Annotated in this window: 105 protein-coding genes, 2 tRNA genes, 2 pseudogenes, 1 riboswitch and 2 other annotated features (1 of these 112 cut by a window edge); of the genes and pseudogenes, 11 read left to right on the forward strand and 98 right to left on the reverse strand. The window is 37.0% G+C overall.

The genetic code is table 11. From position 1 onward, the window contains the following. Positions 1-13 precede the first annotated feature (13 nt). The 12 genes from phoU to B494_RS0112260 all read right to left on the reverse strand — a co-directional run bounded on the left by phoU (position 14) and on the right by B494_RS0112260 (position 14,551). A complete protein-coding gene (gene phoU / locus B494_RS0112205) occupies positions 14-673 on the reverse strand; it encodes a phosphate signaling complex protein PhoU (protein WP_017472669.1) in 660 nt (219 codons plus the stop codon). Positions 674-692: 19 nt separating this feature from the next. Then, positions 693-1,499, reverse strand: coding sequence for a phosphate ABC transporter ATP-binding protein PstB (gene pstB / locus B494_RS0112210; protein ID WP_017472670.1), 807 nt, complete (start codon positions 1,497-1,499; stop codon positions 693-695). Positions 1,500-1,516: 17 nt separating this feature from the next. After that, complete coding sequence (gene pstA / locus B494_RS0112215) at positions 1,517-2,401, reverse strand: phosphate ABC transporter permease PstA (protein WP_017472671.1); 885 nt, start codon at positions 2,399-2,401, stop codon at positions 1,517-1,519. Continuing rightward, complete coding sequence (gene pstC, locus B494_RS0112220) at positions 2,402-3,358, reverse strand: phosphate ABC transporter permease subunit PstC (protein ID WP_017472672.1); 957 nt, start codon at positions 3,356-3,358, stop codon at positions 2,402-2,404. It abuts the gene before it with no gap. A gap of 71 nt (positions 3,359-3,429) precedes the next feature. Further along, positions 3,430-4,428, reverse strand: coding sequence for a PstS family phosphate ABC transporter substrate-binding protein (locus B494_RS0112225; RefSeq protein ID WP_017472673.1), 999 nt, complete (start codon positions 4,426-4,428; stop codon positions 3,430-3,432). Between the two features lie 446 nt (positions 4,429-4,874). Next, on the reverse strand, positions 4,875-5,324 hold the full coding sequence (gene dtd, locus B494_RS0112230; RefSeq protein ID WP_017472674.1) for a D-aminoacyl-tRNA deacylase: 450 nt from the start codon (positions 5,322-5,324) through the stop codon (positions 4,875-4,877). A 17-nt stretch (positions 5,325-5,341) separates the two neighbouring features. Further along, positions 5,342-7,540 (reverse strand): RelA/SpoT family protein, encoded by a 2,199-nt coding sequence (locus B494_RS0112235; protein ID WP_017472675.1) that lies wholly within the window; start codon positions 7,538-7,540, stop codon positions 5,342-5,344. Between the two features lie 863 nt (positions 7,541-8,403). Beyond that, complete coding sequence (locus B494_RS0112240; protein ID WP_017472676.1) at positions 8,404-8,916, reverse strand: adenine phosphoribosyltransferase; 513 nt, start codon at positions 8,914-8,916, stop codon at positions 8,404-8,406. Next, positions 8,906-11,227, reverse strand: coding sequence for a single-stranded-DNA-specific exonuclease RecJ (gene recJ / locus B494_RS0112245; RefSeq protein ID WP_017472677.1), 2,322 nt, complete (start codon positions 11,225-11,227; stop codon positions 8,906-8,908). Before recJ ends, B494_RS0112240 begins: the two co-directional genes overlap by 11 nt. Positions 11,228-11,389: 162 nt before the next feature. After that, the gene (locus B494_RS0112250; RefSeq protein WP_017472678.1) at positions 11,390-11,713 is read right to left on the reverse strand and encodes a LapA family protein; all 324 of its coding nucleotides are present in this window, start codon (positions 11,711-11,713) and stop codon (positions 11,390-11,392) included. A 125-nt stretch (positions 11,714-11,838) separates the two neighbouring features. Beyond that, positions 11,839-14,094: a protein translocase subunit SecDF gene (gene secDF, locus B494_RS0112255; protein ID WP_017472680.1), complete on the reverse strand. Its 2,256-nt coding sequence runs from the start codon at positions 14,092-14,094 to the stop codon at positions 11,839-11,841. 160 nt (positions 14,095-14,254) lie between these two features. Next, the gene (locus B494_RS0112260) at positions 14,255-14,551 is read right to left on the reverse strand and encodes a post-transcriptional regulator (RefSeq protein ID WP_017472681.1); all 297 of its coding nucleotides are present in this window, start codon (positions 14,549-14,551) and stop codon (positions 14,255-14,257) included. A 118-nt stretch (positions 14,552-14,669) separates the two neighbouring features. Between B494_RS0112260 and spoVB the strand changes: the two genes are divergently transcribed. Continuing rightward, positions 14,670-16,211, forward strand: coding sequence for a stage V sporulation protein B (gene spoVB, locus B494_RS0112265; RefSeq protein ID WP_017472682.1), 1,542 nt, complete (start codon positions 14,670-14,672; stop codon positions 16,209-16,211). A gap of 7 nt (positions 16,212-16,218) precedes the next feature. On the opposite strand, the gene B494_RS0112270 is transcribed toward spoVB, so the two are convergent. After that, a complete protein-coding gene (locus tag B494_RS0112270; RefSeq protein WP_017472683.1) occupies positions 16,219-16,860 on the reverse strand; it encodes a DUF421 domain-containing protein in 642 nt (213 codons plus the stop codon). A 61-nt stretch (positions 16,861-16,921) separates the two neighbouring features. After that, positions 16,922-18,211, reverse strand: coding sequence for an ArsB/NhaD family transporter (locus tag B494_RS0112275; protein ID WP_017472684.1), 1,290 nt, complete (start codon positions 18,209-18,211; stop codon positions 16,922-16,924). 140 nt (positions 18,212-18,351) lie between these two features. Between B494_RS0112275 and B494_RS0112280 the strand changes: the two genes are divergently transcribed. Further along, positions 18,352-18,735, forward strand: a complete 384-nt coding sequence (locus B494_RS0112280) for a TIGR04086 family membrane protein (RefSeq protein ID WP_017472685.1) — start codon at positions 18,352-18,354, stop codon at positions 18,733-18,735. Between the two features lie 548 nt (positions 18,736-19,283). On the opposite strand, the gene B494_RS0112285 is transcribed toward B494_RS0112280, so the two are convergent. The 20 genes from B494_RS0112285 to nadB all read right to left on the reverse strand — a co-directional run bounded on the left by B494_RS0112285 (position 19,284) and on the right by nadB (position 41,329). Further along, complete coding sequence (locus B494_RS0112285) at positions 19,284-20,963, reverse strand: ABC transporter permease (RefSeq protein WP_017472686.1); 1,680 nt, start codon at positions 20,961-20,963, stop codon at positions 19,284-19,286. After that, positions 20,963-22,057 carry an ABC transporter ATP-binding protein gene (locus B494_RS0112290; RefSeq protein ID WP_017472687.1) on the reverse strand — a complete coding sequence of 365 codons (1,095 nt, stop codon included), beginning with the start codon at positions 22,055-22,057 and terminating at the stop codon, positions 20,963-20,965. Before B494_RS0112290 ends, B494_RS0112285 begins: the two co-directional genes overlap by 1 nt. Before the next feature lie 14 nt (positions 22,058-22,071). After that, positions 22,072-23,103 carry an extracellular solute-binding protein gene (locus tag B494_RS0112295; RefSeq protein WP_017472688.1) on the reverse strand — a complete coding sequence of 344 codons (1,032 nt, stop codon included), beginning with the start codon at positions 23,101-23,103 and terminating at the stop codon, positions 22,072-22,074. Between the two features lie 89 nt (positions 23,104-23,192). Continuing rightward, positions 23,193-23,960, reverse strand: coding sequence for a response regulator transcription factor (locus tag B494_RS0112300; protein ID WP_017472689.1), 768 nt, complete (start codon positions 23,958-23,960; stop codon positions 23,193-23,195). Then, the gene (locus B494_RS0112305; RefSeq protein ID WP_241211422.1) at positions 23,953-25,590 is read right to left on the reverse strand and encodes a sensor histidine kinase; all 1,638 of its coding nucleotides are present in this window, start codon (positions 25,588-25,590) and stop codon (positions 23,953-23,955) included. Before B494_RS0112305 ends, B494_RS0112300 begins: the two co-directional genes overlap by 8 nt. 945 nt (positions 25,591-26,535) lie before the next feature. Beyond that, positions 26,536-28,074: a hypothetical protein gene (locus tag B494_RS0112310; RefSeq protein WP_017472691.1), complete on the reverse strand. Its 1,539-nt coding sequence runs from the start codon at positions 28,072-28,074 to the stop codon at positions 26,536-26,538. A gap of 230 nt (positions 28,075-28,304) precedes the next feature. After that, a complete protein-coding gene (locus tag B494_RS19330) occupies positions 28,305-29,045 on the reverse strand; it encodes an alpha/beta hydrolase (protein ID WP_017472692.1) in 741 nt (246 codons plus the stop codon). A gap of 116 nt (positions 29,046-29,161) precedes the next feature. After that, positions 29,162-29,428: a preprotein translocase subunit YajC gene (yajC, locus tag B494_RS0112320; RefSeq protein WP_017472693.1), complete on the reverse strand. Its 267-nt coding sequence runs from the start codon at positions 29,426-29,428 to the stop codon at positions 29,162-29,164. A 21-nt stretch (positions 29,429-29,449) separates the two neighbouring features. After that, on the reverse strand, positions 29,450-30,589 hold the full coding sequence (tgt, locus tag B494_RS0112325) for a tRNA guanosine(34) transglycosylase Tgt (RefSeq protein ID WP_017472694.1): 1,140 nt from the start codon (positions 30,587-30,589) through the stop codon (positions 29,450-29,452). Between the two features lie 26 nt (positions 30,590-30,615). Beyond that, the gene (gene queA, locus B494_RS0112330) at positions 30,616-31,644 is read right to left on the reverse strand and encodes a tRNA preQ1(34) S-adenosylmethionine ribosyltransferase-isomerase QueA (RefSeq protein WP_017472695.1); all 1,029 of its coding nucleotides are present in this window, start codon (positions 31,642-31,644) and stop codon (positions 30,616-30,618) included. Positions 31,645-31,822: 178 nt separating this feature from the next. After that, a complete protein-coding gene (gene ruvB, locus B494_RS0112335) occupies positions 31,823-32,827 on the reverse strand; it encodes a Holliday junction branch migration DNA helicase RuvB (protein ID WP_017472696.1) in 1,005 nt (334 codons plus the stop codon). A gap of 19 nt (positions 32,828-32,846) precedes the next feature. Continuing rightward, a complete protein-coding gene (ruvA, locus tag B494_RS0112340) occupies positions 32,847-33,452 on the reverse strand; it encodes a Holliday junction branch migration protein RuvA (RefSeq protein ID WP_017472697.1) in 606 nt (201 codons plus the stop codon). Between the two features lie 134 nt (positions 33,453-33,586). After that, a complete protein-coding gene (locus B494_RS0112345; protein ID WP_017472698.1) occupies positions 33,587-34,159 on the reverse strand; it encodes a BofC C-terminal domain-containing protein in 573 nt (190 codons plus the stop codon). A gap of 133 nt (positions 34,160-34,292) precedes the next feature. Beyond that, positions 34,293-34,625 (reverse strand): hypothetical protein, encoded by a 333-nt coding sequence (locus B494_RS0112350; RefSeq protein WP_017472699.1) that lies wholly within the window; start codon positions 34,623-34,625, stop codon positions 34,293-34,295. 36 nt (positions 34,626-34,661) lie between these two features. After that, the gene (locus B494_RS0112355) at positions 34,662-35,393 is read right to left on the reverse strand and encodes a YebC/PmpR family DNA-binding transcriptional regulator (protein WP_017472700.1); all 732 of its coding nucleotides are present in this window, start codon (positions 35,391-35,393) and stop codon (positions 34,662-34,664) included. 130 nt (positions 35,394-35,523) lie between these two features. After that, a complete protein-coding gene (nadE, locus tag B494_RS0112360) occupies positions 35,524-36,267 on the reverse strand; it encodes an NAD(+) synthase (RefSeq protein WP_017472701.1) in 744 nt (247 codons plus the stop codon). A 305-nt stretch (positions 36,268-36,572) separates the two neighbouring features. Further along, complete coding sequence (gene safA, locus B494_RS21590) at positions 36,573-37,577, reverse strand: SafA/ExsA family spore coat assembly protein (RefSeq protein WP_017472702.1); 1,005 nt, start codon at positions 37,575-37,577, stop codon at positions 36,573-36,575. A 128-nt stretch (positions 37,578-37,705) separates the two neighbouring features. Next, positions 37,706-38,812, reverse strand: coding sequence for a quinolinate synthase NadA (nadA, locus tag B494_RS0112370; RefSeq protein ID WP_420884345.1), 1,107 nt, complete (start codon positions 38,810-38,812; stop codon positions 37,706-37,708). Positions 38,813-38,832: 20 nt separating this feature from the next. Beyond that, entirely contained in the window at positions 38,833-39,666 is an 834-nt protein-coding gene (gene nadC / locus B494_RS0112375) for a carboxylating nicotinate-nucleotide diphosphorylase (protein ID WP_017472704.1), read from the reverse strand. A 97-nt stretch (positions 39,667-39,763) separates the two neighbouring features. Then, positions 39,764-41,329, reverse strand: a complete 1,566-nt coding sequence (gene nadB / locus B494_RS19340; protein WP_017472705.1) for an L-aspartate oxidase — start codon at positions 41,327-41,329, stop codon at positions 39,764-39,766. 108 nt (positions 41,330-41,437) lie between these two features. Between nadB and B494_RS0112385 the strand changes: the two genes are divergently transcribed. Both B494_RS0112385 and B494_RS0112390 read left to right on the forward strand, forming a co-directional pair. Beyond that, on the forward strand, positions 41,438-42,550 hold the full coding sequence (locus B494_RS0112385; protein ID WP_017472706.1) for a cysteine desulfurase family protein: 1,113 nt from the start codon (positions 41,438-41,440) through the stop codon (positions 42,548-42,550). A gap of 259 nt (positions 42,551-42,809) precedes the next feature. Next, entirely contained in the window at positions 42,810-43,346 is a 537-nt protein-coding gene (locus B494_RS0112390) for a transcription repressor NadR (protein WP_017472707.1), read from the forward strand. A gap of 348 nt (positions 43,347-43,694) precedes the next feature. On the opposite strand, the gene pheA is transcribed toward B494_RS0112390, so the two are convergent. The 33 genes and pseudogenes from pheA to B494_RS0112555 form a co-directional block, all read right to left on the reverse strand. Then, positions 43,695-44,555, reverse strand: coding sequence for a prephenate dehydratase (pheA, locus tag B494_RS0112395; RefSeq protein ID WP_017472708.1), 861 nt, complete (start codon positions 44,553-44,555; stop codon positions 43,695-43,697). A 23-nt stretch (positions 44,556-44,578) separates the two neighbouring features. Then, on the reverse strand, positions 44,579-45,028 hold the full coding sequence (locus B494_RS0112400) for an ACT domain-containing protein (protein ID WP_017472709.1): 450 nt from the start codon (positions 45,026-45,028) through the stop codon (positions 44,579-44,581). A gap of 166 nt (positions 45,029-45,194) precedes the next feature. Continuing rightward, positions 45,195-46,475 carry a GTPase ObgE gene (obgE, locus tag B494_RS0112405; RefSeq protein ID WP_017472710.1) on the reverse strand — a complete coding sequence of 427 codons (1,281 nt, stop codon included), beginning with the start codon at positions 46,473-46,475 and terminating at the stop codon, positions 45,195-45,197. Between the two features lie 12 nt (positions 46,476-46,487). After that, positions 46,488-47,009: a Spo0B domain-containing protein gene (locus B494_RS0112410; RefSeq protein ID WP_017472711.1), complete on the reverse strand. Its 522-nt coding sequence runs from the start codon at positions 47,007-47,009 to the stop codon at positions 46,488-46,490. A 198-nt stretch (positions 47,010-47,207) separates the two neighbouring features. Then, positions 47,208-47,498, reverse strand: a complete 291-nt coding sequence (gene rpmA, locus B494_RS0112415; RefSeq protein ID WP_017472712.1) for a 50S ribosomal protein L27 — start codon at positions 47,496-47,498, stop codon at positions 47,208-47,210. Positions 47,499-47,513: 15 nt separating this feature from the next. After that, a complete protein-coding gene (locus tag B494_RS0112420) occupies positions 47,514-47,846 on the reverse strand; it encodes a ribosomal-processing cysteine protease Prp (protein WP_017472713.1) in 333 nt (110 codons plus the stop codon). A gap of 12 nt (positions 47,847-47,858) precedes the next feature. Next, positions 47,859-48,167 (reverse strand): 50S ribosomal protein L21, encoded by a 309-nt coding sequence (gene rplU, locus B494_RS0112425; protein WP_017472714.1) that lies wholly within the window; start codon positions 48,165-48,167, stop codon positions 47,859-47,861. A gap of 17 nt (positions 48,168-48,184) precedes the next feature. Next, positions 48,185-48,266 (reverse strand) — a sequence feature (ribosomal protein L21 leader region). Between the two features lie 40 nt (positions 48,267-48,306). Continuing rightward, positions 48,307-49,758, reverse strand: coding sequence for a ribonuclease E/G (locus tag B494_RS0112430; RefSeq protein ID WP_017472715.1), 1,452 nt, complete (start codon positions 49,756-49,758; stop codon positions 48,307-48,309). 17 nt (positions 49,759-49,775) lie between these two features. Continuing rightward, positions 49,776-50,621, reverse strand: a complete 846-nt coding sequence (locus tag B494_RS0112435; protein WP_017472716.1) for a M50 family metallopeptidase — start codon at positions 50,619-50,621, stop codon at positions 49,776-49,778. Next, entirely contained in the window at positions 50,608-51,339 is a 732-nt protein-coding gene (locus B494_RS0112440; protein ID WP_017472717.1) for a M23 family metallopeptidase, read from the reverse strand. Before B494_RS0112440 ends, B494_RS0112435 begins: the two co-directional genes overlap by 14 nt. A gap of 394 nt (positions 51,340-51,733) precedes the next feature. Beyond that, complete coding sequence (minD, locus tag B494_RS0112445) at positions 51,734-52,531, reverse strand: septum site-determining protein MinD (protein WP_017472718.1); 798 nt, start codon at positions 52,529-52,531, stop codon at positions 51,734-51,736. Beyond that, the gene (gene minC, locus B494_RS0112450) at positions 52,524-53,207 is read right to left on the reverse strand and encodes a septum site-determining protein MinC (RefSeq protein WP_017472719.1); all 684 of its coding nucleotides are present in this window, start codon (positions 53,205-53,207) and stop codon (positions 52,524-52,526) included. The genes minD and minC overlap by 8 nt, the downstream gene beginning before the upstream one ends. A gap of 42 nt (positions 53,208-53,249) precedes the next feature. Continuing rightward, positions 53,250-53,792, reverse strand: coding sequence for a rod shape-determining protein MreD (gene mreD, locus B494_RS0112455; RefSeq protein ID WP_017472720.1), 543 nt, complete (start codon positions 53,790-53,792; stop codon positions 53,250-53,252). Next, a complete protein-coding gene (mreC, locus tag B494_RS0112460) occupies positions 53,792-54,667 on the reverse strand; it encodes a rod shape-determining protein MreC (protein WP_017472721.1) in 876 nt (291 codons plus the stop codon). Before mreC ends, mreD begins: the two co-directional genes overlap by 1 nt. 15 nt (positions 54,668-54,682) lie before the next feature. Next, a complete protein-coding gene (locus tag B494_RS0112465; protein ID WP_017472722.1) occupies positions 54,683-55,723 on the reverse strand; it encodes a rod shape-determining protein in 1,041 nt (346 codons plus the stop codon). 293 nt (positions 55,724-56,016) lie between these two features. Continuing rightward, a pseudogene (locus B494_RS20195) lies at positions 56,017-56,157 on the reverse strand (JAB domain-containing protein); the annotation flags it as partial. Then, positions 56,112-57,314: a hypothetical protein gene (locus B494_RS0112475; RefSeq protein WP_206536221.1), complete on the reverse strand. Its 1,203-nt coding sequence runs from the start codon at positions 57,312-57,314 to the stop codon at positions 56,112-56,114. The pseudogene B494_RS20195 and the gene B494_RS0112475, both read right to left, overlap by 46 nt. A 446-nt stretch (positions 57,315-57,760) precedes the next feature. After that, a complete protein-coding gene (radC, locus tag B494_RS0112480) occupies positions 57,761-58,330 on the reverse strand; it encodes a RadC family protein (RefSeq protein ID WP_017472725.1) in 570 nt (189 codons plus the stop codon). A 165-nt stretch (positions 58,331-58,495) separates the two neighbouring features. Continuing rightward, positions 58,496-59,335, reverse strand: coding sequence for an SPOR domain-containing protein (locus B494_RS0112485; RefSeq protein WP_017472726.1), 840 nt, complete (start codon positions 59,333-59,335; stop codon positions 58,496-58,498). Positions 59,336-59,446: 111 nt separating this feature from the next. After that, positions 59,447-60,004: a hypothetical protein gene (locus B494_RS0112490; RefSeq protein WP_017472727.1), complete on the reverse strand. Its 558-nt coding sequence runs from the start codon at positions 60,002-60,004 to the stop codon at positions 59,447-59,449. Further along, the gene (locus B494_RS0112495; protein ID WP_017472728.1) at positions 59,994-60,545 is read right to left on the reverse strand and encodes a hypothetical protein; all 552 of its coding nucleotides are present in this window, start codon (positions 60,543-60,545) and stop codon (positions 59,994-59,996) included. Before B494_RS0112495 ends, B494_RS0112490 begins: the two co-directional genes overlap by 11 nt. A 35-nt stretch (positions 60,546-60,580) precedes the next feature. Further along, complete coding sequence (gene pilM, locus B494_RS0112500; RefSeq protein ID WP_017472729.1) at positions 60,581-61,540, reverse strand: type IV pilus biogenesis protein PilM; 960 nt, start codon at positions 61,538-61,540, stop codon at positions 60,581-60,583. Positions 61,541-61,573: 33 nt separating this feature from the next. After that, the gene (locus B494_RS0112505; protein ID WP_017472730.1) at positions 61,574-62,329 is read right to left on the reverse strand and encodes a prepilin peptidase; all 756 of its coding nucleotides are present in this window, start codon (positions 62,327-62,329) and stop codon (positions 61,574-61,576) included. A 54-nt stretch (positions 62,330-62,383) separates the two neighbouring features. After that, positions 62,384-62,710 carry a competence type IV pilus major pilin ComGC gene (locus tag B494_RS19345; protein ID WP_017472731.1) on the reverse strand — a complete coding sequence of 109 codons (327 nt, stop codon included), beginning with the start codon at positions 62,708-62,710 and terminating at the stop codon, positions 62,384-62,386. A 223-nt stretch (positions 62,711-62,933) separates the two neighbouring features. Beyond that, a riboswitch (cyclic di-GMP riboswitch) is annotated at positions 62,934-63,016 on the reverse strand. Positions 63,017-63,092: 76 nt separating this feature from the next. Then, positions 63,093-64,304, reverse strand: a complete 1,212-nt coding sequence (locus tag B494_RS0112515) for a type II secretion system F family protein (RefSeq protein ID WP_241211421.1) — start codon at positions 64,302-64,304, stop codon at positions 63,093-63,095. A gap of 4 nt (positions 64,305-64,308) precedes the next feature. Then, positions 64,309-65,343, reverse strand: coding sequence for a type IV pilus twitching motility protein PilT (locus tag B494_RS0112520; protein ID WP_017472733.1), 1,035 nt, complete (start codon positions 65,341-65,343; stop codon positions 64,309-64,311). A gap of 14 nt (positions 65,344-65,357) precedes the next feature. Further along, positions 65,358-66,980, reverse strand: coding sequence for a GspE/PulE family protein (locus tag B494_RS0112525; protein ID WP_017472734.1), 1,623 nt, complete (start codon positions 66,978-66,980; stop codon positions 65,358-65,360). A 17-nt stretch (positions 66,981-66,997) separates the two neighbouring features. Further along, positions 66,998-68,743: a pilus assembly PilX N-terminal domain-containing protein gene (locus B494_RS0112530; RefSeq protein WP_017472735.1), complete on the reverse strand. Its 1,746-nt coding sequence runs from the start codon at positions 68,741-68,743 to the stop codon at positions 66,998-67,000. Between the two features lie 9 nt (positions 68,744-68,752). Then, positions 68,753-69,175 carry a PilW family protein gene (locus tag B494_RS0112535; RefSeq protein WP_017472736.1) on the reverse strand — a complete coding sequence of 141 codons (423 nt, stop codon included), beginning with the start codon at positions 69,173-69,175 and terminating at the stop codon, positions 68,753-68,755. Beyond that, positions 69,165-69,626: a type IV pilus modification PilV family protein gene (locus tag B494_RS0112540; RefSeq protein WP_017472737.1), complete on the reverse strand. Its 462-nt coding sequence runs from the start codon at positions 69,624-69,626 to the stop codon at positions 69,165-69,167. Before B494_RS0112540 ends, B494_RS0112535 begins: the two co-directional genes overlap by 11 nt. Before the next feature lie 13 nt (positions 69,627-69,639). Beyond that, the gene (locus tag B494_RS0112545; protein WP_017472738.1) at positions 69,640-71,355 is read right to left on the reverse strand and encodes a sensor domain-containing diguanylate cyclase; all 1,716 of its coding nucleotides are present in this window, start codon (positions 71,353-71,355) and stop codon (positions 69,640-69,642) included. A gap of 95 nt (positions 71,356-71,450) precedes the next feature. Further along, positions 71,451-72,713, reverse strand: a complete 1,263-nt coding sequence (locus tag B494_RS0112550) for a bifunctional folylpolyglutamate synthase/dihydrofolate synthase (protein ID WP_017472739.1) — start codon at positions 72,711-72,713, stop codon at positions 71,451-71,453. 437 nt (positions 72,714-73,150) lie between these two features. Beyond that, on the reverse strand, positions 73,151-75,796 hold the full coding sequence (locus B494_RS0112555) for a valine--tRNA ligase (protein ID WP_017472740.1): 2,646 nt from the start codon (positions 75,794-75,796) through the stop codon (positions 73,151-73,153). A 108-nt stretch (positions 75,797-75,904) separates the two neighbouring features. Further along, positions 75,905-76,136 (reverse strand) — a binding site (T-box leader). Positions 76,137-76,376: 240 nt separating this feature from the next. On the opposite strand from B494_RS0112555, the gene B494_RS20585 reads away from it, so the two are divergent. Further along, on the forward strand, positions 76,377-76,565 hold the full coding sequence (locus B494_RS20585) for a hypothetical protein (RefSeq protein ID WP_083855775.1): 189 nt from the start codon (positions 76,377-76,379) through the stop codon (positions 76,563-76,565). Between the two features lie 193 nt (positions 76,566-76,758). On the opposite strand, the gene spoVID is transcribed toward B494_RS20585, so the two are convergent. Then, positions 76,759-77,766: a stage VI sporulation protein D gene (spoVID, locus tag B494_RS0112560; RefSeq protein WP_017472741.1), complete on the reverse strand. Its 1,008-nt coding sequence runs from the start codon at positions 77,764-77,766 to the stop codon at positions 76,759-76,761. A 776-nt stretch (positions 77,767-78,542) separates the two neighbouring features. On the opposite strand from spoVID, the gene B494_RS0112565 reads away from it, so the two are divergent. Next, positions 78,543-79,025, forward strand: coding sequence for a LiaI-LiaF-like domain-containing protein (locus B494_RS0112565; protein ID WP_017472742.1), 483 nt, complete (start codon positions 78,543-78,545; stop codon positions 79,023-79,025). Positions 79,026-79,124: 99 nt separating this feature from the next. On the opposite strand, the gene yihA is transcribed toward B494_RS0112565, so the two are convergent. The 7 genes from yihA to B494_RS21015 all read right to left on the reverse strand — a co-directional run bounded on the left by yihA (position 79,125) and on the right by B494_RS21015 (position 87,107). Then, on the reverse strand, positions 79,125-79,733 hold the full coding sequence (gene yihA, locus B494_RS0112570; protein WP_017472743.1) for a ribosome biogenesis GTP-binding protein YihA/YsxC: 609 nt from the start codon (positions 79,731-79,733) through the stop codon (positions 79,125-79,127). Between the two features lies 1 nt (position 79,734). Continuing rightward, complete coding sequence (gene lon / locus B494_RS0112575; RefSeq protein WP_017472744.1) at positions 79,735-82,056, reverse strand: endopeptidase La; 2,322 nt, start codon at positions 82,054-82,056, stop codon at positions 79,735-79,737. Positions 82,057-82,216: 160 nt separating this feature from the next. Further along, positions 82,217-83,485: an ATP-dependent protease ATP-binding subunit ClpX gene (clpX, locus tag B494_RS0112580; RefSeq protein WP_017472745.1), complete on the reverse strand. Its 1,269-nt coding sequence runs from the start codon at positions 83,483-83,485 to the stop codon at positions 82,217-82,219. Positions 83,486-83,837: 352 nt separating this feature from the next. Next, positions 83,838-85,124 (reverse strand): trigger factor, encoded by a 1,287-nt coding sequence (gene tig / locus B494_RS0112585; RefSeq protein ID WP_017472746.1) that lies wholly within the window; start codon positions 85,122-85,124, stop codon positions 83,838-83,840. Between the two features lie 158 nt (positions 85,125-85,282). Beyond that, positions 85,283-86,269, reverse strand: a complete 987-nt coding sequence (locus B494_RS0112590; RefSeq protein ID WP_017472747.1) for a DUF3196 family protein — start codon at positions 86,267-86,269, stop codon at positions 85,283-85,285. A gap of 39 nt (positions 86,270-86,308) precedes the next feature. Continuing rightward, a complete protein-coding gene (locus B494_RS0112595; RefSeq protein ID WP_017472748.1) occupies positions 86,309-86,569 on the reverse strand; it encodes a holin in 261 nt (86 codons plus the stop codon). A 388-nt stretch (positions 86,570-86,957) separates the two neighbouring features. Next, entirely contained in the window at positions 86,958-87,107 is a 150-nt protein-coding gene (locus B494_RS21015; protein WP_017472749.1) for a hypothetical protein, read from the reverse strand. 190 nt (positions 87,108-87,297) lie between these two features. On the opposite strand from B494_RS21015, the gene B494_RS0112605 reads away from it, so the two are divergent. Beyond that, positions 87,298-87,477, forward strand: a complete 180-nt coding sequence (locus B494_RS0112605) for an H-type small acid-soluble spore protein (protein ID WP_026065242.1) — start codon at positions 87,298-87,300, stop codon at positions 87,475-87,477. Positions 87,478-87,634: 157 nt separating this feature from the next. Here the strand turns inward: B494_RS0112605 and gntK are convergent, their stop codons facing one another. Together gntK and B494_RS20590 are read right to left on the reverse strand one after the other, a co-directional pair. Continuing rightward, positions 87,635-89,170 (reverse strand): gluconokinase, encoded by a 1,536-nt coding sequence (gene gntK / locus B494_RS0112610; protein WP_017472751.1) that lies wholly within the window; start codon positions 89,168-89,170, stop codon positions 87,635-87,637. A gap of 181 nt (positions 89,171-89,351) precedes the next feature. Beyond that, positions 89,352-89,531 (reverse strand): annotated as a pseudogene (locus tag B494_RS20590) (GntT/GntP/DsdX family permease); the annotation flags it as partial. A 251-nt stretch (positions 89,532-89,782) separates the two neighbouring features. Between B494_RS20590 and B494_RS0112615 the strand changes: the two are divergent. Next, positions 89,783-90,493, forward strand: a complete 711-nt coding sequence (locus B494_RS0112615) for a glycoside hydrolase family 11 protein (RefSeq protein ID WP_017472752.1) — start codon at positions 89,783-89,785, stop codon at positions 90,491-90,493. A gap of 1,279 nt (positions 90,494-91,772) precedes the next feature. Here the strand turns inward: B494_RS0112615 and B494_RS19350 are convergent. Continuing rightward, positions 91,773-94,541, reverse strand: a complete 2,769-nt coding sequence (locus tag B494_RS19350) for a glycoside hydrolase family 3 N-terminal domain-containing protein (protein ID WP_338131635.1) — start codon at positions 94,539-94,541, stop codon at positions 91,773-91,775. Between the two features lie 404 nt (positions 94,542-94,945). Here B494_RS19350 and B494_RS0112630 point away from each other — a divergent pair, with 404 nt between their 5' ends. Further along, a complete protein-coding gene (locus tag B494_RS0112630; RefSeq protein WP_017472755.1) occupies positions 94,946-95,383 on the forward strand; it encodes a hypothetical protein in 438 nt (145 codons plus the stop codon). Between the two features lie 564 nt (positions 95,384-95,947). Here the strand turns inward: B494_RS0112630 and B494_RS0112645 are convergent. The 3 genes from B494_RS0112645 to B494_RS0112660 form a co-directional block, all read right to left on the reverse strand. Continuing rightward, on the reverse strand, positions 95,948-96,481 hold the full coding sequence (locus B494_RS0112645; RefSeq protein ID WP_017472758.1) for a hypothetical protein: 534 nt from the start codon (positions 96,479-96,481) through the stop codon (positions 95,948-95,950). 601 nt (positions 96,482-97,082) lie between these two features. After that, the gene (locus B494_RS0112655; protein WP_017472760.1) at positions 97,083-97,679 is read right to left on the reverse strand and encodes a PDDEXK family nuclease; all 597 of its coding nucleotides are present in this window, start codon (positions 97,677-97,679) and stop codon (positions 97,083-97,085) included. A 5-nt stretch (positions 97,680-97,684) separates the two neighbouring features. Further along, entirely contained in the window at positions 97,685-98,062 is a 378-nt protein-coding gene (locus B494_RS0112660) for a hypothetical protein (protein WP_017472761.1), read from the reverse strand. A gap of 644 nt (positions 98,063-98,706) precedes the next feature. Between B494_RS0112660 and B494_RS0112665 the strand changes: the two genes are divergently transcribed. Next, positions 98,707-100,062 (forward strand): IS1182 family transposase, encoded by a 1,356-nt coding sequence (locus B494_RS0112665; RefSeq protein ID WP_017470474.1) that lies wholly within the window; start codon positions 98,707-98,709, stop codon positions 100,060-100,062. Between the two features lie 170 nt (positions 100,063-100,232). On the opposite strand, the gene B494_RS19945 is transcribed toward B494_RS0112665, so the two are convergent. From B494_RS19945 to B494_RS0112720, 12 genes are all read right to left on the reverse strand, one after another. Beyond that, positions 100,233-100,868 carry a site-specific integrase gene (locus B494_RS19945; protein ID WP_017472762.1) on the reverse strand — a complete coding sequence of 212 codons (636 nt, stop codon included), beginning with the start codon at positions 100,866-100,868 and terminating at the stop codon, positions 100,233-100,235. A 191-nt stretch (positions 100,869-101,059) separates the two neighbouring features. Continuing rightward, positions 101,060-101,194: a hypothetical protein gene (locus tag B494_RS21595; protein WP_017472763.1), complete on the reverse strand. Its 135-nt coding sequence runs from the start codon at positions 101,192-101,194 to the stop codon at positions 101,060-101,062. Between the two features lie 140 nt (positions 101,195-101,334). Further along, a tRNA-Arg gene (locus B494_RS0112675) sits at positions 101,335-101,411 on the reverse strand. Between the two features lie 7 nt (positions 101,412-101,418). Next, positions 101,419-101,492 (reverse strand) — tRNA-Gly (locus B494_RS0112680). A gap of 400 nt (positions 101,493-101,892) precedes the next feature. Next, on the reverse strand, positions 101,893-102,411 hold the full coding sequence (locus B494_RS0112685) for a metallophosphoesterase family protein (protein WP_017472764.1): 519 nt from the start codon (positions 102,409-102,411) through the stop codon (positions 101,893-101,895). 15 nt (positions 102,412-102,426) lie between these two features. Further along, positions 102,427-103,020, reverse strand: a complete 594-nt coding sequence (locus B494_RS0112690; protein WP_017472765.1) for an XTP/dITP diphosphatase — start codon at positions 103,018-103,020, stop codon at positions 102,427-102,429. 3 nt (positions 103,021-103,023) lie between these two features. Continuing rightward, positions 103,024-103,773, reverse strand: coding sequence for a ribonuclease PH (gene rph, locus B494_RS0112695; RefSeq protein WP_017472766.1), 750 nt, complete (start codon positions 103,771-103,773; stop codon positions 103,024-103,026). Between the two features lie 238 nt (positions 103,774-104,011). Continuing rightward, a complete protein-coding gene (locus tag B494_RS0112700; protein ID WP_017472767.1) occupies positions 104,012-105,082 on the reverse strand; it encodes a GerMN domain-containing protein in 1,071 nt (356 codons plus the stop codon). A gap of 400 nt (positions 105,083-105,482) precedes the next feature. Beyond that, positions 105,483-106,319, reverse strand: coding sequence for a glutamate racemase (gene racE, locus B494_RS0112705; RefSeq protein ID WP_017472768.1), 837 nt, complete (start codon positions 106,317-106,319; stop codon positions 105,483-105,485). 16 nt (positions 106,320-106,335) lie between these two features. Continuing rightward, positions 106,336-106,800 (reverse strand): MarR family winged helix-turn-helix transcriptional regulator, encoded by a 465-nt coding sequence (locus B494_RS0112710; protein ID WP_017472769.1) that lies wholly within the window; start codon positions 106,798-106,800, stop codon positions 106,336-106,338. A 425-nt stretch (positions 106,801-107,225) separates the two neighbouring features. Beyond that, positions 107,226-107,996 carry an SDR family NAD(P)-dependent oxidoreductase gene (locus tag B494_RS0112715; protein WP_017472770.1) on the reverse strand — a complete coding sequence of 257 codons (771 nt, stop codon included), beginning with the start codon at positions 107,994-107,996 and terminating at the stop codon, positions 107,226-107,228. A gap of 21 nt (positions 107,997-108,017) precedes the next feature. Next, entirely contained in the window at positions 108,018-108,557 is a 540-nt protein-coding gene (locus B494_RS0112720; protein WP_017472771.1) for a DUF4334 domain-containing protein, read from the reverse strand. A gap of 515 nt (positions 108,558-109,072) precedes the next feature. On the opposite strand from B494_RS0112720, the gene B494_RS0112725 reads away from it, so the two are divergent. After that, positions 109,073-109,990 (forward strand): aldo/keto reductase, encoded by a 918-nt coding sequence (locus B494_RS0112725; protein WP_017472772.1) that lies wholly within the window; start codon positions 109,073-109,075, stop codon positions 109,988-109,990. 367 nt (positions 109,991-110,357) lie between these two features. On the opposite strand, the gene cas6 is transcribed toward B494_RS0112725, so the two are convergent. The 5 genes in view from cas6 to B494_RS0112750 are tightly spaced (at most 1 nt apart) and all read right to left on the reverse strand, a layout consistent with a single transcriptional unit that may run on beyond the window. Further along, positions 110,358-111,233 (reverse strand): CRISPR system precrRNA processing endoribonuclease RAMP protein Cas6, encoded by an 876-nt coding sequence (gene cas6 / locus B494_RS0112730; protein WP_017472773.1) that lies wholly within the window; start codon positions 111,231-111,233, stop codon positions 110,358-110,360. Further along, positions 111,226-112,053: a hypothetical protein gene (locus B494_RS0112735; protein WP_017472774.1), complete on the reverse strand. Its 828-nt coding sequence runs from the start codon at positions 112,051-112,053 to the stop codon at positions 111,226-111,228. Before B494_RS0112735 ends, cas6 begins: the two co-directional genes overlap by 8 nt. Beyond that, positions 112,031-113,041 (reverse strand): hypothetical protein, encoded by a 1,011-nt coding sequence (locus B494_RS0112740; protein WP_017472775.1) that lies wholly within the window; start codon positions 113,039-113,041, stop codon positions 112,031-112,033. Before B494_RS0112740 ends, B494_RS0112735 begins: the two co-directional genes overlap by 23 nt. Position 113,042: 1 nt before the next feature. Further along, complete coding sequence (locus B494_RS0112745; RefSeq protein ID WP_017472776.1) at positions 113,043-113,765, reverse strand: RAMP superfamily CRISPR-associated protein; 723 nt, start codon at positions 113,763-113,765, stop codon at positions 113,043-113,045. Beyond that, positions 113,762-115,343, reverse strand: partial view of a Cas10/Cmr2 second palm domain-containing protein gene (locus B494_RS0112750; protein ID WP_017472777.1) — the 3' portion only. It continues 488 nt past the right edge of the window; the window shows 1,582 of its 2,070 coding nt (coding positions 489-2,070); its start codon lies off the right edge, out of view; its stop codon occupies positions 113,762-113,764. Before B494_RS0112750 ends, B494_RS0112745 begins: the two co-directional genes overlap by 4 nt.

Here is a 115,343-nt window from a genome sequence, read left to right on the forward strand (position 1 = left end):
TCAGTCTCTTTGTCTACTCATTCAAATCAAATGTTTCACCTTTAACTAGATACATTACATTCTCAGCTATATTCGTTAAATGATCACCAAAACGTTCAATATAACGAGCACTAAAGGCCATTTGCATAATTAATTGGATCTTTTGCGGGTTACTTGCTGACATATGCAGCATTTCTTCGAGCACTTGACTAAACATGTTATCGATTAAATCATCTAATTCAGATAATTGCTTTGCCAATTTTATATCTTCTTTATAATAAGCATCGATAGCAAGATCAATCATTTTAAACGCAACATCTCGCATATCCGCTAATGATGAGTGAATGGTTAACTGATGATCCTCACCTAACCGAATGGCTGATCGGGCAATGTTTTTAGCATTATCAGCCATCCGTTCTAAATCTGTCGATATTCGAATTGCAACAATCAGCTTCCTTAAGTCTGTCGCAACCGGTTGTTGACGGGCAATTAATAGAATTGCCGCTTCATTTATTGAAAGATCCATTTCATCTAATTGTTCATCCGCTTTAATCACCCGTTTAGCTAAATTAACATCAGCTCGATAGAGCGCTTCAACCGATTGTTCTAATTGGCGTCGAGAAGACCTTGCCAATTGAATCACTTTATCTTTAACTGCTAAAAGCTCTTGATCAAATTGCTCACGTCCAACCATAAACATACCTCCTTAGTATTTAACCAAAACGACCCGTTATATAATCTTCTGTCCTCTTATCTTCTGGTGTTGAAAAAATCGTATCAGTATCTTTAAATTCAATTAATTCACCATTTAACATAAACGCTGTTCGATCAGAAATCCGTGCAGCTTGTTGCATGTTATGCGTTACAATGACGATCGAGTAATCCTTTTTCAATTCTTGTATGAGTTCTTCTACTTTTAATGTTGATTTCGGATCTAAAGCTGAGGTAGGCTCATCCATTAAAATAACATCAGGTTCAATTGCTAGTGCCCGAGCAATACACAATCTTTGTTGCTGACCACCAGATAGGCCATAAGCATTTTCTTTTAAGCGATCTTTTACTTCATCCCATATCGCTGCACCTTTTAAACTTTTTTCAACAATTTGATCGAGTATCTTTTTACTCTTAATTCCATGTATTTTAGGTCCGTAAGCTACATTATCATATATTGACTTAGGAAATGGATTAGGCTTTTGAAAAACCATCCCAACTTTTGTTCTTAATTCTTCAACTTTAAACGTTTTATCTAAAATATTCCGTTCACGGTAGTGAATAATACCGGATGTCTGAACACCTTGAACGAGTTCGACCATTCGATTTAATGTTTTTAAAAATGTTGACTTACCACATCCAGAAGGACCTATTATGGCGGTCACTTCTTTTTCATAGATCGGTAGATTAATATTTTTTAAAGCATGGGTTTGCCCATACCATAAGTTTAAATCTTCTGTATGATAAACAATATTTTGATTTGACACTTCAACAGTTTGTTTAAGGGCTATACCTGTAACAAAATCCATTTGTTTCCCTCCTATTGTTAATATCTTTTTTGAAATTTATTTCGTATAATAATCGCAGCTGAATTTAATAGGAATAGCATAATTAATAATACAATAATAGTTGCTGAGGCTAAGTTTGCGTACTCATCAACTAATGAAGCATCTAATGTCCAATAATAAATTTGCATAGGGAGAACTGTGAAACGATCAAATAGCCCACCTGGAAAAGGAATCAGTAGTGCTGGAATACCTAACACGACAAGTGGAGCTGTCTCACCAATTGCACGCGATAACGCAAGAATCGTCCCGGTTAAAATGCCCGGCAAAGCAGCTGGTAAAATGATATTTTTCACTGTTTGCCACTTTGTTGCCCCTAGTCCAAAAGATGCTTCACTTAGATGTTGTGGCACTGCACGAATTGCTTCTTGACTGGAAACAATAACAATTGGTAAAACAAGTAAAGACATGGTTAATCCACCAGCTAACACCACACTTCCTAAGCCAAGTGTACGAACAAAAATAGTCATCCCTAAAATACCATAAACGATTGAAGGGACACCCGCCAAGTTAGCAATATTCGTCTGGATAATTGATTGTACTTTCCCTTGCTTCGCATAAAGCTCATTATAAATGGCTGTACAAACGCCTAATAACATTGTAATCGGTATAACCACTGCCATTAGCCAAAGTGTACCTAAAATGGCCCCCATTACCCCTGCACGATTAGGATCAGTTGACAAGCGTCCACTTAAAAAATTCATATTAATGTAACCTATACCTTCTGTAACCACTTGAATGAGTAATATTGCTAGCACAATGATCCCTAATGTCGTTGCTAGAAAGAATACACCTTTAAATAGATTATTATATAAAATACGGCGATTCATTTTTCTTAGGACTTGATCAGATTCCATATATTTCATTTAGTATTCCTCCCTAAAGCGACGAGAAACATAGCGTGCTAAAATGTTCATCACTAAAGTAAATAAAAAGAGTGTCATCGCAACTGCATATAAACTATAATAAATCGTTGAACCCGCAGGTGCATCTCCAGCTGCAACCTCCACCACATAGGCTGTCATCGTCTGCATTGATTCTGTAACATCTAAAGTGAAGTTCTTTGAGCTACCACTAGCAATAGTGACAATCATCGTCTCCCCTATTGCTCTTGATATTCCCAATACAAAAGAAGCAATAATGCCGGAAAGCGCGGCTGGAATAATGACTTTAAAGGTCACCTCAAGCTTTGTCGCGCCTAGAGCGAGTGCACCTTCACGCATGGCATTAGGAACAGCACTCATCGCATCTTCAGATAATGAGGCAATCATTGGAATAATCATGATCCCCATCACAAGCCCTGGACTTAAAATATTCGTTGCCCCTAATTCAGGAATAAACTGACGTAAGAGTGGCGTAACAAAAGTAAAAGCAAAAAAACCATAGACAATCGTAGGAATACCAGCTAATAATTCTAGCATCGGTTTCAGCACACGGCGGGTACGATCCGATGCGTATTCACTTAAAAAAACAGCCGTCATTATTCCGATCGGTCCGGCTACAAGCATGGCTATGATTGATGAAATAATCGTCCCATTAATCAAGGGTAAAACACCAAACTCAGGATTTTGACTTAACGGCCTCAATACTGTACCTGTAAAAAATTCAATGACAGAGACACGTTCAAAAAATTCAATCGTTTCAGTGACAAGGACAAGCACAATCCCTACCGTTGTTAACAAGGATAAGAATGCTACAACAAATAGAACCTTGGGTATTGTTTTTTCACCAAGCATGAGTAACTTCCTTGAATCTTTATTCTCTTCAATTAATGTTTTTACACGCACAGTATCTTGTGTATTTGTACGACTATTGATTGACACAATTAACCCACCTTTAAGCTGACGGTAAAGAAGAGAGCTTGGTTGCCCTCTTCTCACCTTCATCAATCTATTTATTTTAAATCTTTCAAAAATTCAACATCAGCTTGTACTTCCTCTTCAGGTAATGGTGCAAAGCCTGTTTCACCTGCAAAGGTATTTACATTTTCCATTAAGTAAATCGCATAATCAAGAACCTGGTTGTTAGCTGTTGCATTATCTAAATTCAAATAAGTAAATACTGGTCGAGTAAATGGCGCATAATCGCCACTTTCATCAATCGTCTCAAGCGTTGGCTCTACGGGACCATCCCCAAAGTCAACACTTACTACACCTAATTGATCTTGATTATTTACATAGTAACCAAAACCGAAGAATCCAATCGCATTTTCATCCTCACTGACCAATGTTACTAACGTTGAATACTCTTGTTGTAAATCAACACCATCTACCAAATCCGCTTCATCTAATATATTTTCATAAAAGAATTCATAAGTTCCATGATTTTCGTTAGGACCATACGTATTAATATCTTCTGCTGGCCAATCAGGATTTATATCAGACCATTGTGTAATACCACCATCTGCACGAAAAATGTTAATCACGTCTTCTTCAGTTAATTCTGTTGCCCAGTCATTATCAGGGTGAACCACAAAGCTTAAACCATCTAAAGCTACTTTTAACTCTTTTACTTCAAACCCTACTTCTTCCGCAGCTTGTAGTTCTTCTTCCTTAATCTCACGTGATGCATCGTTAAAATCAGTACCGTCCGGAACTAGGAATCTAGCAAAACCTGCGCTTGTTCCTGCACGAGCAACTTCAACAGATACATCAGGCTGAGCGACAGTCATATACTCTTCCGCTACACGCGCCATTAATGGATAAACAGTTCCTGATCCATCAATAACAACACTACCTGACAATGCTTCATCATTTGTCTGAGTATCTTCAGTTTCATCATTTGAATCTGCTGGATCAGCATCAGTATTGGCATCGTCTCCCCCACATGCCGCTAAAAAACCAATCATTAAGATCATAAATAAACCTAGTCCTACTAACTTCATTTTTTTCATCAAATAAATCCTCCTCAGTTTCTATATATGATTTACGGGCTTTTTAACTTGGCCACAAACCCATCTTAACGCCTAAGTTTGAACTTATCGTTAATTGAGTGTTAAGAACTTGTAAATTTTAAAAATGGGGGTTACATCATCGCTCATATAGCGATACTAGAATACATGTTTAAGAGCGTGGCGATAGAATTAAAACATCTTAAAATAAAGGGATTATGAATGAAGGTTGAATGAATCAGGACATTATCATCCCACCTATATAGATTTAACTCTATTCTCTATTTTGAGGTGTTGCTTTACAGACGGTTATCTGTGATAAAAGCATTAAGATCACATGCAAATGGATCATTCGGATTCACAGAAGATATTCCTGTTATCCTCCAGCCTCTTATCAGATTACATGATATAAAAAGCAAAAAAAACACGCCCTTAGCGGCATGTTTTTATTATTGGCGATCTCGACTATCAATCATAATCGTTACCGGTCCATTATTTATTAAATCGATATCCATCATCGCACCAAATTTCCCTGTTTCAACCGTAACACCTAATTGTTGTGTTTGTTGATTAAAATAATTATATAATGGCTCAGCTTGATCAGGTTTTGCTGCCTCGATAAAGCTTGGCCGGCGACCTTTCCGTGTATCACTATATAAAGTGAATTGTGAGATTGACAATAATTGACCTTTAACATCTAATAAGGATAAGTTCATTTTTTCTTGATCATCTTCAAAAATACGCAGATGGCTTATTTTTTTGACTAAATAATCTGCATCTTCTTTCGTATCATCATGCGTAATGCCTAATAATACAACTAAGCCTTGGCCAATTTGACCAATGACTTGCTCAGCCACTCTCACTTTTGCCTCAGTTACCCTTTGTATAACGGCTCTCATAAAAAAACTCCTTCATCTTATTGAACAACGCGCTCCACAGTATAAACATCCTTTATTTGTTTTAGACGATCGACAATCTTTCTCAAGTGACTAATATTATGGATTAAAATAGTCAAATGAATAACAACGATTTTGTTCCGATCAGATTTACCACTCACAGCTGTTATATTTGTTCCCATCTCGTTAACGGATTGCAAAACATCATTCAAGAGCCCTCTTCGATCATACCCTGATATTTCTATATCAACATGGTATTGTTTTGAATCAGCACCAGCATTTTCCCACTCTACATTTAAAGCACGATCCTCTGCACCTTCAATATTCATATTCGGACAATCTTTACGATGAACAGAGACACCACGACCTTTAGTAATGAAGCCTACAATCTCATCACCAGGCACTGGGTTGCAACATTTAGCTAATCGAACGAGTAAGTTGTCAACACCTTCAACTTTTACACCTGAATCTTTCCGTTTGGATGGCTTAGCTTTGGATTTTTGTTGTACTTGTTCAATACTATCTTCTAGATCTTGCTTTTGTTCACTTCTTCGCAATTTATCTGTTAAACGCGTCGCAATTTGTGATGCAGTAATGCCCTGATAACCGACAGCAGCATACATATCATCAACACTAATGAAATTAAACCGATCAGCGACACGTTGTGTATTTTCTTGGGTTAATACATCCTTAGGGTCAAAACCTGTCGCTCTCACTTCTTTATCAACAAGTTCTTTACCTTTTATTACATTTTCTTCTCGCTGTTGCTTTTTGAAAAATTGCTTGATTTTATTTTTCGCTTGAGAAGTTTGAGCCATTTTGATCCAGTCACGTGAAGGACCATATGAATGCTTTGATGTCATAACTTCAACAATATCACCATTATTTAACGGATAATCCAACGGCTCCATCTTGCCGTTAACTTTAGCACCAATAGTATGATTGCCTACCTCAGTATGGATCTTATAGGAAAAATCAATCGGTACAGATCCTTTAGGCAATTCAATAACATCACCTTTAGGTGTAAAGACATAGACCATATCAGCAAATAATTCAACTTTTAATGATTCCATAAATTCTTCTGCATCATTTGTTTCACTTTGGGATTCAAGAATCTCTCTGAACCATGCCAATTTTTCTTCAGAATTTTCTTTACCTGGTTCTAACTTTTTACCTTCTTTATATGCCCAGTGTGCAGCGATACCATATTCAGCGATCTCATGCATTTCTTTCGTTCGAATTTGCACTTCTAATGGAGCGCCCTTAGGGCCAATTACCGTCGTGTGTAATGATTGATATAAATTTGGTTTTGGCATTGCAATATAATCTTTAAAACGACCAGGCATCGGTTTCCAACATGTGTGAATAATTCCCAAAACAGCATAGCAATCTTTAATACTGTTAACAATTATTCTGACAGCCAAAAGGTCATAAATTTCATTAAATTGTTTGTTTTGTATGACCATTTTGCGATAAATGCTGTATAAATGTTTTGGACGTCCAGAGAATTCTGCTTTAATATTGACATCTTCTAATTGTTGCTGAACTTCTTTCATGACTTCTTCAATGTAATATTCACGTTCTTCTCTTTTTTGTTTCATTAAATTCACAATACGATAATACTGTTGTGGATTTAAATAGCGTAAAGCAGCATCTTCTAACTCCCATTTGACAGCTGAAATACCAAGTCGATGCGCGAGTGGTGCAAAAATTTCCAACGTTTCATTGGCGATTCGTCTTTGCTTTTCTGGCGGCAAATGCTTTAAGGTTCGCATATTATGCATGCGATCAGCTAATTTAATCAGAATCACACGGATATCCTTGGACATAGCAACAAACATTTTCCGATGGTTTTCCGCTTGTTGTGCCTCTTTCGATTTATACTCGATTTTCCCTAATTTTGTTACACCGTCAACAAGCATGGCGACTTCATCATTAAACGTTTCTGAAAGGTCAGTCAAAGAGATATTCGTATCCTCTACAACATCGTGAAGAAATCCTCCAGCAATGGTTTCTGCATCCATCCCCAAGTGTACAAGTATACCTGCAACTTGTACCGGGTGAATAATGTATGGTTCTCCAGATCGTCTAAATTGATTTTCGTGCGCTTTATTCGCATATTCATAGGCACGGCGAATAAAATTAATATCTTCTTCTACTAAATATGAAGATGCTTGATCAATCACATCCTGTGCCGTTAAAATATTTTCTTTCGCCATTTGTAATCACCTTAATCCTTTGTTAGAAAAACTTGCGAGTTAGTACGCCTTGTACTTGAGCATCAAAATGCCTAATATGCAGCCTAACTCCTTTATAAAACGAAACTTCAGTCTAGGATGTTCTTTCCCGCGCTGATTGGTAGTAGAATAAATCCGGACATGAGCGACCGTTAACGCCAATCTAAATAGACTATCATTGCTCACATTTTTGAGTCAGGCGTTTTACGGACGGTTATCTGTGATAAAGCAAACCTTCAATCAGTGGGCGTGTTCTTCCCCACTGATTGTTAGCTGAGTGAATCAGGACATTAGCGTCCGTTAACAACCGCCTAAATAAATTAAATTTTACGCTCTATATCGAATCGGTTGTTTTACGGACGGTTATCTGTGATAAGTTTCGCTCTTTTACCATCCTATTAGAAAAACTTGGCTCAATGCCAAGTTATGATTAAGTAACCTTTACTTAATACATATCACTATCGATACTTGAAAGCATCAAATCGATGAATAATATGATAATACTGTAACATATTTTAAATAATTATATGTTATCACTACTTTGTTCACTATCATAACACGTATGCTTTATATTTTATAATACTTATCAAAACTATTTCAACAAATTACGTCAAATATAATGAATTTGCTTATTTCCAAATAAAATGAACGTGTTTTCGTTCCTCCTATTGATTGGCAGATGACCTAAATAAATGAGCTCTACTCTCTATTTTGAGGCGGGCGTTGGATGGTTATCTCCACTATGATGAATCATAATAACGATTAACTGACACTTCAATTCATATCATATTGTGCCATAATCAAAAGCGTACCAACACAGAGGTACGCTTTTGATTATGGCTATATTAATATTGCATTAATGTCAAGACATCATAGCCGTTTAACTTATCACGACCATTTAAGTAAGTCAATTCAATTAAAAATGCACACCCTACCACAATTCCGCCAAGTTCTTCAACTAACTTAATAGTTGCTTCAATTGTTCCACCTGTAGCTAACAAATCGTCCGTTATAAGGACACGTTGCCCTGGTTTAATTGCATCACGATGAATCGTTAAAACATCCTTACCATATTCTAAACCATAGTCTACTTTTACCACTTCTCGTGGCAGCTTTCCTTCTTTACGGACAGGTGCAAATCCAATTTCTAATGCATAAGACACGGGACAACCAACAATAAATCCTCGCGCTTCAGGACCTACTACAAGATCTGCTTTCATCTTTTTCGAATATTGAACAATCTCATCTACAGCTGCTTTGTACGCAGGGCCATTATCCATAAGTGTAGTGATGTCTTTAAATTGGACACCTTCTTTAGGCCAATCCTGTACTACTGTAATATACTGTTTATAATCCATAAACATTTTCCTCCTCTGTAGAACGTGTGCGTTCTACTTGACTCTCTAGCCATGATTTTAATTGTTGATAATTAGAATAATACAGAGCTTCTTGAACTTCTCGTTTTTTTAAAGCTTTTTGGTATACAACAGATTCATCTATTTGTCGTTTCTTAGCCTGTTGATTTGGCCGTACTATCCCATTAGTTATTTTAACAAATTCCAATTCAGAAAACACTTCTAAGATGAACTCTATTTTATTTAATTTCCATCCTTTATACTGAGCAATTTTCTTTTTTTCGAGTACGTTATTATTCAGTTCTCTTTTTAAAAGCAAACCATAAAACCATTTAAAGTCAGCTCGGCTTGGTAATGACTCCAAGAAATGATCTTCTTCAATACTATAACAAGCATAAATATTATCAGGTTTAATGACAGATAGAATATGCTGCAACTCACTCAAATCAATAGGTAAATCAACTAAGACGAGATTGCTGATCCGGCTTGCGTTTGCTTGAGATAAAGCATCATATTGTATTAATGGTAGTGGACTATTATTTTTTATATTTTGAAACGTTACACATAAACTATCGTTTGTCGTTAAATGCTCTACTCGTTTATCCCATAATTTTGAACCTCGAAAATCAAAAACTTGATCTTCTTGAATTCTAATATCTTCAATAAGCATTTGTGGCGATCGCATGCCATTCCATTCATTCATTTGCAACTGCCCGACAATCTCGGCCTCCGTATGCGTAGTAACTGCATATAGTAATTCACCTAATCCAAAGCCAACCATTGCTAACTCGTGCTCGTTGTCCTTAAGTGCCAGTTTAAGATGGTTCTTCTTGGCACCAATCTGCTTGATATCTTTTGGTTTTCCCTTCACATGAAAAAGCGGCCTCGGATTTGCCATACCAAATGGCGCAAGCTTTTCTATTTCTTCAATAACAGCTAATGAAACATTTGCTAGATCAATAGAGGCATCAATCGACACCTGTTCCTTGTAGTCTTCAGGCTTCAAATTTTCTTTCGCCAAAGCATTTAGTGCATCCCTCAGATGATCAATTTGGTCGATAGCTAACGTCATACCAGCTGCCTGTGCATGACCACCGAATTGAAGTAATAAATCACGTACTTGCATGCCATAATGAAAAAGGTCAAAAGCCTCAATACTTCTACCTGAACCTTTAGCATGATCCAAATCAGATTTAAGCGTTAAGCAAATGACAGGACGCTGATATATCCTTAACAGTTTCGAGGCTACAATGCCTAATACACCTTCATTCCAGCCTTTTTTTGCAACGACAATCACATGCTGATTGCTCTCAATATCTTGCTCCACCTGTTCAATGGCTTCTTCAGTAATTTGAGAAACGATCTGTTGACGTTCTTGATTCATTAAGTCAATCTCAGAGGCAATTTGTTGTGCTTGTAATGGATCCTCAGTTAATAAAAGCTCAACAGCTGGGTATGCGGTTTGTAATCGTCCGACAGCATTTAAGCGTGGACCAATGCCAAAACCTATGTCCTGTTCATTAACCTCGCCTTTAATTCCTGCCACTTCTTTCAATGCGTGAATGCCTGGGCGCTTACTACGCGTTATCGCAGTTAACCCAAACTTGGCTAAAATACGATTCTCCCCTTTTAGTGGAACTAAATCAGCTATTGTACCAATGACCACTAAATCAAGAAATTGTTCGGGAAAGTAACCTAATAAAGCTTGTGCTAATTTAAAGGCAACACCGACTCCAGCCAGTTCTTTGAAAGGATAACGATCTGAACATTTAGGATGAACAATAGCAAAAGCTTCAGGCAATTGATCTTGTAATTCATGATGGTCAGTTATAATTAAATCTATACCCAACTCTTTCGCTACATCAGCAGCCTCAAATGCAGCAATACCTGTATCTACCGTAATAATGAGGTCAAAACCTTGTTTTTTGGCTTCATGGAAAGCAGCTGGATTAGGACCGTATCCTTCTGTAAAACGATTTGGAATGTAATAATCACACATCGCGCCTAATTCATGTAAAGTCTCAACCAACAACGTCGTCGCTGTGACACCATCCGCATCATAGTCACCAAAAACAAGGATACTCTCGCCGCGATCAATAGCGACCCCAATTCTTTTTTTAGTTGCTTCTACACCGCTTAAAAGCTCAGGTGATAATAAGTCTTCTAATTTTGGATTTAAAAACTGTTCAATGACCTTTTCGTCTTTCATCCCTCGTGTTGCAAGCAATTGCTCAACAATAGTTGAAGATGAATTTGATGCTAGTAACTGATCTTGTTTATATGTAAAGTTCCATTTTTTTTGACTATGTAACATAAGTTCACCCCTGACCAATCTATTATACTAGAGTCTGTCAGGGGGTTCAAATAAACTTTTACTTTTATGCAGGATCGTGCTAATGAAAAGTGAACGTCTGTAGTGGTAGAGAACACAAATAATGGATTTAGCTTTTTTATAGCTGTGTTTATATATGGATATTTATGAAATGGGATCACTTTTAGTAACTTCAGGGTTAACTTCTATACTTTCTTGCTCCTCATCGATAGAAAGTTTGTTCTTTAAATTTGTATTTTCTGCTTCAAGTTGTCGAACTGTCTTTCTTACGCCTATCAAATGATAAATACTAAATCCGCCTGTAATTAGACCGCCTAACAGCGTTGAAACAAGGATAATTAAAATAAGTGGAGATTCAGCTGTGGTAAATAGATAATTCACTTCGACAGGCTCAACATTAATAACCGCAAAAATAGCTACAATAAGCGCAAAGACTAATGCTGAAATAATATACGTTTGCCCTTTCATTTTATCACCTCTTTAATGATCATACTTATTTAAGTTTTACCACAACATTCAGTTTGTTAAACAAAAAAATGAAGCCAGTAAAGCGTTTTTTATTAGCTTTACTGGCTTCGAACTTATTTATAACTTTAAACTTGCGGACCATTGTTACGTTTCTTCTCAACATAAACAATTGGTTTATCTTTAATATTGCGACCACGCCATACGAGCCATACTTGTGCAGCAATGAAAAGTGAGGAGTACATACCAGCAAACAAACCAATGACAAGAGCAAATGAAAAGTTTGTAATTGCACTTGCACCGAATAGGAATAAAAACAATGCGGCAACGATGACGGTCAGTACCGTATTAATACTCCTAGCCAACGTCTGCATCAGGCTATCATTAACGATTTTCGCTAATTGATCAAAAGAACGCACACGTTGCTTTGCTTTTAAATTTTCTCGAATTCGATCAAAAGTAACGATGGTATCATTTATCGAATAACCGACTATTGTTAGGATCGCAGCAATGATCGTATTATTAAACTCAATTTGTGTCATACTAAATATCGCTAAAATGATAAAGGCATCATGTAATAATGCAGCAATGGCTGTTAATGCAAAATAAAATTCAAAGCGAATCGTGACATAAATAATAATGAAAATTGATGCAAATAGTACAGACAGAATCGCATTTCGTGCTAATTCTTGACCAACTATTGGTGAAACCGTGCTGACATTAATATCAGTTCCATAGGCTTCATCGAAATATGAGCGTACATCGGCAACCGTTTCTTGACTTAATTGCTGGTCAAACCGTGCCACAGCTATTTCATTATCATTACCAGAGAAAGACAGACTTTGAACATCTAAGTCAAGTGCATTAAAGTGATCAATAATTTCTTCTTCAGCTACCATTTCGACCGTATTCACTTCAACACGTGAACCACTAGTGAAATCAATACTTAAGTTAAGTCCCATCGTACTGAGGAAGACAACACCCATTATTATTAACAGCAAAGAAGCGGCAAAAAACTTCTTGCGATGTTTAACAAAATCAAACTGTTTTCCTAATACGGTTGGTTCAATCGGTGTGGCATCAGAAATATCTTGAATCGCTGATGGCTTAACACCAAACCAACGATAACGTTTATTTAAGATACGACTATTGATCCATAACCCTAACAGCCATCGAGAGATAAATACAGATGTAATAAAACTCAAAACAATACTGACTATAAGTAGGGTTGCAAAACCTTTTACTGAACTTGTCCCAAAAATAAATAAAATCGCTGCCGCAATAAGGGTTGTAATATTCGCATCAAAAATCGTAGATAACGAATTTTTATTAGCAGCTTTAAAGGCTGCAATCATCGTTTTGCCTTGCATCAACTCTTCTTTCATACGTTCATAGGTAATAATGTTGGCATCAACCGCCATCCCTACACCTAATATCAGTGCCGCAATACCTGGCAAGGTAAGTACACCATTCATCCATCCGAACACAAGTAGAACGAGGTAAATATACAAGCTCAATGTGATCACAGAAATCATACCTGGAAATCGATAATATGCAATCATGAAAAGGAAGATAAATAGAATCCCTAGTGCACCGGCAAATATCGTCTCATTCATGGCATCTATACCAAACTGGGCACTAACAGATGTTGAATATTCTTCATTTAAATCAACAGGCAGTGAACCTGCATTTAAAATATCCGCTAATTGTTGTGCAGATTGCACCGTAAAATTCCCATCAATCCATACATTCGTTGTATTTAACACTTGATTAATCATCGGTGCTGAAATGAATTTCGGATCATCTTTGATAACTTCTTCTGCAAACGCGTCCTCTTCTTGATAATCTAGCCATATAACCAACTGATTACTTAGTTGATCATCTTCTCGAATTGTTCGGGTTACCTCTCCAAATCGGCTCGCATCTCTTAGCTGTAATGTTACAATCGGCTGATTCGTTTGTGGATGAAAATCTTGCCGAGCGCCACCTTCCACTAAGTCTGAGCCATCTAAATATTCTTGATCTTCAACATCTCGAAAGGACAACCGTGCCGATGTTGACAACAATTCTCGTGCCTCGTCTTCATTTTCAATCCCAGCAAGTTGAACGCGAATCCGATTCGGTTCTTCAATAGTGAAATTTGGCTCACTTACCCCCAACACATCAACACGTTGACGCAACGATTGAACCGTAGCATCAAGGACACCGGACGTAATCTCTTGTTCTTCATCTAATGGTTCTACTTGATATAAAATTTCAACACCACCTTGTAAATCAAGACCAAGGTTTAATTCTTTCGCCGTATCGGTTGCTGTCGTTGAAATGACAGCAATTAAGGTTAATAAAACAATTAAAAAGCCAATCAAGCGATTTTTTCTAATCATATGTATTGCTTCCTCCTCAGCTTAACATTCAAATGAAAAATTAAGCTTTTGATTATTCCTATTAAACAAGCTAAGCACATTTTGTATAAATGAACACATAAAATAAATTTAAAGATAATTAAATCACCATTATGTATTATGCGGGGTTTAACAATCATTGTCAATTATCTTCTTGCTGATCGGTAGTAACTGCTGCAATTGATGCTAAAAGATCATCATTTTGATAGTTTTGCACAGTCAGATAACTCATAAACACATGGGCATTAAGGTGGAAAATATCTTCAACGACTTGATACAATCTTTTTTCTTGATCTTTACGCCAAACCTTCGTTAATAAGCACTGCCAAACGTTATCTGAAGTCGCATCACGATAACCAAATAATTGCAATTCGCTAACTTTACTATCGATCACATCTTGCAATAGTGGTTTCCATGCTTCAACATGCTTCTTTTCCATTGCGTTTCCTCCTCAAAAGCAGATGAATTTCACCATCTAGTCATGCTTGTACATCTGCCATGCATATAATTCATTGTATATGAATTTTAAAAATTTGAGAAGGTAGGATTTATAAATTATGCCAAAGCAATCATTTTTAAAAGGGACGATTATTCTAACTACAGCAGGGTTAATTACGCGCTTACTTGGGTTTATAAATCGAATCATGATGGCAAGACTAATGGGAGAAGAAGGCATTGGTCTATATAATATGGCATTACCTACCCTATTCTTAATGTACACCTTATCACAGGTGGGGTTACCGATCGCCATTTCAAAACGTGTCGCCGAAGCAAATGCCTATCAAGATCGCAAAAAAATTAAAACAATCCTTGTTGTTTCACTCACAATTACCGGAAGTTTAAGTATTCTTTTTATTTGCCTGATGATCTTTCTTTCTCCATATATAGCCAATCATCTCTTGACAGATAATCGCACGCTCTATCCTTTATTAGCCATTACACCAATGGTACCTATTAGTGCGATTAGTGCAGTCTTACGTGGCTATTTTCAAGGCTTGCAAAATATGAAGCCACAGAGTTATGCACAAATTATTGAACAAGTTATTCGAATTGGTTGCATTACTTTTTTTGTGAATTTACTCATCCCTTATGGTGTTGAATACGCTGCTGCTGGGGCGATGTTTTCAGTTATTGTTGGAGAGTTTGTCTCATTAGTTTTTATGTTCAGCTATTTTAAGACAAGTAAAAAAATAAAAGTAAGAAGACAGTTTTTTTCAACTTTAAAAGCAAGTAAGACAACGATTCAATCATTACTTTCCATTGCGATCCCAAGTACAGGAAGCCGTTTGATTAGCTCCCTATCCAATTTTCTTGAACCCATTCTTGTGGCGCAAAGCTTGGCTATTGCTGGTTTTTCAACCGTGATGGCGACCAAACAATACGGGATACTGACCGGCTATGCGATTCCATTATTATTTTTCCCAACCTTTATTACCCACGCTTTGGCGATTGCGTTAATCCCAAATATTAGTGAAGCTGAAGCGAAGCAACAGCATCGCACTGTTCATTATCGGATTAACCAGGCGATCCGCATTTCTTTTGCTTCTGGTGCCATTGCATCGGTTGTTTTGTTTTTATTTGCTGAACCCATTTTAATGTATATGTACAACGATACCCAGGCAAGTTATTTAATCCAATTTATGTCTCCGTTCTTCTTGTTTGTCTATTTACAGTTTCCCTTGAATGCCACTTTACAAGCCCTTGACTTTGCAAAAGTGGCGATGTGGAATACATTGCTTGCAACTATTTTAAAATATGCCATTCTAGTTGTGTTAACGATTCAACCGACATTAGGTATTTTCGGGACGGTGATTGCTTTATCTGCATCAGCGATTTTTACGACATTATTGCATTACACCAGCTTAAAAAAACTAATTAACTTTCAGCTTGCTTTTCGTGACCTTTTCAAGATGCTATTACTTGTATTGTTAACCTATATCACAGGCAAGGTATTAATGGCTTGGTTTCCTTTCTACCAAGACAATCTATGGTTACTCGTCATACTTATTACTGTGATGATCGGCCTTTACTTAATCTATATCTTTGCTTTAAAAATTATAACACTCAAAGAAGTAAGGCCACTCATTCGAAAACGCTGATCAATGATCAGCGTTCATCTTTTAGATCAATAAACCAATTCTTCGCTTGGTCAATCGTACAATAAGATATTTGATCTAACTCTGAATAACCTTTTTTCAATAATTCTGCCTCTAACCATTGCACGCTTTTATTTAATGTTTTCAACGCATCGTATTGAATTTCTCCATCCATAATTAACAGATGAACAAAACCACTAGATTGGGGTTGTTCTTTTTCAAATACCGTAAGTTTGCCGTTAGGTTCTAAAATAGCATACTCTACATCTTGGACACCTTTTACACTTTTTTCATGCAATTGTTGCATAAGATCATCGAAATTATAACGTTGTCTACGCATTTCGTTCTCATCAACTTGACCGTTCGCGATGATTAATGAGGGTTTACCTTCAAACCAATCTCTAAAACGCTTGCTTTTCAAAGAAATATAGGCAGTTAGTCGTTGAATAATCACTAGTAAAAACATCGGGACAATCGCATGTGAGATTGGATTATTAGGGTCTTCTATACTAAATACCGCAATTTCTGCCATCATAATAAAAATAACAATGTCCAGTAAACTTAGCTCCCCAATCTCACGTTTACCCATCAGACGGAAAAACAATACAATAAACCCGTAAGTCAACAACGTTCGGGTAATAATAATTACCATTTATAATCACCCATTTTTTCAGCATTACTGTTAAAGTACCCAAGCACCTTAAAGTTATGTGTTAAAGCAACGGAAACAAATAACGCAATACCAAGTAAATCGTTGACAGTACAAGTGATAGAAAAACAAGTGGTAAACCAAATTTCAAAAATTGAACAAAAGAAATACGTTCACCTTCTCCTTCTGCAATACCTGCTACGACAACATTAGCTGAAGCACCAATCAAGGTGCCATTACCTCCCAAACAAGCGCCTAGTGCCAGTCCCCACCATAATGGATCTAGATAGTCGATACCAAATGATTGAAATTCCTGAATAACTGGAATCATCGCTGCGACAAACGGAACGTTATTAATAAATTGTGAGATCAAACCTGAAACCCACAATAAACCTATTGACGTTGAGATCATATCACCACGGGTCAAGTAAATTAGATGTTGAGCAATAAAGTCTAAGACACCGACTTCTTCCAACCCACCAACCAAGACAAATAAACCTAAGAAAAAAAATAATGTTTCCCATTCAACTTTTTCAAACACTTTATTAATAGAATACTGTTGTTCTGTTAATAGGAGTAACAAAATGGCTGCTGAAACAGCAACAGTTGTTAAATCAAGGTTTAAGGCAGAGTGAAAAATAAAGCCAAGCATCGTAAGGATCAGAACAGCAACAGATTGTAGAAGTAGCGTTTTATTTTGCAGATAATATGCTGGGTTTTGTTTTAATAATTGTTTAACTAATTTAGGATCAACAACCAAATGTTTCTTGAATATAGCTACCATAAAAACATTTACAATAGCTAACAATAAAACAACAATCGGCCCTAAATGGACAATAAATGATAAGAAGGAAAAATGTTCAACAGCTTGCCCAATCATAATGTTAGGTGGATCACCAATAAGCGTTGCTGTTCCACCGATATTCGAACTAAAAATAATCATCATTAAATAGGGAAAGGTCGGTAAATGTAATCGCTTTGTGATCGCAAGCATAATAGGGACAAATAATAGCACGGTCGTCACATTATCTAATAATGCAGAACCGATTGCTGTTAGTACTGAAGAGCCTACTAATAAAGAAACGGGTTTCCCTTTAACAGCTTGAGCAAAGGAGACCGCAATATAGTGAAATAAACCTGTTCGTTCGGTGATCGAGACAATGACCATCATTGAAAAAAGTAAAGCAATCGTATCCCAATTTATATACCAACGAAACGCGTCTTCCCAACTGTAGATGTGAGTAATCATTAATAATGTGCCACCAGTCATCGCTACTAATGCTTGATTAACTTTTCCAAGTATAATAAAAAAATAACAAATAATAAATATACTTACCGCTAAAGTAACTGCCAATACAAGTCCCTCCAAGCCAATCAATTGATAGGCATTACTTGTACACTATATGTCATAAATGTTTGAAATATCGATGTCTAATTAAGAATTTATCATCATATTGTAATGACAAGAGGACAAGTTAAGAGGGAGGAAAGCAAGTGAAACAGCATACGACAGCTTTAATCTATGGCTGGATGATGATGATTACTTTGTTGATATTATCAAGTTTTATTCTCGCTTTAGGTTTACAGTTCACATCACTGACTAACCCATTGTTAAGCCGATTAACAACAATTATCGCATTTCTAATGATTTTTTTTAGTGCATTTGTGAGTGGTGTGAAAGCTAAACAAAATGGTTGGCTGGTAGGTTTAATACTGGGCCTTGGTTTCAGCTTAATGATTTATCTTTATCAATATTTGGGGTATAGCGAACATTTTTCCATGTATCAGCTCCTTTATCACCTTGGTTTTTTAATCACGAGTACACTTGGAGCAATTTTAGGGGTGAATTTATTGGGAAGTCGATCAAGTGACGGATAGTTGCGGTTTAGTTAGCCCTGATGAACGTACTTATATGTACTCAATTTTAATAAGGCAATTGATTTTCATACTGCATTATCAATATTTTACTTGAATAAAGAAATCGATCTGCTATAAAGTGGTCCCCGCATCATGCACACAAGAATGAAAAAAGAGTTCAATTAACTAAGAGGTGGTTTCTATTGAACAGGGGCCATCTTTTTAAATGCCATTGATAACAGTAATTATTGTAGTAGACGCTATAGTGATTAACTTAATTTAAAGAGGAAATTAAATTTAAAGTTAAGAACAGCTATGCTTGCTGAAAAGCTTTAGTGTAACTTTCAGGAAGTGGTTGTTCATAACGCTCTCACTTCACAACAAATCTCCCTTCTATACATGGTGGGTAGAGAGCTACTATTGAGGGCGTTAGAACAACCAGGTAAGCAAGGAGGATCCGGACTTACAACACCATTTTGAGTGTTGTTAAGCCTCCCTTCAAGGATATTAACTAAATAAAAGCCCCTCATCTACTTTTAGACAAAGGGCTTATGCTCGATAAAGATATATTACAAACTAATTTCATCCTTACCCGAAACCTTCATGAACAATAGTAAGGATAGGACGGTAAAAATCATTAAAATCGTTGATAAGGCCGCGGCAATGCCGTAATTACCACGAATGACTTCAGTGTAAATCGCAACCGTAACGGTTCTGGTATTCACTGTATACAACAGGATTGAGGTCGATAATTCGGAAATCATTGTAATCCAGCTTAGGATCGCACCCGCAATAATACCAGGCATCATCATCGGTACAGTGATTCTAAAGAACGTATTTAGCTTACTACTACCTAAGCTCTGAGCTGCCTCTTCAATCGATGGAGAAATTTGATGAAGTGAAGCGACTGAAGAGCGAATGGTATAAGGTAGCCGCCTGACAGCGAATGAAATAACTAAGATCATCGTCGTGCCGGTGATTGATAAAATGCCTGATCCACCAATACCAGTATTGTATGACGTTAAATAAGCAATCCCTAGTACTGTACCTGGAACAATATAGGGAATCATACTTAAGCTATCAATTGTTGATGTTACGGCATTTCGTCTCCGAACAGCTAAATACGAAATAAAGACAGCGAACAGGATAACCAAAATGATCGCAAAGAAAGGAATTCTTACCGTGTTAAAGATTGAATTTCCCATCCGTGAAAATGCCTCTAGATAACTATCTAAAGAATACCCCGATTGAAAGACCATGCCACTTGTATTTTGGAATGAAGTATAAACAAGATACAGTTGTGGAAGTACCGCTGTAAATACGATGCCGTAACTCGCAACATATACAAGCACCTTTTTAATACCGGTTACTTTCTTTGTTCGGACAGGGTGCAAAGCATTCATTGAAAAAGCAAAACGCAATGAAACGACCTGTTGAAGCATAAAAATCGATAGTGCTATGACAATGGCAATGACCGCTAATGCAGAAGCAAAGGCAGCATCTCCACCGACTTCACTAATGAATTCAGTATAAATTAACACTGGGAAGGTTCGATAGCCTTCGCCAATTAACATTGGTGTACCAAAGTCTGAGAATGCACGCATAAAGACAAGCAATGCTCCAGCTAGGACGGTAGGCATTAGTAATGGTAAGACAACTTTGAAGAAACGACTTATACCTGTTACCCCCATGCCTTCTGCAGCTTCTAAAATCGATTGATCAATGCTCTTGAACGCACCATTAATATAGAGAAAAATCAATGGAAATAGTTGAAGGGTAAACACGAGTACAATGCCTGAAAAGCCATAAATGTCTGGCATTTGAAAACCAAAAATCCTGCTCAAGAAGCTTGTAATGACACCACTGCGTCCAAGTAATAAAATCCAAGAGTACGCGCCAATAAACGGTGCTGACATTGAAGCAATGATAATTAAAATCCTTAAAAACTTTTTCCCTTTAAAGTCAAACATAGCGAATAGGTAGGCGAGTAGAATACCAATAATCAAAGCGAAAAAAGTTGCTGTAATCGAGACTTTAAAGCTATTAAAGAGCGTGTCAGAATAGTAACTCATTGAAAAGAATTTAGAAAAGTTCTCAATCGAAAAACCGAGTTCACTAGTATAAAATGATTGCTTCAATATATTACCAACTGGATAGACTAGAAAAAGCAAATAGGTTATCAAAATAACTAAGCCAGCTATCCCCCAAATATCTAACCGAAATCGGTTTACTTTCTTTGTGTTTTTCATTACTTCACCTCCGAAAGGTTAGTTAACCCGTCGGCACAATACACGTTAATCTTATTCGTATTAATCGTTAAATGAACACGATCACCAACGTTTAAGTCCTCATCAAAGCTTGATTCCTCGGTTACTTGGATATGATGTTTATCCGTTAGCGAAACAACATATTCTGTATTCAAACCTAGATAAACACTGTCCTCAATTCTGACTTTAAATGTATCTACCGAAGTAGTATCTTCGATTCGAATAAAGTCTTCTGGCCGAATACTAATACGTACTTGCTGGTCGTCTAAATGATTTAATTTTGGATAAGGAATGGTAAAGTCATTTTGTAAATGGAGCTCAGCAATACCTTCCTCGTTATGCTTCAATTCAGCATTAAGCATATTTGTTCGACCAATAAAGGAGGCAACAAACTCATTAGAAGGTCGATGATATAAAGATTTAGGCGAGCCAACTTGTTGCACAATACCATCTTTCATTACCGCAATTTGATCGGAAATTGCCATCGCCTCTTCTTGATCGTGAGTCACATAGACGGTTGTAATGCCAACTTCTCTTTGAATTTCACGAATGGCTTTTCTCATATCAATCCTTAGTTTGGCATCCAAATTACTTAAAGGCTCATCCATCAGTAATACATCTGGATTAATCGCTAATGCTCGTGCTAAGGCAACACGTTGCTGTTGACCGCCACTTAGTTGTTCTGGTTTACGATCCATAAACTTTTCCATTTGGATTAGTTTTAAATATTTTTCAGCACGCTCTCTAATAATTTTCTTATCAAGTTTGCGCTGTTTTAACCCAAACTCTACGTTTTCTCGAACGGTAAGGTGAGGAAAAATCGCATAGTTTTGAAATACCATCCCTATATTTCGTCTGCTAGGCTCTTGATCATTAATGCGCTTTTCATTGAAAGAAAAATCGCCTCCTTCGATCGAGTTAAACCCAGCAATCATTCTCAATAGTGTTGTTTTACCACAACCGGAGGGGCCGAGTAGTGTGAATAAAGCCCCCTCTTTAATGGTAATATTTAGATCCGGTATAACAACGGTATTGTCAAAAACTTTCTTTGCGTGCTCTATTTTTATTAATGTCATAAGAATCTCCCCCCTTATTCATTCGATTGAATCTGTACAAAGATTTCATTGTAACGATCCACGATTTCTTGTCGATTTTCTGATACAAAATCCATGTCTTCTTCCAACGCATTAATTTCAGAGAACGACTTCATAACATCATTTGTCTCTACATCTTCCCGAACTGGGCGATTCGTTGTTGTTGTCGAGAGTACATTTTGGATTTCTTGTGAAATAATAAAGTCAATAAACTTCTCAGCATATTCTTGATTATTCGCCCCTTTAATAATAGCTGCATTTGCGGCTAAGAAAACAACGCCCTCTTCAGGATAAATGATTTCGACATTAGCACCATCTTCAATCAGCTTGGCAACAGGGTCTTCATAAGATAAACCTACAGCCATTTCACCATCAGCTACCGTACGATAGACATTGCTTGAACTTGAACTGATTTTACCATCAACATTGGTATATAAATCTTCGACGTAGCTCCAAGCTTCTTCAGACTCATAGCCACCTTTAGCCAACAGCATATTTGTTAATTGTGCGAAGGCACTAGATGAATTCGATGGATCACCTGAAGAGATTTTCCCTTGCAATTCTGGATTTAGTAAGTCCTCATAACTATTAATTTCAATATCGCCTAAAATGTCACGGTTTGCGACCAATACACTACCATCTAGTGTATAAGGCGTATAGAAACCTGTTGAATTCTGATAAGCATCTATGACACTTCCATCTTCTGATGATACATATTCCTCGAATAAATCAGTGTGCATCGAAAACTGCGTATAGCCACCACCGAAAATAATATCTGCAACTGGTGAATCTTTCTCGCTTTCTAATTTAGCGAATAGTTCACCAGTACCTGCTTGAATGAGATCCACTTGAATATCATATTTTTCTTCAAAGGCTGGTATCGTTGCATTAATTAATCCCTCAGAGTTAGGTGAATAAATAACTAATCGATCACTGTTACCTTCTTCATTATTTGAACAACCGATTAATAAAGTAATCAAACCAATAAATGCTAAAACAACTAACAACTGTTTTCTAAGCGCTTTCATTGTTATCTCCCCTTTTTCGTTTAATACCTTGATTATACGGTAATGATCGCGTTTTCATATCCAAAAATCGAATAGTATAGGGGAATATCCTACAGGTTATCAACGAACTCTTTTGTACTCATACCTACATACTTCTTAAACACCTTATTGTAGTATTTGTATTCACTGAACCCGCAATCTTCAGCAATTTGATAAACTTTTTTTTCACCTTTTAAAATAAATTCGATTGATTTCCTAATACGGTAGCGATTTAAATAATCATTAAAAGTCGTGTTCACTTCTTTTTTGAAGCGATCGTGAAGCAAGGTAGGACTGTAACCAATCGCTTTTGATACATCATCGAATACAAACTTTTCAGCATAATTCTCCATGACAAACTGAATCATTTCATTGACAACTTCATCATTGACTTGATGAATCTTTACTTCGCTTGCATGCAGTTCTTTTAAAGCTTCTTGGGAATAAGAGAGCTGTTTAATTGTTTTTAATTGTTTCGCTTGTGTAATTGCTCGTTCTAAAGCTTGATAGATCTCCTGTTCATTTATCGGCTTTACGATGAATTCAGTCACGCCAAATTTTATCGCTTTCTGAGCATTGGAAAATTCATTATAGCTAGACAGAATAATGGTGCAGTACCTATAATCTAGTGTTTCCTCTAACATTTCAAATGCACTTTTTATCGGCATATTGATATCTGTCAAAACAATATCCGGTTCTAGCTCCTTAATAAGCTTCACACCTTCATCGCCATCTCTCGCTTCACCTACAACAATACAGTTGTGTTTTTCATAATCTAAGCCATATACCAGACGTTTACGGATAAGTGGTTCATCTTCTACAATGACTAATTTATACATAATGACCTCCAGCGATTCTTAATTCTATAACGGTGTAATTCCATTTCGTTTTTATGACAAAACTAGAATGTAGATACATTAAGCTTAAGCGTTGTTTCGTATTAATCAGTCCGTGGTGCTGATCAGGCTTAGTTGTCGTTTTTAACATCACATTTAAGCGGTTAGCTTGATCTGATGTTAGGGCGCCACCATTATCAATGATACGAATAACGACATCTCCATGAGTGCTTTTATGGATAGAGAGCCGCACCTTCAAATCGCGTCGATACTTAAATCCATATTTCAAGCTGTTCTCAATTAGTGGCAATAGAAACAATTTGGGAACACGTAAATGATTTAATTTGTCATCAATATAAAATTCATAAGTGAAATCCTCATAGCGTATTTGATTAACTTTTAAATAATTTTCAATATAAGTTAAATCTTCCTGCAGGCTCAAATCGACATTTCCTTCACTAATACTATATCTCAAGATATCATTCATTAGCGTCAGCAACTCTTCAGCTAACCCGCTATCTACATAGATGGCAGAGCGAATCGTCTCTAATGTGTTTGCCAAGAAATGCGGATGAAATTGTGCTTCTAATTTACGACGTTCTGATTCTAAATTTAATTCACTCAACTTAATGTTCCGGTCATGCGCATTCTGTAATTCAGCGAGAACATTATTAATATTTTGTGCTAGCGTCTCAAATTCATCATCCGTCTGAATTGATATTCGATGCGTGGGTGTTTGGCTAACTTTAATTAATTCATCATAAAGTAAATATAGGGAGTGACCAATTTTTGTCGAGACATTTTTAGAGAAAATATAGGTTTGAAAATAAATAAACAATGATAAGATAGTAAGCACAATTAAGCTTGCCAAAAAAACACCAACATAATTTTGATTTCTGATATATGCGGTAACATTGATATTATTATATAGCTGTGCTTCTTTATATAGAAAATTTCTATTTGAGTTGTCATTATTAAAATCTAACTTACCTGTCGTTGAATTCACAATACTATCTGAACTTGATGATAAAACATTATCATACTGATCATAAATGACATAATTTGTGATTGCATCTTCCCTTAACAGTTGAAATTCCCTTCCATTAATAACCGACACTGCATATCCAATAATAGACCCATCAATTATTGGATGTATATACAATAAATAAGAGGACTGATTTGAGCGATAAACCCGCATTACTCCTGTTTCAGCTAAAGGTGTTTCATTTTCGATGACTAAGTTTAAGAAATGAAAGAGTGCATAGTCAGTTTCAAAAACAGGGTTAGTATGTAACACTAAAGCTACGTCTTCATCAAAAACCAAAAGGTCACTTTTGATCTGTTGTCTTGCATTATAGCTGTAAAATGAACTAAATACGTTTCTTGAATCTGATTGGCCTTGCAAAAATCGAACGAATACATCCTCAGATATTTGATAAAGTTCTTCTTGTTTTGTCTTTATTATGGCTTCCAAGCTTTCGCCATAATGATCAAGTGTATTGTTCAATCGATAATTTCTCATATTGTAGTTGAAGAAACCGATAGTGATAATGGTAATAAGAATCATGACCGTAATAATTTTAAATGAGAACTTCAGAATGTCTTTTCTAATTTTCGACTCGAATCTTTTCATTTTCACGTTTAAAGTACCTCACTCGGCTTGACATATTTCATTATCTTCACTTTTATAGGTAGCTATGTTTCATGATTATTCTATATTTTAGCTGAAAGCTCAGTAAATTAGCAATGGCAAAAAACCCCTTCTTAAAACCAATTTGTTTTAAGAAAGAGGAGTAACTTACCGATTAGACACAGATAATCAACTGATTTTAGGCTAGGACGCCAAATTAATTGTCGCCTTTTAACCTAGCTATTATGACCACTATAAGATCCTTTAAAACATATCTTAAAAAAATCCAGACTATATAAAAAATCACCAATGAGTTCGCTTATATAACAATTAGTGAACCCATATACTTAGAGTACACGTTAATTATGGCATGGGTATTTGTATTCGTTGGCTGACAAACATACTGACAGTGAGCCAAACCATCAAACAGAAGAGGGTGACGCAGGGAGGGGATAAAAGTGATTACTCATGACCAGTTTATCACAAGTATGAATGCAGTTGATTACTATGAGGTTTGCGGTTGGTGAAGCACAAGGATAATGCTTAGTTAATAATGCATAAGCTACTGAGGTTCTGCTTTATCTTGATACGATCACTTCCATATCTAAGCAGACTCACGATTATGGCTACTAAAAATAAATGAATCGATAGGTCAAAAAACATAAAGACCAGATATTCCAACATGCACAGTTTTTCGTGTTGATTCACGCCACGATAACCTTTCAATTTTACTAGTCTTAAATTTTTGAATTACCATCTAAAAGGTTTATACTGACGAACTTATGTCCTGAGTTCGTCAGTACCCTATAACCAACTTGAATGAATCAATTTCTTTTTTTACTTCATACTAAAATCTACACCTGCGGATTAACTTTTTAGTAGACATTTTACACTTTGCTAACGCAAACAATTTGCTACCACTAGGTGTAGATGAAAAATTACAATTTTTTATAATAATAGTGCTGAAGCTACAATGCCAACTAATCCAATTGCAGATAGAATAAATACAGGCGATTTAGGCATCTCTTCATTATTCTCCATTGCTTTACCAAACATAAAGAAAACAAACGGATGAACTAAGAATGTCATCGAGAAAGTAAAGGTGATTAAACCCGCTGCTTCTGCACCAAACATTCCTTCCTGAATGCCGGCAAATAAACCAAAGTGAGAAATGGCAGAAGCCTTTGCCATCGCAGCAAAATCGATGGACATACTGCTAAAGCTTAGCAAATACAAACCACCGAAAATGGCAATGATTTGCCAACCGAATCCAAATTGTAATAATGATTTCATTTCCGATCGATCATCACTATTTGATTTTTTTATATTTCTAAGTCCAATAATTAATAAAACAAAACCAATTGCAATCATAATCATCGATGGTATTAAAAGCAATGATCCACGTTCCGAGCTAACTGCTAGAATAGAAAAAACAAAAATATGCATTGCAAACGGGATATTAACAAGCATAGGTGCACGATTTGCTGCTCGCTTACCTAAATCACCTGCGGTACAAGCACCTGTTAAACCAGTGTGTGATAGGGCTCCAGCCATACCTGGTGCTAAGTTCCGTACACTTGCTGTCTTACCGAAATAGATTAATAGTGCCATACCGCCGAACATCCAAAAGATTTGTCCGAAAAACCCATAACCTAATACAGCACCTGTTCCCTCCATTTCAAAAACTTCGATAATACGAGAACCACCTACCATGAAATTACCTGCTAAAACGACTGGAATACCTGCAAACAAAAGCGCTTTAATTGTTGGCCCAAAAACATAGCCATAGTACAGTACACCCAGTACTGTCGCAATAACCATCGCAAAGAAGATGGATGGGAGTGTCACTAATGTATGTACCCATTCTGCTAAGTGGAACGACATAATAAGCACACCGATAATGACGATAATCTCAAGTACACCTTTACGAATATATAATGGCTTTTCCAAAATTTTCGCTCGATTATCGATCAAAATAATCGATCCCACAAGACCAAGATAAGCCATAATAGGATAATAGCTTCCAAGTGAGCCCGTATCTAAACCTAGAAGAATACGACTCATCGCTTCAATACCAATTAGTAAAAAGAAGGATCGCACAATTAAAACAAGTTGTGTTCGCGTTGTACCTAGTACTGCTTCTTCTTCATTGTGAATAAGTAAATCTTTGGTTGCACCGGTCTTATTACCAAATATCTTTCGTATTTCTTGACCACCAACAAAAAAAGTAACAATTAATGCAATATTGGTTGTTTTTGAAATCAATTCGATAACGGGGAATTGTTGAAGACCAGGTTCAGCTAAGTCGCTTGCAACAAGGACAAAACCCATGGCTAAACCGAAAATAACAATGATTAAAATTGGGGAATAACGTGTACCAGCGACAACAGTCCGGGCAATTAGAACCATAGGTATTAATAAAAATAATGATAATAAGAAATGGTTTAGTAACTGTAAACTATCGACTTGCTGAATAAGATGTTCCATTCAAGTTCTCCTCTCAAAAATAAATAAAATTAAGTAAGCACACACTTATGTATCATACTTTGTTTTTGTGAAAGAGTAAACATTATCAAGTATAGATTCACAGGATGTTCATAATTAGCTCATTACGAAGAGACCTATTGATTGTCGATACACGAGTAAGGCAGGACATTAGCGTCCGTTAACATCCGACTAAATAAATCAAATTTATGCTCTATTTCAAATCGGGTGTTTTACGGACGGTTATCTGTGATAAAAGCATTAATATGTTCAATAGTGTTTAATTGTTGTTCTTCTCTAGAGATTGTCGCTTTACCATCACCATTTTGTTCACCATAATGACCAAAATAAGCATGATTGCCCCCTTCTATTACTATTTCAATAGAAGATTCGCTAGGTAAATACGCCCTATTCTCAACTAATTTGTCTTGATTTAATACTTTATCTTCTGAGCCCCACAAAGTAAGGGTCGAAATATCTAAATTCGAAAGGTCGGTAGCTGAATAAGCACCTAGTAAAACTAAGCCGTTAATCTGGTCATAATAAGAGGCTGTGAAATTGGCAGCCATTGCACCACCTAGAGAGTGCCCTATGATATACCATACCTCGATTTCATGGTTATTGTTAATAATATCCTCAGCAGCATTAGGATTTAGTACAGCAAGGTTAAATGGCATCGATACCAAAAAGCTTTCATATCCTTGTTCAGCCAACTTCTGCATGAGTAAACCGTATGATTCTGTCTCTACTTTACCACCGGGATAAAAGATTAGCCCTGTTTTAGTAGGGCTATCAACCGGAGTAAATCTATAGCCTTCTGGAATGGTTTCAACATCTACTTCTTCTGTTGGTTGAAAAGCCACATTGGTTACATCCATCGGCTCATAGCTATCATTTAGATACCAAATGACGACGGTGATCAACACTAAAAAGATGACTAAACTGATCAAAACAATTTTTTTCTTTATACCCATATAAACGCCTTCCTTATTCCAAATATGTTAGTAACTCATTTAGTCTCTGGGCCAAGCTCAAACAAAACACCATAGAAAAGGTAGATAGCTTTGACAACTATCTACCTGAACCTTTCTTATTCTTGTGCAATTACTTGTTTTACAGCTGAGCGATCGTATGTAAGCTTTTGACCACCATCCACTTCAATAACAAGAGTGCTTTCATCTAACGAATGAACAGTACCATGCATACCACCAATCGTGACAACTTGATCACCTTTTTTCAAATCAGACTGCATTTGATTAACTTGTTTCTGACGCTTTTGCTGTGGACGAATTAAAAAGAAATAAAAAACAAACGCCATTAAAAGAAACGGTGCCATTAAACTAATCATTTCTCCCATATTTGAGTCATCCTCCTTTCATTAAAAATTCTTTGCATTCGGTTTATTGAAGCCATATTGTTCAAAAAATTCTTCCCGAAAATCACCAAGTCGATCTGCTTTTATTGCTTCGCGAACTTGCTCCATTAATTTTACCAGAAAATATAGATTATGATAAGTGGTAAGTCTTAATCCAAAGGTTTCGTCCGCCTTAATTAAATGGCGAATGTAAGCTCTTGAATAATTTTGACACGTGTGACAATCACAATTTGGATCTAGTGGTGAGAAATCTCGTGCGAATTTTGCATTTCGAACAACGAGTCGACCATTTGATGTCATACACGTACCGTTACGAGCTATTCGTGTCGGTAAAACACAATCAAACATATCAATACCACGAATCGAACCATCAATTAATGAATCCGGTGAACCTACTCCCATTAAGTAACGTGGTTTAGAATCTGGTAATAATGGTGTAGTAAATTCTAACACACGATTCATGACATCTTTTGGTTCACCTACAGACAACCCACCAATAGCGTAACCAGGAAAATCAAGTGACGTCAAATCTTTAGCACTCTGTCGACGGAGGTCTTCATATTCGCCACCTTGAACAATACCAAACAAGCCCTGATCATGTGCACGCTGATGTGCAGTTAAACAACGCTCAGCCCAGCGGCTTGTTCGTTCTACTGAATCTTTCATATATTTATGTTCAGCCGGGTATGGCGGACACTCATCAAATGCCATCATAATATCAGCGCCAAGCGCATTTTGAATATTCATCGCTTTCTCAGGAGATAGAAATAACTTCTCACCACTAATGTGATTTCTAAAGTGTACGCCTTCTTCTTCTATATCTCGTAAGTCACTTAAACTAAAAACCTGAAAACCGCCAGAATCGGTTAAAATAGAGCCATCCCAATTCATAAATTGATGAAGACCACCAGCTTCTTTAACAATATCCTCTCCAGGCCTTAGCCACAAATGATACGTATTTGATAATATCATATGAGCACCAATTTCTTTTAATTCTTCTGGGCTCATCGTTTTTACTGTAGCTAAAGTACCTACTGGCATAAAGACAGGTGTTTCGAATGAACCATGTGGCGTATGCACACGGCCTAATCGGGCACCCGTTTGTTTACATGTTTTAATTAATTCATATCTTACAGCATTCATTATTCTCCTACTTTCTTACTCTTATATTATAAAATTAACATCGCGTCGCCAAAGCTAAAAAAGCGATAGCGATGCTCAATAGCAGCATGATAAGCTTCCATGATGAAATCACGCCCAGCTAAAGCACTTACGAGCATAACAAGGGTTGACTTCGGTAGATGAAAATTGGTAATGAGTCCATCAATTACTTTAAAGCGATAAGGGGGATAAATGAATATAGAGCTCCATCCGCTTGTCGGAATAAGTTGTCCATTATGATTCGAGGCAATCGTTTCTAAAGTACGCGTCGAAGTGGTACCTACAGATATAATACGCCCTCCCTTTTCTTTAACTGCATTGATTTTGTTTGCTTCCTGTTCACTAAGGTGGTAAAATTCTGCATGCATTTGATGATCCTCTACCCGCTCGACACTGACGGGACGAAATGTGCCAAGCCCCACATGTAATGTTACAAAAGCAATTTCAATACCCTTTTGCTTTACTTTGTTTAATAGCTCTTCTGTAAAATGTAATCCTGCTGTTGGTGCCGCTGCTGATCCCTCTTGACGTGCATAGACCGTTTGATAACGATCTTGATCACTTAATTGTTCTTTAATATAAGGGGGGAGAGGCATTTCACCAAGTTCATTTAAGATTTCCAGAAAAATACCTTGATAAGTGAATTCTACAATTCGACCACCTTGGTTTAGCACCTCTTTACAGGTTGCTGTTAATAGACCCTCTCCAAAGCTGATTACAGTACCTTCTTTAACTTTTTTCGCTGGTTTAACAAGTACTTCCCAGCAATCGCCTTCCCTTTGGTGAAGTAATAACAATTCAATTTTAGCACCGGTATCTGTCTTTGTTCCATATAGCCTTGCTGGTAAAACTTTCGTATCGTTTAACACCAAACAATCACCAGGTTTTAAATACTCAATCACATGATGAAAGTGCGTATGTTCAAGCGATTGATTTTCTTTATTGAGCACCAGTAACTTTGATGCTGTTCGATCCTTTAATGGTTTCTGTGCAATTAATTGCTCTGGTAATGAAAAATCAAAATCTTCTATTTCCATAATGATCTCCTATTCGTTTATGTGCAGTAAATCCGTAAAACAACCGATTCGAAATAGAGCGTAAATCTAATTTATTTTGGCGGGTGTTAACGGACGCTAATGTCCTGATTCACTCAGTTAACAACAGTGGAGGGAAGAACACCCCCACTGATTGAAGGTTCGTTTTATAGCATTAACGTCAGTCTGAATTTAATAATGGTCGATTGAAATGCTCATATGCTTTAGGTGTTGCCAATCTTCCACGCGGTGTGCGTTGAATAAATCCCTTTTGCAATAAAAAGGGCTCATAAACATCTTCTATTGTTTGAGACTCTTCTCCTACAGTGGCAGCAAGTGTATCCAAACCAACCGGTCCACCTTGGAATGCATCAATAATAGCCAGCAATAGCTTATGATCAATATGATCTAAACCCGTCGTATCCACTTGTAGCATTTCTAAAGCATGTTGGGTTGTCTCTAAGCTAATAGTCTCTTCACCTTTAACTTGGGAGATATCTCGAACCCGCTTGAGCAGTCGATTAGCAATCCGTGGCGTCCCTCTTGACCGGCGAGCGATCTCTAACGCTGGCTCTTTAGCAATTTTAACATCAAAGACAGTAGATGTACGTTCAACAATTTCCCTTAAATCCTCTACTTCATAGTATTCTAAACGCGTTAACACACCAAAACGATCTCTTAACGGCGCAGACAATAAACCAGCTCTAGTCGTAGCGCCAACTAAAGTAAACGGTGGTAAATCAAGCCTTACAGAGCGAGCAGTAGATCCTGTACCTATGACAATATCCAAACAAAAATCTTCCATTGCTGGATAAAGAATCTCTTCAACAGCGCGGGGCAAGCGATGAATTTCATCAATGAATAAAACATCGCCTGCCTCTAATCCAGATAAAATCGCAGCTAAATCACCTGCCCGTTCTATGGCTGGACCTGAGGTCATACGAAATGCCACTTCCATTTCATTTGAAATGATAGAGGCCATTGTTGTCTTTCCCAGCCCTGGCGGACCATACAATAAAACATGATCTAAAGGTTCATTTCTTAATTTTGCCGCTTTAATAAAAATAGCCAAATTTTCTTTTGCTGTCGTTTGACCAATATACTGGTTCAACGATTGTGGCCGAAGACTTAATTCAATCTCTTCTTCTTTATCAAGTTGTTCTCCAGTAATCATACGCTCTTCCACGTATATCCCCCTCCCCCATTTATTGCATCATTAGCGCTAAAGCTTTACGTATTAGTGCATCCGTATTCGAGAGCTTAGCCTGTTTCAATTGTGGCATCACAGCTTTAATTTCTCGTTCTTTATAACCTAAAGCTTTTAAAGCTTCTACAGCCTCATTGACACTCTCACTATCAAATTTAACGACGGCTTCATTTTCTTGCTGCGTATCTTCAGTTTGTTGGATCACAAAAGGCAATTTACCTTTTAAATCCAAAATCATTTGTCGCGCTGTTTTTTTCCCTACTCCTGGAAATTGGGTTAAAAACTTTTCATCTTCTTCTTCAATTGCCAGAACAAACTGTTCTACTGAGGCATTTCCTACAATAGATAATGCCCCTTTAGGACCAATCCCAGACACATTTAATATTTGTGAAAACAATTGTTTCTCGTCAGTATTTCGAAAGCCGTATAGTATTTGCGCATCTTCTCTAACATGATGATAAGTATGTATCTTAATTTTTTGGCTCATATATTCTTGGAAATGAAATGGATTAGCACAAAAAATTTCGTAGCCCACACCATTGACATCAACAATCGCTGCCAATTCTGTCATTTCCACTAATGTTCCATGTATGTATGCTATCATTATATTATCGCTCCTCAACCTCTCACTATACTTTCATAATTGCTATTTTACCACACAATCGTATGTTCGCCTAGTTTAGCCCATTAATCATTAGATTCTAGAAGAGGGAGGAAATCGACAAGGAGAGTCTGTTATTATCCAGACTCTCCTTGTACTTGTTCGCTAGGAATATGGTTGCGAAAAACTTCGATTGTATCTTGATATATTTGTTTAGAATCAATTTTAATACCTTTTCTCAATTTCTCCTGTTTGTCTTTTGGTAACGCCTCAAGGTCCAAGTCATATACTTGTTGAATCACTTGCTCATATTGAGGTTCACCTTCAAAGATGGTTAACTGTTGCTCAGATAAACCGAAATAGCCTACTTCTTTTAAGTATGGGGAAATGTCATCCAAGTATTCTCTAAATATCATTTGCCCCATTTTTTGGTCAATAAGTTGATAAGGTTCATAAGTATACCAAAAATCTTCCATCGACGTAATCGTTTCCTCAAATACTTCTGAATCCATTCTACCGTCCAAATATTGTCTTTGCAAAACAATTTCTATGGTTGCTAAATCATCAGGGTGCTTTGACTGTTGTTCTGTTCGGGACACTTCAACGAGCTCATCTTCTTCTATCTCTGGTTGATCGTTATTCAGATAGCCATTATAAAAGAATATCATGACGATCAATAACAAGTTAATCCCTATTAAATATTTCAACATTTTCACCTCTTAAAATCATTTATATAACATAGCATAGACAATTATTTTTTTTTTACACATATGAAATCCCCCCTTTGCAACCATAGATTTTTTGAAATTTCAATTTAGAAGCAAAAAAATAACCGACTAGTGGTTAGTCGGTATAAACAACAAAATCATATTCATTTGGATCAACTTTTCTTACTTTTAATATCTCAGCCGGAGAGAGCACAAGCGACTCTCCATTGTAATAGCTAATATGATCTAGTGTATCTTCATGATGCATAGCAATTAAGTAATCACCATTTTCTTGTCTTTTCACCTGATTAAAATGGAATTCTCTAATTGTCTTTTGATCTTGCTTCTGATATACAACAAAATAATCAAATTGATCAGCGGTAAATTGCTTTAAACATGCTTTTGCTTTCTCTCTATCTTGATCAGAAAAACAGGCAAATTCTTGTTCACCATCACTTGTTTCACACATTGTGAATACACACCTCAATATAACCTTTTTAATATTTTATTCCGTTAAATCTGCATTGTGATAAACCTCTTGCACATCTTCTAGTTCTTCAAGATGGTCAATTAATTTCTCCATTTTACTACGCTCACCCTCTGACAAGCTTGAATAGGTTGATGGAATCAACGTGACTTCAGCTGTTTCTAGGTTATAGCCTTCTTCGTATAAAGCAGATTTCACATCACTAAATTGATCGGGTTCGGTAAATATTTCATAAGTATCTTCAGTCGTTTCCATTTCTTCTGCTCCAGCTTCTATCACAGCTAACATAATGGTATCCTCATCAGCCTCTGTTGTCGACCGATCAATCACAAGATAACCGCGTCTATTAAACATAAACGATACACAACCGTTTTCACCTAAATTACCACCATTTTTAGAAAAGGCATGTCGAACATCTGAGGCTGAACGATTCTTATTGTCTGTTAAGATTTCAACCATTATAGCTGCCCCACCTGGACCATATCCCTCATAAACGACTTCTTCATAGCTCGCTCCATCTAATGAACCAGTAGCTTTTTTGATTGCACGATCAATATTGTCATTTGGCATGTTGCTTGCTTTTGCTTTATCAATAGCTAATCGTAGCGTAGGATTCATTTCTGGATCTGGTCCACCTTCTTTAGCTGCAATATAAATATCTTTGGCAGCTTTCATAAAAATTTTTCCCCGCTTTGCATCTTGGGCATTTTTACGTCTTTGAATGTTCTTCCATTTAGAATGTCCAGCCATCTACTATGACTCCTTTCTCAAATAAAACTTATCATTTCCGTTTTATATGATAGCATAGGCAAGGCTGTTAAATAAAGTCATTCTTATCATTGTCACAATCATTTAAATAGATAGACTTTTATCTGCTATGTCAAACATTTTTGGCAGGCACCTTAATCCCTTCACGCTTATGAGCAGATCGTTTGTGCATCGCTTCAATAATTTCTTTATCTTTAATAGGAATTGATTCCCCTTTTAAAAATTGATCAATCAGCTCATAAGTTGTACCCATTTCATTTTCATCAGTTTGTCCTTCCCATAAGCCGGCACTAGGCTTTTTCGTAATAACCTGTTCTGGAACACCTAAATACTTAGCCATTTCCCTTACTTCACCTTTCGTTAAGTGAATAATAGGCGCGAGATCAATCCCTCCATCACCATATTTTGTGAAATAACCCGTGTACCACTCTGCCGCATTATCAGTACCAACAACTAAATAATTATGATTCGTAGCAACCGTATATAAGGTGCTCATTCGTAAACGCGCACGTAAATTTGCATCTGCTAGCTTATCTTGCTCCTTATAATGAATGCCTTGTTGATCAAGTTCATTCGTAATTTTATTAAATAACGTATTATGCGCTTCGGTTAAATCAATGGTAATATGCTCAATATCAGCTTCTTCTGCTACTTCATTTGCATATTTTAAATCATCAGGGTTACTTTTACACGGCATCATAACACCTAGGGAATCCTCAGGCATTGCCTTTTTTATTAGGTTAGCAACAACTGCTGAATCAATGCCACCACTAATCCCGACTAACAACCCTTTAGCGTTTGCCTCCTTCACTTGATCTTGTAACCACTTAACCAACTTGCCAACTTGTTCTTCCACCTTACATATCCCCTTCCGGTTTTTAAAGTTTGTTTTCTCTTTTTATTATTACTTAATATGGGTAAAGATGCAATTATTTAAAGCATAAAAACATAAACATTTATATCAATATAAGATGAATAATTAGATAAAAGACCATGAAAAAACGTTAATGCCTTTCATTTGAGCTCACTTTTAAAAAATAAAATGCCCTCAGCCAAGTGTATCTATTTGCTGAGGGCATTTTATGCTGAACAAAATCGTCACTTCGTGCATCCAACTACTTGTTAAGATTGGCTGAATAACGATTCATATTCTTTTATTATTTATTCTTCATCTTCTTCACGCATTGGCTGAAAGGGTTGTTGATATTGCCCCCATCCCGTCCATTGTGGATCGTAGCTATATGGCATCATAGGTGACATACCATACATCGCATTAGGGTCCATGTATCCATATTGATTGTCCTGTAAAGGCATAGCTTGTTGCATATAAGGATCCATTTGATTCGGCTGCATATACATAGGTTGTTGCGTATGCATAGGTGACTGGAGATTTTGATCTCCACTATCATAATCATCATACATAGCCATACCTTCAGTTACATTAGGGTCCCCACTTCCAAGATCTCCCCACTGTCCTTGCTGTTGATAGTTAGCTGTTGGCATGTAATATGGCTGAGCCATCTGTAGCATTGATGGATCTTGATATTGATAACACGCATCAGGAGCAGGCTGACAATCCTTACTTGGATGTATATGGGAATGTGTCTGCATCGGCATACAAGGCACCCATACATAGCAACACGGCATCATTGGCCATCCCTTCATATCATGTGTATGCATCGGCTTCTTCACCTCTTCTTTTTTCATTTCTTTAGGTTTTTCATCTTTTTTGGGCTGATGATAATGATGGATCGATTGATTTTGCATAATGGTGTCATTATCTTCAATCCCGACATCTATATTATAGTGATTAGAATAAATATTAGGTAGCTTTGGCATTTGAATGGACATTGGCGGTAGCTTCGGTAACGGTGTTTGTTTTTTAGGCATCTTCTTTTCTACTTCTTTTTTAGGCACTTGGTCGTCCTCTTTAATAACTGGCTGCGCCTTTTGTGGAACCGATTTAAAAGGTTCCATAACTTTTTCCTTTGCATCTTGATGTGTGACGTGTTTCGTTACACTAGGAACCTTTATTTTCATACCTGGCATAATCATATCAGGATTAGCTAATTGATTATTAAGTGCTTTAAGTTCTTGGAAATCGACGTTATATTTTTTCGATAAGTTCCATAACGTATCACCTTTTTGTACAGTATGAATCTTCACGCGTTAATCTCCTCTCTGATGTCTTTTTACTGGGCAAACAACAGGCTTATTCCCTAACAACATATGCAACTGTATCTAAAAGTTGAATAAAAAAACAAACCTTTACACACAAAGGTTTGTTTTTTTAGCTACGAAAGGATTAGCATTCTATCTAAAGCCCGTTTCGCCCACATCGTTGTTTCTGGATCGACTGAGATCTGGTGGTATGAACGATTTTCACTGATCGCATGTAATGATGCTAGTAAATGAGGCAAGTCAATGCGATTCATCGTAAGACAAGGACACATATATGGGTTTAATGAGATAATATTCTTGTCTGGATGTTGTTTTTGTAGTCGTTTTACCAAATTCATTTCTGTTCCAATTGCCCAACTAGTACCTGATTTAGCCTTTTCTATCATCTCTATAATGTATTTAGTTGAGCCAACATAATCAGCACGTTGGGCAACTTCAAAGCGGCACTCAGGATGAACAATTATAAAACGATTGGGCTCCTCTGCTCTAATACTTTCCACATTCTCTACTGTGAAATTTTCGTGCACAGAACAAAAACCTTTCCATAGGATCACTTTAATATGCTGATAATCCCCTTGATATTCCAATTGGTTTTTTTGTTGATTCCATACCGCCATATCCGAAAGCGGTACACCCAAATCATAAGCCGTATTACGGCCTAAATGCTGATCTGGCAAAAACAGCAATCGTTGCTTTTGCTGTAGCGCCCAAGAGACTACTTTTTTAGCGTTTGATGACGTAACGGTTGCTCCACCATGTTTACCCACAAACCCTTTAATCGCTGCGGTAGAATTCACATAGGTAAGCGGCATCACAGTGTCACCAAATAATTTCCCCAACGACAACCAGCATGTATTTGTTTGCTCAAGTGTTGCCATGTCAGCCATTGAGCAACCTGCACGCATATCTGGTAAGATCACTTTTTGATGCTCTGTTGTTAACATATCGGCTGTCTCAGCCATGAAATGAACCCCACAGAAAACAATAAATGAGGCGACGGTATTTTGAGCTGATAATTGTGCAAGTTGCAGTGAATCACCACTGATATCTGCGAATTGAATGACTTCATCCTTCTGATAATGGTGTCCAGGGATAAATAAGCGCTCACCTAATTGCTCTTTTATACGGAAAACTTCATTCTCTAACTCTTGTTTTGACAAAGCGTAATAGGACTTCATTAATGCTGTGTTATGCTCTTTTTCCTTTAAATATGTTAGCATATTCATCTTCTCTACCTCCTTTACCCTTCGATGTCCATACTAAAATCGAAGGCTTTCGCTGAATGTGTAATGAATCCTAATGCTAAATAATCTACACCTGTGTCCTGATAATCCTTGATCATATCTAGCGTAATGCTTCCAGAAGCTTCGGTGATCATGTGTTCAGGAATATGCTCAATATATTGGCGCACCTTTTCCGCTTTTTGATTGTCAAACATAATAATATCGACAGCCGATTTCACGGCTGCCTCAACTTGAGCTAAATTCTCAGTCTCTACCTCAATTTTAACCATATGTCCAAGCTTTGATCGAATGTGTTGAACTGCTGCTTCAATTGATCCATAATACGCAATGTGATTGTCTTTAATCATGACGCCATCATACAGACCAAACCGATGATTATACCCACCTCCACAGGTAACTGCATATTTTTCAAAAAGTCTTAAGCCTGGTGTTGTTTTTCTAGTATCAGTGATTCTTGTCTGTTCATCGCTTAATTGATTGACCGCGGTTGCCGTTAAACTCGCTATACCGCTCATGCGTTGGAGTAAATTTAAAGCGACTCGTTCACCACTTAAAAGAGCTGGAAGCGGACCGGTTATCGTCGAGATCGTTTCTCCTATTTGCACTTGTTCACCATCACACTTGTGATTGAGAACGATAACTGTTGGATCAATACATTGATAAACGATTTCTATTACGTTAATACCGGACAATACACCAGATTGTTTGGCAACAACCTTTGATTGCCCTTTATCCGTTTTTGAAAATAAATAGTCACTCGTCAAGTCACGATCTCCAATATCCTCTAGTAAAAATTGTTCAATTGCTTGTTTAGCTTTCAAGTGATTCATAACGCTCCCCCTCGTATAATATGTTTAGGCTTCTATTTCAGCCAATTAAATGATTGCCCTCTTCTCTAAATGACAGCCTTAATAATCAAAGCCTTTATTATTTATTTCTTGACGTCATAGCGCAAGTCTTATTATGTGGATGTTTATCACGATATTTAGAACGTAACGTATGGACAAAATCCCAGTCCTTCGAATGGTTTGGATAATCAACTCGCCAATGCGCACCTCGGCTTTCAGTCCTTCTTAATGCGGAAGTAACAATTAGCCATGCGGACAACAATTGATTAGCGCGTTCCCTTTGTTTTGGCTGAATCTGATCCAGGGGGCAATGGATAGGATAGCTTTCAAGCCAATCTTTAAGTGTAAGTAAACCGAATGGGTCACGAACAATTCCAGCGTAGGTCGTCATCTGCTTTTGCAAAGTATTTAAAGATGGTAAATCGATTGATTGATACGTCACACTATTTGTAGTGCTAATAACTGGATCGATTCGTTTAGTTAAAGTACTCTCTGAAATAACTGATGCTAATCGATTGGGGAACACTAAGGCTTCAAGTAATGAATTACTTGCCAAGCGATTTGCCCCATGAATCCCGTTACAAGCTACTTCTCCAATGGCGTACAGTCGATCAATAGATGTTCTACCAACCAAATCAGTTTTTATTCCACCTATCATAAAATGAGCACCAGGTGCTATAGGTAAGGCACCTTCTTGCATATCTATTTTTGCTTTCTGACATAATTTATTGATTGTAGGGAATTTCACATCAAACCTTTCAATCATTGAAATATCTAAATAAACTTGCTTATTTGCAAGGTAATGATCATAAACCGTTCGTGCCACGATGTCTCTAGGTGCCAAGTCTTTTAATGGGTGGATCCCTTCCATAAGAAGAGTGCCTTCCTCATCTAACAAACGAGCACCCTCTCCTCGAACTGCTTCAGATATTAAGCCATAATTGCGGCCATCCTTAACAAGCATCGTCGGGTGAAATTGAATAAATTCCAAATCCATGAGTTCTACCCCGGCACGATAAGCAATAGCTAATCCATCCCCAGTAATCGTCGGGTTATTTGAGGTTAATTGATACAATGACCCACATCCACCAGTAGCGAGAACAATATGATCAGCAAAAAAATATTCATCTTCATCATTTGCAGTTTGACATCGCACACCGATACATCGACTTTGCTCGATAACTAAGTCGATTAGCTTATGTTCCTGTTTTAATTGAACGCTTCCTTCCAATCGATTATAAAAAAAACTAAACAGGCGATGACCGGTTTGATCACCACCGACATGAAGAATTCTCCTTTTATGATGAGCACCTTCTTGACCAAAAATAAGTGCACCATTTGTTGAATCAAATTGAAAGCCTTTTTTTATTAGATCACAAACCGCGCTAACCCCTTCTTTTGTGAGAACCTTAACAGCGTCTTCGTTCGCAAAATAATAACCAGCTTGTAATGTGTCCGCCATATGATCTTGCCAGCAATCTGTTGGGGACAATGCTGCTGCAATGCCACCTTGTGCCAAAATAGAATTGTTTTCCGATATATCTGCTTTCATCAAGACAGTGACTTGATGTGTCGTTGCTAATTGGTCAGCTAGAACCATGGCTGACAATCCCCCACCAATAATAATGACTGTTTGATAATCCATGTGGTCTCCTTTTTTAATGTCTTTACAGTTATCTTTACATATTTATTTACATATGACAATACTTATTTTAAGATAATAATAAACGAACCTTCTTTGAAAGGAGCATTTATGATCTATTTAGATTATGCTGCTTCGACACCTGTCGACGAGCATATATTAAAAATTTACCAACAAACCGCAAGAGATTTTTTTGCAAACCCGCTAAGTTTACATGACTTAGGAACAGAAGCGATGGAATTATCTCGTTATAGCTATGAGGTGATTGCCAGCTGCCTCGGATGTGATCAAAAGGAACTACATATGACACATAGTGGAACAGAAGCAAATCATTTAGCGCTTGAAACCCTTTTACAAACAAAGCCTCATAACAAAAAACATATCGTTGCTACACCATTCGAACATTTTTCGATTGCTGATTTTTTAAAAAAGAAACAGCTAACAGAAGGGTATGAAATTAGTTTACTTACCCCAAATGACCAAGGGGAAATATTATTAGACGACGTCATCGCCAAAGTAGAGGAAAATACATGCCTTGTCGCTATTCAGCATATCAACCATGAAATTGGGACTATTCAAGATATTGAAACGATTGGCAGATGGATACAGCAAAAAGGGATCCTTTTTCACTGTGATGGTGTTCAAGCATTTTCAAAAGTGCACGTTGACGTAAAAGCTCTACATGTTGACAGCTACTCCATTTCTGGTCATAAAATCTATGGTCCAAAAGGGATAGGTGCCACATATATAAGAAGCATTCCCAGTAGAAACACTAGTGAAAGATTATACAGGGGAACGGAAGACATTGCTAAATTAGTTGCATTTGCAGCAGCGGCTGATATTGGCACAACACATATTGATGAAAAAGCTAAGCATATTAAAGAATTAAGAACTTACTTTATAGAAAACAGCGCTAATATCACTGACCACGCTAGCGTATTTACAGCAAGGCAACAGTCACCACATGTGATTGGCATCTTGTTCAATAAAATACCTGGTCATTATGCAATGTTAAAATTCAATCAAGCGGGGATTGCAATGTCCACAGGAAGCGCCTGTACTGTCAACCAACAATCGCCATCTCCCACTATGATTGCTCTAGGGATAGATCCACAACATGCCAAAAACTTTATTCGTTTATCACTAGGAAATGAAACAACAAAATCTGAACTAGAAAAAACAATAAAAGTATGCGAAAATATGTTACAGGAATGGAAAAATTAAATGAACCTTCCATCAGCGAGTGTTTTACGGACGGTTATCTGTGATAAAGCGAACCTTCAATCAGTGGGGGTGTTCTTCCACCGCTGATTGTTAGCTGAGTGAATCAGGACATTAGCGTCCGTTAACTTCCGCCTAACCAAATCAAATTTTCGCTCTATTTCGCATCGGGTGTTTTACGGACGGTTATCTGTGATAAAGTAAAACTTCTGTTGGAAAGGGGTTTTACTTTCAGTTAGAGGAGACAAAAGGAGTGACAATAGTGGAACACACGCATAAACTAGTTGGGGATGAAAGAAGGTCTGCGCTTTTAACATGGTTAAGAGAATCAAATCAACCTTTAACCGGTGGGGATCTAGCAGAGAAGGCCGGGGTTAGCAGACAAGTTATCGTACAAGATATGTCATTGTTAAAAGCAAAGAAGGAACCTATTATCGCCACAAGTCAAGGTTATTTATTAATAGACCAACATAATCAAACGCATAAATGCCAACGGATTGTTGCTTGTAAACATAGTCCAGAGCAAACACAGCAAGAATTGGAATGCATTGTTGACCAGGGCGTAACAGTTGGCAATGTCATCGTAGAGCATCCCGTATATGGCGAATTAAAAGCACTTATTATGGTAAGTGATCGTCATGATGTCAAACAATTTATCAACAAAATTAACTCTACACATGCACCCTACTTATCTGAATTAACAGATGGTGTACATCTCCACACCCTTGAAGCTGAAAACGAGGATAAGTTAGAAGCAGCGTATTTAGCACTCAAAAATAACGGCTTCACTATTGAATAGTCGTAAAAATAAAAGTGATGCAAACGTTTAGTAATACAGCTACTTGAGTAAATCACTCGAAAAAAACAACTCTTTAATCTGAGGAGCTTTCTTACTTCTTCCACTGATTGTTAGCTGGGTGAACCCGGAAATTAGCTCCCGTCTAAATAGGTTTGCTCTGCTTTGAGGCGGGTATTTTACGGTTTGTTACCTGTGTGAATAAGTTCGTCTAGCAATTGACCTCTCGTAGAATGAATCTGTTACACCAAGTATATATTCAGACTCAGATAGCATTATTTGTAAATTAAAAACAAAAAGATCGAACCTACATTTTCCCAATATAGGCTCGATCTTTTACTTTTATTTTGTTTAGTCATTACTTACATAACAGGGGTAAGTACCTAAGACTTCTATATGGCAACCAATAGCCTCTATTTCCGCAATTGTATTCGGAATTAGAATATCATCCATCTGTTGATCGACATCAATTAGAAAATAGTATTGGCCTAGACCTGTTTTCATTGGTCGAGATTCAATTTTAGATAAATTAATCCTGCGCCATGCAAAAGCAGATAATACTTGATGAAGGGCACCCGCATGATCAGTAGGTAAGGCAATCATAAGCGTTGTTTTATATCCTTTTAATTCCAAACCTTTAATACGCAAGGCGGTATCATTTTTATGTAAAACAATAAAGCGGGTTTGATTGTTAATAAAATCATGTATATTGGGTTTGACAATTTCTAATCCATACTCCTTTGCCGCAAGATCATTAGCTATCGCCCCTATTCGTTTATCAGGGTGCTCACTTACAAAGCGAGCCGCCGCTCCAGTTGATGTATATGTTTCTACTTTTGATTCACGCATATTTTGCTTCAAAAATTGGTGACATTGCGCCAATGCATGAGGGTGTGAATAGATGGATTCCGTCTTTTCCCACTTCATCTTATTTTGCGAGTGAACCATAAAATGTTGTTTTACAGGAATAATAATTTCACTTACTATCTTTAACATCTTTTCTTGGATTAAGTAATCAAGTGTTAAGTTAACCGTGCCTTCTAATGTATTTTCTAAGGGCACTACACTATACTTGACATGGCCAAGTTTAACCGCGTCAATACAAGCTGGAATGGTTTGATAGCTCATCGATACATGTTGTGGAAATAATGCATCAACAGCTTGCTGTGAAAATGTTCCTTTTGGACCTAAATAGCCTACTGAAAATGACAACTCTATCCCCGACCTTTCCTCTCCTATGCACCAGAACTTAGGATCTCAACGCGATCGATAAACGGCTGGTTTTTTAATTGCACAATAAGTTCATCTAATGCAAGCATTAATTGTTCAACATCTAATGATAAGGTGACATTAGCCTTTCCATGGACTGGTATAGTTTGGTGAATCGTTAAAATATTCCCCCCAGCTCTAGCAACTGTATCTAACAACGTTGATAACGTTCCGGACCGGTCCTCTAAATGAAAGAATAATGTGATAATTCGAGTTTTTTGAATAGCTTGCAAAGGAAAGACTGCATCACGGTATTTATAATACGCGCTCCGCGACAGTCCAGCTTGCTTTACCGCTTCATAAACCGAATTCGCTTTTCCTCGATCTAACTGTGCCTTAACTTCTAAAGTTTTCCGCATCGCATCAGGGAGAAAATCACCACGAACCAGATAAAATGTTTCCTCTTCTTTTTTCATTGCTACCCTCCCCATCACTAAAAATAAAGCGAACTTCAATCAGTGGGGGTGTTCTTCCCTCCACTGATTGTTAGCTGAGTGAATCAGGACATTAGCGTCCGTTAACATCCGCCTAAATAAAAGAATCGGTTGTTTTACGGACGGTTATCTGTGATAACACAAAATTTTATTCAATAAATTCAAATTCATATTCTAACAATCGGACCGTATCACCATCTTTGGCCCCTCTTTCTCTTAGGGCTTGATCAATACCCATACTTCGCATCTGTCTTGAAAAACGTTGGACTGACTCATCTCTTGTTAAGTCTGTCATTTTAAACAGCTTCTCTATTTTCTTACCAAAAATAACGTAAGCACCATCCGAATCCCGGGTAATTTGAAACGGGACTTCTTCTTTTTGATGTTTATAGACAACATGTTCTGAGGCTTCTTCAACTGGCTTTTGTAACTTTGGTATTTGTGCTAATTGATCAGCTATAGCAAATAGCAAATCACGAAGCCCTTCACGAGTCACTGCAGATATAGGAAAAATGGGATGTTCATCCTGCAATTGTTCCTTAAACAACTCCAACTGCTCAACTGCATCTGGCATGTCCATTTTGTTCGCTACAATAATTTGTGGGCGATCTAATAACGTCTGATCATAAGCGCCTAATTCTTCATTGATAGCTTGAAAATCTTCAAACGGATCTCTTCCTTCAGTGGCTGCCATGTCTAATACATGAACGATCACTCTTGTCCGTTCAACATGACGTAAAAACTGATGTCCTAAACCGATCCCTTCATGAGCACCTTCGATTAAACCCGGTAAATCAGCCATCACAAAACTACGTTGATCATCTGTTTCAACCACACCTAAATTAGGAGCTAATGTCGTAAAATGATAATCAGCTATTTTAGGGCGTGCTGCACTAACGACAGATAACAACGTCGATTTCCCAACGCTTGGGAATCCCACCAACCCTACATCGGCGATTACCTTTAATTCAATTATAATATCACGTTCAATGCCTGGCTCACCGTTCTCCGCAATCTCAGGTGCAGGGTTCCGTGCAGTCGCAAATCGAATGTTTCCACGACCACCTCGTCCACCTTTTGCTATCAATGCCTGTTGGCCGTGTTCTATTAGATCGGCAACAACCTGATTCGTGGCTTCATCTCTAATCGTTGTCCCAGGTGGTACCATTAAGATAAGGGGCTCTGCATTCCTACCATGCTGACCTTTACTCATGCCGTTCTCACCGCGTTTCGCCTTAAAATGACGTTGATAACGAAAATCCATTAATGTATTTAAACCTTCATCTACTTCAAAGATTATATCGGCGCCATTGCCACCATCGCCGCCTGATGGTCCACCAAATGGCACATATTTCTCTCGACGAAATGAAGCAAGTCCGTTCCCTCCATCGCCTGCTTTTACATATACTTTCACTTGATCAACAAACATGATGTCACCTCTTTAATCCGCTTCCCAAACAACCACTAGTCGTTCTTCTTGAGCAGATACTATTTGTATTCTATAATCCGTTGCGGTCAATTCGTCAATAAGCACAGTTAAATCTTTAAGTGCTTGATTTATTTCTAATATTAGACGAAAGGGTTGCTTTTTAAATTGTTGAAACTTTATTGTACCATGGTAAAGCATTGAATTCATTAGATACTTTGAGATTATTTGATGAACAGATTCAACTAAATGTGCCAATTGGTGATCATTTATGATTGGGGGCTCTACAATTTCAATAACAGGCTCCCATCTTATGCCTGTTTCCAAATTATTTAATCGCATCAGCTTTAGTATCGTTGCTGGTAAGTCCATATTCTGAAATTGCTGTTCCCGCATAAGTCTTTCAGCGACTTCTGCTGATTTTTGTTGGACCTTATCTAGCTTACCCATCTGGGCATAACCCATAATGACTTGTAAATCATTCGACCAATCATGTCGATAATGCCTTAGCAAATTTACAATTTCTTTTTCATCCATTTTATCACCGCCGATATCAATGTAAAAAAATTATACCAGATTACCCTCAATTCGTAAAAGTGACTCTAACTCATCGCTGAGAGTCTTTTAATAAAAATACTTTAATATCATAGTGATTTTACCTAATATACATTTCAGTTTAATGAAAAAAACGTGTCTCAAAAGACTTATCTTTTGAGACACGTTCACTTTCATTCATTATGCTTCTTGTGCAACAGGATAAACACTTACACGTTTACGGTTACGTCCGACACGTTCAAAACGCACGATACCATCTGCTTTTGCGTAAAGCGTATCATCACCACCGCGTCCAACATTGTTACCTGGGTATATCTTTGTTCCACGTTGACGGTAAAGAATAGAACCACCAGTAACCATTTGGCCATCAGCACGCTTAGCACCTAAACGTTTTGATTCTGAATCACGGCCGTTCTTAGAACTACCTACACCTTTTTTACTCGCGAAAAATTGTAAATCTAAACGTAGCATGGGTTTTGCACCTCCTTATTTTTCAGAGATGGAAATATATTGACCATAATCACGTGCAATGGTTTGTAAAGAAATTAGCATACCTTCAAGTAATAAAGACGCTTTTTCAAGCTGGCTTTTTGTCAAACTTTCAGGTAGCTCCACTTTTAAGTAACCCCCATTGTCACTTTGATCAATAATTGGCTCAATCTCAGCTAAATTAATGATAGCATTTGTCATTCCAAAAGCCACTGCTGACACAGCAGCACACACTAAATCATGACCATGAGGACCGCTCTCAGCATGTCCACTCAGTTCAAACGCTGTTATATGTTTGAATTGTTTACGATAAATCGTAACCTTTATCATAATCATTCAACCTTAAGCGTTAATTTTTTCAATGGTTACTTTTGTATAAGGTTGACGGTGACCTTGTTTACGGTGATAATTCTTTTTAGGCTTGAATTTGTAAATCGTTACTTTTTTCTGACGACCTTGTTTCTCAACTTTAGCCGATACAGAAGCACCTTCTACAAATGGTGCGCCTACTTTAACATCATCCCCATTAACAAAAAGTACTTTATCAAACGTAACAGATTCTCCAGCTTCAGCTGCTAATTTCTCAACGTAGATGCTTTGACCTTCTTCTACTTTGACTTGCTTACCGCCTGTTTCAATAATTGCGTACATCCTAATTGCACCTCCTTAAAATAACTCAGACTCGCCATCACAGGTGCGGAATATACTCCCGCTTATGCATTCACCTGTTCTGCGCGGTTGTAGCAACGGGTGCTACTTGACTTGCATAACATTAGAATAATATCATGATTTAATTTATCTTGTCAATGTTTTGTTGTTTCTTTTTAGCGATATATTCCTGAATAAGTGCCTCTGAACCTATTCGTTTAATGTGATAATGGTGTACACCTTTTACTATACTAAAATAGACAGTCGTTTGAAGATTTTGCTGAAGCAAATCATGATTGATCCATCTATACCAAAGTTGCTTGAAGCCCTCAGTTACTTCTACCACCGTTGCCTCTTCTTTAATTGAAACAAGCTGCCGTTCAAGCTGAAAAACCATTGTTTCTGGTGAGGCACGACTCGCCTTAGCTATTGTTTGCCCTATTGTAAACTGATGGATCGGCGCTTCTCGCTTTCTTGTTAATTCAAATAATCCCAGCGCTGTAAAGCCGAAAACCTTAATTGGTAGTACGTCCTGTTTTAACTTATCAGTAAATATTTTTTGCAACTTCGCCTGATCCTGTGTTTTTCGCAGGCGAATAAAGTCAATCACAATGATTCCAGATATATTTCGCAGTCGAAGCTGTTCTGCAATCGCAACAGCAGCAATTTTATTGACTGCATATGCTGTTTGATGAGATCCTCTTTTTCCGGTATAACCGGCAGAGTTGACATCGATAACGGTCAGCGCTTCAGTATGGTCAATATGCAATGTTATACCATGTTGACAAACCACTACGGGATCTAACAATTGCTCAAATAAATGGTCCACTGTAATCGGCAATCTATCCGTTAACTGTTTATCCCATACTACTTTTTCGATTAATTTAGGATAACGCTGCTTAAGTTGTCTTACAGTCGTTGCTTGATCACAATATATCATGTTAATATCAGCACCTGAAAACTTCTTAATTAGCTGATCACTTACCGTTTGAGCATGCCAAACTTGATAAGGGGGCTTCTCATCCTTAGCGTCTTGTCTGAGGTGATGCCACAACTGACGAAGCTGCTCAACCTGCTGCGTTAGCTCTTGAACTGAATGGTTAACCGCCTCTGTGCGAATAATTAAACCTTCGTGGTCTGCGCAGATTTCTCCTAGTACTCCTGCCAGTTCTTCACCTTGATTAACTGTTATTTTTTTTGAAACAGCTACTCGCTGACCATAAGGTAAGTAGATAATATTTTCCCCAGGTAAAGTGATATCCGCCGTTAACCGCGCCCCTTTTTGCTGGTAAGCATCTTTGACTACTTGCACAAATAAGGTTTGACCTTCAACGAGCAGAGACTCAATCGGTTTATCTGTTGGATTAATCGATGCTGGCAATTCTTTTTTTTCTAAGTATCCCTTATGTTTTAACCCTATGTCTAGATAAGCAGCTTGAAGGCCTTTATCGACAGTTGTCACTTTTGCTTTTAAAATAGAACCTACAAGTTGTGGTGTGTTGGGTCGGTCAATCGCCAAGTCAATAATTTTATCCTGTGCTATAACTAGACCGAGCTTTTCTGTTGTTTTGGTTAATAACATAATATCTACCATTTGTACGCCTCTTTCCTTCAATTCCGAACGACATCATTTAACCGATCCTGATAGTTACCTTGTTCAAAATAGTGCTTTAAACACGTGCTTTCATTGGTCATTCTACAACGTTCTTTAATTAAAATAGGATGATAGCAATTGGCACGAAAATGTAAAAAAACATCACTTAATGACGTTTGACTTGAAAGTATAAGTGGAACAACTTTCCTCGATTGCTTCATTTTTGACATACGACTTAATAAAAAACGTTGAAATACATAGAATCTTCTTTTCCATTCTAAGCGATTCTCTAAAATAAGAAAAGTAAACAGAACAGATGCGTTTAAAAAAGCATCATAGTAAATGGTTACAATCACTAAAAATATAGAAAGCATAGCAAAAGAGAAAATTAACGTACGCTCATATGCTTTTTTATAGGGATATATTTTATTTAATAAAAGATTAAATAGTTTACCACCATCGAGCGGCCAAATCGGAATGAGGTTAAAAAGTAGAATAAATTGATTATATTTAATAGCAAATAAAAGTAACGATTCAGAAAGTTGTAACGCTGTGTTAAATTGTAACAACATCCAATAAATAAATACATGTTGTAGCGGACCCGCAATTGTAATAAGAAATTGTTCAAAAGCTGGTTTATTTCCGTGTTCCTCTGTCTCCATCACACCACCGAATATCCATAGTGTCACACGACGTATATTCCAATTAAATGACTTAGCAGCAATAATATGGCCCAACTCATGCCAAATAACGATAGTGAAAATAATTAATACTTCAGTTAACATACCCGTCAATAGAGAAACAATAATGGTAAACCAAATTGATGGATGTAAATAAATAAAAGTGTTTTTATTTCGTATCATCAACAGGAATTACCTCGATGGGATCAATAAATTCACTACCTTTTTGCATGGAGAAATACAAGTGATGTTGACCATTTAACAATGTAGATACTGTCCCAATCATTTGACTTGCATGGACAAACTGATAGGGGGTCACATTGATCTCATCTAGAAAACCGTATATTGATTTGGTTCGATCAGGATGTTGAATAATAATTGTTTTTTTCGTTTGCCGATCGTTTCCAGCAAAAATTACTGTCCCTTGCTCTATTGCATAAACATCCGGCTGGTCTATCACTTCTATAACTAAGCCTTGTCCATTTGTTTCAAAAGACTCTGAAACAACACCATTGACAGGCATGGCCAATTGCCCATAGGTTGGGATCGTTGATTGATCAACAAATAATCCAAAAGGCAATCCAAAACGTTCTTGATACCAGACATTAACTGTAGCAAAAGGAAAATCTTCGCTCAATTGCTTCGTTAACCATTGTTTGGTCTGACTTAATGCTGGCAATTGCGTTTGAAAAATAAGTGTTGCTATTAGAAAAAAGGAGCCTGAAATGATTAATTGTTTCATAAATAAAGGCATTCGATCATTAGAATGGTTTGTATGTTGTTGCTTTAATGTATCAAGTGATCGAGGGGGCCGATTAGGATATTTAACTTTAACCGCTTTTGTTTTTCCTTTTTTCCGTTTGGCCAAGGTCTTACGTACTTGTTTTAAATCTCGCTTCACGATAGACTCACTACTTTCTATTAGCATTTGTACAAGTTTATTCAACATACTAAGAATTATGAGTTTATCAGCATTGATTTTATTCGGTTAATCTGATCTTCGGGTTAGTTACAAAAGCTTTCAACACGTCCTATCATGACTTAAAGAGGTGCTCGAAAAGTTGCTTCATTTTTTAACATGTAGTAGCTGGCCTGTGCTAGGTGATTAATCATTAATCACAGCGCCTTTTTTGCTGACAACGAAAAAGAAGCAGACAAACTTGTCCACCTCTTCCTGTATTGATTGATCTATTTCACGCGTCACACACTCTAATTATGTGGCTAAAATCTTTGAAGTCGTTAAAATGATCACACCCTGATCTCATTACCAGTAGTCATCCATCGTTAAAGAATTATTAATTACGCATCCCGAAGAATTTTTTCATTTTAGTGAACATGCCTTGTTCTTCTTCAAATGATTGTAAGGGTACAGACTCACCTAATATACGCCGAGCAATGTTTCGATAAGCTATCGATGCCTTAGTATTCGGTTGAAAGGCAATAGGTTCTCCGTGATTCGAAGCTTTGATCACTTCATCATCATCCGCTACAATACCCAATAAATCAATTGAAAGGATTTGAATAATCTCATCAATTGTTAGCATATCGCCATTTTTCATCATATGATTTCGGATTCGATTAATCACTAATTTAGCTGGTTCCAATTCTTCTTGCTCTAATAAACCAATAATCCGATCTGCATCACGTACACTTGATTTTTCAGGGGTTGTTACGACAATCGCTTGATCAGCACCAGCCACCGCATTTTTATATCCTTGTTCAATACCTGCTGGACAATCAATAATAATAAAGTCAAATTCTTTTTTTAATTCCGCAATCATCTCTATCATTGCTTCTGGTGAGAGATCATTTTTGTCACTCGTCTGGGCAGCAGGTAATAAATACAAATAGTCAAAACGTTTGTCTTTAATCAATGCCTGCTTTAACTTACATTTCCCCTTCGCCACATCGATAATATCAAAAATAATCCGATTTTCTAACCCCATAACAACATCTAAATTCCGAAGACCAATATCCGTGTCCATCAAGCACACTTTTTTATCCATAAGCGCTAGTGATGTCCCTAGATTTGCAGTGGTCGTTGTTTTACCAACGCCCCCCTTACCTGAAGTAATAACAATAGCCTCAGCCATTTAAAACACTCCTTTCAAATCCACTTAATTCTGGTCGTTTTTTAGCAACTATTTGTAAACGATCAATTATTATTTTTTCAGATTGATCAACATAGCCACATTCCATATAAACACCATCTGATTCATAATCAGGTGATCGGCTATAAAGCGTTGCAATTCTCAATTGTACCGGATGCATATAAGAAGCCATAATTACTGCGTCTTGATTGCCTTTATAACCGGCGTGAGCAATGCCTCGAAGATTACCCATCACAAATATATTTCCAGTTGCCTTTACGGTTCCGCCGGGATTGACATCGCCAATTAAAAGAAGATCCCCTGTTATCTCAACGACTTGGCCTGATCGGACCGTTTTTGTAATAATACGCATATCACTTTCTTCTTTCCATCGCATTGCCTGTTCTTTTGTTATCACGTTCGACTCAATATCTTGGACGACCAACTTGTTTTTCTGACGAATAAGGGTGCGCAATTGTTCCTCTTGGTCGTTATGTAAGTAACGATTACCTAGTTGAACTTTAACCGTAATCATTGATTGTTCAACATCGATATCATCTTGAGAGAGCGTTTTATCTAATTCATGTAACAGTTGTTCAAAAGAACACGTATCATCCAAGTTAAGGGTTAGTCCGTCTCTTGTACCTTTAATCGTTACATATTGATTCTTTGCCACCAAGCAAACACCTCCATTCGGTCTGCATAGTCATGTTGACATCATTTAATTTGTAGAACGTTTTTCATCAAATCGTTCTTTAGACCATTTAACTAACTTCCTTTTAAACAGAGCATAAAAAATAAGAAAGATCATTAGATTAACAACCATTGTTGGGATCATCCGGTTGATAAGGTAATCCGCCATGATCATTTGGGTTACATCAGTAGCATAATAGATAAGGTAAAGTAGAAAATCTACCAACCCGACAGCAACAAAGGCCAGTAATGATGCAACATAAAAGTTAGCATGCAACAACTTACGCATTCCGTGAACAAAGTAAATAGAAATCGCATAGCTGAACATATACACACCTAAAATATTTGTATACACAACATCAATTAAAAAACCAAATAAGATGGCGAAAAATAACGCATAGTAGGTATCCTCTAAATCGTAAAACATCTTGAATAAGACAAGGAACAAAAAAACAGAGTGGCTGACAATGAGCCATCCTAATTCATCGACTCGAGCAGGAATTAATTCAATCATTGCTCCTTGCATAACAAGCAATAACAACAAAATAAGAGGAAGATAAACTCTAGACATTATTCCTCCTCCGTTTCATCATCATCGTTGTTTGATGGCAAACCACGATCAACAACAATAACATGGTTTAAATCACTAAGATTTGCTGAAGGACTGACATAAGCAATTTGAGTCAAGCCATATTGATCAGTTGTAACTTCTTCAATCGTCCCTATCTCTAAACCTTTTGGGAAAATCCCACCTAACCCTGAAGAAAAGACGTGTTCACCTTCTGGTATTTCATCATAGTATTCAGTGAATTCCAATACTAATTGATCTCGTTCTTCATTATAGTCCAAAATAAAGCCACGTGCATCTTCGTCTTCATCAGTCAAATTCACATTAACCGCAATTCGATTCGATCGGTCAAATCCATTTAATAAAAGGATACTAGAGGAAAACTGAGAAGCTGACTGCACCTTACCAATCATCCCTTGAGCTGTAATCACAGCCATATCTGGTTGAACCCCATCTTGTTTTCCTTTATCAATCGTAACTTGTTTGAACCATTGCTCAGGACTCCTTGCTGTAACAGTAGCTTGGATAGCGGTATAATCAGTGATACTTTCTGTTTTATCCAAAAGAGCCATAAGCTCATCATTTTCATTTCGTAGTTCTTGTACTTCATATAGCATTTGCTGATATTGGGCTAAATTTTCCTTTAAAACTTGGTTTTCATCATAAAGATTATTCAGATTGCTAATGTTTTGAACGAGACGGCTTGTATAATTAACTGGCGCTAACACAATTTGTTGGCCCCACCCAACCGCATCAAGAAAAAATTCTTCGACAGAAGATAGCTGATCACGGTCTCTTAGCGAAAAACCAATTAGACCTACTAAAATGATTAGACCTAACAAAATCGAAAACAGACGTTTTCTTCGAAAAAAAGACATAGCTAATCCTCCAATTTAATCCATAGTTGAACGCGATGCAATATTAGGGTGTGATTTGAAATGTTCAATATATTCTAGGGCCTTCCCTGTACCAATAGCTACACTATCCAATGGTTGCTCTGCTACAAATACGGGCATCTTTGTTTCCTCAGAAATGACTTGATCCAAACCACGTAGTAATGCACCGCCTCCAGATATGACAATGCCTCGATCCATCACATCCGCAGACAATTCGGGTGGCGTCTTTTCTAATGTGTTCTTCACTGAATCGATAATAGCTGTCACTGTATCACGTAAAGAATGAGCTATTTCCTCCGCAGTTATTGTAATTGTCTTAGGTAAACCTGTTAATAAATCACGCCCACGAATATCCATCTCATCAACCTCAGTATGATAGCCTGCAGAACCAATATCCATCTTTATTGACTCAGCAGAACGTTCACCAATCATTAGGCTATATTTTTTGCGAATATATTGTATAATCGCCTCATCCATGTCATCACCAGCTGTACGAATCGATTGGCTTGTCACAATACCACCTAAAGAAATGACGGCTACCTCTGTTGTTCCTCCACCAATATCTACAATCATACTACCGGTAGGTTCCCAAACCGGCAGTCCAGCTCCAATAGCTGCCGCAAAAGGTTCTGCTACGGGATAAGCTTCTTTCGCCCCCGCTTGTTTAGTCGCATCGATCACCGCGCGTTCCTCCACCATTGTAATGCCAGATGGAACGCAAACCATCACGTTTGGTTTTCGTGCAAGTACAGAGCGATTTTTTTGTGCTAAACGAATATAATATTTCATCATGGCAGCAGTGGTATCATAATCTGCAATAACACCGTCTCTCATAGGTCTAATAACAGAAATATTTCCTGGTGTACGACCAATCATATTACGCGCGTCACCACCAACGGCCTCAATGTCACCTGTTGAATTATTTTTAGCCACAACAGATGGTTCTCTAACAACAATCCCTTTTCCTTTAATGTAAACTAGCGTGTTCGCTGTCCCTAAATCAATACCTAAATCTTGTGAAAAACTAAATTTTGACACATTAATCGTCCTCTCTATCTTTGAAAAAGTAAAATGTTTATATTTGCATGGAATTTTTACACAACGTTACTGTTGTTTCGTTAAAAGTCATACCTTACAGCTTTTAGAAATACCATTGCCCTTAATTATTCACAACATACTGATGATCAATAATCTCGGATTGTAAAAAAACTATTACTACACATTTTATCACAATAAGAAGCGCCTAACGCAAGAATTTTCTTGCCGTAGGGCGCTTACTTAGATAACTCGCCTATTTAATTATACGAGAAAATGTTAAAAATAGATAGTATTTATACATATCCTTTTTCTTTTAATGAAACGAATTTATGATCACCAATGACTAAATGATCTAAAAGTTCTATGCCAATCATCTTACCGCATTCTGCTAATCTTTTTGTAACAAGGATATCTTCTTGAGATGGTGAAGGGTCGTAGGGTCGACGTTATTTCGAAGATATCTAGACGTCTCCCTCAGAACCGTACGTACACCTTTAGATGTATACGGCTCGCCAGCTGATTTATAAACATGAGCCATTTGCTTCATTGTTATATTATTTTCTTTTAATAAAGATGCAGCCTTTTTAATTGAGTAATCTTTCTTAACAGCGATTGTTCGTAGTAAACTTTGATAAGCAAAATAATGAAATCGCTTGAGCTGTTTACTGTTGTCAACAATAGCGTATAAGAGTCTAACAACAAGAAGCTCGCCTTGATAGACGTTAACAATCTCGCGGATCGATCGATGAATTAAATATCCTCTTGCACTCGCTCTCCCTTGATGAAAATGACCATATTGAAACATCTGCGTTAATTTGATCAGCATATGTTGAGGTACATCAATACAGATTTTATTATTTTTTTGATCTTTTTTGATCTGAAGCCCATGAAGATAGATTGGAAGCGAAAAATGTTGGAAGTCAATAGCGTCCATGTGATAACTGGTGGTGTCTCGCAAGTATTGAAGAAGGTCAATCGCTTTAACTTTAGTCGTTGCTAGGCCTAGATACGTAAATTGATCAATATAAAGTCTAAAAGGTTTAATTAGGGGAAACCCATTTAATATAGGGAGGATATAATTCGAAAGAAATATCGCTTGAAGCAAATACAAGTATCGATCGGGTTCTTCCTGTTTTAGTTGATATAAAACACGAGTCATCACATGTCTAAAGCGAATATCATCAATCAAATATTTGATGTTATCTGTAAACATTTCTAATGCCTCAAGCTTTGGTTTAAAAATGATTACCCATCTGACATGTTTCCAATCCCTTCTTACTTGGGTAAATGGATTGGAAGACCCATGCATTGTTATGAATAGCTGTTCAATAAGATAAACAACGGCTTCTTTAACCACGTCTCGCTTTTGTTTATTAAGACGATTAACGTTGACTTTCCTTAAAAACAACTGTTTTAAATGGTCAACATACTTTTTTAAATCACGCGGCTTGTCAATATCATGCACACGCTCATTTAACACTTGGAGCCAAAGTGCATCTTGATAGAAAAGTTTATAACAATGCTTAACATATTTTTTAGCTCTTATCCGCTCACGCATAACAACGATTTGTTTAAAAGGGGGACTTGTCACATTCATGACACCTCCAATCAAATCTGTTTGATCAGCCTATCCCCCTTCCCCCTGCTAAACAGATTACCTGCAAACGTTGGGTACTATGAGGATTCCGTTACCTTATAGTGCAGCACTACTTAGGTAATCCCTACCTTACAGTTAATAAAAGATACATAATGGTTAGGTACTCCTTTCGACTATCTCTCCATCTTAAAGAATGGCGAATAATCCTTATCATAAACACCATCTGACGCGTGGTGTTTATATCATTCGCGTAAACACATGTTACGATACCATCACATCCATTAATTAGTCTAGAGTTCAAGCAGTTTAGCCTTTACCTTACATTATTTGACCAATCAAATTGACACCATGCTATTGTCCTTCATTGTGTTTCCACTAGAAGTAAGGTGCTGGTCATAGAATATGATAAGGAATTCTAGGTCATCTTGTGACCACTTTTATTAACTACAGTATAGGCGCACGCCAGATGGATGGTTGTGAACGCATATAACAGAAGCTGCTGATCTTTTTACAGCTTCGCGATACACTTCTCGTGGATGTACGATACTAGCATTGAGACTGCCAATAAAGACGGTTTGTCGATGAATAATTTGATTCTTCGTGTTAAGAAAAAGAACAACGAAATGCTCTTGCTTTAACAAGCGCATGTCTTCCATAACAAAGTCCGCACCATCTTCGGGGCACCGAACAACAAAACGTTCTGTTGCTTTTAACCGGGCCATTCTATTGCCAAATTCAATCGCTGCTAGCATTCCTACTGCTTTAACCTGCCCAATCCCTTTAATGGCCGTTAACTCTTCCAAGGTTGCTTCCCTTAGTAGCTCAATCCCTTCAAAATGGTGATAAACACGCTTTGCTAGATCTTGAACTGTTTCTGCTTTGCTTCCACTTCCTAAAAGAATAGCAATTAATTCTTGATTGGAGAGGTGTGATGCCCCCCATTCAATCAAACGTTCCCTTGGCCGGTCTTGTTTAGGGATATCCTTCATCGTTAAATGAAGTTCAGGCATAATAAACCTCCTTTCTTAATAGGTTAACTCTAATGTATACATAATTTAAAAAACTCACAACTATACGCTTTTATATATACGGTAAATAAATATTGATGCATATTGAAAAATCAGCTTGATAATTGAAAAAAAGAGATCAGAAATAACACAATTTATCAATCTCTGTCAGTTAGCAAATTGATCATATGTAAACCAAAGTTCCATTAAAAGTGTAGCGGTTTGACTCGTGTTGATTTCTTGTAATAGCTCTTCCACTTGTTGATGGAATTGTAAAACATGTTCTGATTCAGAATAATGATCAACGGTTAACCATTGCTGCCAATCTTGTTCCACTTGTTCTGTAATACCTGATAATGATTGTTGCCATAGTTCTGAAAAAGACGTTAGCCAATGATATTCTTCATCTGTTACAGCAATATCATACGCGTCAGTTTGCCACTCTCGAATATAGGTGTCTATATCTAGCTGTTCCGCTGCTTGCTTTGCTTCAGATTCTGATTGATATACACCTACAAACACACGATAATCATTATCTGTTTGCCAAACAACAGCTGAATAGTCACGGTTGCTTAAATCTTTTTGAAATTGTTCAGCTTGCTCTTGCATCTCAAAGGCTCCCACTTGAATGACATAGGCTGATAAGCCGTCAAGTACTTTGAGATCTGAAGTTGAAGCTGTTTGATTATCTTGATCCTCAAACGATTGTGTTAGCTCTTGGTTAGTTGTAGCTTCTTCTTTTTCACCTGTGAATATATAAATAAATGTCATGCCAAATCCCATTCCAATCGCAATTGCAGCAAATGCCGTCACGATAAATTTAACCCAAAACGCGTTTTTAATCATTGTTTTTTTTGATGAATGTAATCCATAAGTATAAGGCTCTACTTCAGGAGGGTCATTATCCAGATCAGAAAGACTTGCTGCCGTTTCCTTAGTAAGATTATCATCAATTGATACTTTACTTTGATCAGATAGTTTTATAGATATTTGTTTTTTCTTTTCCAAGTGTATTCACTCCATTCCTTACTCTATCATTACTCTAGCATGGAGCGAATAAAAAAAAACACGACCCTTGTCAGCAAGAGCCGTTAATTTCCCATCAAAATATGTGATATTTTAATTTATTAATACATTTTCATTATAAAAAGCCCTAATTATTACATTACTCGAGACGTGATCATCAAAAGGTTGTTGATAATCCAATTGTATTAGCTCAATAAATCGATCCATATCATTTAGCTCGCTAATGAAGGTATTAAATACTTCTAAAGATGCTGTATCAAATGATAACTGATAGTCAATTATATTTATTTGATTTGGATAACCGTCTTGCTCTAAAATGATAGCTTCTGTGCTTTTAGCGATACTACTAATGGTCACATCTAGTCGTTCTTCAAGCTCAAAAACAGCATCAATTAGCTGATCAACATTTTGCTCTGTCGGGAGCTGTTGACGTAGCTTCGCTGCTTCATCTAACCAATCTTCTTCACCTTTATCAACACGCAATGATTGATCAAGTAACGTTTGCTGTCTAGCTAGCATCGCTTCAGAATCTGTTAAGGCTTGGCGGGCTTCACTTAAAAACAAACGGTCACCATAATACCAGATGGCTGTTAAAACCACTATAATTAATAACAGATATAGCAAATAGTTTTTCTCCCATTTAATGATCATCTTTAGCCACCTCACTTAACTGAATCTGATCAATACCTATAGTTAAATTCACTTGATAGTCTGCTTCGACTTCATTGATCAGATCAATTGCTTCTAATTCAACAGTAGTTACATATGTCAAGGCCAGTAAATCACGGGTTAAACTAGAAACAGCGTTAGCATCTGCTAATTGTAATTCCAATAGCAAGTCACCTTGAATCGTGTAGTTAAAATCAACAATAGTGGTTGCTGGATCAACAGGGAGTTGCTGTAAGATGTTATCATTTAAAAAGACAGTTGGATGTTTAATGTCAATAAGGCGATTTAGATCGTTCGCTAACTGATCAACTTGATTCGCTAGTAAATGAACATGTTGCAACTCATCAATGATGGTTGATTGTTCTTGAATAAGACTTTGATTCGTTTGATTCTGCTTGTTTAATTGGATAGAAGTCAGTATGAAATAGCCACTTATACTCATTATACCAAGTAATAATACCCCCATTAATAAATAGGGTATAAGATTCTTTTTCTTCTTTTCAAAAAAGTTGATTTCAATCATGTTTATAACCCCTTATCGAAAGGCTGCTATGATTATTAGTCAAAGCTGGCACCCTTTAACCCTAATCCATACAGCGCTGCATAATCTAATGGCAGATGATTTGTTAAATGAAAATTTTTAATTGGCAATGCTAATCGATCACGTAATTGTTGCTTTAATTGCTCCATATCAGGAAAATCACCAACCACTAACAAATCAGTTACTTGCTCAAGGCCATTCATTACTGAATATTGATAAAAATCGATAAACCGTTCAATTGTTAAGAGTTGTTCTTCAATAAATGTCTCTGTAGCAGTAGTGGATTGACGCCAAACTAATTGGTGTTTCACTTGGTCTTTTTCCCATGCCTGAAAAGCATTTGCAAAATGAATATGACGGCTAAAGCGTGGTAAGTGATCATGAAAAACGGTTAACACTAAATCAACCTTATTCCATTGAATCATCAGTAAATGCTCGCCTTTTCTAAACAAGTCTTGCTTTACATACGATCGATAGACACTTAAGTAGGACACATCTGCCACTACGGGTTGCAAACGCAATTGATCAAATAAATGATAATAGGGAAGTAGCCTTTCAGACGGATAAGCAAATAATAAGATATCGTTCTCTTTATCGCCTTCCTGTAAGCATTGATAGTCGATCACTGGTTTTTTAAACGGTAATCGAATACTACCTTCAAGTTGTAATTTTATATATGATGTTGCCTCTTCTTTATTTAGCTGACTCGGTATTTTTTCAAATCGCATAACAACAAAGCTGTCCGGAACAATAAATGATAATTTGCGACGTCTCCATTTTTTTTGTTCAATTAACATCTTTAACGTAAGCATTAACTGTTCCTCATTAACAATACGGCCATCTTCAATCATGCTGACATCAAAAATCACCTCGCCGTAATCAGCCACTTGTTCCGGCTTGTTGTAAGGACAGACAAAGTAGCGAATACTTCGATCCGTAATCGTTACAAAAACATGTAAGTTACTAAATAATTGCATATATTTCATCCTTTAGTTTAGTTAGAATTCCAATTAAAAGAATAGCGATACATACCAATCGATTATAGATTCTCCATATATTAAAACCGTCAATACAGCTAAACTAATATAAGGACCAAAAGGCACTTTAGATTTCCGATCCACTCTTCTCATCAATAATAAAACCGTATTCACCAATGCTCCATAAAATGTTGCTAGTAAAAAAACCAATAATATAGATGGGTAGCCAAATATTATACCAAGCAAGGCAAAGTACTTCATATCACCAGCACCCATTCCGCCTTTACTCACAATGATGATTAAAAAAATTAAACCAAAACCAATAATAGCACCTAAGATTGGTGACCACCATGGTTCCAATGGAACAAGGACACGCGCCCCAATAACAAACGGTAAGAAAAAGATTAGTATTTTATTTGGAATAAGAAAATAGCGAGAATCGGTAACGATGATAATAACGGCTAAAGAGATAACTAAGAAAGCAACAATTAATTCAAAAGATAAACCAAAACGCCAATAACTCAAAGTAAAGCTTGTACCCGTTAACAATTCAATTATGGGGTAAAGCTTGCTAATTGCGTTATGACAGCCACGACATTTCCCCTTTTGGATCAGATATGACAAAACTGGAAGCAATTCAAACCATCGCAGCACTTTCTTACAGTTAGGGCAATATGAACGATCCGATTGCAGAAAATTTTTTTGAGGAACACGCAAACCAACCACATTGTAAAAAGAACCTAGCACCAATCCAAATATAAAGGTAACGATGTAATAAAAAAGGGCCATTGTCTTCTCCTAATAGAATGAAAGACCCCTCAGGGAGGAGTCTACATGTTATATTTATTTGAGTTCTAACTTACCATCTGCATCTCTGTCAACTGTTCCAGAAGGTGCATCACCTTGTCTCAAGTCTAAATACCCTTCACTTATAAGTGTATCGACATCAACAGGTAAGCCATTTTCATTTTGAACTTCATAAAGTCTAGCTGCATCTAAAATCAATGCCACTTCCTGTTCATCTGCGTCACCTTGAGCATTTTTAATAATATTGCCTATCGCTGGAATAGCAATTGCAACAATGATACCTAAAATAACAATAACTGCAAGCAGCTCAACAAGCGTAAAACCTTTTTCACCTTTAAGTATTTTCTTCATTCTACTTAACATCTTACTTCCTCCTTAAAACAAGTGATATAAGTTCTGAATTAACTTAAAAGTTATTTATGGCGGTATTTAAATTTCACAGCATATGATGTAAATGAAGTGCAATTGCTTTAGCAATGATTTTCAATAACGTCTAACCAAGAAAATCATATCCAAATACTGTATATTCTGTCCTTACTTGATAATAAGAACGCATTTAAAAAAGACTCACAACATAAATAACCTTTATGATGCCAGCCGGTTGCACTACTAACTCCAATTTACCAAAGTGCCCAAATAAGGTAAATTTTCCTCGTTTCTGATTTAATTTATAATACTATTATACTAATATAAATGTATTTGTCCACCTATATAGGTTAAAAAGTACATGACAAATTTACTTTTTTTATATATTTTCAAATAAATCGAACATCGGTATAACAACAGACAGGACAATAGACCCAACAACAAATGCTAAAAAGATAATTAATACCGGTTCAATCAGGGATTTCAACTTATCCGATGCTTCTTCTAATTCTTGTTCATAGAAGTCCGCCACTTTCTTTAACATTGCATCAATAGAACCCGTCGCTTCTCCAACTGCAATCATCTGAGTGACAAGTTTCGGGAATACCCAATGCTCTTTCATCGGCTTTGCTAAAGATTCTCCTTCTTCTAAAGCTATTCTACTTTCTTTTAACACGTCTTTAACGATCCGGTTACTAATCACATGTTCTGTTATTTGAAGAGCCTCTAAGATAGGGATTGAGCTATTTAATAATGAACTAAGTGTTTGACTCATTCTTGCTAATGTCGCTTTTTGAACAAAAATGCCGAATATAGGCAATTTAAAGTGTAAATGGTCAAATAAATAAGCGAATCGTTCACGTTTTACTAATGCTTTAACGATGACCACCGTTAAACTGACAATAACGACAAACAGCCACCAGAACCGTTGCATAAAATGACTAATATTAACGATAAACTGCGTATACGGTGGGATTTCTTGGCCAAATGATAAAAACATATCAGTAAATATCGGAACAATAAAAGCAAGCAAGAACATCGTAATCAACAAAGCAAGTGATCCAATCACTATTGGGTAAGTCATGGCTGTAATTATTTTTTGCTTCAGCTGATATTGCTTTTCATAATAAGTTGCCATTCGTTCAAATATTTCATCTAAACGACCACTTACTTCGCCTGCATTTACCATACTTACTAATAATTCAGGAAATAACTTTGGATAGCGTTCTAATGCACGAGATAAAGATTCTCCTTCTTGAATATGCGCCCTCACCTCTATTAATGCGGTCCTTAATGTTTTACTATTTGACTGTTCAGCTAATATTTCTGTCGTATCAACTAAGCTAATGCCTGCATTAACTAACGTTGAAAATTGGCGAAGAAAAATAACAAAATCTTTATTTTTTATTGGACGTCCTATATTAATATCACTATACAAGATGGGATTAAGTTTTTTGATTTTAAAAACGAGCAGACCCACTTGTTGTAATTCTATTAATGCATCCTTTTCAGTCTCCATTTCCACTTTACCCTTTGTTAATTTACCTTCACGTGTACGCGCTTGATAAGCATAGATTGGCAATGCACTCACCTCCTTATAATGATTTTTTTAAAAAGGGATCGGCATCCTTTTGAAAGATGAGTCCTTCCTTAACCTTTCGTCGAATATCCATTTCAATCGTATGCATACCTTTATCTTTGGATGTTTGTAATGTATTCTGAATTTGATGCATTTTTTCATTGCGAATTAAATTTTTAATTGCAGCATTATTTATCAATATTTCTGTTGCAGCAACTCTTCCGCTATGTTGGGCCGTTGGGAATAATCGTTGTGAAAGAATGGCTTCTAAAACATTCGCCAATAAGATACGAATCTGATCTTTTTGGTTGGTGGGAAACACATCAATAATTCGATCAATCGTCGAAGCCGCATCTTGCGTATGAAGCGTCCCTAGAACTAAATGACCTGTTTCTGCCGCTGTAATAGCAGTAGAAATCGTATCGAGATCTCTCATTTCTCCAACTAAAATCACATCAGGATCTTGTCTCAAACAGGACCGCAACCCTTTTTGAAAAGAAATAGTATCAAAGCCTATTTCTCTTTGATCGATAATCGATTGATTATGCTTATGTAAGTATTCAATCGGATCTTCTAATGTAATAATATGACGATTCATCGAACGGTTCATATAATCAATCATAGCTGCCAGTGATGTGCTTTTCCCGCTTCCCGTAGGTCCGGTAACGAGGACCAACCCATGTGGTTTTTTGACAATGTCTTTTAATATTTGAGGCAAGCCCAACTCATCAATCTGTGGAATCCTAGTGGGAATGATCCGAAAAGCCAAGGAAAGGTTACTCCTTTGATAAAAGATATTAACGCGAAATCGAGACACACCAGGTATACCGTGAGACAAATCTAACTCCCGTTCTTTTTCTAAATGTTTCCACATCTCCTCAGTTAATATAGACTGTGCCATATTTTTTGTATCTTCAGGCGTTAATACACTTTCTTCGGATGGTACTAATCGGCCATCGATTCGAAAAATCGGGACAGAACCTACGGTGATATGGATATCTGAAGCATTTTTTTGATAGGCTGTTGTCAATATATCTGATAACTGGTTCATTTTATCTTACACCCCTAGTCTTCAATTGCTACACGCATCACTTCCTCAATCGTTGTATCTCCTTGTTTCACTTTTAATAAACCATCATCCATTAAAAAGCGCATGCCTTGTTGACGAACATATGCTTTTATTTCCGACATACTTGCCCGATTCATCATTATTTTTTTCATTTTATCATCGATAACTAATAATTCATGAATAGCCATACGTCCTCGATAGCCCGTACCTCGACAACTGTCACAACCTTTACCCTCACTTACGTATTCTATAGCTATATCGCGCTTGGAAAATAATTCACTTTCCATTGGTGTAACGGGTCTTGTCTGTTTACAATCTTTGCAAACTTTTTTAACCAGTCGTTGTGCCATTACACCTGTAAGTGACGATACAACCAAATAAGGTTCAATTCCCATATCAAATAAGCGTGGAATCGTATCAATGGCGCTATTCGTGTGCAGTGTACTAAATACAACATGTCCTGTTAACGAAGAACGAATGGCCATTTCAGCTGTCTCTTTATCTCGAATTTCACCAAGCATAATAATATTAGGATCTTGCCGCAAAATTGAACGTAATCCAGCAGCAAAAGTTAAGCCAATCGTTGGATTGACTTGCACCTGATTAATCCCTTCTAATTGATATTCAACTGGATCCTCAACCGTAATAATATTGACGTCCTCTTGGTTCAGCTCATTAATTGAACCATATAAAGTTGTTGTTTTCCCTGATCCTGTTGGGCCAGTTAATAGAATCAATCCTGAGGGTCGATTAATCAACTCTTGATATTTTTCTAACGTTTGTTTAGTTAAATCAAGCTCAGTAAGTGTTTTGAATATATTTGTTAAATCAAGCATACGTATAACTACTTTTTCACCAAAAACAGTGGGCAACGTTGACACCCGTAGATCGATTGGTTTCGCATCGATAACCATTCGAATCCGACCATCTTGTGGACGACGTGTTTCGGTGATATTTAAGTTCGCTAAAATTTTCACACGAGCAATAAGAGCATTTTGCATCCGTTTAGGCAATGTCCTCTCATTACGAAGCATGCCATCCACGCGATAACGAACAGCCACTTTACCTTCACTTGGATCTAGGTGGACATCACTAGCTCTGAGCGCCATGCCCGCTTGTAATACTTGATCAAGAATGCGAACCGCCGGAGCCTCTTCGCCTTCCACTTCTTCCGCATAGTCTTCTTCCATGTCATAATACTTGTTGATCGCTTGAAGAATATCTTCCTTTGTCGCAATCACAGGTTTAATCTCAAAACCCGTCGCTAATTCCAAATCATCAATCGCATAATAATCAAGTGGGTCATTCATTGCCACAGTTAAGATATTTTCATGCTGTTCAATTGGCAATAATATATTCTCACGTGCAATTTCTTTAGGAATTAATTCCATGAGTTGTTCATTAATAGGAAAACGATACAATGAAACACTTGCAATTTTTAAGTGAATCTCTAATACCTCGATTAATTGCTTTTCAGTGATATAGCCTTGTTCCACTAGAGCATCGCCCAATTTCTGACGCTCTTTCTTATTAGCTAGGACGTCAAGAATCTCTTGCTCAGTTATTAAACCCTCTTCTTTTAACACATCGCCTAATTTTCGTTTATTTCGAATAGCCACTTCAATAGCCTCCTATCCTAGTCGTTTTGTTCAATTGGCGGTTCCTTAGTAATCAAGTCTTCATCAACATCTTGATCGTCATTTGGTCGGCCTGGTATAAAGAAATCTAAATCTCCCATTAGTTCAATACTTCCACCACCATTTCCGCTAATCGTGTCAACGACAAAAAAACCTTTTGTTGGCACATTATTAGGTATTAATGTAGCATAGGGAGCGATTAGAACAACACCATCAGATGTAGAATTAAAGATGATTTGATCTCCTCCTGATATAACAGAGCCACTTATAGTGGATCCATAGGCAAACTCTAAGTTAGCCTGTTTCACAAAGAGAGAACCTTCAATATTTCCGTTAATGATCGGCTTTCGGCTATTTTCATAATAAACTGTAAACGTACTTTCTCCTTCACTCGTAATATTGATATGATTAGCCAAACTTATGCGATCTTTTACAAAGATGCTCACATGTCCGTTACCGTTAATGACTAAATCACCATTCAGTGACAAGTCATCAATGACAATCTCTCTATCTTGTCCAGCTGTGTCTAGATACAAAGATTTACCATTACCAACTTGAACTTTATTAAAAGCATAATTGTTATTTAGCTGTAACGTATATGAATCAATATGATATGTTGTAACCAATAAATCGCCATCCTTAATGACATCATACTGATTCCAAGGTTGACTTTCATCACCATAACGAATGTTTTCATGCTGGGAGTAACTTGGGATATCAGGAAAGGCATTCACATAGTCTTCATATCCCTTAAAATCTGAACGAGGGTCATCCCATATTAATGGTTGTTCACTATAAACGACGTCTCCCTTTAAGGAAGCATCAATATTCATAACATTATTGCTGGATGGATTTAAATTAATATCTTGAGTAATACCCGCATGCTGTGTCGTAATGTTATTACCTTGCTTCCCTCTAAAATAAGCAGTACCATTTAGTTGAGCCCCAGCTCGTATACTAAAAGTATTCGTTTCACTTGCCACAGCATAAAGATTACCTCTCATCATCCCACCATTTGTAAAACTAATCGAATTCTGCTTATTTGCATTTAAATAGGCATTTCCATACATCTCACGAATTTGAAAGTTAATATTGTTTTGAGATTGAGCATATAGATTACCATTTATTGTGGAACCTGCACCTAATTGAATGTTTACATCATGATCATCACTACTTAAGTAAATATCACCATTTAAATTCACACTTCCACTTAAATTAATTCTACTTCTAACAAGCGCTAGCATATCTTCTGGTATTTCAGGGAATTGAGGATTAGACCCACTATCTTTTGGACTCCAATTCACTGTAAATACTTGTTCAATCGATCGATTTCTTGATCCAATTTGACCTTTAGAAATGATCTTGTACTGTCTAGGGTTTTGCTGATTTATTTCTATAATCTCTATTTCTGCCAAAGGTTCTTCTCCAAAATGGCCTTCAAAGTTTTTATAAATAACTGCATCTACTTTTTCGAAAATATGCTCATTCATCTTTTGATAGAACTGCTCTTGAGAAGGATACAGATCATAAGCCTGTTCTACGATTTCCTTTATTTCTGCATAAGCTTGGTTGACACCGGCCTCCGCAATATAGTAAGTAGATTGATACGCACGATCAGTTGTCGTTAATTTAACATTAGCAAATGCTACCGTAGCTAATGCAACACCAAGTATTGACAGCACAACTACAGTCATTAATACAAATAACAAGGTTACCCCTGACTCTTCATTCATTAACTTTTTCAAACTGATCACCTACTTTCTATAATAAATCGTTGTGCTTATTTCAGTTTCACGCCCCTGTTTATTTGCAATACTTTTAATCGTTATAGCTGCACCATTTTCTAATAAGGTTAAATCAAATATTTCTATTGCATCGCTTAATGGGTGATCGTTACGATAAACGATATCTCCATGATGACGATAACGATTCGTTCCAATCTGCCATATCCCCTCAGATTGAGAAACAGACTCAGCCGTTACTTTACGTAAATCAGTGGTTAATTGGCTAACTACAAGCCTTACCTCACCTTGTTTATCTATTTGATCGGTTTGATGATAAAATTGCCGTTGTCCGAATAGATGAGCAGAACCAATTAATACAATCACAATCGACAATATTGCCAAAACACCCAATAATTCAACAAGTGTAATGCCTTGTTCATTTTTAATCACCATTATCTCCTACCTCATCAAAAAATAAATTAGTCTCCATTTGCGCTTGCTGCTGATCGTTATCACCATATACCTTTACAACTAATCTATATAAATTTTCTAAAATGACACCTGCGTTATTTCTTGTAGGTTCTAAATATATTTCTATGCTAAGTCCCTGATGCGATTGAGTCATTCTTTCCGTATTTTCAGATGTTTGATAATGATCAGATTCATGACGCAAATCATCAATGAGTTGTTGATAAGTGAGTAGCGTTGATTGAAAGTATATGGATTCCATTTTTTCTTGAGCTACATAGGAGGCATCAAGCATAGTTTCTGACACTTTAGTTGTACGTGCTGAGTTGATAAAAAAGGTAAGAAACGTAACAACAATCATTGAAAGAATAACAATAGATGCTAACACTTCCACTAAAGTCAATCCATCTTGATGTATGAACATGCGTTTTATCATTTTCTCACCCCTTTTAGCGCTGGTATGCCGCCACCTTATTACGTCCTTCTCGCTTTGCTCCGATATACATGGCTCGATCTGCTAGTCGAATTAATTCATCAAGATGGTCAGTTTGCTCTGGGTAACTGGCTACACCTAGACTAGCAGTCAAATTCAATTTAATCGTTTCTTGGTGACTAAGTATATGATGATGACATATGAAAGCAGTCTGCTCTATTAAAGAGCGGATCTCCTCTGCCAACTTAATTCCTTTGGCTTGCTTGTAATTTGGCAGAAAAATAATAAATTCTTCACCACCGTAGCGGGCCACTTCTGCATTTCCTTGCCGTTTCAAGTAATTTTGAATCAAATCTGCCACTTGGACTAACACTTCATTACCACATTCATGCCCATACTGATCATTAATCACTTTAAAATGATCAAGATCAATCATGATTAATGAGCAACCTTCACTTGGTGAGATCGCTCTGTAGTCTGTTAGAATTTTTTCAAAGTACCTAAGGTTTGGCAAACGCGTTAAATGATCCGTTTGGCTTTTCAATTCAATGCTCTCATAGTATTTTGCATTATCAAGGGCAATGCCTAAATAATGATTAAGCACAGTCAAGACGGAAACAAGGATACTTAAGAAAGCATACCTTTTCTTAGCAATAATGACGATAACAGCAACAGTTTGATAATTTTTTTGGATAGGCATCGCCATCATACTTTCTCCTATATTCACTAAATCATTAGTTGCGAGATGTTCCCATCGCTTCACTTTATCATAAATCGTTGTCTTTCCAATATTTATAGCCTGCTCTACAATAAAATGACCGTTGCGGTCAACAATGTTTTCTTCAAGAACCAACCCATTTTTATCATTCAAAAGTCGCACCCTTTTATACTGATCTCCATGAAACAATTCATAAATGACGACCGAATCAGCTGGAAAAATTTCCGGCACTGTACTTAAATATGTTTTCAGAATATCATCACGTGTATAATAACCTGTTAGTTTTTGTGCAAGCTGATTAACCTGAACTAAATACTGGTTAGTTGTTTTACTTTGATAATACAATTTCAAACTAATTGAGATGGTAACAATGGGAATGCTCATCATCAAGATACCTAACGCATTAAAAGACTGATAAAGATAAACTAAAACAATCCCCGAAGGTACTGTATACCCCATAATAAATAAAGAAAAATAAAAACCTTCTCCTAAAAAAGCTACCTTTCTATTGTAGATAAAACGTTTAATTAAGAATAAAATGATTTGATTGGCTAAAAATGCAATGAACATATAGATCAGTAACTGCAAAATATTGTAGTTTAAAAAAACTAAACGTTCAGGCATATAAGGTGACGAAAGGTAATAAGCCGATGCTGAAATAAGTGACACTGCAAGAAACATTATTAAATTTAGTGGAATACGATACGCATCATGTTTACTTATTTTAAGCCGAATTAACACAAAGATCATTGCTAACTGAGTAACAATGATTTCAATAAATAATCCATAAATCAGAAAAGTTGCCAAACTCACACTATTAATTAAAAAAATCGGTGTTTTATTAATCGTAATAGGAAACAGAGCAACCATAACAGCTAACAGTAAAAAAGCAATAAAACTAAAAAGATCAAAAGAGGTGTCAATACTTGAATGTTGATAAAGCCAGCTAACTATTATCGGCCAGATCAATAACCATGCCAGCCATATTCCCACTTGCTTCTTTTTCTCGATCATTGTCTCCACCCCATTTGAAACCAAGCCAATCCTTTTTTATAAGACTTATAGATATAGTCAATTATAGTAGTTTATACCCTTTAGAGCAAGACTAATTACTTAAAATATTGGCGGACTTTTCCAACAAACGCCAAAGATCCTGTTACAAATGTCATAGATTGGTTTTTGTTCTTATAGATCATTTGATCCAGAAGCTTCTGCCAATTAGAAACGACCTTTTTATTTTTATGATGAGAATACTCATATAAATTCTCTGCAGTTTCAGCGCGGTCATGGTCAAATGTTGTAAATATAATTTGATCAAAGTTATTATCTAACCTTTCAATCATAGCTTGAATAGGTTTATCTTTAAAAGCACTGAATACCAATGTTTTTTGCTGATCAGCATATAGCATCTCTATTGTATCTAAAAAAGCTTCAATGCTCGCAAGATTATGTGCACCGTCAATAATAACAGGCGGCTTCATATGAACCCGTTCGAAACGAGCAGGAATGACAGCTGTCGCTAATGCTTTAGTAATGACAGCATGTGAAAGTGGCTCATTATTAAAATCTAACAACATGAGCGCTTTTATCGCAAGCCCAGCATTATGCAGTTGATGGTTACCCTTCATAAATAACCGAAACGGAATTGTCAGACTTTCCTCTTTATAAATATAGTGGTCATTCTGTTTAATGATTTGGAAATTTTTATCAAACTGAAAAACTTCAGCTCCTTTTTCCCGTGCATTATCTTCGATGGTTTGAAATGCTTCCTCTGAAACATCCCCCACGACCACAGGACGTTGATGCTTAATAATGCCTGCTTTATGACTAGCAATTTCAATCATCGTCTCACCTAAAAATTTAGTATGATCATAATCAATTGATGTGATCACCGCAACAAGCGGATCAATACAATTGGTAGCATCTTCTCGCCCCCCCATTCCTGCTTCAATAATTGAAAATTCTGCTTCGTCAGCAAAGAATTGATAAGCAATAGCAACGATAATTTCAAAATTACTAGCTGGATTGTTTAATTGATCAAGCGTTCGAAGTACATGATACAATCGATTAGCATAATGTAGATAGGATTGATCTGAAATGGCAGTGCCATTAAGTTGAATCATCGCTTGTCGATTGGTTAGACTCGGTGATGTGAACGTTCCGATTTGATAACCAGCTAATTTTAACGTAGTCGCTAAATAAACAGTTGTTGATCCTTTACCATTTGTACCAGCTACATGTATGGCTTTTATTTTTTTCTCTGGATGACCTACCTCTTCAAGTAAGAGGCGCATACGATCTAATCCAGGTTTTATTCCAATTTGCTCACGGTGATCTAAAAATCCCTCAAAACTTTGAACCGATCTAAACATAATAAAAATCTTCCTCTCTATTGTTAACACCCTATAACAGAATCTCCAATCAGGGGTGGGCTTTCCCACTGATTGGTAGCTGAGTGAATCAGGACATTAGCGTCCGTTAACTTCCGTCTATATGGATAATCTCTACGCTCGATTTTGTGACGGACGTTTTACGGACGGTTATCTGTGATAAAACGAAACTTCAATCAGGGGGCGAGCTTTCCCACTGATTGGTAGCTGAGTGAATCAGGACATTAGCGTCCGTTAACTTCCGTCTATATGGATAATTTCTACGCTCGATTTTGTGACGGACGTTTTACGGACGGTTATCTGTGATAAATTGTAACGAAAATAGCGCAGTATGAAAAGCGAATGATGAAAATGATTCATATTGCTAACGTCTTAAAAAAGCTGCCCTAAAGTCTTATTCGACTTGGACAGCTTATCGTTTATTGTTTTAATTCTTCTATCCTTGCTGCAACTTTGTCACGTTTATCAAGATAATCGGTTTGCTTTTGTTTTTCTTCAGCAACAACATGTTCAGGGGCTTTGTTGACAAAGCCAGCGTTACTTAATTTCTTCTGAACGCGTTCAACTTCCTTGTTTAGCTTTAATAGTTCCGCTTCTAACCTAGCTATCTCTTTATCCACATCAATTAATCCAGCTAATGGCAAGTATAGCTCAGCTCCCGTAACAACAGCAGACATTGATTTCTCCGGAGCGGTTAAATCTGTCGCGATGGTCAACTCACTGGTGTGACAGAATCGCTCAATATAGTGACGATTAGCAAGCAATTGTTCAGCAACTTTTCTATCACTTGCATTAACGGTGAGTACGATTGGCTTGGACATCGGTGTATCTACTTCTGCACGTATATTACGAACTGCACGAATAATCGCAACTAAACGATTCATTTCTGTCGCTGCTTGCTCATTTGAATAAGCCATATTTATCGCTGGCCAATCCGCTTGTGTGATCGATTCCCCTTGATGAGGTAAGTGTTGCCAAATTTCCTCTGTTACGAAGGGCATAAATGGGTGTAGCATGCGCAGAATACTGTCTAATACATGGACAAGAATCGATTGTGTTGCTTGTTTAGCTTTTTCATCTTCCCCATACAATGGTATCTTCGCCATTTCAATGTACCAATCACAGAAATCATCCCAAATAAAGTTATAGAGATGGCGCCCTGCCTCACCAAAATCATAACGATTTGTGTGGCGATTAACTTGCTCTATTGTTTCATTTAAACGGGTCAATATCCAATGATCAGCTACATTCTTTTCGACTGACAGACTTATATCCTTAAATTCCATTCCTTCAATGTTCATTAAGACAAATCGTGAAGCATTCCATATTTTATTAATAAAGTTCCACGTTGATTCGACTTTTTCCCATTGGAATCGTAAGTCTTGACCAGGTGTTGAACCCGTTGCAAGAAAGTATCGTAATGCATCAGCTCCATACTTATCAATAACGTCCATTGGATCGACACCGTTTCCGAGTGACTTACTCATTTTACGCCCTTCAGCATCTCGCACAAGACCATGAATTAATACATCATCAAATGGACGTTGCTTTGTAAAATGCTTAGATTGGAAGATCATTCTTGCAACCCAGAAGAAGATAATATCATAGCCTGTCACTAAAGCGTTAGTTGGAAAATAGCGCTCAAAATCTTGATCATCTAAATCAGGCCAATTCAATGTTGAAAACGGCCATAAAGCCGATGAAAACCAAGTATCTAAAACATCCGTATCTTGTTGCCAGTTTTCAAGATCTGCAGGTGCTTCTTTCCCTACATAAATCTCACCCGTATCTTTATGGTACCAAGCAGGAATACGATGCCCCCACCATAACTGACGAGAAATACACCAATCGCGAATGTTATCCATCCATCGCAAATAATTACCTTCAAATCGCTCAGGAACAAAATTAACCTTTTCTTTTTTATCTTTTTGTAACTTCACAGCCTCATCAGCAAGAGGTTGCATATTCACAAACCATTGTGTTGACAAGTATGGCTCAACAACAGCCCCGCTTCTTTCCGAATGCCCTACAGAATGCACATGTTCTTCAATCTTGAATAGAATGCCTTCATCTTGAAGATCTTTGACAAGCTGCTTTCGGCAGGCAAAGCGATCCATTCCTTCGTATTTACCAGCCTTTTCATTCATTGTTCCATCTTCATTCATTACAAGTACGCGTTCTAGGTTATGACGATTACCTATTTCAAAATCATTAGGGTCATGAGCAGGCGTAATTTTAACTGCCCCTGAACCAAATGATTGATCAACATAATCATCAGCAACAATTTCAATTTCACGCCCAACAATTGGCAGAATTACTGTTTTGCCAATCATATGCTGATACCGCTCATCTTTCGGATGAACAGCAACAGCTGTATCCCCTAACATCGTTTCAGGGCGTGTCGTTGCAATCTCAATATCACCTGAACCATCTTTAAGAGGATATTTCATGTGATAAAAATGACCCGTCACTTCTTCGTGAATAACTTCAATATCTGATAAGGCCGTTTTCGTAGCTGGATCCCAATTAATAATATATTCCCCACGATAAATCAAGCCTTCTTGATAAAGCTTAACGAATACTTCTTTAACTGCTTCAGATAACCCTTCATCTAGAGTAAAACGCTCTCGTGAATAATCTAGACCTAGTCCTAGCTTTTCCCATTGCGCTCTAATGAAAGTAGCATAATCGTCTTTCCATTCCCACGCTTTTTCGAGAAATTTTTCACGCCCAAGATCATAACGACTGATCCCTTCCTCACGCAACTTAGCTTCTACCTTTGCCTGTGTAGCAATACCTGCATGATCCATCCCCGGTAAGTAGAGGGCATCAAACCCCTGCATTCTTTTCATACGAGTAATAATATCTTGTAGTGTGGTATCCCATGCATGTCCAATGTGTAATTTACCGGTTACGTTTGGTGGTGGAATTACAACTGTAAATGGTTTTTTGTTTGGATCATTTGTTGCTTCGAAAAATTTTCGATCAACCCAATATTGATAACGGCCTTTCTCAACGGCCTGCGCATCATATTTTGGTGGTAAATTATGTGTTTGTTCTGACACTTGTGTAACCTCCTTATTTTTTATCATTTATTTAAAAATGAACTTACTTATCATCTCTTCCTAGGCCAAATACTGTCTTGGATTCACACAAAAAACCCTAATCATCCTAAAAAGGACGAAAGGGTTTAACATTCCGTGGTACCACCTTTGTTTATAGCAAAAACAAGCTATACACTTCATTTCAATAACGGTCTATAACCGGTTTAACCTAATAATCATCTACACGTTCGGTTAAACGACTCCAAGGCTACCTTCTGCAGTTAGGGACTAGAAACCTTTCAGCCGTTGGTTTCCTCTCTATAAGTTTGACCAGCATACTCTTCCTCTTCATCATCTTTATTATATAGTTCTTTTCTATACCAGTTATTTTATCCAAAATAGCACATAAAAGTCAATAAAGATTTTAATAATCATGCCAACAAGTAAAGATTTCAACTTCTTAAAACTTATGCATATACTGTGATAAGAGCTAGTATTAATTATGTGTAAACATATATGCATATTTTATTACATTCAGTACGTTACCCATTATTTTTTGTTTATAGCAGAAGGTTGTACTTTGTAACGAAAGGGTGGAATTATGTCTCGATATTATCGCTATCGCTTGCCACCATGGTGTCGAGAATGGCTTTTAGTGATTGAACGGTGTTTACTTCCAATCTGTATCGTCCAACTGATCAGAACCTTATTTTTTCCAACGACACTTGATGTCTTTTTATTGGGCTTATTTATTGGTGTCTATGTTTCCTTTTACTTAAAATGGATATAAAATGAACCTTCAATCAGTGGAGGCTTCTTCCCCACTGATTGAAGGTTCAGTGAATCAGGACATTGGTCGGTCGTTATCACCCACCTAACAAGATTTGCTCTGCTTTCTATTTTAAGGTGATGCTTCTCATACGGTTATCTGTTACAAAAAAGTGATGAACACTACTATTGGAAGGTGTCATCACTTTTTCATTTTATTTTGGTACATATATAATTTGACCATGATAAACATCTGATGATTCTAGCCGATTAGCTTCTTGCAGTTTCATTGTATTGACTCCATATTGTTCTGCTATACCCTCTAAAGAGTCTTGTTCCTGAACAATATACATTGTCATTTTTGTATACTGTTCTTCCTCTGAATTACTTTGATCAAACAAATCTAACAAGGAGGTTGGCCGCTGTTGTTCATCTGTATGACTTTCTTCTGTAACAACAGGATCTGCTTCTTCTATTAATGATTCACTGCGAATCTCTTCTTCATGTGTTTCTTGCGTTTTAATAGGGGCTAACTCTGGGTCAGCCGTCGGCTCATCTGGGGGCTGAAGCTCATTTATTGGTTCTTCTAAATCCTCCCGGTGTAATGGAACCACTTTATCTTCTTCTTTTTCTTCTATCTCTTCTTCCTCGTTTTTACCTTGCTCAGCCTCCTTTTCCTCTGCTTTAATTTTTAAATCAAATGTGATTCTATCTTCATCTTCTTCTTTTGATTCTTCCAGGTCCCCATCACTATCTCCTGGTTCTTCCATTTCTTTAATTTCTTCCACCCGATCGTGTTCTAGGCCTTGAATAACAAGAGATGCCTCTAATTCCAATTTGCAAGATTCCGGTAAATGATAATCAAAGCTATCAACGCTTACCGATAATTCATCCATCCGTTTTACTCGTTCATGTGGAATGGAGATATCTACAGGAAAATGATGTGAAAACTCACAGATCCCATCCTCATCTCGAACAACCTTTTTAAAATATCGCCCTGTCACTTCTGGTTCATCTATGTCAGATTGTTCCTCAATTTCAACAGGTAAATATTCACCTGTTAAAGCAATAATTCCTCGTACTGAAACATAATCAGGAAAGGTTTGAATAGAAATTTCAGGGTCAAGACCTATACCTAACATTTCAGAAACCCCTTCTGCCTTTTGAAATAATAATGTTTCAGTTAAATCAAACTGAAATGACTTTGACTCTTGCTCAGCCATCAACATTCCTCCTTTCAACTCAACACATCCTCATTAACAGATATATGATAGTATCAAAAGAATATGTCAAGTTGTAAGCAGACTTCAATCAGACCCTAACTTAGAATAATATGTGAATACGAACAAAAGCCCAGAATATTGTCTAGGATCTATCCACTACGTGTTTACATAACAGCCTAGCGTACCATCACTAAGATGAGTCTCTACTTTATACAGATTATAACCATTCCTTAAGTTATTTCTAGGACCAAAAGGAAACAGACGTCTATTACATCTGCTTTCTTTAGATCCCAATGTAAAAATCAATAGCTAACTAGAATTTAGTTCGATTACAAGCAGATAGAATGACCACTTGATCAACACCGTTTAAAGTCGTATACATTCAAATAGCGTATGTTATTGATTTTACTCAATTATGCATTTTTCTTTGGTGGCAATTTGAACATGGCGATAATTGGTTCCTAACATGACAACATCCATCTTGCCACCCCCATATTGAGAATAGGCAAACCTCTACCTTTCTGATAAAATAGACGGTAGTTTATCACAAATAAGCATCCGTAAAACACGCATCTCAAATAGAGAACAGTAGGAAATCTATTGAAATGGGTGATAGTGGACGCTAATGTCTTGATTTACTCATTAAACAACTAGTTACGAAGAGCAAAAACGTTCACTGATTGAAGGTTCGTTTTATAATAGACAAGCACTTTAGTAACTTATTATCGTTTTTAAAGCCAATCAATGACAGGACAGTATTGGCAGAGGAGGTTTTCATGCGTCAACAAAATCAATTAAGTGCATTCATATTGATTGGAGTCGGTCTTTACTTTTTGCTTCAACAATGGGACTTACCGTTTTTAGCTAATTTTTCAACGTGGCCTAGCTTGTTTATGATTTTAGGATTGAGTTTACTTATTCACGGCTATCTAACTCGAGATCATGATAAAATCTTTCCGGGAACGATTCTTTTAGGACTCGGCATTCACTTTCATGCTGTCTCCGTCTACCCTGAATGGGTTGAACACTGGAGTGTTTATGCAGTTATTATCGGGCTAGCTTTTCTGCTTCGCTATCAAAAAACGAAGGCCGGCTTATACCCCGGATTAATTCTACTTTCTCTTGGTCTTTTTATCCTTTTGTCAATGACGAATTCACAATTTTCCCAATCCGTCCATCAACTTATTGGTTGGTTAGAAGATTATTGGCCAGTTGGCTTAATCGTTTTCGGCATCTATTTACTATTTAAAAAAAGATAGCAAAAATGCTATCTTTTTTTAAATCTTTACAGCACAGCAGATTTGAGTGCCTTATTTGCATAGCTGTCCTTTATTCTAGATAAACGTTGTGACATTCATTCAATTACGCTTTCCCCCATTGGCATGCGGTAAAAATGAGGTAATAACACGCCAGGCTTCTTCTTTCCCTTGGGCTGTTTCAGCTGAAAATGGAATAATCTGATCTCCACTTTCTAAAGCTAATGTCTCTTTGACACGCTTAACATGTTTGGCTACTTGTCCCTTTTTAATTTTATCCACTTTTGTAGCAATAACTAGAACCGGGATTTGATGGTGTTTTAAAAAATCATACATCGCCACGTCATCATTTGTCGGTTGATGCCGAATATCGATGACAAGTACAGTCGCTTGCAGATTTTCACGTTCAGTAAAATACGTTTCCATCATTTTACCCCAAGCTTCTCGTTCCGTCTTCGAGACCTTCGCATAACCATAACCCGGAACATCTACAAAGTGAAAGAATTCATTGATTAAGTAAAAATTTAAGGTTTGTGTCTTTCCTGGTTTCGAGGATGTACGCGCTAAAGCCTTCCGATTAATAAGCTTATTAATAAACGACGATTTCCCGACATTGGACCGACCTGCTAATGCAATTTCAGGTAATCCCTCTGGCGGATATTGCTTCGGTGTTACAGCACTAATAGTAATATCTGATTTTGTTACTTTCATGTTATTCCCCCACTAACGCATGTTCAAGTACTTGATCTAAATGGTCAACGGCAATAAAGGTTAGTGATTGTTTAACACTGTCAGGGATATCATCTAAGTCTTTTTCATTTTCCTTCGGTATGATAATGGTTGTTAGTCCAGCACGATGAGCACTTAATGTTTTTTCTTTTAATCCACCGATAGGTAAAACACGACCTCGAAGGGTAATCTCTCCTGTCATGCCTACTTCTTTTCGCACAGGATGATTGGTTAAACTTGATATAAGTGCGGTCGCCATCGTAATGCCTGCTGATGGTCCATCTTTTGGTGTCGCGCCTTCTGGAACATGAATATGAATATCTTGTTTTTGATGAAAATCCGGATCAATCTTCAATTGTTCTGCTCTTGATCGGATGTAACTCAATGCTGCATGTGCAGATTCTTTCATGACATCGCCAAGTTTACCTGTTAAAGCTAATTTGCCCTTACCAGGTACAATACTAACTTCAATCGCTAACGTATCACCACCAGCAGCAGTATACGCTAAACCTGTTGCCGTTCCAATTTGATCTTCTTCTTCCATCATACCATAACGATAGAGAGGTTTGCCTAATAATTTTTCCAATTGGTTTTCGGTAATCACAATCCGCTTCTTTTGTTCCGATACAAACAGCTTTGCTGCCTTTCGACATAATGCGGCTAATTGTCTTTCAAGTTGTCGCACACCCGCTTCACGAGTATAGCGGCGGATTAACTTTATTAAACCTTCATCACGCACTTGTAGGTTACCTTTTTTCAATCCATGTGCGGCCAATTGTTTAGGTAGTAAATAATTACGGGCAATATGTTGTTTTTCTAATTCAGTGTATCCAGGAATAGAGATAATTTCCATACGATCAAGCAGCGGTCGAGGAATCGTTTGTAAATGATTAGCTGTTGCAATAAACATGACTTTACTAAGATCATACGTCTCTTCAATAAAATGATCACTAAATTGACTGTTCTGCTCTGGATCTAACACCTCAAGCATAGCTGCTGATGGATCACCTCTAAAATCATTTGCCATTTTATCAATTTCATCTAATAACATCACCGGATTAATTGTTTCTGCTTTCTTCATACCTTGAATAATACGCCCAGGCATTGCCCCAACATACGTACGACGATGCCCTCTTATTTCGGCTTCATCTCTAACACCACCAAGCGACAAGCGAACAAAACGACGATTTATTGCCCGGGCAATAGACTTTGCTAATGAAGTCTTTCCTACTCCTGGTGGCCCTACTAAACAAAGGATTGGACCGCGTAAAGATTTAGTTAATTGTTGAACAGCTAAATATTCTAAAATACGCTCTTTCACTTTATCCAAACCATAATGATCTTGATTTAAAATCGTTTCAGCGTGATCAACATCGAGATGATCCTCTGTTTCATTTGACCACGGAAGGCTAACAAGCCATTCCAGGTAATTTCTGATGACGGAACTTTCTGCTGATGTTTGTGGCACTTTCTCAAAGCGCTTTAGCTCTTTTTCAGCTAGTTTCAAAATTCGTTCCGGCATGTTACTTTGTTCTATTTTATCTTGTAGGTCTGCAACCTCTCCAGACTTACCGTCTTTATCACCAAGCTCTTTTTGAATTGCCTTCATTTGTTCGCGCAAATAATATTCTTTTTGCGTCTGTTCAATTGATCGCTTCACACGTTGTCCAATTTTTTGCTCCAAACGTAAAACTTCTTGCTCATTAGAAATTAACTCCATTAATTGTTGTGCGCGTTCATCGACGTCAATCATTTCTAATAACACTTGTTTAATTGATAATTTAATGGGCAAATGAGAACTAATCAAATCTGTTAATTGTGACAAGTCTGCAATGTCAATAACACTTTCATAAGTTTCCTTTGATAATTTACTTGATAATTCAACATATTTTTTAAATTGGTCCAAAAGGGTCCGCATCAACGCTGATTGTCTCGGTTCTTCGACCAAGCCTTGCTCAACCAATGGAACAACTTCAACTGAGAAATAAGGGTCAATCTGCTGAAAAGAAACAGCCTCCGCCCGCTTGATCCCTTCAACCAACACTCTAAATGTACCGTTGGGCAACTTTAACATTTGTTTAACGTAAGCAATTGTACCATTAAGATAGAGATCTTCTTTTGCAGGTTCTTTTACCGCACTTTCTTTTTGAGCAACGAGTAAAATCTTTCGATCATGCATCATCGCCATTTCTAGTGCTTCAACCGAATGCTTACGCCCAATATCTAAATGCATGACAACTGATGGATAAACGACCATACCGCGAAGCGGGAGTAATGGTAATACCATCTGGTTTTCTTCACTCATAGAACGTCCCTCCCTGATCTTTATTTTTATCATACCCATGTTTATCTCGAAATCACATATAAGTTTTTTAAAAATTTCTGCCTAAATAATCCTAAGCCTATGTAATGATAAATGGAATAGAAAATCCCTTGCTTTACACAAGGGATTTAATAGTTAACAGTTAAGCGCTCTCCTTTGGTTCTTCATCAATCATCGAACCATCTTCAAGCAACAATTTCGGTCGCCCATTCTCAATTTCCACTGTATCCTTTGTAATGATACATTTCTTAATATCATCACGTGAAGGTAGTTCAAACATGACGTCTAACATAATCGTTTCAAGAATAGAACGCAAACCACGTGCACCCGTATTTCGTTCCATTGCTTTTTTAGCAATTGCTTCAAGGGCTTCTTCTTCAAATTCCAGATCTACATTGTCGATCTGGAAAAGTCGCCTATACTGTTTAACGAGGGCATTTTTTGGCTTTGTTAGTATCTCAATCAATGCCTCTCTATCTAACGGTTCTAGACTCCCAATAATAGGTAGCCTTCCGATGAATTCAGGAATTAAACCAAACTTTAATAAATCTTCAGGTAAAACTTTTTGAAGCAATTGAGCTTTGTCTAGCTCATCAGAATCTGTTTCAGCTCCAAATCCAATTATTTTTTTACCTAGGCGACTTTTAATAATTTGATCAATCCCATCAAATGCGCCACCTACAATAAATAAAATATTGGTTGTATCAATTTGAATAAACTCTTGATGCGGATGCTTCCTTCCACCTTGTGGTGGCACACTTGCTGTCGTTCCTTCTAAGATCTTAAGCAATGCTTGTTGAACACCTTCACCAGAAACATCTCTTGTTATTGATGGATTCTCTGATTTGCGGGCAACTTTATCAATTTCATCAATGTAAATAATACCTTTTTCAGCTTTTTCCACATCGTAATCTGCTGCTTGGATTAGCTTAAGTAAAATATTCTCAACATCTTCACCAACATAGCCTGCCTCTGTCAGAGAAGTAGCATCAGCTATTGCAAAAGGTACATTTAATATTCTTGCCAATGTTTGAGCAAGTAACGTTTTACCACTACCAGTTGGACCAATCATTGCAATATTACTCTTTGCAAGTTCTACATCGTCGGTTCCACGCGTCGCATTAATTCGCTTGTAATGGTTATAAACAGCCACCGAAAGATTCTTCTTTGCTTTGTTCTGTCCAATCACATAATCATCTAAAATCGAACGAATTTCTTGAGGTTTCGGAACATCTTTAAATTCTACTTCTTCATCTGTTCCGAGCTCTTCCTCGACAATTTCAGAGCAAAGCTCAATACATTCATCACATATATATACACCTGGACCAGCTACTAATTTTCTTACCTGATCTTGTGTTTTTCCGCAAAAAGAACATTTAAGCTGGCCTTTTTCTTCATTGAATTTATACATATTACGCTCACCCCTCTATAATTAAAAAACGATACGTGTTGTCTTTAATCGCGTATAATACGCTATATTTGATTGATATGCAAAGGTTAATCAGCTTAGGTGCCTATATCCCTATTACTTCTTCATCATATCAAATTACAGTAGATATTAAAAATAATACCTCTTAAAGTCCCTTTTTTAGTCTTACCCATTTACTTAAACGCTAAACGGTGCATCCTTATGTTATGTATGTTATCTTATGTAAAATTTAAAGTGATGTTAAGTGTATGTGTACGGTCTTATAATATGTAAAAAGGTTTGGATGGTAGAAAACAAGGCGAGAAATTAACCGCCTTGTTCCCATATTTCTGATTTATTTGGTTTGGCTATGTTCAACCAAGAAATCAATAGCTTTCTTAAATTTCAAATCTTCTTTAATGGAATCTGTATTGCCACCAAGCATTTGGGTAAGTTGCTCAATTTCAATTTGATACATTTCTGCCATTGTCTTCAATTCTTCATTAACATCTTCTTCAGTTACTTCAACATTTTCCACATCAGCAATAGCCTCAAGAACAAGGTTTGTTTGAACACGCTTTGATGCATCTTCTTTCATCTGTTCTTTAAGGGCATCTTCATCTTGACCAGAGAACTGAAAGTACATATCTAGGGTCATACCTTGCTGCTGTAGACGCTGTTCAAATTCACGAAGCATACGATCTAATTCCGTTGTTACCATCGCTTCTGGAATATCGATTTCAGCATTTTCAGTTGCCTGATTAATGAGTGTTTCACGCTTTTGATTCTCTGCGTCAGATTGTTTTTGATTTTCTAATCGCTCTCTTGTTTTCTCTTTTAGCTCAGCTAATGTCTCTACATCATCATTTACATCTTTAGCAAATTCATCATCTAATTCAGGTAATTCTTTTGCTTTGATCTCATGAATCTTGACCTTGAATGTCGCCGCTTTGCCAGCTAAATCTTCAGCATGATACTCTTCTGGGAAAGTGACTTCCACTTCTGTTTCTTCTCCAGTAGCTTTGCCAATAAGTTGTTCTTCAAATCCCGGAATAAATGAGCCTGAGCCAATTTCCAACGTATGATTTTCAGCGGCACCGCCCTCAAATGCTTCACCATCAACAAAACCTTCAAAATCAAGAACAACTGTATCACCATCTTCAACTGTTCCTTCTTCTTTAACAACAAGTTCTGCTTGATTTTGACGTTGGTTTTCAATATCTTGGTCAACATCTTCATCTGTAACCGCAACATCTTGCTCCTCAACTTCTAAGCCCTTATACTCGCCTAATTTAACTTCTGGCTTCACAGTAACACTAGCTGTAAAAATTAAGTTTTTACCTTTTTCAATTTGTGTAATATCAATTTCAGGTTGATCTACCGGAGAGATACCCGCTTCATCTACAGCGCCAGCATATGCCTCTGGTAAAATAATATCAACTGCATCTTGATATAAAGATTCAGCTCCAAAACGTTGTTCAAATAACCCACGTGGCACTCTACCTTTACGAAAACCAGGTAGTTGCACATCCTTTACTACTTTCTTAAACGCCTGATCTAAGGCTTCGTTAAATTTTTCAGCATCGACCTCAACGGTTAACGTGCCTTGATTACCTTCTTGCTTTTCCCACTTAGCTGTCATTTATTTTCCCTCCATGCGTACATGTATAAATTTTTATATTTGCCGTTCATTCATGATACATTATTTTTGATACAAGACCGAACGCAAATCAACCCTTTCATTATAACATAAACAAGCGCGCTTTCAAGATTTACTATTTAGAACGCTGATATTTTCATTTATTCTTCCATAATGGAAAAGTAAATTTGCTCGGATTCAATCATTTTATTGACCTTTTCTAACACTTCCATTGAATAAATCGCTTCATCAATCCCTGTTTGGGGATCAAACGAGGCCTTAACAATGGCAATAACGGCTTGATTCATGTTATCGACTTCATCCATTCTTGGAACAAATGGATAATGAACGTAGAAATAACGATCAATGAGTTGATTACTAAACCGATAAAAAGAAGGGTCCTCATGTTCAAGATCAGCAAGCGTTTCTTTTAATTTTAAACGGAATGGATGTTTGTTCATATATGGAAAAACACTCGGATTAATCGTTAAACGTTGTCTAAACTTCACCACTTCGAACTCTTTATTAATCGACTCTGCTTGTAATAAGCTTACAATAACCGTCTTAATGACCGGATGAATATTTTCTTCTACAAGCATACTTACAAATAAATCTATGTATGGTTTAATATCAGCACGCTGAAGGTGATTAATTAGATGCCACTGTGCCATCGTGTCATCATTGTCTATCGCTTCTTCTAACTCATGCTTCGTTACATTTACTTCTTGTTCCACTTGCTCATTTACTAAGGGCTGATTAACTTCGTATAGTTTTTTCAGTTGCCCTTTTAAAGGATCCGGAATACGATTAATTTCCAATGCTTCATCAAGAAGTTCTGCAACTTCTTTGTGTTTATGAAATTGAAATAATAATGTTGCATAAATATTTATGTATGAAAAATAGTTGTCGTCCTTCTTAGCAATAAGGTCCTCACACATTTGCTCGGCTTCCTTCTGTCTTCCAAGTTCAATTAAACATGTAAGTTTACCTAAGAATACTTCTTGATCGGTAACACCATGAGCTATTAATTGATTTAAATAGGTTAGTGCCTCTGCAAACTGTTTATCCTGCATGGCTTGATAAGCATTCTTTTCAAGATCTTGCTTTTGCTTAGGGAACAGGACAACATTATCATGTTGCCGGTTCATTATCTCCCCCTCCTTTCCTCTACAGCTCATTGTCTGTATCTATGCTTTAGTAGTTCCTTCCCTCTTATTCACCATTTCAAACAAGCCCGTTGCTGATAGACCGGCTAATCCCCCAGCCCAGAGACGCAAGACGAGCTCAAGATCAGTAAAAGGATAGGCAATGCTACCGATTAATAAGCCAATAACAAAGCTAATCGATGGAATGATATTCTTTGGTAAATTAAATGTTAATTTAATCATCTCCACTAAAGCTGATACAATAGGTAACAATGCCGTTGCAAATATAAGTACTTGTTCCACACGAATCCCTCCCCTGTATAAAAGATACGTGTGAACTTCACAGAACATACTTGCAAAAGCAGAAAAAGCATCAAGCGTTGAATAAGCGCTTGCTTAATGTCCTACTTAATTATAGACTAAATTTATCCAGAGCTGCAAATGGGTTTTAATTACGATTTTTTGAAATTTCTTTCTTGTTTACTTATTTACTTCATAGCCAAGAAATATACATTATGTAAATCGTTCATTTGCATTAAATCTCAAATGTATGGTTTACTTTAACGAAATATCGATTGGTTTGCAAGCACTTTACAATTATGACGTGAATCGCTAAAATTTTTTTGCATGCAATTTGCAGGTTAGCATTATATTATATATTAGGGAGGAAAACACCTCCCTAATATTCTGCTTAATGGTGACGACCTTTTAAATATCGCGGTCGTCTCTTTTTCTTTCTTTTCGTTGCCTTCATGTCACTTAAATCTTTTAATGCTGAGATTATGTTCTTAAATATTGCTGCCAACAAAGCAACCAAACTAACAACCATCTCAACACTCACCATGGCACCTCCTCTCTATATTCTATTTTATGCATACTATTTTCGGTCATGTATATAAGACTTGAAAATATGCTAAAAATAAACTTATTTAACCATTTTTTAGTGCGAATTTACCATACCGAGATGGAAAGTATAAAGATAACCCAAGTGTGCAAGATAAAGATATGCCAAAACAAAGGTGGTGAACCTTATCGAAGCACAACGCGCACAAGAAATAACCATGATACCTGATATGATTCATGTCACTTGTAACGGTGAGAAAGTCTATATTGAACATGTGGATCAAGATAAAAATCTTGCAACGATCCACCCTTTAGCAAATCCCGAAGAGAAAAAAAGTGTATCTGTAAATCAATTAGAAGAACATTAATTGAAAAAATTTTATTGGAAACGACAACTACAAGAATAGCAAGTAAAAGCACAAAGGTCACACGGTTTGTGTGACCTTCTTTCATATGCAATAAGCAACTACAACATCATTTATCACAAACCCAACTGGACGCAATCTTCTTTTTATTATGAAGTAGTTAGCAAGTATGGTTCTGCTGAAAAGTAGCAATCGCTTGGTATTCATTTTCAAATAGTCGACTTAATCGAATATAGAGTGGAATAAGTTCCGTATAAGTTTTAACATTGTTTTTAATAGGATGATTGACCTGAACAGTTTCCACCATTTCAGAGACTGCACTGAGGTCTTCAATCTCTCCTATTGCATAGAGACCTAAAACAGCAGCTCCTAGGCAAGAACTTTCCACGCTAGCAGGTACATGGACCTCCTGATTAAATATGTCAGCTAACATTTGTCTCCATACCTCTGATTTTGCAAAGCCACCCGTTGCATGAATTCTATTAGGAATACCGATCATTTCCTTTAAGGCAAGCATAACCGTATACATATTTATGTTTATTCCTTCTAAAACCGCACGCATCATATGCTCTTTTTTATGGTGCATCGCCAATCCAAAAAATGATCCACGAGCTTGGGCATTCCATAACGGCGCGCGCTCCCCAGCTAAGTACGGATGAAAAATGAGACCTTCTGCTCCAGCAGGAATATGAGTAATTTTTTCCGTAATAACGTCATAAGGATCTCGCCCTAATGCCTTAGCATTTTCTACTTCTTGATAGCCTATCTCGTCACGAAGCCAACGCATAATCATACCACCATTGTTCACTGGTCCTCCAATGACCCAATGCTTGTCGGTTAGCGCATAACAGAAAATTCTACCTTTTGGATCCGTTACAGGGCGGTTGGTAACCGTGCGTATCGCACCACTTGTGCCGATAGTTAAAGCCACAACACCTGGTCTAATCGCATTCACACCTAAATTAGCAAGCACACCATCGTTTGCTCCGATAATAAAAGGCAAGTCTTGTGGTATGCCCAATTCACTCGCGACTTCCTTCTTCAATCCCTCTAACCGTTCTGTTGTTGGCACAATTCGCGACAATTGGTTTCGATTAATTCCAGCTACTTCTAACGCCTGATCATCCCAATCTAAATCACTCAAATTAAATAATCCGGTTGCAGATGCAATAGAATAATCAATAATATATTGATCAAAAAAATGATAAAAGACATATTCCTTTATAGAAATAAATTTAGCTGTTTGTCGATACACTTCGGGTCTTTCATTTTTCAACCAAATAATCTTTGCTAAAGGTGACATCGGATGGATTGGCGTACCTGTTCTAAGATACAGCTCATGCCCTTGATTATGTTTTAATATCTTTACATAGGGTTCACTGCGTTGATCTGCCCATGTTAAATTTGCAGTTAAAGCCTCACCGCTGTCATTGACGGCAATTAAACTATGCATTGCTGCACTAAAAGAAATGAACATGAGCGCCCCTTTATCAATACCACTAACAGACAGAACATCCTTTATCGTATACTTAACCGCTCGTAGAATCTCATTAACGTCTTGTTCAGCAGCACCAGGAACAGGTGTGTTTAATGGGTACTCCTTTGATTGTTGGGCAACGACCTCACCAGCTCGATTAAATATAACCGCTTTTGTACTGGTCGTTCCTATGTCTACACCGAGCATATATTTCTTCATTATATATTCCTCCACTATCATTTAACTTACGTTTATTATACCTAACAACATTAAATAAGAAAGCTTTAACTTATTCGGTTCTTACCATTCTTTTGAGATCTATTAGCATCCATGCAAATATTTATTATATAAATAAACTAATTACCATAACCGTGACTAAACCTACTAAGCCAATTAACGTTTACATAGTCGTCCAAGTTTTAAACGTATCTTTAACTTCTAATTCGAAATACCGGCTAACAAGCCAAAAACCGGAGTCATTCTCATGCGAAAGTACCGTTGCACCTGCTGCAATAGCAATCACAACTAAAGCAAGAGAGGGGTCATCAGATAGCAAATGAAAGATTAAACCAGCTACACTATCACAGCTTCAAATACATTCACTTAAAATATTAAACATTTTCCTAGCAAATTTCTCTGTTATCAACTAAATACCTGAACTTTTTATGGTATCAACTATACTTTAGGTGGTGAAATAATCTTACCAAATACAGTAAAATTAAATCTGTAAACGTTTACAAATCCTGGTGGAAAGGGAGGGCTGAAGTACAGCGTGGTTTAAAAGCATGACTGTAACAATAAATGCCATTTTTCAAAAGGAGGAATGAAACGATGAAACAAAAAGTATTCAAACTGTTTTTTGCTGCCGTTGTTTGTTTTGTACTAACGATACCAGCAACCATTGTTAATGCAGAAACAAGAACCAGTAATTCAATCGGTAACCACGGTGGTTATGATTATGAATTCTGGAAAGATAGCGGTGGCTGGGGAAGTATGACACTTAACCAAGGTGGTACTTTCAGCGCCCAGTGGAATAATGTCAACAATATATTATTCCGTAAAGGTAGAAAATTCGATCAAACGCAAAGACACCAGCAGATTGGTAACATTTCAATAAACTACGGTGTCAACTACCAACCAAATGGTAACTCTTATTTATGCGTTTATGGCTGGACGGTTAATCCACTTGTTGAATATTACATCGTTGATAGCTGGGGAAGCTGGCGCCCACCAGGAGCTAACGCAAAAGGAACGGTTACTGTTGACGGTGGTGTTTACGATATTTATGAAACAACTCGAGTTAACCAACCTTCCATTATTGGGGATGCGACTTTCCAACAGTACTGGAGTGTGCGTAGAACACGACGAACTAGTGGTACCATATCTGTAAGTGAACACTTTAGAGCTTGGGAAAACTTAGGTATGCCAATGGGTAATATGTATGAAGTTGCACTTACAGTAGAAGGTTATCAAAGTAGCGGTAGCGCAAACGTGTACAGTAACACATTGCGCATTAATGGGACACCAATCCCTAGCTGGTAATTAACAATAAGGTCACGATAGATTTTCAAATGAGTGTGCTTTGACTTACATCAATGTAACTAGCAGAGTTGTAAATCAATTTTTTATAGCCACCTCCCAGTATGCACTTCAATACTGGGAGGTTGTCGAAGTCTTAAAGGCTTTAGATGAATGCACGATCCCTTTGTCACCACTGAACATCAAATTAGTCCCAGATCAATTATGTCAATACACGCCTAGTAACCCATTACCCCTTTAATAATATCTACAAAGATTATCAAAACCTAATTTCCGTTTCATTTACAACGTGCTCAAACTTAAGCCACTCGCCTACCAAGTCCTCAATTTGCAATGATTAAATATACAATGAATGCAACAATATACATAATTAATAACAATACAGATACCTTTGCATATTTAGTTTTAAAAACTTCTTTTACACTATGTTTAAAAATACCCGAAATGAACACCACAAAACTTAACCCAAGACACAACATAGCTACGATAAATAAGAAAGCTTCCATTGAATATCCCTCTCTAACATATTTAGTAAGCTAATCGTAGCAAATGACATGCCCTTTTAACATCGATCGGTCGAACAAAACACGAATCCATATGACAATATTGTCACATGGACTCCAACGGTAAATGCACTATGCTTCCTTTTATCATAATTATAAGTTTACGTTGATAGACAATTAGAGTGATAATGTTCAAGCTAATAGTACCAATGAGAAGAACAGCTACTATAGACACCCGCCAACCACTTCAAGCGCCACTGATTATGGTCATTTAAAAGCTGCAAGAATAGCGATATAACACAAGCACTCATGCTCAACATGGAAATAAGCTTCCAATGGTTATTAATCGGCTTCATATATTGTGTCAGATTGATAATGTAGACAACCCAAGCAACGCGCCCCTATACAAAACTACCTCTTTAACCAATCAATTATGATTTTTCACCTTTTTCAATATGTACTTTTATTTAACGCATACAGGTCGTGATAAATGGAATGGGACTTATAAAATATTTTCAAAAACCGATGGGTCACGTAAAGAATGGTTTATACAATGGAGAAGCGAATAATTTCCAGTGAATTCCATTAACTTGTATGCAGATGTTGTACTACTTTTCATTTTGGCAGGCATTTAATTTCATGAATTGAAGCTTCAATCAGTGGCGTTGGTGTTCTTCGCCACTGATTGATTGTTGAGTGAATCAGTGTCCGCAATCTCCCGCCTAAATAGATTAGCTTTGCTTTCATTTTAAATGGCGCTTTATGACTGGAAACTGTGGTTATTCAACGGCACTACTACTAGCAACTGTATATAAAATATTGTGCGCCGCTTCTCGCAATGCCCATAACGTATCATTGCTGGCGACATTCACTAGAGGGACACCTCTGGGAGCCAATCCAGTTAAATATAGATCATTGCCATTGCGGATACCAAGCTCAAATACCATGTAAGGAAACTCTTCCCATCCAGGACCATTTATATAAAAGTCAGTAATTACCATCCCTTCAAATCCCCATTCCTTGCGAAGTACTTCTTTGAGTAAAGCGTCACTCGCTCCAGCCCAAACAGCACCAATACTGTTAAAGGAAGACATCACACCACTTGCTCCCCCCTTTTTCACCGTTATTTCAAAAGGTTTCAAATAAATTTCCCGCATCGCCTGCTCATTACTCCATGTTAAGACGCCAAGCATACGGTTTTGCTCCTGATCGTTTAGCGCAAAGTGCTTCATATATACATATCCACCTTGGCTTTCATACCCTTTCGTAGTGGCAGCTGCCATCTTACCTGACAAGAGCCCATCTTCTGAATAATACTCAAAATTCCTTCCACCAAATGCAGTACGGTGAATATTCATCGCTGGTGCATACCATCCGGTTACACTAAATGCCTGTGCTTCAGCACCAATCGCTTCACCCATTTTTTCTGCAAGATCCAAATTCCAAGTCGCTGCAAGAACAACTACCGAGGGGAATGCAGTTCCATTTATGGAGTCATTTGAGAGGAAAGTTGAAATTCCTGAAGGCCCATCATAATCCAGTGTTGCCGGTTTGCCCACCGAAGGGATTTTAACAGTGCGATAACCACCAAGCGTCACCAAATTAACCATGTCATTAATAGACAATTGGTCAAGCAGTTCATCCCAGCTTTCATCATCATAATCCACGCCAATATAATCTTTTAACTTCTTATCGTTCTTAGCATCTGTCGTCGGTGGATCTGTATGCTTGTCGGCTGGTACATCATAGCGTGTACTGTTAACAAAGTTGACAAAATCAGCTTCTATAATCTTACCTTTAACTGTTCGTTCACCAACATCCGTTGTGATTGTCAATACCTCATTATGATCGATTTGATTGATGTTCTCAAAGCCGTTCGCTCTGGAAAGATAGGTCGTAATGCCACCCTCTCCAGTCATATGATCATCAAACTGGTTGACTGGCGCCTGCTCGTCTGTAGAACGCCCGTAATCAAACACTGTTTCGGCAAGATTCTTGAAACCAATATCCTCGATTTTCTCATGAGAGTTGTGCATAAGATACAGCTCATATTCGCCTTCCTCCAGAACATACGAACCTGTACTGCTATAAATCTTATCGTAATCGTAAGCGGCCATATCCTCTACTTTGAAGGAAATGGTAACCGTCTCTGAATCACCTGGCTGAAGCATATTCGTCTTTTCAAAAGCAATCAAATTAACAGCAGATTTTTCTAATTTCCCCGTATATGGTGCAGAATAATAAATTTGAACTACTTCCTTCCCTTCCTCCGAACCGGTATTTGTTACTTTCACATCAAAAGTGACATCTGTGTCATCCCAATTCAGGCTTTCCGGCACTACTTCCTGTTCGAATGTCGTGTAGCTTAAACCATAACCAAACGGGAATTGTACTTTTTCTTCATAATCAATAGCACCTTCAGCTGCTGCTGTTTCATAAAAACGATAGCCAACATAAATACCCTCTGAGTAATCAATGTACTTTAAAGGTACACCCTTGGCATCCACAGCTTGCTCATAGGATCCGTCTACATTTTTAATCACGTAGTCGAAATCACCGAAATTTGTGATTGCCGGTGGATCCAGAAGACTTTTTGTATAGATGTCTACTGTTCTCCCAGAAGGATTCACTTCCCCCGAAAGAACTTTCCCGACGGAATTAAATCCATTTTGTCCCGGTCCGCCGACAGTTACAATGCTCTTAATTTGGCTATATCCATCTACCCAATCAAGTTCAAAGGTATTGCTACTGTTAACAACAAGAATAACATTGTCAAAATGTGCTGTAACCGCATCAACCATCCCCTTTTCTCGATTGCTTAACTGAAGATAATGCTTGTCAGGATCACGGTCGTCCTCATAGCCATACTTACTTCCAGACGCGCCAAAAAGTCCACCTTCCGGCTCAAACGTATCAGGACCGTCCATACTTCTTGGAAGGTCTGCCCCTTCACCGCCGGCACGCGCAATAAAGATAATTGCAATATCAGAATAATCTGTCGCCTGATCCATTCTCTCTTCAGTATAAAATTCGGTAGCGATCGGCTCAGGAATCGTCCAGTCCTGCCCGTCTAAATCAATGATCGGTCTATCAATATTTAACGTTACATAATCATTGTATAATTGCTCATTTATCTCAAATCCTGCATTTTCAAGTCCTAATTTCGGGGTAATGGCTGTCTCAATGTCCACTTTACCAGAACCCGTTCCCCCATAAATAGGATTCGTAAAGCTCCAGCCAAAAACGTTTACCTTTGTTTTTTTCTCGGACGACGCTGTGATCGGTAGCATGTTATCATTGTTTTTGAGCAGAACAACCCCTTCATCAACAATCATCTGTGCAACTGTTTCCGAATATTTGCGCGCTTCCGCCTCTTCCCGACTCTCATTGTCGATTGTAGTAAAAGGCGCCGTGATAACATCAGAAAAGTGAGCTAATACAATGTTTCCTACTACACCGAAGATCAGTAACAAAGCTAACAAAGAACTTGTGATCACACGAAGTTTTCTCTGACTCTTACCGGACATCTTTTGTTTCCCCCTCATCATTAGGATTGATATGCTTTTAAGGTTCAACTTTTTTAGATGTTTTATTCGCCCTTTATTTGCATTATGGATAAACTATATTACTTTTGAATCTTAGATACTGATATGTACCCCAACTGAATTTTTTTCCAATAGGAAATTCAAATCCTCCAATAGGGACTGGAAAGACTGGGCTTGCCTCCATTTTGTATGAACCTCTAAAAATTATTCCCTTTCTATTGCTAGTATAAGAATACGATGTTGTATAGTTACTTGGAGATATTATATTGAATGCCCCACCAAAATTAGCTTGTATAGGATCTACTTTTACCAAAAACAATATCATGCTATGATATTGGAAATAATACAGCTGAATTCGCCATTATTTTGTATTTATATTTATCAACAAGATGGGAGTGTAAGACACTATGATCAACAAAAAAGTAATTGGATTAATAGGGATTCCATTTCTTTTGTGCAATTGCATCTACTTTTCTTTAGAGATTTACAAAGAGGTTGTTAGAAGAAATTTATCAATAGCTTTTGGCAAAAACATAGAAAGAGAAGATTACTTACGTCTCAATTTTTTAAACGAATTATCAGATATACTTGGGGCAATTTTAATTGTTTTGTTATTGACTTTGTTTTTTTGGTTTAATTTAAAGAAGGAATTTGTCTATTCTAACTACTTAATTTCGATAAACATAGTTGTTTCTATTTTGTTTTTAATATTAAGTTTTGCTGTCTCAGCCATTTTTAATTTCGCTATAGGGAACCTAACTCAGTTCCATTATACTCAATTAATTCTAACTATTATTATCTTAATAATTCAAAAAATTTGGTCCTTCTCAAAAAAAGACTTCTAGTCAGTTGACTTTGTGTTCTTTATCAATAACTTTTATAAAAGTTATTATTGTTTACTTTTTTCATTTTTGATCCCTTTTTTTATACTTTAAATAATATTGGGAACTAGAAACAAATATTAAAAATATAGCGAACAGCCAAGTTAAAGTTGGATTACTAAGATCAAAAATCCAATTAGCGAGCAAAACTAAAATTATATAAATAGAATAAAATATATTAAATCGCTTCTTCATAAAGCACACTCCTTAATTTGGTAATCTATAAATACATTATTATATTTATTCATTTTCTGCAATATATATTTATAGTTTTTTAAACCAACCCCTCACTAACGTTTCGAAGATTTCGTGATTCTTCATTAATTGCATAACAAAAATATTCATTATCACAATGATTGCACTTGAAATATGTCACCATTACATCAGCTTCATTTCGTCTCGTTCGAAGTATCATCTTAATATCTTTATTGCAGTTATCACATGTGATTATATTTTTGTGCATGATTAACACTCTCCTTTTATGCATAATAAAAAGACACCTCAGTGAGATGTCTTGAAATTTAAAAATTATCGAATTGAGAAAGTATTTGAAATACTCCACATTCTACCTGTCGGAGCAAAATAAACTACAACGCTATAATTATCCGAGGTTGGCCAAAATGAGTCTACAGTTATAGTTTCTAAAAAATCACCTTGGTGATCTGTCTGCAAGTATTGTTGAGCAACTATATTTCCAGAATAAGGATCTCCAATAATAACATCTAACCTGAATTGAGAGTATGGCCCATAAGTAGTAGAACCACTTACTAATACCTCTTCTTCACTTTCATAAACTAACTTATCGGTATATGTTGTAGGTGAAACGATTGAAAATGTATTTGACCAATTCATGAGTCTTCCCGTCGGTGCATAATAAATAGCAATTACATAATCATCAGAACTATCCCATGTAATATCAGTTTCAATAAACGCATTAAAATTACCATCATTATCAGATTGCACAAAAGTTTGGGTAATCATCTCCCCTAAATATGGATCACCTTTTATAACATCTAATCTAAAAGTTGAATAAGGTTCATAAGAAGTGTTGGTACCAGACACAAAGATGGAATCTCCCTTTTGATATACATCGTATTCAGTTTCTAAATGCGTTGCACCATAGACTGAAGGGACTGTTAATACAAAAAACAGAGTAGCAAACAATACTGTTTAAAAAAACTTTTTATTATTATTAGATTCCATTTCTATCATCTCCTTTTACCATAATATTGTTATATTCTATATAATATGGTAAAATCCCTTTACAAAAAATGTTTTTGAGATAAATTACATAACAATTCAGAATAACAATCGCATCCTCTAGTTACTGTATTGTTATTAACATCTGATAAAAGACTAATAAAAAAATTACTATAGCAACAAACCTGGCAATTATATTAGGAACTCTAAGAAATTTTAATATAAATCCTATTAATAAACTAGCGATGAATGGAATAAACAAAACCTTAACTACTCCTAAAAATATATCACTCATAACTAGTTCCAATGGATTAAAATCTATATCCACACAAACACCCCTGACCATTGTATCGGTTATTTGGTTATGTTATGTAGGGGTTTTATGTAAAACATACTAAGATTAGTGGGTAAGATCATCGACGGATGATTTTGCCCACTAATCTTAGTATCTTTTTAATTTTTGCTATTTTGTTTGTATAGATGCCACTCGTTCATCTAGTACTCTTGCCACATCTTCTTTAAAATCATATCCTTCACGAACATATATTATCTTCACACCATGTCTTTTGCATAGGTTGAACTTCCGTTTATCCCTTTCTTGATTTTTCTTAAACGCCTCTTCGCCACCGAAAAATTCAACTGGTTGGTCATGTTGTAAGCCTTGATATTCAAACGCTATTTTGAGGTCTGGGATATAGACATCTAAATGTTGCTTCCGTAACCAATCTGGTCTGCCATGTTGAATTACTTCATACGATTTTAAGTAATTCTTGACCTTATAATATAATTCCGTTTCACCGACCCATCCATGACCTACTTTAGGAATCCCGTTATCTTCACGAATTAAGTTTTCTGCTTCTCTCATTAATTCCCTTGCTGTTTCCTGAAATTCTTTTATTCTGCCAAAACTGAAGACCTTATCTTTTGTAAAATCATGACCAACCATTGTGCCATTATAAAAATAGTCAGGGGAATTTTTGTACTCGGGATATTTTTCAACAATGTATTTAAGTAATGGTTTCCCATTCTCATCTTCCCAATTTTTTATAAGATTGTTCATGGCATCTAGGACTTCATTAATATGTTTTTTCCGTAAGCAGTGAGTTTTTTACGAAACAGTGTTACTAAATCTAAAGCATCACATTCATATCCAAGACGTACTTTTAAATTTAATCGCTTCTCACTTAACAATGTCCATGTTTGCAGCGGTTCAGGTGCCGAACAATGTTTTAATGCTTCTTCATAATCGCCAAACAAAGCGTATGTATCGCTTAGAGATAAATGATAATAATATTCCCCTTTATATTTTCCCGAAAGTGAGCGGAGTTCATTTATCATCTTTTTACGTTGATTGTATGTTAGGTCAATAGGTGAAGGAGTGTCATTATAATATTTCGGCACATTTCCTAAATATTTATGTAGGATATTATTGTATTCAGCCATCTTACACCTCCAATTGCTAATTGATGTCTTATAAATATTTTAACATACTTACCCAAATGAATTTTACACAAAAAGTTTCAATGGGTACCTGTGGTGTAAGCAGATGTGACCTCAGTTTCTTCGTTCCTACAGATGTTTTTTTCCTGGCGGGGTTGGGGATGGTCTGCTGATTAGACCTTAGTATGATAGTCAATACAATAGACCAGTAGATATACTACAACCTTCTAACACATATCATAATGTATCTCAAGAAGATTTTTGTATCGTAACTACCCAGATATTTTATGCAATAATTATTGGGAAATATTATGTACTTATACCCAAGAAATGTTGATTCTACAACAATGTATAAAAGAATGAATTATATAATAATTTCCGTACTAAAGAAACATTGATACCATTGGGTTTCTAAATTAGTTTATCTCGTAAAGTAGTTATTTTACGTAATAAACTATGAATACCGTATTCATATTCTGAATATTCCACTTTGTCAAGAGAATTTATTTTTTTATAAATGAGTGAATTTCATAATTCAGAGTCCTTGAGCCCCAACGAGTTTGAGAGATAAAAAAGGAAGTACCTCCCCAAATCTTGTATAATGGTAGTTGAGAGACAACCAAAAAAAGACTGGAGGAGTACCCCTTATGACCATTATACGACAACAAAACTTATTTGGCATCCAAGAATTATACGAGATGGAACCTACCCAACGTTATGAAGCCATTATTTCAGCAATAGATTTGGATGCTATCTACCATGAAATAAACAAAAAATCCCGACTTGGTGCACCCGTAGCGTTGAATTATGCGGCGATGATTATTTCTATGTTTGTACGAATCGTTGAGCGCATTCCGACGATGAAGGACCTGATCAAACGTCTGAATGATGACGTTCTATTTAAGTTGAATTGTGGGTTTCTTGTGTCTGACAACACTCCCTCTGAAGCTGCCTATTCACGACTTATAACGAAACTGAGTGCCTCTGATGTGTTAGAGAAGTCACAAGAGAAAGTTGTTCTTCAAGCCATTGCTGAAGGCTTTATTATGGATGACACCGTCGCTATTGACGCCACCCATTTTGAAGCACGTGATCAAGCACCACCAAAAGAAGAAAAGCCAAAAGCAGAGCCTAACAAGCGCGGGCGCAAACCAAAAGACGAGCGAGAACAATGGCTGATGGAACAAGCAGAAAAGGAAGCAAAACTTCCCCTTTACGAAAAGAAAATAGAAGCTCAGTTGGATGTTCCTTTACATGAGTTACGTTCGGAAGTTCCTCAAGACCCTAAATGGGGTGTGAAAAAGAACAGCGAAGGAAAAAATGTCTTTTGGTACGGCTACAAAGGTCACTTAGCTGTTGGAACATCCAGTCAGTACATTTTACAGTCTCTTTTTTCTTCTGGCAGTCTCAATGATGGAAAAGCAGCTATTCCTTTATTAAAGGGAGTGGATGAATGCCTATCCTTGCCTTTTTTGACCTACCAGACAATGGATGCAGGATATGACTACGCCCCTATTTATGTTCAAGTTCATCGAATGGGAAACCAATCTGTCATTGCTTATAATAAGAAAAATGAAGCAGAACCCATTGGGTTTGATAAACACTTTGCCCCAACCTGTTTTAGGGAACATTCCTATCGTTATGATAGTTTTTATGCCAAGTATGAAACGTTGAAATACACAAGACCAAAAGAATGTAGCGACTGTCCTTTAGCTAACGAAAGTATTTGCCAAAAGGTTTATAAAGTAAAAATCACGACAGATCTCCGAAAATATACAGCCCCAGCTCGTGGGTCAAAAGCGTGGAAACATATATCAAAGCGCCGCTCAGCAGTAGAACGCGTCAATGGTTATCTAAAGGAATATTTTCAACTGGACAATGTGCGTTATCGAACTGGAAAACGAGCAAAAGTTCATTTTGACATCGTCACGCTTGTTTATAATGCATCAAAATTAGCAAGTGATCGTGTGAATTTAGTGTTAAATCAGCAACAAGTTGCTTAAAAAAACTTTTTAAAACGATATCACTAAAATTCTGTAGGTCTTTAAATTTTTAAAAAGATGAATTATGAAATTGATTCAAATGAATTTTACATTCTTAAATACATTCACCTATCTCACTTTATGAAAGGATATATAAAGACACAACCGAAGCGGCTGAGCCTTCATTCGTATTATAAATAATCTCGCAATTTCGCTGCAACTTCATCAACATCAAGGTCTAAATATTGTGTCGTAACAGCAAAATTAGAGTGTCCTAACGCTTTACTAACCAAAGCAATATCAGCGCTCTTCTCATACAATGTCTTTGCATATGTCCTTCTTATCGCATGAGCATTAATATTCGGGAGTTCATATCGTTTAGCATACTTACTAAGTTGCTTCGAGATAGCATTATTGGTTGATTTGGTATTAATGGTTGTTCCCTTTTTCGTGATAAATAAAAAATCATTGTCTTGTTTATAATGAGACCTTATTTTCTCATTTTGTTCCATTAGCACATTATATAATTCAATGAGTTGTTGATTTATTGGCAACTTAATATTTTTATGAGTTTTCATTACAGAACCATCGAGGTTTAGATAACCATTTGCTAAATCAACGTGGCATTCTCTAATTTGTCCTAATGTATTTATCCGAACTCTAGTTTTTAATATCGTTAGTATGGCAATTGCATCTCGTAAACCGATAAATGTTGATGTATCTAATAATGACAGCAAAATATTTAGATCGTTTTCTTTGGCACCCTTTTTAACTTGCTTATCGACTTTAATTTGAATGGTTTGCCAAAACTTCGATTGGAAAACCACCCATTATTTAAACATTTGCTTAGAACGGCTTTCAGGCACTTTAGACGAGTTGATTTTGTTGAATTGGACACTTCCATTTTATCTAGCCATTCAAAAATTGTATCAACCGAAATTTCCTCAAGATATTTAACGCCAGTAATTTTGATGAAACCATTAAATATATCATCATAATCTTTCAATGTCCTTTCCCTTTATCCGTTTAATTCCATTTGTCGAGAAATAATTGACAGCGCCTTTTCAATTGCCATTCCTTTTGATACTACTTCTGTTGGTTTCAATAAATTGGTTTTTAATGAAACATCAAACAATCCTGACTTTTTAGTCATAAAAAAAACCTCCCGCTTCTAATATGGGAAGTTGATTTACGCTAACGATTTTTCGGGGATATTTTATGTAAGTTCGAATACCTTTAGTTATCCCTAATCTCGTCAAACCTTTGTGGTTATTGAGTTTTTCAAAGAAAAAATGGCGTCCCAGGAGAGATTCGAACTCCCGACCCACGGCTTAGAAGGCCGTTGCTCTATCCAGCTGAGCTACTGGGACATAATAATGGAGCGGGTGAAGGGAATCGAACCCTCGTCATCAGCTTGGAAGGCTGAGGTTTTACCATTAAACTACACCCGCACTATTGAACTATTTAGTATTTTAACAGTAATCTTTCGTAACAGACAAGATTTATTATAGTCATTTTCGCCAATTATGTCAATTATTTTTTTGAAAAAAATTGCGTTTAACTTGTCTTTAAAGCTCCGCAATTCTCAAATAAACAGTAAAATAGCCACTTTATCGCTCACCACTTCTTTACTAAGTACTTGATACTATCTTAACGTATTGAAAAAGTGGGCTGAAGATAAAACAAATCTCCAATTAGTGGGCGTTTTCGTTCTTCCTCACTGATTGATGGTATAGTGAATCAAAGACATTAGCGTCCGCGTTAGCTTGCGCCTAAATAGATGAGCTCCAATCTCAATTTTAAGGCGACATTTACGGACGCTTATCTATGATAAACATCGTTTTCTTACTTTTAAACCAAAGTTGTATGATAGGCTAAGTCTTTAACTTCATCACCATTCAAGCGATAAAAATGCACATGATAATTTTGTTGCTCATCCCATTCTAAAATGGCATATGTTTCTTCACGTCGACCTCTTGGCATACGAATACTTCCTGGGTTAATAACCAGCTGATCACCGACTTTAGTCGCTGCTGCCAAATGCGAGTGGCCGTGACATATAATTCTCGCACCGACTTCACTTGCACGATATGTAATAGATGTTAGGTTCATTTTAACATGATGCATATGTCCGTGGGCAATGAAAAATTTTTCACCAGCAATCGTTATTGCTAATTCATCTGGATAATCTGCATCGTAATCACAATTGCCGGCTACTCTTTGATAACCTTGGATTTCCACTTGATTATAATCAAGTTCAGAATCACCACAATGAATCATTTCATCAACTTTTCCTTGATAACGCTGTTTCAGTAATTCGACTTCCTTTAACCAACCATGACTATCACTTATTATTAAAACTTTCGCCATGTCCAACCCTACTTTCTAATCAAGTGCTAACCAATCTGCTAACTTATGTAATGCTTGTCCACGGTGACTTATGGCACTTTTTTGTTCCGGGGTTAATTGAGCCATCGTATATGAATAATGCTCTGGTTTGAATATTGGATCATAACCAAACCCCTGATCCCCAATGGGTTCAAGCGTTATATGGCCTTTACAATACCCCTGTTTAATAACCGTGTCACCATTAGGATCAGCGAGAGCAAGGGCACAAACAAACTGTGCCGTTCGTTCTTGCTCTGAAATATTTTTTAACTCATTTAGCACTTTTTCTATATTTTTTTGATCGTTTTTTTCCATACCCGCATAGCGTGCAGAGTAAACACCAGGTGCACCATCTAAAGCATCGATAGCAAGCCCTGAGTCATCAGCTAACACAGGCATTTGCATAATCTCAGCAATAGCCTCAGCTTTTAATGTTGCATTTTCTTCAAACGTTGTCCCTGTTTCTTCAACATCACTAATTTCTTCATCTAAATCAAGTAAGGAAATCACTTCAATCCCTTGTTTGTTAAACAGTGTTTTAAAGTCTTTCACTTTTCCTTTATTTTTAGTTGCAATTAATATTTTATCCATTACTCATTCCTCATTAACTTCCAGCAGTGTAGCATAGTCTAACAGCGCCTCTTTTTGCATTAAGAAAATCTGCTTCATGCCCTGATTTGCTAAGTCAAGCATTTGCTGAAGTTGGTCTGGTGTAAAAGTCGCTTCTTCCCCTGTCCCTTGAATTTCAACAAATTCTCCTGAACCCGTCATGACAATATTCATATCAACATTGGCTTCAGCATCCTCCACATATTCCAAGTCAAGAACAGCTTCACCATTTGGCATGATCCCTACAGAGATGGCTGCTAAATAATCAGTTATCGGCATCTCATGAAGTACTTCTTGATCCTTTAATTTTCCCAGTGCATAAACCATGGCGACAAATGCCCCTGTAATTGAAGCTGTACGTGTGCCCCCATCTGCTTGAATCACATCACAATCAATCCATATCGTCCGTTCCCCAAGTTTATCTAAATCCACAACAGCTCGTAAGGCACGCCCAATCAGACGTTGTATCTCCATTGTACGACCGGATACTTTTCCTTTTGACGACTCTCTTATGTTTCGTTGCTCTGTTGCCCTTGGAAGCATGGCATATTCAGCTGTTATCCAGCCTTTGCCTTGGCCTCGCATAAATGGAGGAACGCGATCTTCTATACTGGCATTACAAATCACTTTTGTATCTCCTACAGTAATTAACACCGAACCTTCAGGATGTTTGGTGAAGCCTGTATCTATTTTTATCGATCTCAATTGATTAACAGATCTATTATTCGGTCTCATTCCATCTTCCTCCTTTTATTCCGTTATTATCGTAACATATTTTTAACCAATACGTTTAATTCATTCTCTTATTCGCTATAAAAAGAACAAATCAATCTTTGTGATATCCCTATATGCTGTTATCTTGTCTGTTTCACTTTCCTTCAATTTAAATAGTGGTGTCTCATAACAATTAAAGCTTGTCACCAAGTCTTGACAGTGACAAGCTCGCATTTTCTATACATCATGATGATCAGCCTTATAAACTGCCTGTTGGCACAAAAGTATCACGCGTAACGGGTTCAATATAAGGAACCCCGTGTTCATTGAAAACTTGTTCAATATCGGCTACAGATATTGAAAGTGCTGATACATCTGGCTGATCAGTCAAGGTTAATACTAACGTTTCAATCACTTCATCTGCAATATACGCTTCATTAACGTCAGCTAAAATCTCTTCCGTAAATTCAATTGACAGAATACCATCTTCTAGCTCTTCAATATCGAGAATTTCCACATTTGGATTAAACACATGTAAAAAGTTCGACTGATAACTAGGGCCATCTAGCAGCGCTTGTACAATCGATTGATAGCGATTGTCACTATCGATTTCAATATGTTGGGTCACCGGAACATAGTGGAAATTCGGTCCTAATTGGGTTGGATAATAAACGGTCACCGCTTCACTGTTTAGTAAATCGATCGCTTCACTTTCGATTAAATTAATTCCGTTTGCTCTTGAATAACCATTCATGATCGGTGTGCCGTTAACCGGCATTTCTGTTAATTCAAAACCATTGATCCATAGCTTTACCTTATCGACATTATCAAATTGTGTTAATGTATAAGTCATCGCTTGAATGATTTGTTGCTCTTTACTAGCCTCATATTCCTTAAACTCATTTGATAAATCAACGATCATCGTCCCGTCTTCTTGTAAATTAAGACCTAAGATTTCTGTCCCCACTGGTAAAACCGCCTCAAACCCATTTGGTAATAATTGACTCACAGGTCCATCTTTAACCAAGTATTCTAGTACCTGTGTGGCTACTTCATTTGAATCTGCTTTTGGTATTTCAATCGTTTGTGGAACAACAATCCCTTCCTCACTAATTAAAAACAACTGTCTTGCAACGGTCTCTTTCTCTTCACCTTCCGCTTGATCATCCTCTACTAATCCCTCTTCATTTTCTTGTTCTTCTTCATTTGGCACATCTATGTCTTCTAAAGTGTCATCAGAGTTAAAAATGCCGCAACCAGATACCGTTAACACACTAAAAATAAGTAACAAACTAAGACCTATCGATCGAATCAGCACTCGTTTATTCATGTCATGTCCTCCTCAGATGGTTTGTACTAACATGTATACGAGCCCTATAAAAAAATTAGACCAGTGAACAGGAAAAAGATAAGCGATTGAGCTACTTAACTAAAAAAGTGTTGAATACCATTTTTCAAAACGATCTAACAGCTACCCTTTCAGCACTAATGTAATGTTAAATATTACTCAATTAAAAAATCGATACTAAACATGTTAATCAAATAACAATGTTTGTATCGACTTTAATAAAACGAACCTTCAACCAGTAGGGGTGTTCCTCCACCCCACTGTTTGTTAGCTGAGTGAATCTCAGGACATTAGCGTCCGTTAGCTCTCGACTAAATAGATGATCTTTCTTCTCTATTTTAGGCGAATGCTTTACGGACGGTTAGCTATGATAAATATATAACTATACCATTCGCTCACTATCATTATCTATTAGTGTTTGATCTATCGTAACTTGTTCAATAAATTGAACGGGATAGTCCATCCAGCGATTGGCGATTTGTTCAAACAATATAGGGGAACCTGTTGTATAAAATTGGTGTCTAGCAACCCTTTCTCCTTCATAAGCGATATGTTGATAACTCATAATAACACTGACTTCACGAGCCGTTTCTTCGCCTGATGAAATGATTTGTACACGTTCTCCCATGACAGCCTTTATCTGATCAGCAAGTAAAGGATAATGTGTACAACCCAAAATCAATGTATCTAACCCGTTATGATTAAGCATGGGTTGTAGAGAATCACTAACAATCTGCTCTGCTGCCTCCTTTGAGAACTGTCCACTTTCTACCAATGGTACAAATTTAGGACAAGCCAAATCATATATATCTAGTTTAGACGAGATATATTGCAAGGCATTTGGATAAGCTTTACTTTTTATAGTTCCTTCTGTACCAATCACACCAATTTTTTTAGTTTCTGTTATTTTCATCGCAGCCCGAGCCCCAGGTTGAATAACACCAATAACAGGAATCGACAATTTTTCTTGTAAAAATTCAAGCGTAAACGCTGTTGCCGTATTACAGGCAATCACTAATAACTTAATTTGTTTCTCCATTAAAAAATCTACCATTTCCAATGTGTAACGGATCACTTCTTTTTTTGGACGCGGACCATAAGGGCAGCGTACTGTATCACCTAAATAAATAAGCTGTTCTTTCGGTAATTGGCGCATAAGCTCACGCGCTACCGTTAGACCACCAACACCTGAATCAATAACACCGATTGGTTGATCCAATTCTATCCCTCTTTTTCTATTTTTTCTTATTGTTCTCTTTATCCCACTTCATTTTTTCTAACAACAAATCGAGCACATGATGTAAAGCATCAACATTTTCCGCAGACACATCAGCTAAAACCGCACTTAAATAAGCTTGGCGTTTTTGAATGACCTCATGAATGATTTCTTTACCATTTGGGAGTAAATGAATGCGTACAACCCGACGATCTTTTGTATCACGTCTTCGTTCTACTAACTGATTTTTCTCCATTCGGTCGACTAAATCCGTTGTTGTACTAAAGGCTAAATTTATTTTATTGGATAATTCTCCAATTGTTAGATCTCCATCTTCTAAAAGCCACTGAAGCGCAATAAATTGCGGTGTGGTAATAGAATAGTTCTTTAAAATTTCGCGTCCTTTATGCTTAATAATGCCATTTATGTAGCGCATGTTTTTTTCAATTTGAGCAATTGGACGATCAACTGCTTCGTTTTCCACCTTGATAATTCCTCCCTTGATAGAATTCCTTCTTGTATCATAACATTTTTTTATTCGTTTAGGTAAAAAATAATCAATTGATTATTACTGAAGCAGTAGAAGTAATAGATAAGCTAAATAAAACGTCCTTTTAATCAGGGGGGACGTTTTCGTTCTTCTACAACTGATGGGGGTGAGTGAATCACTGCATAACGTCCGTTGTTAGCTCCCTCCTAAATAGAAGAGCTCTGTTCTCCGATTTGGGGTGGCCATTCTACGGTCGCTTATTAGTGAAATGTAGTCATTGCACGCTATTACAGAAAAGATCGGAGGTTATTATGGCTTGAATGAGAAAAAGTACTTACATTCTCATTCAAGCCGAAGGTGTGGTGATGTTAAAAATAATAATTATTCAAACTACCGTTATCTATCATTAAATCCTACCATTATTTCTTGTTGACGGCGCGCATGGCTAACAATAGTACACCAACAGGTAACAGTTTTGTTGCTATACGAAAACCTGTCGCGACAGGTCCGTTAGTCGAAACTGACTTGCCTTTCCGACTTGCCCTTAACACATGAATCGCCTCTTCTTCTGGTGTTGTTTTTGGTAAATTAGCAATGACCGAATGACGCGTTGATTCCCCAGCAACATCAAAGAATTCCGTTTTAACAGGACCTGGACAAGCAGCTGTGACCGAAATATCACGACCTCTTAATTCCTCATGTAATGCCCGACTATACGATAATACATAAGCTTTCGTCGCTGCATAGATTCCAAAATTCGGCTGTGGCGCAAAAGCAGCTGATGACGCAATTTGAATGATCTTAGCCCCTGATTTCATGTAAGGTAGCACGACACTTGTTACTGCTGTCATCGCTTCACAATTAAGCTTGACCATACCTAGCTCCGCTTCAAGAGGAAGCTCTCCAATTTTACCAAACTTACCGTAACCAGCAGCGTTTACTAATAACGTTACATTTGGCTTTTCATTTGCTAATGTTGCTTCCAAATCTGAAATACTTTCAGACTGCAATAAATCCAAATCTAACATTTTTAGTTTAATAAAAACCTCCTCTGATAGTTGCGTTAACCTGTCTTTCCTGCGAGCAATCACCCAAACCTCATCAATATTCGGATAATCCCGATCAATTGTTTTAACAATCTCTCTTCCAATACCTGAAGACGCACCAGTTACAATCACTACTCGATTCATTTTTATCAACCCTTTCATTAATTATCGAACTTTTCTTAAGACAAAGAAATAAGATTTGTCCACTTTACGCATCTTGAAATCCATTACGCCTAGTAAAGTCTGGTCATCAATTTTTCTAAATACATCAATAATCGCTTTATCATCATAAATCATGCTAGCAGTTGTCTTACCTCTATAGGTTATCATTCTTATTCTTGCTGCACTTTTATCCGTTGCTAACAAGTGCTGAAATAATCTCATACCTAACTTAATAGATATTAACGGTAGTTTATCGATAGGCAAATCAAGCGGAATCAACAACGGATTAACGTTGTAAAGCGTCCCATCATTTTTCAAACAAACTAACGGATCTACCTGCTCTTCATTGATAAATCGCTTTCCAAACCAATTGGATGCTGATAAGACGCCCTCTAACGGATGACCTGTCTTGATTTCTATCCCCTTCCATAACCCTAAAATATCTGCTGAATTTACTATTTCCAGCTGATCAAACCAAGCAAACGCTTCTTGTTGGGTCGCCCCTTGTTCAATGATTCTTCTACACTTTTCAGAGTCAAGCATCAACGTGTCCTCCTTCGAACATATAACATCGCTTTACCATCAACTTAACATTCACAAGATCAGCCAACATCAACCTATACAAGTATATTAACATTTTATAGAAGGATGATACCAGCTTTGAACATACATGTTCACATTTGTTCTACCTTACCTCACTATATAATGTATACGGTTAGCTGTATGTATAGTCTGCACATAGATGTTAAAAGATCGCCATCTAACCCAATTCCTCTTCCGTTTCACTATAATGGATAACTTCCAACCACAAAAGTGATAGACCTTTATAAAACGGTACTTCATTTCGCCCTTCACCCACTGATTGATCGTTGAGTCAATCAAGACATTAGCAGCTGTGAACCTCCCCATTAACAGATTAATTCCTACTCTATATTTTGTGACGCGTTTTGCCAATGATTAGCTGTGATAAAATATATTAAATAAATTTAAAGCGTTTTCTTCGCTATTTTAGCTTAACATGATAAAATAAAATTATACTCATGAAAGGAGTAGATAACATGAACATCATCAAGTTAGGAACAAGCAATTTAGAAGTCGGCGAAATTTCACTTGGTTGTATGCGTATGAGTGGCCTCTCCAAACAAGAAGCCCGCAATGTTATTGATAATGCACTAGAACATGGCGTTAATTTATTTGATCATGCAGATATTTATGGTGGAGGAAAATCCGAAGAAGTCTTTGCTGACGCCATCAATATGAATGCAGACGTCCGTGAAAAAATGGTCCTTCAATCAAAATGTGGGATTCAAAAAGGTTTTTTTGACTTCTCAAAGGAACATATTATCCGTTCAGTTGAAGGTAGTCTACAACGCCTAAATACGGATTATCTTGATATTCTGCTCCTACATAGACCAGACACACTTGTTGAACCTGAGCAAGTAGCAGAAGCTTTTGCAGAATTAAAAGACAGTGGTAAAGTTAAATATTTTGGTGTAAGTAACCAAAATCCCATGCAAATCGAATTATTAAAAAAATATCTAGATCAAGATTTAATCATCAATCAACTTCAGCTAAGCCTCATGCACACACCTATGATTGATGCTGGATTTAATGTTAACATGGTCCATGACAAAGCGGTTGATTATGACAACAGCATCCTAGATTACAGCCGTTTAAATGATATGACGATTCAAGCATGGTCTCCTTTCCAATATGGCATGTTTAAGGGTGTTTTTGTCGGAAATGAACAATTTCCAGAAGTCAATGCTAAGCTAGACGAGCTCGCAGACAAAAAAGGCGTTACCGCTTCTGCCATAGCAATTGCATGGATATTAAGACATCCAGCTAAGATTCAACCTATTGTTGGAACAATGAACCCGAAACGACTTGCCGATATCTCTAAGGCAAGTGATGTGAAACTAACACGTGAAGAATGGTATGAACTTTATCGTGCAGCAGGTAACAGCTTGCCTTAGAAGTTAGAATAGAAAAACAAGCATCGAGAATTGAACTTTCCTTTTGCTATGCATATTAGCTTAACAATTGGTGGTACAGTTCGATATGATGCTTGTTTTATTATTTTTAATTACAATGTAAAGCTTTTTTATCGGTACGGGTTAAATAGACGGAAGCTTCCTATTTTAAAGAAAATTAAATTCGCGTTTGAAATAAATTTGATGCTACCTTTTTAATTACTAATCATTCTTTTAAATTTATTGCACATCAAAAGATATTCTGTTGACTATATCCTTCTAATAGCTAAAGCATATGCAATCCATCATTTTCCTTCTTTATTACTACACTTAGTGTTCATACCTAATGATAATAAAATTTAAAATTCAGTTATCCAAACACTACATCAAGTTGACCACAACCAAAGGTAACGTTTCGTCCAATATGCAGGTACCGTCCGGCATACAACCATGGAGCAAAGTGATACATATTCCCCTCAAAAGTCATGGCCCCCAGTAAACCACTTAAATCCATTTTCTTTTTTCTTCTATTAGAATATCGGCTAATTTCACTCCAGTACAGCCCAGATGAAGTCATTTGGACCGAATTTGACAATTCACATACCATGGGTACTGAATCAGCATCCACGAATCCACCGTAACGCTCCGTTAAAGCCGTAACTCTCCTCGTAATACTTCGAATGGTGGTAGAAAAATCTACCTTCTTCAGTTGCTTTCCACCTCGACGTATACGAAGCGGGGTTATCAAATGGATAGAACAGCTAGAGATTCCTGTGTGATCCCAGGAAGGAAGCAGGTTGGAAACCGTTGGTTCTGAATAGATTTTGTGAGCGTCCAAAATCATCTCCAGTCTGTCAGCCTGTATAATATCCACAAGCTCAAACTTTTTTCTTTTCACACCAAGCTCGAAGTAGGGAATACTAACCAACGAATCGATCACGCTTTTCGTATAGTTGGTGGCCTTGCCTAACAGAACAAACTTAAAGCACAGCAGATCTCCTTCATTGTAAATCTCTTGATATCTGGGCGGTTCCAAAATATAAGGATTTACAATGTCCTGTTTTCCTCCTCCATATTTGCGATTTTCAAAAATATATTGATAGGTCTCATTATTCGTGGATAGGATCCATCCCATCACACCATGAAGTGTAGAGCCTAGATAACGCGGTAATCGCACGGATTCGCAACATTTTAATCGGATTAGTAGTGGCATATATGATAGTGAAAACAACTCTGAATTATACATTGCTATGCTCCAATGTTAATTGAACCAAGCCATGAGGCAATCTTTTTGTCTTATCAAGATATACCGCACTGTTATAGCCATCTCTAATTGATATTGCTGAAAGCATAAGCCCTTTGTAGCCGCCAAGTATTAATAGAAAATTATTGCTCCTATCGGCTTGCGGTTCATTCAGGATCGCTTGGACGTTTTTCCCCAATTCATTTAAGATAAGCTGATCCTCTTCCTTTTTTACCTGACCGGACATCCCCTTGATTCTTTGAACCAGTTGCTCAAGCTTGGTTCTTGTAGCTTCATCTGCCTCTCTAAAATAAAGCTCTGGTTCATGTTTTAGCTTTGTGTTTGATTTTGACACAACATAAAAAAGTTCTCCAGTATACTCCGAGTCCGCTCTAAGCATTTCAACAGCAACATTGGGGAAGAACTCAGCGACTTCAATTGGCGTATCCTCTTTGGATATATTCTGTACTTTTTGCAAATGATATAGCTGAATATCCTCGCTCTTCACTCTGATATCATCTACCATCAATGAAGGTTTACCTTTCTCTGTTCCGATATCTGGTAAAGCTCCTTTAATAGAGGAACCTGGAATATAATATTGTGTCTCTGCGGGCGCATATCGGAGATAGTTCCCGTACTGATAAAACGGATAAATAATGTTAACTCTTTCCTTGTTCACATGCGCGGAAGCCTGCTTCTCCAAATCTTCCGATATGAAATCGCCTGCCGCTTTATAAAAACCTTGGTGATCCCTCGGAGACAGAACCAGTGTTGAGTAAGTTTTCATTCGATAATTATATTTACGAGGTAGATGGAGCGTCATGCTGTTTCCTCCTATCAATATTTATTGGAAGTAGAAAAGCATTCCCAAACACAATATCTCGCGAGTTAAATGGTGATTGAATCGAGCATCCAGCTGTTTTCAAAGCTTCCTTTACAAAAACAATGCTGCCTGCGTCAATAAAGCTGATAAACTGACCAGAGAACTCCTTAGCCCATCCTCCTGCAGAATCATAAGGGCGCCTTTCCGAAGTAAAAAGCTTTAGTGACGAGAGATTGAAATTAATCTCTTGAGGTAAAAGCATCCCCAGATTCAAATAGGTATTTGGCTGATCAGCTGAATTCCCCCACTCCAATGAGTGTATACAATTTACTATAAATGTATTGAAGCCTTGCGATGCTTTCGCCCCCAGAAAAAAACGTCTTTTACTCTCTTTTGCATGGTGTAGGGCATCTAACAATTTAGCACTCTCGTCACCTTTATCGGCACATAAGTAGAACGAAAATTCAGTAACGATCTCCTTTTTTCCTTCCTCTAATACCTCGACGACGTTGACTTCTGGTACTGAGTACACATTGGGATCCAGCCCTGGCATGTCATACCTGAGACTGTCAATCGCCGCGTGAATCTGTTGGGAGGACTCTATACACGAAAAGGGATACAGGTAGTCATCTTGGTTCGGATTCTCTATCGCCTTGTAAATCTCGGCCAACTTCATGAAAGAGCGCTTCTTTATCTCCTTATAGGTCCTCTTGTCCTTCTTCCTATCAGACTGATCGGACGGCTGTCCAGATAATGAGTCCAGTAAATAAGTTTGTGGCAGCGGCAAATAATTGCGAGGCAGCATATTGGACAAGGAAATGTACAACTCCCCTTCCCTAATCTTCGAAACCAGTAACGTTGCTCGCTCGGAGGAATACCGCTCTGCATACAGATAAATTAATGCGCCAAATATTCTCTGAGAATCTGGTAGCTGCGTAAGCCGTCCCGTTAGTGACATTTCTACTTTATAGGTTACAGTTTCAGTCAAATCAATCTCCCTCCCGACTCACTTCCACCTGTATTCTGCCGTATCCACGGCTTCCGGAATTGCCCAGACGATATACGCCAGCATTAAACTGATAGATAGCATTCTCTATAAATCTCGCTGTAACATCCATTGGTACTGTTAATTGATCAAGCATATAAAAATGAATCTCCCCTGAAAACTCTACACCTGGACGAACCGTTTTATAGGTTCGTGGATTGGCGACTACGTTAGGTTCTTCATGAGGTTCACTGGCTTTTATCGAGTTTTTCGAGTCAATAGAGAATGGATCAACATCTCCTGTTTCTATTAGTTGCAAATCATTAAAGATTAATTTCGGCGTATGATTAAATCCTTCCACTCCAAAAAGGTACTCCGCCGATGCCTTATGGATTGCTTCTTCAAAACGTTTTTCAACCCTTTCCCTTAGGAACCGCTCATCCTTCTCTTTCATTTCTTCAATCCGGAGCAAGTTTTCTTCTTGCTTGGTGACAAGATATTCTTGGTAAGCTTCCGTTATCAGCTTCGCTTCTGCGGAACTTTTAGTTAGATCCCGCACAATTCTTCTCAAGCTCCCTTTGAAAGAAGATGCCGGAATATAAGGCTTGCCATTATGATCAGTGACGGTAAACAGATCGATACCGCCGATCTCAAAGGTTCTCGGGGAACCACCTATAAACAGATTAGAAAGTGTAGTCACTTTCAACTGGATCGTATTCACGCTCATCTTTTATCCCCTTTCGGTTCTCTATCTTTTTGGTTCTGATTTTTTTTCTTTTTATCCGGATATAAAGTTTTGTATAGTATCGATAGCTCGTTCAAACGATAGAAAATAAGCAAGGAGTCTATATAGTCATCTGTCCAAAGGTTTGTCCGATTTCCAACACTCCGAAAGCTTTCTTTATCAAAGAATAGCCCCGGTGGTGCTTTCTTTTCTAATTCCCTTTGAGCTTTCAGTTCTTCAATATCTTCTTTCGTCCGATCATTCACTGATTGAAGCATCTCAGCAACTGTCCCGATTTGACTCTTGTCCATTTTTTTGAAGCGGTGAAACATGGAGCTGGAGATTTGTAACCTCCGGTAAGTCTCAACCTTAGATCCATTAGGAGCTTTATAACTTGCAAACACCGCAAAAATATTGCGGAATTGACGAATACCATACTCTTTGATCGTGTTATCTTTCTTCAAGGAACCATACAAATTCTGATGATACAAATACCTCAACGGCTTATTGAACAGAATTCCTCGTAACTTACGGATATCAGAATATTTAGGCTTGACTTTATCACCTGTAATCGCAAAACGCGGATCAGAAAATAGCAGCAGCATACGCACATATCTTTCTAACCGAATACGTTGACGAGACCCAAAATGCAATTCCTTTTCTGAATTCCTCTTTCTATTCGAATTTTCTTTTCTCCCGCAGCTACGTTCTTTTTTTGGGGTAAGCAACTGCCTCAAGAGTTTTTCAATCAGTAATAATTCAAACCCGCTCAGCTCTTTATTGCTGCTCTCCAGATGCTCCGGCAATAAATGATACAGAACGGCGTTGCTGAATTTAACGTCACTGCTACAGATCGTCTTGTCGCTAATCTTCATTAGCAACCCGTATAAAAAATGATGCGCGGCAAAGCCTTTTTCCATGGCTCCTTTCAATAGAGCTACATCATCTTTAAAATAAGCCCATTGTGATTTCTTCTCTGCATCATAATCCTCGAAGACATAATCATTAATGCTAATCTTCATATAAGAGGACTTTTCAACCTTATCCTTACAGTTTCGTGAATAAGCCTTAGCCTCATCCAATTGATGCTGTACTCTCTCATAGTAATACCGAATTGGTTCACGGTTGAAGGTAAAATCAATGCCTACGCTCAAAGAAAGCTGTGGCAAATTGGTGATGTAATGTTCACTTAGTTTGTTGATCTCTTCATTCAATTGCTGCAAAATTTCTTTGCACAAATTGATACCATCCAATAAATGAGCAGCAGTCACCGCGAAGAAGATGTCATCTCCAGCCATATATAATGGGTACAGCTTGAAGTCCTTATCCTTCTCCTGATATTTCGCAGTGATTTTATGTAAATAATCCAAACTTATGAATTTGGACAATAATTGGCTGATTGCATTATATATCGTGTAATCTCCAAGTTGTTCAAATAAAGCCCCCATGCCGTCTAAATCAGCCTTAATAACAGCAATCCGAAAATGGTTGTCGTTGTCATCCTCTTCTTGGGAATAGAGCGCATTAATATCGCTGGAAAACGACGGATATTTTTTTTCCAGATCAATTGATAATTGAAGT

This window comes from Amphibacillus jilinensis Y1 (assembly GCF_000306965.1).
Lineage (GTDB): Bacteria > Bacillota > Bacilli > Bacillales > Amphibacillaceae > Amphibacillus_C > Amphibacillus_C jilinensis.

Excerpts from the sequence above, each read along its gene's own strand:
- phoU (WP_017472669.1), bottom strand. The coding sequence starts at position 673 with ATGGTTGGACGTGAGCAATTTGATCAAGAGCTTTTAGCAGTTAAAGAT.
- pstB (WP_017472670.1), bottom strand. The coding sequence starts at position 1,499 with ATGGATTTTGTTACAGGTATAGCCCTTAAACAAACTGTTGAAGTGTCA.
- pstA (WP_017472671.1), bottom strand. The coding sequence starts at position 2,401 with ATGAAATATATGGAATCTGATCAAGTCCTAAGAAAAATGAATCGCCGT.
- B494_RS0112225 (WP_017472673.1), bottom strand. The coding sequence starts at position 4,428 with ATGAAAAAAATGAAGTTAGTAGGACTAGGTTTATTTATGATCTTAATG.
- dtd (WP_017472674.1), bottom strand. The coding sequence starts at position 5,324 with ATGAGAGCCGTTATACAAAGGGTAACTGAGGCAAAAGTGAGAGTGGCT.
- B494_RS0112235 (WP_017472675.1), bottom strand. The coding sequence starts at position 7,540 with ATGGCGAAAGAAAATATTTTAACGGCACAGGATGTGATTGATCAAGCA.
- B494_RS0112240 (WP_017472676.1), bottom strand. The coding sequence starts at position 8,916 with ATGGATTATAAACAGTATATTACAGTAGTACAGGATTGGCCTAAAGAA.
- recJ (WP_017472677.1), bottom strand. The coding sequence starts at position 11,227 with ATGTTACATAGTCAAAAAAAATGGAACTTTACATATAAACAAGATCAG.
- B494_RS0112250 (WP_017472678.1), bottom strand. The coding sequence starts at position 11,713 with ATGAAAGGGCAAACGTATATTATTTCAGCATTAGTCTTTGCGCTTATT.
- secDF (WP_017472680.1), bottom strand. The coding sequence starts at position 14,094 with ATGATTAGAAAAAATCGCTTGATTGGCTTTTTAATTGTTTTATTAACC.
- B494_RS0112260 (WP_017472681.1), bottom strand. The coding sequence starts at position 14,551 with ATGGAAAAGAAGCATGTTGAAGCATGGAAACCACTATTGCAAGATGTG.
- spoVB (WP_017472682.1), top strand. The coding sequence starts at position 14,670 with ATGCCAAAGCAATCATTTTTAAAAGGGACGATTATTCTAACTACAGCA.
- B494_RS0112270 (WP_017472683.1), bottom strand. The coding sequence starts at position 16,860 with ATGGTAATTATTATTACCCGAACGTTGTTGACTTACGGGTTTATTGTA.
- B494_RS0112285 (WP_017472686.1), bottom strand. The coding sequence starts at position 20,963 with ATGAAAAACACAAAGAAAGTAAACCGATTTCGGTTAGATATTTGGGGG.
- B494_RS0112290 (WP_017472687.1), bottom strand. The coding sequence starts at position 22,057 with ATGACATTAATAAAAATAGAGCACGCAAAGAAAGTTTTTGACAATACC.
- B494_RS0112295 (WP_017472688.1), bottom strand. The coding sequence starts at position 23,103 with ATGAAAGCGCTTAGAAAACAGTTGTTAGTTGTTTTAGCATTTATTGGT.
- B494_RS0112300 (WP_017472689.1), bottom strand. The coding sequence starts at position 23,960 with ATGTATAAATTAGTCATTGTAGAAGATGAACCACTTATCCGTAAACGT.
- B494_RS0112305 (WP_241211422.1), bottom strand. The coding sequence starts at position 25,590 with ATGAAAAGATTCGAGTCGAAAATTAGAAAAGACATTCTGAAGTTCTCA.
- B494_RS0112310 (WP_017472691.1), bottom strand. The coding sequence starts at position 28,074 with ATGGAACATCTTATTCAGCAAGTCGATAGTTTACAGTTACTAAACCAT.
- B494_RS19330 (WP_017472692.1), bottom strand. The coding sequence starts at position 29,045 with ATGGGTATAAAGAAAAAAATTGTTTTGATCAGTTTAGTCATCTTTTTA.
- yajC (WP_017472693.1), bottom strand. The coding sequence starts at position 29,428 with ATGGGAGAAATGATTAGTTTAATGGCACCGTTTCTTTTAATGGCGTTT.
- tgt (WP_017472694.1), bottom strand. The coding sequence starts at position 30,589 with ATGAATGCTGTAAGATATGAATTAATTAAAACATGTAAACAAACGGGT.
- queA (WP_017472695.1), bottom strand. The coding sequence starts at position 31,644 with ATGGAAATAGAAGATTTTGATTTTTCATTACCAGAGCAATTAATTGCA.
- ruvA (WP_017472697.1), bottom strand. The coding sequence starts at position 33,452 with ATGATAGCATACATACATGGAACATTAGTGGAAATGACAGAATTGGCA.
- B494_RS0112345 (WP_017472698.1), bottom strand. The coding sequence starts at position 34,159 with ATGTTGAAATATTTAATAGGGATTAACTTGTTATTGATCGTCATGATA.
- B494_RS0112350 (WP_017472699.1), bottom strand. The coding sequence starts at position 34,625 with ATGTGTGAAACAAGTGATGGTGAACAAGAATTTGCCTGTTTTTCTGAT.
- B494_RS0112355 (WP_017472700.1), bottom strand. The coding sequence starts at position 35,393 with ATGGCTGGACATTCTAAATGGAAGAACATTCAAAGACGTAAAAATGCC.
- nadA (WP_420884345.1), bottom strand. The coding sequence starts at position 38,812 with ATGCTAACATATTTAAAGGAAAAAGAGCATAACACAGCATTAATGAAG.
- nadC (WP_017472704.1), bottom strand. The coding sequence starts at position 39,666 with ATGAATCACTTGAAAGCTAAACAAGCAATTGAACAATTTTTACTAGAG.
- nadB (WP_017472705.1), bottom strand. The coding sequence starts at position 41,329 with ATGGATTATCAAACAGTCATTATTATTGGTGGGGGATTGTCAGCCATG.
- B494_RS0112385 (WP_017472706.1), top strand. The coding sequence starts at position 41,438 with ATGATCTATTTAGATTATGCTGCTTCGACACCTGTCGACGAGCATATA.
- B494_RS0112400 (WP_017472709.1), bottom strand. The coding sequence starts at position 45,028 with ATGAAAAAAGAAGAGGAAACATTTTATCTGGTTCGTGGTGATTTTCTC.
- obgE (WP_017472710.1), bottom strand. The coding sequence starts at position 46,475 with ATGTTTGTTGATCAAGTGAAAGTATATGTAAAAGCAGGCGATGGAGGG.
- B494_RS0112410 (WP_017472711.1), bottom strand. The coding sequence starts at position 47,009 with ATGGATGAAAAAGAAATTGTAAATTTGCTAAGGCATTATCGACATGAT.
- rpmA (WP_017472712.1), bottom strand. The coding sequence starts at position 47,498 with ATGCTACGTTTAGATTTACAATTTTTCGCGAGTAAAAAAGGTGTAGGT.
- B494_RS0112420 (WP_017472713.1), bottom strand. The coding sequence starts at position 47,846 with ATGATAAAGGTTACGATTTATCGTAAACAATTCAAACATATAACAGCG.
- rplU (WP_017472714.1), bottom strand. The coding sequence starts at position 48,167 with ATGTACGCAATTATTGAAACAGGCGGTAAGCAAGTCAAAGTAGAAGAA.
- B494_RS0112430 (WP_017472715.1), bottom strand. The coding sequence starts at position 49,758 with ATGGTAGATATTATGTTATTAACCAAAACAACAGAAAAGCTCGGTCTA.
- B494_RS0112435 (WP_017472716.1), bottom strand. The coding sequence starts at position 50,621 with ATGATACGAAATAAAAACACTTTTATTTATTTACATCCATCAATTTGG.
- minD (WP_017472718.1), bottom strand. The coding sequence starts at position 52,531 with ATGGCTGAGGCTATTGTTATTACTTCAGGTAAGGGGGGCGTTGGTAAA.
- mreD (WP_017472720.1), bottom strand. The coding sequence starts at position 53,792 with ATGTCTAGAGTTTATCTTCCTCTTATTTTGTTGTTATTGCTTGTTATG.
- mreC (WP_017472721.1), bottom strand. The coding sequence starts at position 54,667 with ATGTCTTTTTTTCGAAGAAAACGTCTGTTTTCGATTTTGTTAGGTCTA.
- radC (WP_017472725.1), bottom strand. The coding sequence starts at position 58,330 with ATGCCTGAACTTCATTTAACGATGAAGGATATCCCTAAACAAGACCGG.
- B494_RS0112490 (WP_017472727.1), bottom strand. The coding sequence starts at position 60,004 with ATGATCATTAAATGGGAGAAAAACTATTTGCTATATCTGTTATTAATT.
- B494_RS0112495 (WP_017472728.1), bottom strand. The coding sequence starts at position 60,545 with ATGATTGAAATCAACTTTTTTGAAAAGAAGAAAAAGAATCTTATACCC.
- pilM (WP_017472729.1), bottom strand. The coding sequence starts at position 61,540 with ATGCAATTATTTAGTAACTTACATGTTTTTGTAACGATTACGGATCGA.
- B494_RS0112505 (WP_017472730.1), bottom strand. The coding sequence starts at position 62,329 with ATGGCCCTTTTTTATTACATCGTTACCTTTATATTTGGATTGGTGCTA.
- B494_RS19345 (WP_017472731.1), bottom strand. The coding sequence starts at position 62,710 with ATGTTAAGTAGAATGAAGAAAATACTTAAAGGTGAAAAAGGTTTTACG.
- B494_RS0112520 (WP_017472733.1), bottom strand. The coding sequence starts at position 65,343 with ATGAACCAGTTATCAGATATATTGACAACAGCCTATCAAAAAAATGCT.
- B494_RS0112535 (WP_017472736.1), bottom strand. The coding sequence starts at position 69,175 with ATGGTGATTAAAAATGAACAAGGCATTACACTTGTTGAATTATTGGGT.
- B494_RS0112540 (WP_017472737.1), bottom strand. The coding sequence starts at position 69,626 with ATGATAAAACGCATGTTCATACATCAAGATGGATTGACTTTAGTGGAA.
- B494_RS0112545 (WP_017472738.1), bottom strand. The coding sequence starts at position 71,355 with ATGATCGAGAAAAAGAAGCAAGTGGGAATATGGCTGGCATGGTTATTG.
- B494_RS0112550 (WP_017472739.1), bottom strand. The coding sequence starts at position 72,713 with ATGTTTAGATCGGTTCAAAGTTTTGAGGGATTTTTAGATCACCGTGAG.
- B494_RS20585 (WP_083855775.1), top strand. The coding sequence starts at position 76,377 with ATGTCTCGATATTATCGCTATCGCTTGCCACCATGGTGTCGAGAATGG.
- spoVID (WP_017472741.1), bottom strand. The coding sequence starts at position 77,766 with ATGGCTGAGCAAGAGTCAAAGTCATTTCAGTTTGATTTAACTGAAACA.
- B494_RS0112565 (WP_017472742.1), top strand. The coding sequence starts at position 78,543 with ATGCGTCAACAAAATCAATTAAGTGCATTCATATTGATTGGAGTCGGT.
- yihA (WP_017472743.1), bottom strand. The coding sequence starts at position 79,733 with ATGAAAGTAACAAAATCAGATATTACTATTAGTGCTGTAACACCGAAG.
- lon (WP_017472744.1), bottom strand. The coding sequence starts at position 82,056 with ATGAGTGAAGAAAACCAGATGGTATTACCATTACTCCCGCTTCGCGGT.
- clpX (WP_017472745.1), bottom strand. The coding sequence starts at position 83,485 with ATGTATAAATTCAATGAAGAAAAAGGCCAGCTTAAATGTTCTTTTTGC.
- tig (WP_017472746.1), bottom strand. The coding sequence starts at position 85,124 with ATGACAGCTAAGTGGGAAAAGCAAGAAGGTAATCAAGGCACGTTAACC.
- B494_RS0112590 (WP_017472747.1), bottom strand. The coding sequence starts at position 86,269 with ATGAACCGGCAACATGATAATGTTGTCCTGTTCCCTAAGCAAAAGCAA.
- gntK (WP_017472751.1), bottom strand. The coding sequence starts at position 89,170 with ATGAAGAAATATATGCTCGGTGTAGACATAGGAACGACCAGTACAAAA.
- B494_RS0112615 (WP_017472752.1), top strand. The coding sequence starts at position 89,783 with ATGAAACAAAAAGTATTCAAACTGTTTTTTGCTGCCGTTGTTTGTTTT.
- B494_RS19350 (WP_338131635.1), bottom strand. The coding sequence starts at position 94,541 with ATGATGAGGGGGAAACAAAAGATGTCCGGTAAGAGTCAGAGAAAACTT.
- B494_RS0112630 (WP_017472755.1), top strand. The coding sequence starts at position 94,946 with ATGATCAACAAAAAAGTAATTGGATTAATAGGGATTCCATTTCTTTTG.
- B494_RS0112655 (WP_017472760.1), bottom strand. The coding sequence starts at position 97,679 with ATGAACAATCTTATAAAAAATTGGGAAGATGAGAATGGGAAACCATTA.
- B494_RS0112660 (WP_017472761.1), bottom strand. The coding sequence starts at position 98,062 with ATGGCTGAATACAATAATATCCTACATAAATATTTAGGAAATGTGCCG.
- B494_RS0112665 (WP_017470474.1), top strand. The coding sequence starts at position 98,707 with ATGACCATTATACGACAACAAAACTTATTTGGCATCCAAGAATTATAC.
- B494_RS21595 (WP_017472763.1), bottom strand. The coding sequence starts at position 101,194 with ATGACTAAAAAGTCAGGATTGTTTGATGTTTCATTAAAAACCAATTTA.
- B494_RS0112685 (WP_017472764.1), bottom strand. The coding sequence starts at position 102,411 with ATGGCGAAAGTTTTAATAATAAGTGATAGTCATGGTTGGTTAAAGGAA.
- B494_RS0112690 (WP_017472765.1), bottom strand. The coding sequence starts at position 103,020 with ATGGATAAAATATTAATTGCAACTAAAAATAAAGGAAAAGTGAAAGAC.
- rph (WP_017472766.1), bottom strand. The coding sequence starts at position 103,773 with ATGAGACCGAATAATAGATCTGTTAATCAATTGAGATCGATAAAAATA.
- B494_RS0112700 (WP_017472767.1), bottom strand. The coding sequence starts at position 105,082 with ATGAATAAACGAGTGCTGATTCGATCGATAGGTCTTAGTTTGTTACTT.
- B494_RS0112715 (WP_017472770.1), bottom strand. The coding sequence starts at position 107,996 with ATGAATCGAGTAGTGATTGTAACTGGTGCGTCTTCAGGTATTGGAAGA.
- B494_RS0112720 (WP_017472771.1), bottom strand. The coding sequence starts at position 108,557 with ATGCTTGACTCTGAAAAGTGTAGAAGAATCATTGAACAAGGGGCGACC.
- B494_RS0112725 (WP_017472772.1), top strand. The coding sequence starts at position 109,073 with ATGAACATCATCAAGTTAGGAACAAGCAATTTAGAAGTCGGCGAAATT.
- cas6 (WP_017472773.1), bottom strand. The coding sequence starts at position 111,233 with ATGTATAATTCAGAGTTGTTTTCACTATCATATATGCCACTACTAATC.
- B494_RS0112735 (WP_017472774.1), bottom strand. The coding sequence starts at position 112,053 with ATGACGCTCCATCTACCTCGTAAATATAATTATCGAATGAAAACTTAC.
- B494_RS0112745 (WP_017472776.1), bottom strand. The coding sequence starts at position 113,765 with ATGAGCGTGAATACGATCCAGTTGAAAGTGACTACACTTTCTAATCTG.